The sequence below is a fragment of the Dactylosporangium sp. NPDC051541 genome (assembly GCF_044454505.1).
Classification (GTDB): Bacteria; Actinomycetota; Actinomycetes; order Mycobacteriales; family Micromonosporaceae; genus Dactylosporangium.
In genome coordinates, this window is record NZ_JBITDU010000001.1 from 1034134 (window position 1) to 1146124 (window position 111991).

Consider the following 111991-nt stretch of genomic DNA (forward strand, 5'->3'; position numbering starts at 1 on the left):
GTCGGGCGCTCCGCGTGACGCGAAAAGTCGGGCGCTCCGCGTGACGCGAAAAGTCGGGCGCTCCGCGTGACGCGAAAAGTCGGGCGCTCCGCGTGACGCGAAAAGTCGGGCGCTCCGCGTGGCGCGAAAAGTCGGGCGCTCCGCGTGACGCGAAAAGTCGGGCGCTCCGCGTGACGCGAAAAGTCGGGCGCTCCGCGTGACGCGAAAAGTCGGGCGCTCCGCGTGACGCGAAAAGTCGGGCGCTCCGCGTGACGCGAAAAGTCGGGCGCTCCGCGTGACGACTTTTCGGACTTATGCCCTGTCAGGGTATAAATGCTGATATGTCGCGGCGCGAAGCGCCCGACATATCACGAATGCGAGGTTTGTCAACACCAAGCGGGTCGACGGCGGCGCTCAGGGCGAGCTCTTGCGGGGCGAGGTTTGTCAGCGACGAACCGGGCGGCGGGCGGCGCTCAGGGCGAGGCCGGGCGCGGCGTGCTTCGGCTCGGGCTCGGTCTCGTGGTGGTGCTGCGGCTCGGCGTAGAAGCTGAGGCCGATGACGCCGGCCAGAGTGATCACGAAGCCGACCGCCACCAGCCACTCCCGGTGCGGCCAGACGCCGTCGCCCAGGAACAGCAGCCCCACCACCGCCGCCGGCACCGCGCCCGCGGCGTCCATGGCGGCCACCGCGGCCGTCGTCGAGCCGCGCTGCATGGCCAGGCCGAGCAGGAGCTGGCCGACGAGGGAGTGGGCGATCAGCAGGTAGGACAGCGGGTCGGTGGCGAACTGGGCGAACGAGTCGGCCGAGGCGAGGGGGCGGGAGGCAACCGCGGCGGCGCCGAAGGCCACACCGGACAGGGAGCCCAGGACGACCGAGCCGGGGGCTCCGCGCAGCCGGCCGGCGAAGAAGCCGAGGATGGCCAGCGCGCCGAGGACCGCGACGAGGCCGATGACGCCGCCGGTGCCGAGCTGGCGGGACGGCGCCGGTTTGGCCGCCATGACCAGCGCCGCGATGCCGACGGTCAGGGCCAGTAACAGGGCGACCTCGGCCCGCGGGAGCTTCCACTTGAGGATGAGCACGCCCAGGATCGTCGTCACGCCCAGGCCGGCCGCCATTGCCGACTGTACGAGAAACAGGGGCAGGTCACGACGGGCGAAGAAGGCCAGCGCGAAGCCGGCGCACTGGCAGGCGACACCGACGAGGTAGGACTTGTGGCGGCCGAGGCGCAGCAGCAGCATCGGCTGGAAGCCGTGGTGCAGGTCGGTGCGGGCGGCGGCTACGGATTGCAGCAGGTTGGCCACGCCATAGGCGGCGATCATCGCGCCGAGGAAGAGCCAACTCCAAGATGCCACCCGGGCAGGATAGACCCCGCGCGGGTGCTGAGCATACGGACCTTTGGGTTCAGCCGGACAATCCGGACAGACGGGTATGGCCCAAACGGGTGAGCACGTCCTCGTGCAGCAGGCCGTTCGTCGCGACCGCGCTGCCGCCACCCGGCCCGGGGGTGCCCTGCAGGTCGGTGAACGTGCCACCGGCCTCGGTCACGATCGGCACCAGGGCGGCCAGGTCCCACAGCGACAGCTCTGGCTCAACCATGATGTCCACGGCGCCCTCGGCCAGCAGCATGTACCCGTAGAAGTCCCCATAAGCCCGCTGCCGCCAGGTCCGGCGGCTGATGTCCAGGATCGCGCCCAGACGCCCGGCCTCCTCCCAGCCGCCGAGCGAGGAGTAGCAGAACGACGCGTCCGCGAGCCGGCCGACGCTCGACACCCGGATCGGGGTCGCGGCGGCGGTGTGCCGGCCGGCGTACGCCCCGTGGCCGAGCGCCCCCCACCAGCGCCGCCCCAGCGCCGGCGCCGACACCAGGCCCACCACCGGCTGGTCGCCTTCCATGAGCGCGATGAGCGTCGCCCAGATCGGGACCCCGCGCACGAAGTTCTTCGTGCCGTCGATCGGGTCGATGACCCACTGGCGGCTGCCGGGGCCCGCGGCGGCCTCGGTCGCGCCGTACTCCTCGCCGAGCACCCCGTCGCGCGGGCGGGCCCGGCCGAGGGTGGCCCGCAGCGCCTTCTCCACCGCGGTGTCCGCATCCGTCACCGGCGTGAGGTCGGGCTTCTCGGAGACGTGGAGGTCCTGCGCGCGGAAGCGCGGCACGGCGATCGCGTCCGCGGTGTCGGCGAGAAGATGAGCGAGGGCCAGATCGTCCGCGTAGCGAGCCATGCGCGGAAACTTAGCCGACGATCGCCACCTTCTGGCAGTACTGTCGCCGTTTGTGACGCCCACAGCCCTCTGCGGCCTGCTCGCCGAGTCCGACCGGCTGCAGGTCTTCGCGGCCGTTGTCCTGGGTGCGCGCACCCCGAGCGCCGTCGAGTCGGCCACCGGCCTGCCCGCCCGGACCATCGAGCCCGCGATCCGGCGGCTGCAGCAGGGCGGGCTGCTCGCCGTCGCCGACGGCGAGCTCGCCGCGTCGGCCGACACGTTCAAGGACGCCGTGCGCGCCGCGGCCACACCGGCCGGGCCGGCGGCGCCGCTGGACCCGGACCGGCAGCGTGACCTCATCCTGCGCACGTTCATCACCGATGGCCGGCTGGCCCAGATCCCGGCCGCGCAGGCGAAGCGCCTCGTCGTGCTGGAACACATCGCCTCGTCGTTCGAGCCCGGCGTGCGCTACCCCGAGCGGGAGGTCGACGCGATCCTGCGGGCCTGGCACGACGACCACGCGGCCCTGCGCCGGTATCTCGTCGACGCCGACCTGCTCTCCCGGGACAGCAACGTGTATTGGCGCTCAGGCGGCCCCGTCGTCATCTGACTCGTCCACCGGCGCGCCCTCCTTGGAGGCCAGCAGCCGCCGGAACGAGGCCAGCCGGCGCGCGTCGGCCCCGCCCTCGGCCACGAGCTTGTCCAGGCCGCAGTCGCCGCCCGCGCCCGTGTGGTCGCAGTTGGACGGGCAGCGGGTGGAGGCCTCCACGAGGTCGGGGAAGCCGTGCAGCAGGCTGTTGGCGGAGACGTGGGCCAGCCCGAAGGAGCGCACGCCGGGCGTGTCGATGATCCAACCCAGATCGTCGGGCAGCTGCAGTGCGAGGGCGCTGGTCGAGGTGTGCCGACCCTTGCCCACCGCGCTGACCACCCCCACGGCCCGATCGGTACCGGGCACAAGCCGGTTGACGAGCGTGGACTTCCCGACCCCGGAGTGGCCGATCATCACCGACACCCGCCCGGTGAGCTCGGCCAGCAGGTCGTCGAGCGGGCGGTCGGGATAGCACAGGACGTAGGGCAGGTCCAGCTCGGCGTAGTAGTCCAGCACGGCGTCCGGCGTGGCGAGGTCGCCCTTGGTCAGGCACAGCAGCGGGTCGATCTCGGCGTCGTACGCGGCCACCAGGCACCGGTCGATGAACCCGGTCCGCGGCGGCGGGTCCTGCAGCGAGTTGACGATGACCAGCTGCTCGGCGTTGGCGACGACCACCCGCTCGAAGCGGCCCTCGGTGCCGCCCTCCTCGTCGTCGGCGGTACGCATGAGCACCGACGTGCGCTCGTCGATGCGCACGATGCGGGCCAGGGTGTCGGGCCGGCCGCTGACGTCGCCGACGATCTGGACGTGGTCACCGACCACCACGCCGCGCCGGCCCAGCTCGCGGGCCCGCATGGCGGTCACGGTGGCCGCGGTTGCGACGACGTGGCAGGTGTACCGCCCCCGGTCGACGGCCACCACGAGTCCCTCGACGGCATCGTCGTGTTTCGGGCGCTGGCGCGTGCGAGGGCGCGAGGACCGGCTCGGGCGCACCCGGACGTCATCCTCGTCGTACTCGCGTTTCCGTGCCAGCCGGCCCTCCCTCGTAGCTCGACACCATCGTCGACCATAGCCGGGGGAAGTCGGGCAGCGTCTTCGCGGTACATGCCACGTCGTCCAACCGCAATCCGGGGACGGCCAGACCCAGGACCGCCCCCGCGTGCGCCAGCCGCCGGTCGCCGTGCGTGCGCAGCGTCCCGCCCCGCAGCACCCGCGGCCGGATGTGCAGCACACTGCCCTCCAGCGTGACGTCGGCGCCCACCTCCGACAGGGCCAGGGCCAGCCGGGCGAGCTGGTCCGGCGGCTCGGGGCCGCGCAGCCGCGAGGGTGCGTCGGCGAGCGCGGCCACGGCGGCCACAACCGCCGTCACGTCGGTCAGGCCGGTGAGGTCCGCGGTGATGCCACGCACCGTCCCGGCCCCGCGCACGACGAGGCCGCGCGGGGTCACGGCCGCCTCCCCGCCCAGCTGGCGCAGCACCTCCAGCAGGCGCCGGGTCGGTTCCCCGGTCGCGACCGGCCACCCCTGCACCGTGACCGTGCCGCCGGCGACGAGGGCCGCGGCCAGGAACGGCGCGGCGGTGGCCAGGTCCGGCTCGATGGCCCAGCCGCGGCCCTTGAGCCGCCCGGGCTCGACCGCCCAGACGTCCGGGCGGGAGTCGTCGACGCCGGCGCCGGCCGCCCGCAGCATCTGTACCGTCAACGCCAGCCGCGGCTTCGGGACCGGCGCGCCGACGTGGCGGACCACCACGCCCCGGTCGTAGCCGGCCGCCGACAGCAGCAGCCCGGAGACGAGCTGGCTGGACGCCGAGGCGTCGATCGTCACCGGCCCGCCGCCGAGGCGCCCGCGGCCGTGGACGGTGAACGGCAGCCCGTCGTCGGTGTCGATCCGCGCGCCGAGGCTGCGCAGCGCTCCGATCATCGGGGCCATCGCCCGGTGCCGCGCCGCCGGCTGCCCGTCGAACGCGACCTCGCCCGTGGCCAGCCCCGCGACCGGCGGCAGGAAGCGCAGCACGGTGCCGGCCAGCCCGACGTTGACCTTGGCCGGCCCGGTCAGCGGCCGCGGCCGCAGCAGCCACAGGTTGTCGTCGGCGGTCGACACGTGGCACCCCATCGCCCGCAGGCCGGCCGCCATCAGTTCGGTGTCCCGGGCCCGCAGCGGCCCGCGCAGCGTGGTGGAGCCGTGCGAGACCGCGCCGAGCACCAGCGCCCTGGCCGTCATCGACTTGGACCCCGGCAGGCGCAGCTGCGCGTCCAGCGGCCCGGCGGCGGTCGGAGCCGGCCACCCTAAGTGCGTTTCCACGCGCTCAGTGTGAGGTGCGCATCGATATGTGGCGACCGCAGGGGGCCTACGCTTGCTGCATGTGTGGCCGGTACGCGACCTCGCGCAGCAACGTCGACCTCAGCACCCTGTTCGAGGCCGCCGACGAGACCGACGGGCTGGAGCCCGACTACAACGTGGCCCCTACCGACACCGTGCCGGTGGTGCGGGTGTCGCAGTCGGCCGGCGGCCGGGTGCTCGCGACCGCGCGCTGGGGGCTCGTGCCGGCGTGGGCGAAGGACCCGAACGCCGGCGCGCGCATGATCAACGCTCGGGCCGAAACCGTCGAGTCCTCGAAGGCGTTCGCTCAATCATTCGCCAAGCGTCGATGCCTCGTGCCCGCCGACGGCTGGTACGAGTGGGTCCGCGGTGAAGACGGAAAAACGAAGCAGCCGTACTTCATGACACTCGGCGACACCGAGCCGTGCGTATTCGCGGGGCTGTGGACCGTGTGGGGCAAAGGCGACGACCGGCTGCTCACGTGCAGCATCATCACCACGCCCGCCGTCGATGACCTGGCGCTCATCCACGACCGCATGCCGTTACTGTTGCCGGCGGACCGATGGGACACCTGGCTTTCCGCACAACCGGATGCCAGCCTCCTGTTACCGGCGCCATCGTCGCACGTCGCACGGCTGGAACTACGCCCCGTAGGCGCCCGGGTCGGCGATGTACGCAACGACGGACCTGAGTTGGTCGCGAAAGTTCCGGCGCCCCCACTGCGTTCCGGCGATGTCGAGCCGATCGATCTGACCCTTTTTTAGGCTTTAAGTCCAGATAAAAGTCGGGAAGGTTTTGCAAATTGGCGGAACGCTCTTGAATTCGCGGGCGTTAGTACGATAGAACACAGCGCCGGTGGGTTTATGTCGGATGGGGGCATCCCGACATCTATCTGCCTTGCGTTCGTTTGACCCACGGGGGAGGTGGGTGTATGACCCGGGCGAGGATGCCACGCCCTCATGAAGTAGCAGCCGCGAAACGAGACCCGCGACTGCTTCGAGCCGTCAAGGAGCAGCAGGGCGACGGAGCCTGGCGAATCCGCGGCGCATGCCAGACAGTGGACCCAGAGACGTTCTTCCCGGCTCCGACCGAGCCGGCCGACGCCGCGGTGGCCTTGTGCCGCACGTGCGACGTACAGGGAGCCTGCCTCGCGTGGGCGCTCGACGTCGGCGACTGCCACGGTGTCTGGGGAGCCACAACACCTCGCGAACGGCGTGCGATGCTCGTCGCATGGCGCAGCGAGGGGCAGGGGCCGGGAAGCCAGCCCGGACACAGTCAGACCGATCCACGCTTCGGAGCGGTCGCATACCTGCCGATCCTGCCGCTGCAGCGGAAGGAACAACCCGACCCGGTCGGGGCCGGAGTCCAGTAGCAGCCGAGGCCGCCGCCCGTCCCCGGACAGGCGGCGGCCGCTCCGTCGCCACACCCTTCGGCCCCGCGCGCTACCAGCTCGAGGTCCCCGAAGACTTCGGCGGGACACTGCTCATGCTCGGCCACGGCGCCGGCGGTGACGTCGACGCCCCCGACCTCCAGGCGGTCCGGGCCGTGGCCCTGGCCCGCGGCGTGGCCGTCGCGCTCGTCACCCAGCCCTACCGGGTCGCCGGCCGCCGCGCACCCGCACCCGCGGCCCAGCTCGACACCGCCTGGCTCGCCGTCGTCGCCCGGCTGCGCAAGAACCTGGCCTTCACCACACTCGTCGTCGGCGGACGCTCCAGCGGCGCCCGGGTCGCCTGCCGGACCGCCGTCGCGGCCGGGGCGGCGCGAATCCTGGCCCTCGCCTTCCCACTGCACCCGCCGGGCAAGCCCGACAAGTCAAGAGCCGAAGAGCTTCTGACGGGGGTACCGACATTGGTGGTGAACGGCGAACGCGACGCCTTCGGGGTGCCGGAGGCGGCACAGGCAGTACAAGTGCGGCGTCTGGCCGGTGAGACGCACGCCCTGTCCAAGAACCCGGCCGGCGTCGCCGCTGCGGCCACCGACTTCGTCACCGGGCTCTAGGCTCGCTCGTTGTTCGCGACGTGACCGAGTGCATCGGGTCACACTGCCACAACTCCCAGGCCCTTCCTGTTCCGGCGGCCGGTCCGGTCCCAAAGTGGACCGGCCGCCGGGGCAGGCCGGAATGCCGGACCACCCGCCGCTGTTACACCACCCGTGCGGCGCTCCCGATGGCGCCGACGGCGGAGGGAACCAAGAGCGTGGCAACACTTGAGCGTGACGACCTGCGGATTCGTGAGCTGCTGTTCAGTCCCGAGTGGCCGGCCAAGAGCGACGCGGAGCCGGACTCGGCGTGGCAGCCGATCGCTCGCGAACGATTGACGGGCGCCACAAACACAGATCTCGCTCAGCAACTCGGCGTATCCTCGACCGGACGTGTCTCGCGCGAAGCGCGGGGACGCTCGAGGGTGGGGGTCGCACGAGTGGTCAGCAGCGAGAGCGCGGAGCAGCAGCGCGTCCGGTTCGAGCACGACGCGCTGCCCTTCATCGACCAGCTGTACGCCGCCGCGCTGCGCATGACGCGCAACCCGTCCGACGCCGAGGACCTCGTCCAGGAGACGTTCCTCAAGGCCTACGCGGCCTTCCACCAGTTCGAGACGGGCACCAACCTCAAGGCCTGGCTGTACCGCATCCTCACCAACACCTACATCAACTCCTACCGGCGCCGGCAGCGCCAGCCCGTCCAGGCGCCCACCGAGGAGATCACCGACTGGCAGCTCGCCGAAGCGGAGTCGCACACCTCCAGCGGCCTGCGCTCAGCCGAGACCGAAGCCCTCGACCGCCTGCCGGACTCCGACGTCAAGGAAGCCCTGCAGTCGCTGCCCGAGGAGTTCCGCCTGGCGGTCTACCTCGCCGACGTCGAAGGCTTCTCCTACAAGGAGATCGCCGACATCATGAACACGCCGATCGGCACCGTGATGTCCCGCCTGCACCGCGGACGGCGCAACCTACGCCGGCAGCTGGAGACTTATGCCGCCGACCGGGGGTTCACCCGCAACCCGTCCGCTGAGCCGAGCGAGGTCTGAGATCCGATGAGCTGTGGAGACCCGCACGAGACCGACTGCAGTGACGTCCTGGCCGAGGTGTACCTCTACCTGGACCTGGAATGCGCCGACGACCGCCGGTCCCTGATCCGCGACCACCTGGACGAATGCTCGCCGTGCCTGCGCGAGTTCGGCATCGAGCAGGAGGTCAAGGCCCTCGTCGCCCGCTGCTGCGGCTCCGAACTGGCCCCGGCCGACCTGAAAATCCGCCTGCGCGAGAAGCTCTCGGAGCTGGTGGTCAACGCGGACTCTCGCGAACTGCGCCCGGACTAGCAGTTCCCACGCTCACGCCGCCCGTGACCGCCCGCACCTTCTCGCTCCACCCCATGTAACCGCAGAGCCCTTCTCCGCACCCAACGGGTAGCCGGAGAGGGGCTCGAAGCCACCCGCCCCGCGGATATGCTGCGAGCGCAACGATGCAGCCACGAGGGAGACGACCGGGATGTCTGACGAGATCCGCGCCGAGATGGTGGCCAACGTCTGGAAGATCACGACCGAGGTCGGCGCCGAGGTCGCCGAGGGTGACACTTTGGTGATCCTGGAGTCGATGAAGATGGAGATCCCGGTGATGGCCGAGTCCGAGGGCACCGTCAGCCGAATCGCCGTCAACGAGGGCGACGTGGTGCAGGAAGGCGACCTCATCGCCGTGATCGGATGAGCACTGGCCCGACCGATCACGCCCGGCCGGGTGATCGATCCTCGTGGTGAGTGATTGATCGGTCTCGGCGATGGCTGATCGCCACCACCGGGTGTTCGCTTCGGGCGTGGGACTGGTGAGGACGTGATTCGGTGAGTCTGCAAGTCCGGCTTGTCACGGCTGCCGACTATGACGACGTCGCTCGGATCACCGTTGCGGCTTATCGGGCGGATGGGCAGTTGGCGGCTTCGCCTGAGTACGCGCTCGTGTTGGGTGACGTCGCTCGGCGGGCATCGGCTGCGGACGTTCTCGTTGCTGAGGACGGCGGGGTGGTGGTCGGTGCGGTGGCGTTCACGCTTGCCGGTGGGGAGTATGCCGAGGTTGCTCGGGATGGTGAGGCTGAGTTTCGGACCCTGGCCGTCGATCCGGCGGCTCAGGGGCGGGGGGTGGGTCGGGCGTTGGTTCAGGCCTGTGTTGATCGAGCGGCCGCGCTTGGGTGCCGGGACCTGGTGATTGGGGTCCGCAATAGCAACTTGGGGGCTTTGGCCCTATACGAGCGGTTTGGATTTGTTCGGGACGAACCGCTCGATTGGTCGCCTGTGCCCGGAGTGAACCTGTTGGGGCTTCGGCTCAAGCTTTGACGGCCTCGCTTCGCGTCCGGAGGCTCAGCAGGGCCGCCGGGGCTTGAGAGGTCGCGGGTGGTCGATCAGTCGGTGGGGTCGGTGGTGGCCTTCGCGTCGGCTGTTGTCAGGAGGTCCATCGCTACCTCCAAAGCGGCGGCTCGGCGTTGTTCTGGGGTGCCGGGGCGTTCGCGGAGCATGAACCAGCTGGCGTGGATCGAGAACAGGGCCATCGTCCGGCGGAGTTGCTGGGCCAGGGGCTCGTCCGGGTCGGCCAGGAACTCGAAGACCCGGGTCATCTGCTCGCGCATGTGTTTGCCGGCCGCGAGGGTGTTGACCAGTGTCTGGTTGCGCTCGAAGAAACGGATCACGTTCTCGTGCGCGAACTCGTTGTGCAGCACCGAGTAGCGCTCCAAGAATTTCATCCTCGTCGCGGTGTCACGGGGTTGGGTCGCGGCCCAGTCCAGGAGTTCGTCGACCGCCTCGATGCGGCGTTCGATGAGGCTGGAGACGATGTCGTCCTTCGTCGGGAAGTGGTAATACAGCGCCGCCTTCGTGACGCCGAGTTTGTCGGCGATCTCGCGCAGCGACGTCTTGTCGTAGCCTTCCTCGATGAACAGGTCCAGCGCGACCCGCTGGATCTCGGCGCGGGCGTCCGTGCCTGCGGACTCGCCGGACCCGATGCGGTTTCGGCCGCGCACAACCTTTGGCTCCATCACGCCCATCCTACTTGACGACCGGCTAGTACCAAGCTTACCGTGCGGCTAGTAAGCAATACTAGCCGGGCGACAGGTAAGTTCGGGGAGCGCAGTCGAATGTCGGAAAAATCCGAGACCATCGAAACCACCGGAACGGATCGCAGCCAGCTCAGGATCGTCCTTCCCGGGCTGCTCATGGCCATGTTGTTGGCCATGCTCGACAACGTGATCGTCGGCACCGCGATGCCCCGCATCGTCGGCGACCTCGGCGGCGTGGATCACCTGTCGTGGGTGGTCACCGCGTACGTGCTCGGCACGACGGTCTCCACCCCGCTCTGGGGCAAGCTCGGCGACCTCTACGGCCGCAAGACCGTCTTCATGACCTCGATCGTGCTGTTCCTCGCCGGCTCCGCGCTCTGCGGGTTCGCGCAGAACATGCCCGAGCTCATCGGCTTCCGCGCGTTCCAGGGCCTCGGCGCCGGCGGGCTCATGGTCGGGGCGATGTCCGTCCTCGGTGACCTCGTGCCGCCCCGGGAGCGGGGGAAGTACCAGGGGCAGTTCGCGGCCGTCATGGCGATCGCGATGGTCGGCGGCCCGCTCGTCGGCGGCTTCATCACCGACCACGCGAACTGGCGCTGGGCCTTCTTCGTCAACCTGCCTCTGGGCGGGCTGGCGCTGATCGTCCTCGCGCTGCGGCTGCACCTGCCCAAGCGGCGCACGGAGCACCGCATCGACTGGCTCGGAGCCGCGCTGCTGTCGGTCGGGGTGACCGCACTCGTCCTCATCACGACGTGGGGCGGCACACAGTACCCGTGGAGCTCCGCCGAGATCAGGGGTCTCGCGATCGTGGCCGTCCTGACCCTCGTCGCCTTCGTGTTCGTCGAGCGGCGCCACCCGGAGCCCATCGTCCCGCTGTCGATCTTCACCAACCGCAACTTCACGCTGGTGGCGCTGGTCGGGTTCCTGGTCGGGTTCGCGATGTTCGGCGCGATCACGTTCCTGCCGCTCTACCAGCAGATCGTGCAGGGCGCCTCGGCCACCAACTCGGGCCTGCTCCTGCTGCCGATGATGGCCGGGCTGCTGCTCACCTCGCTGGTGGTCGGCCGGGCGATCACGAAGACCGGGCGCTACCGGATCTTCCCCGTCATCGGCGGTGTCGTGATGGTCGGCGGGATGCTGCTGCTGGCCCAGCTCGACGCACATACCTCGAAGCTCGCCTCGGGTGCGTACATGGCGGTTCTCGGCCTGGGCATGGGCTTCCTGATGCAGACCACGATGCTCATCGCGCAGAACAGCGTCGAGCTCAAGGACCTCGGGGTGGCCAGCAGCACCGCCACGTTCGCCCGGTCCATCGGCGGCGCGTTCGGTGTGTCGGCCTTCGGTGCGATCTTCAACAACCGGCTGCACGACCTGCTCGGCGAGCGGCTCGGCACGGCGGCGGCGGGGCAGCTCACCAGTGGCAGCGGCGGGGGAGCGCGGATCGACCCGGCGACCCTCGCGCAGCTGCCGGCGCCGGTGCGCACCGCGGTGGTCGACGCGATCGCCGGAGCGACCTCGAGCGTGTTCCTGTGGTCGGTCGCGGCGGCGGCACTGGTACCCGTCCTGGCCTTCTTCATCCGCGAGGTCGCCCTGCGCGGCGGACCGACCGAAGCGAAATCAAATCCGACCGAGACGAAGTCAGCACCGACCGAGGCGAAGTCGGAGCCGACCGAAGCGAAGTCAGCGCCAGCCTAAGCGAAATCGGCACCGGCCGACGTCGAGCGAACCACCGAAAGCACGTTGGCTGCGCAGGAGGGCTAGTTTCGCGCACGAGCTGCGCAAAGTTCCCCCGAAAGTGGCAATCGGTGCGCGAAACTGCCAGACTGAAGGCAGTTACGCGCACCGATTGCGCATTTGAAGGGACAGGGATCATGACCGGCGCTGGGATGAAAGCCGACATCGCCGAACAGCCGGAGGTGTTCGCCCGCCTGCTCGACGAGGGCACCGACCGGATCGCCGAGGTCGCCGCGAAGATCGTCGAGTGGAAGCCGCGCAGCGTCGTGTTCACCGCGCGCGGCACGTCCGACCACGCGGCGCTGTATGCCGCGTACCTCACCGAGATCCGCCTCGGCGTGCCGGCCGGCCTGGCCAGCCCGTCGGCGGTGACCGTCTACGGCGCCCGCCCCGACCTGCGTGACACGCTCGTCGTCGGGGTCAGCCAGAGCGGCGGCTCGCCCGACCTGCACGAGGTGCTGCGGGTCGCGCGCGAGCAGGGCGCGCACACCCTGGCCGTGACCAACAACGCCGAGTCGCCGCTGGCCCGGGCGGCCGAGCTGCACATCGACGTGGCGGCCGGGCACGAGGTGGCGGTGGCGGCGACGAAGACGTACACCGCCGAACTCCTGGCCCTGCTCATGCTCGTCGAGAGCGTCCGCGGCGGGGGCACCCTGCCGGCCGAGGAGCTGGCCGCGCTGCGCGCGCTGCCGGGCCACGCCGAGACCGTGCTGGCCGACGACACCGTGGTCGACCTCGCCGCCCGCTACCGCTTCGCCGGCCGCCTCGTCACCACCGGCCGGGGCTACGCCTACCCGACCGCCCGCGAGACCGCGCTGAAGCTCATGGAGACCTGCTACCTGGCCGGCCTCGCGTTCTCCGGGGCCGACCTGCTGCACGGGCCCCTCGCCATGGCCGACCCCGACGTGCCGGTGCTGGCCGTCGTCGGCAGCGGCCCGGCCGGGCAGTCGATGCGCGACGTCGTCACCCGCCTCGGCGAGCGCCGCGCGGACACCGTCGTGTTCGGCCCGGCCGCGGTCGACGGCGCCTCCGGCTGGGTGCGCACCCCGGACGTCGACGAGCGCTACGCCCCGCTGCTGGACATCCTGCCGCTGCAGCGCCTGGCCCTGTCCCTGGCCCTGTTGCGGGGCGAGAACCCGGACGCGCCGCGCGGCCTCAAGAAGGTGACGTCGACGCTGTAAAGAACGGGCGCCTGGCCCTGTTGCGGGGCGAGAACCCGGGCGCGCCGCGCGGCCTCAAGAAGGTGACGTCGACGCTCTGAGCGCGTCGACCACCGGCACGACCGCGGGCTGGCCCTCGGTCAGCTGCTTCGTCGTGAACGTCAGGGCCGGGCGGCCGCCGACCGAGATCTGGTAGGCCGTCCGGCTCCCCGACAAGTTGCGCAGCTCGAATCCGAAGTTGCAGTCGAACCCGGCGCCGTCGGTGGCCAGCACCCCGCCGGCGAGCGTGGCCGCGGCGATCGTGCGGCCCTGATCGTCCGCGATGCGCACGTTGCCGCCCTCGTGCACATCCGGGACCGAGGACGGGGCCAGGCAGGCGCTGCCGACGACTCCCGCGGCCGCGCCGGCGACCATGACGTACCCATGCAGCAGGAATCCGTCGGGTTTCGAAGTTTCATCATGGCGGCCGGCCCAGCCACAACCGCCGAGCATGAGCACCAACAGGAGGGGAACCGCCAAACGCCGCACCCGGCAACCTTAGTCTTAACGGCGTGTCCACCCTGCGCGACCTCGTCGAGGAACACACCAGCCTCGAACCAGACGACATCGAGCACCTGCACCGCCTGGCCGGCGACTGGCAGATCGTGTCCGACCTCAGCTTCGCCGACCTGCTCATGTGGGTGCCGATCGAGGTCCGCGGCGAGTACATCTGCGTGGCCCAGGTGCGCCCGACCACGGCCGGCACCGCCTACCAGGACGACCAGGTCGGCCGGGTTGCCGGCGGGCCCGAGGTGGCCCACCTGGCGATCGTGCGCCAGCAGGGGCGGATCTGGCGGGAGGGCGACCCGGTCTGGTACGGCGACATGCCCGCCCGGCACGAGGCGATCCCGGTCCGCCGGCCCGGCCAGGCCAAGGTCATCGCCGTGGTCGGCCGGGACACCAACCTGAGCACCGCGCGGACCCCGGCCCAGCTGGAGCTCAACTATCTCACCACGGCCGACGACCTGGCTCAGATGATCGCCGACGGCAGCTGGCCGCCGCCGCGGCACCCGGGGGAGACGACCAGCGCCCCGCGGATCGGCGACGGGCTGGTCCGCCTGGACGCGAGCGGCAAGGTCACCTACGCCAGCCCGAACGCGCAGTCGGCGTATCGCCGGCTGGGGCTCGCCGCCCACCTGGTGGGCGAGAGTCTGGCCGAGACCACCGGGCGGCTGGTCGACGATCCTCTGGAAGGGGCCGACGCAACCGACCGCATCCAGCAGGCGCTGCACGGTGAGGCCCCGGCCCGCAAGGAGCTCGAGGCCCGCGGCGCGACCGTGCTGATGCGGGCGCTGCCGCTGATGCCGGCCGGGGTGCCGATCGGGGCGCTGGTCCTGGTCCGGGACATCACCGAGGTCCGGCGGCGGGACCGGCAGCTGATGACCAAGGACGCCACCATCCGGGAGATCCACCACCGGGTCAAGAACAACCTGCAGACCGTCGCCGCGCTGCTGCGGCTGCAGGCCCGGCGGGTCGGCGTCCCGGCCGCCCGGCACGCGCTGGAGGAGTCGGTCCGGCGGGTCGCGTCGATCGCCCTCGTGCACGAGACGCTGTCGATGTCGTCGGAGGTCTCGGACGAGGCGGTGGAGTTCGACGGGATCGTCGACCGGGTCGCCGCGGCCGCGGTCGAGGTCGGCGCGACCGGGTTCAGCGTCGCCGTGCGCCGCGAGGGTGACTTCGGGGTGCTTCCGGCCGAGATCGCCACCCCGCTCGTCATGGTCCTCAACGAGCTGCTGCAGAACGCCGTCGAGCACGCGTTCGAGCCGGTCGCGCCGGACGCGCCCGAGGTCGTCGTTTCCGTGCACCGGTTCCGCAAGCAGCTGCACGTGACCGTGGCCGACAACGGCTGCGGGCTGCCGGAGGGGTTCGACCTGGAGGCCAGCGAGCGGCTGGGGCTGCAGATCGTGCGGACCCTGGCGTCGGGGGAGCTGCGCGGCACGATCGAGCTGCGCCGGCGGGCCGAGGGCGGCACAGAAGCGGTTCTGGTGGTACCGCTCGCAAAACGATAAATTTCCGGAGTGTGGGAAGCTCAGGAGAATCCCGCCTCCGACCGCCCAATTAGGCCCTGCATTTCCTACCGGCTAAGTGGTATTCCCGCACCGCACGCTGAGAGAACCCTCACGCGGACGTGGCGTAAGGACCGCTCTCCGTGGAAGACTATGGCCTATGCACGCTGCATCTCTGCGGCTCGTCAGCCGCCGGCACGTCGACTACGGTCGCGTGCGCAGCGCCATGTGTCCGGCTTGCTGAACGCCGCCCGAAGCATTTCCCGGGTGCGCGACTTCGCGCCGGAGAATCTCATGACATCGACGTCATTCGTTCCTCAGCCGTCACGGCGGGAATGACCGGGGCGCTGGTTGCGTGCTCTCAATCTTGAGAGGACGCCGACATGTCGGTGAACGCTGTCCGCGGACGTGGGACGGCCGGTGGCCGCCCGCGTGGTGAGGGGCAGTGGGCCCTCGGGCACCGCGAGCCGCTCAACCCGAACGAGCGCAGCAAGAAGGACGACAACCCGCTCAACGTGCGGGCCCGCATCGAGAACATCTACGCGCACGGCGGCTTCGACTCGATCGACCCCGCCGACCTGCGCGGCCGGTTCCGCTGGTACGGGCTCTACACGCAGCGCCGCCCCGGGATCGACGGCGGCCGCACCGCCGTGCTCGAGCCCGAGGAGCTCGACGACCGCTACTTCATGCTGCGCATCCGCAGCGACGGCGGCCAGCTCTCCCTCGAGCAGACGCGCACGATCGCCTCGATCGCGCAGCGCTTCGCCCGCGACACCGCCGACGTCACCGACCGGCAGAACATCCAGCTGCACTGGATCGAGATCGAGAACGTCCCGACGATCTGGCGCGAGCTCGAGGCGGTCGGCCTGTCGACCACCGAGGCCTGCGGCGACACCCCCCGCGTCATCCTCGGCAGCCCCATCGCCGGCGTCGCCGAGAGCGAGGTGCTCGACCCGACCGAGGTGATCACCGAGATCAACCAGCGGTTCGTCGGCGACCCCGAGCTGTCCAACCTGCCCCGCAAGTTCAAGACCTCGATCTCCTGGCTGGCCGACACGCCGTACGAGGCCAACGACATCTCGTTCGTCGGCGTCATCCACCCGGAGCACGGCCCCGGCTTCGACCTGTGGGTCGGCGGCGGCCTGTCGACCAACCCGATGCTGGCCCAGCGCCTCGGCGTGTGGGTCCCGCTGCACGAGGTGGCCGAGGTCTGGCACGGCGTCATCAAGATCTTCCGCGACTACGGGTACCGCCGCCTGCGGGCCCGGGCCCGGCTCAAGTTCCTGGTCGCCGACTGGGGCGTGGACCAGTTCCGGCAGATCCTGCAGAACGAGTACCTCGGCCGCGCCCTCATCGACGGCCCGGCGCCCGAGCTGCCGGAGAAGCCGGTGGACCACATCGGCGTGCACAAGCAGTGGGACGGCAAGTTCTTCGTCGGTGCCGCCCCGATCGCCGGGCGCAGCTCCGGCACGCAGCTCGCGGGCGTGGCCGACCTGGCCGAGGCGCACGGCTCGGCGCGGATCAGGCTCACGCCGTACCAGAAAATCTTGATCCTGGACGTTGAGCAGGACCGGACCGAGTCACTGGTGCAGGGTCTGCAGAAGATCGGGCTGGAGGCCCGGCCGTCGGTCTGGCGGCGCAGCACGATGGCCTGCACCGGCATCGAGTTCTGCAAGCTCGCGATCGTCGAGACCAAGGCCCGGGCGGCCGACCTCATCGCCCACCTCGAGAAGACGGTCGCCGACCTCGACGCCGACATCTCGATCCACCTCAACGGCTGCCCCAACGCCTGCGCCCGCACGCAGGTCGCGGACATCGGCCTCAAGGGCATGCTCGTGCGCGACGAGAGCGGCGACATGGTCGAGGGCTTCCAGATCCACCTCGGTGGCGGGCTCGGGATGGCCGAGGGGCAGACGGCCGGCTTCGGCCGGAAGCTGCGCGGCCTCAAGACGACCGCCGCGGACCTGCCCGAGTACGTCGAGCGGGTCACGAACCACTACCTGGCCGGGCGCGAGTCCGGCGAGTCCTTCGCCCGCTGGGTGATGCGCGCACCGGAGGACCAGCTGCGATGAGCGAACGGATGGCGCCGCTGCACTGCCCGTACTGCGGCGAAGAGGACCTCAGACCACATGAGGACGCGCACGGCGCCTGGGAGTGCCGCAGCTGCGCCCGCGTCTTTTCCCTGAAGTTCCTGGGGCTGGCGGCGAAAGCGTTGGAGGCCAAGCGATGAGCGACACAACCGTTGCCCGGACCACAGTGGAGTCGATCGAGCTGGCGAAGGCCGCGTCCGCGCGGCTGGAGGGCCGGACCGCCGAGAAGATCGTCGAGTGGGCCGCCGGTGAGTTCGGCGAGCGCTTCTGTGTGACCAGCTCCTTCGCCGACGCGGTGCTCGCGCACGTCGTGTCGAAGGTGGTGCCGGGCGTGCCCGTCATCTTCCTCGACACCGGCCTGCACTTCGCCGAGACGCTGCGGGTCCGCGAGGTCGTGCAGCGGACCCTGCCGGTGACCGTCCGCTCGATCCGCCCCCGCCAGACGGTGGCCGAGCAGGACGCCGAGTTCGGTCCGCGCCTGCATGCCCGCGAGCCCGACGAGTGCTGCTTCCTGCGCAAGGTCGAGCCGCTGGAGCGGGCCCTGCAGGACTACGACGCCTGGGCCGCCGGCCTGCGCCGGGACGAGTCGCCGAGCCGGGCCAACACGGCGATCGTCGGCTACGAGCAGGCCCGGGGCAAGTTCAAGGTGTCGCCGCTGGCGCAGTGGACGCAGGCCGACGTCGACCGGTACATCTCCCGCTACAACGTGCCGGTCAACGCGCTCATGCGCCAGGGCTACGCCTCGGTCGGCTGCTGGCCGTGCACGAAGCGGACGCCTCCGGGCGGCGACCCGCGCAGCGGCCGCTGGGCCGCGTTCGACAAGACCGAGTGCGGGCTGCACACCTCCGGATGACGGCGGTCCTTCTGGTCGCCCACGGGTCCTCGGACCCGCGGGCGGCGGCGGCCACCCGCGCGTTGACGCGGGCCGTCGCGGCGCAGCGGCCGGGCCTGGACGTGCGCTGCGCGTTCCTCGACCACGCCGGCCCGCGCCCGGGCGAGCAGCTGTTCGCGTTCGCGGCCCTGGGCCATCGCCGGGCGATGGTGGTGCCGTTGCTGCTGACCAACGCCTTCCACGGACGGTTCGATCTTCCGGGGGTACTGCGGCAGGCCCGCGCCGAGGGCCTGGACCTGGACGTCACCACGACGGCGGTGCTCGGCGCCGGCGCACCCGCCCTGCTGCTCTCCGCGCTGCGCCGGCTGCTGCCACCCGCCGGCTACGACGGGATCGTCCTGGCCGCCGCCGGCACCCGCGACGACCTGGCCCGGCACTCCGTGGACACGGCCGCCGCCGCGCTCGGGGCGGCCCTGGGCGTGCCGTGCACACCCGGCTACGCGTCGGCGTCACCGATCACCGGCGCGGCCGCCGTGGCCACGCTGCGGGCCCGGGGCTGCCGGCGGATCGCGGTGTCGTCGTACTTCCTGGCCCCGGGCAAGCTGCACGACATCGTGATCGACTCGGCCGTGCGGGCCGGTGCGCTGCGACCGGTCGCGGAGCCGCTCTGCGCGCACGTGGACATCGCCCGGCTGGTGATGGCCCGGATCGGCGAGTTCGGCCTTCTACGGGTCGCCTAGACCGCCCAGTGGCACGTTGCGGTTACCGTTGACGGATGATGACATGCCCCAAGTGCCGCGGCGAGATGCGCCAGTTCGAGCGCAGCGGTGTCACCGTCGACCAGTGCCTCGAATGCCGCGGAATCTTTCTCGACCGTGGTGAGCTGGAGCGGCTGATCGACGCCGAGCAGGCCTGGCAGGGCCGGCAAACCCATCAGCCGCCACCCCAGCCGTCATACGGCGGTGGCGGATATCCGCAGCAGCCGTATCAGCAACAGTACCCGCCGGCGCACGGTGGCTATGGGCATTACGGCCATCACAAGAAGCACAAGCGCCACCACCGGGAAAGCTTCTTCGGAGAGTTGTTCGACTGAAATCGACAAACGCCCCGGCCGATCGGCCGGGGCGTTCATCGTCTAGGAACGTATGTGTGATTGAGGCTCAGGCAGAGTGAGCGCGGACCCGGAGGCCACCGCGACGCTTCATCAGGCGACGCTCGTCTTCGCTCATTCCGCCCCAGACGCCTGCGTCCTGACCGGAGTCGAGCGCCCACTGGAGGCACTCGGAGGTCACGGAGCAGCGCTGGCAGACCGCCTTAGCCTGCTCAACCTGCAGCAACGCCGGGCCGGAAGTCCCAATGGGGAAGAACAGCTCCGGGTCCTCGTCGCGGCAGAGGGCATGGTGGCGCCAGTCCGACATGGCGGCAACACTCCTTGTTCTTTTCGCGGATCGTTGTTGGTGATTCCCGATATGTAACTCATGTAACGGTTCGGCTAGGCGGAGCCTGAAGATCCGAGACATGTGTGCGGGCAACGCTCAGTGGTCGTTTCGCTTGTGAATGCTTTCACGAACTACCGCGATGTCAAGGGGTCCAAACCAAAAAAATCCAAGTCGGTGAGCAAGCTCACGCACTTTTTGTCCGATTTTATGGCGACTGGTGACCCTGCATCGCAACAGTCAGTGACCAATGTAGTACGGTTCGGTCAACGACCGGAGGGCTTTCGGAGATGCGGCCGCGGTGTCTCTCTCGCGACTCTCTGCAACTTTCTCCCCCTTCGGTGGTTGATCGCCGGGGGTGACTCAACACACTACGCGTAACGCTCCCGGCACGGACGCGAAATCCAACTTGTCGACCTCGCCGAGGTACTCACCGTCGACCTGATAGGCGATCGGTTTGGCGGCGGTCAGGGTGAAGCCCGGCAGATCATGCAGGCGCACGACCTGCTTTCCTTTGGGCTCCCGGCGCGCGGACAGCAGCTGCGACACCGTGCGGGTGGTCGCGGCGACCTGCAGCTCCCGGAGCCCGAGCACATCCAGGCCCGTGTCGAACGAGGCGCGCGGATTCGGATTGACGGGCCGCTCGCCGATGTATGTCCACGGTGCCGTGTTCTGCACCAGCATCCACGTTAGCCCGGTCGTGGCCGGTTCGCCCGGCAACTGCATCGTGAGCAGCGGCACGCGCCGGTTCGTGACCGCGAACTGGGCCGTGAACGCGCGCAGGTAGAGCAGGGGCGTGGAGGTCGAGCCCTTGTGCCGGAACTGATCCACCCGGCGGACCACCTCGGCGTCCAGGCCCAGCCCCGCGCAGAAGGTGAAGTAGCGGTCGTCCGCGCGGCCGAGGCCGATGAGGCGCTCGCGCCGGTCGCGCAGTGCCTCCAGGATCGCGCCGGTCCCCTCGGCCCAGTCGCTGGGCAGTCCGAGCGCCCGGGCGAACACGTTCGTGGAGCCGCCCGGCACGACGGCGAGGGCCGGTCGATCGTGCGCGCGGTCCGCGGCGGGCCCCTCGTCGAAGGTCATCAGGCCGTTGACGGCCTCGTTGACGGTGCCGTCACCGCCCAGGGTCACCACGAGGTCCAGGCCGTCGCGGGCGGCCTCGCGGGCCAGATCGGCGGCGTGGCCCCGGCGCTGCGTGTAGGCCACGTCCAGGTCGACCTGGCTGCGCAGGGCCCGCACCAGGATGTCCCGGCCGCGTTCGGTGGTCGTCGTCGCGTTGGGGTTGACCACCAGGAGGGCTCGCACGCGCAGCACTGTACCCGCATCCGTGCGCGATAAGGTGGGACCCACAGAACCGGTGACACGGAAGGACGCGCAGGTGAGCGGGTCACAAGCCCCCGAGCAGACCCCGGCGACCCTGCGCTGGGCGGTCCGGCTGCTGCTGGTCGAAGGGGCCGCCCTGGCCGCGGTGACGCTGTGGCTGATCTACCTCGACCTCACCTCCGACGCCGCCTCCGTCCAGGGGGCCGTGTCGGTGACCGTCTACCTGGCGCTGATGACCGTGTGCTTCCTCGGCATCGGCTTCGCGCTGCAGCGCCGGCGCCGGTGGGCCCGCGGCCCCGGGATCGTGGTGTCGATGCTGCAGATGCCGATCGGGCTGACGATGCTGCAGACCGGCTCGGCGTGGCTCGGCGCGCCCCTGTTCGTGCTCGGCCTGACCGGCGCCGTGCTGCTGTTCGCGCCCGCGACCCGCGTCGCTCTCGGTGTTCGTTAGATCGGCCGGGGACCCCGAAACGCTCGTTCGCCGGACATCGGGTTCGCACGTGGTACAGCATTTCGTGTCGCACAGATGGTCCGATATCTCTCTGTGACGGGTCCGTAATCGGTTTCGGTGCTCTACGCTCGGTGGTCGTGACGGTCGCTCCCGCATATCAGGTCCTAGCCGAGCGCATCCGCGACGACATCATGTCGGGCGTGTTGCGCCCTGGGGAGCGTCTGCCCACCGAGCCGCAGCTCTGCGAGCAGTCGGGCCTGAGCCGCTCGACCGTCCGCGAGGCGCTGCGCCTGCTCAGCAGCCAGCACCTGATCGTCACCATGCGCGGCGTCAACGGCGGCAGTTTCGTCGCCGAGCCCGACGCCGGTGCCCTCGGTGCGACGCTCTCCGACGGTGTCGGCCTGCTGCTGGCCAGCGGCGCGGTCACCGGCGACGACTTCCTGGAGGTCCGCCGGATGCTGGAGGTGCCGGCCGCGGGCCTGGCCGCCGCCCGCCGCGGGGCCCAGCACCTGGCCGAGCTCGAACGGGCGATGTTCGACCCGGACCACGACGACCTGGCCCGGCGCATCGAGGCCCACGCGTCGTTCCACCTGACCGTGGCCGCGGCGTCCGGCAACTCGCTGCTCAGCCTGGTCGTGCGGCCGCTCTACAGCCTGGCCAACCGCGACGCCGTCGAGCTGGCCGCGCGGCCGCCGTTCTGGCACGCGGTCGACCGCGACCACCGGGCGCTGCTCGCGGCGATCCGGGCCCAGGACGTGGCCCAGGCGATGGAGCTGGCCCGCCAGCACATCGACAACATCCGCCCGGCCGAGCACATGAACGTCGTGGCCGGCGTCTGACCGCGCCCGCCGAGCGGCACTCCGCCTCGACCGGCGACCCGCGGGGCGAACGCGTTGCGGTCGGCCGCACCGCCGTGGCGCCGGCCCCGCCGGGGTCGTCGCGCGAGATCGCGGCCTACCGGCGGGCGCTCGAAGCCTCAGGACGGGCGGCGTTTCGTCAGGCGGATGCCGGCCTGGTGCGCGTCCACCGTCGCCGACACCTCGTCGGCGAGGGCGCTGAGCACCTGCCAGGCGAACGACTCGCCGCCCGGCAGCCGCTCGTCCGGGGAGCCCAGGGGCACCGTCGTGTAGACCGTCAGGGCGTCGCTGGTCACGGTGAACCGGCAGGACAGCTCCACCGTGTCACCCAGCTGGGGCGTGTCCGCGGCGACCGCGAGCAGCATCGCGCAGGCCTCGTCGACGGCGATGCGCAGGTCCTCGATCTCGTCCAGGGTGAACTGCAGGCGCGCGGCCAGACCGGCCGTGGCCGTGCGCAGCACGCCGAGGTACGCGGGTGACGCCGGGACCGCCAGCAGCACCACGTCGTCGCCGTCGGAACCGGACCTCTTCGGAACGACCTGAGTCACGTAATCGAACCCCCTCGCCCGCGACTCTACGACGTCGGCGCACCCGCCGACGCGGCGAGTGCTTCCAGCGGCGCGCCGGTGAGCCGGTAGGGCAGCCAGTCCTCCTTGTGCGCGGCCCCGAGATGCTCGTAGAACTCGCGGGCCGGGTTCCAGTGCAGCACCGCCCATTCGAGGCGGCGGTAGCCGCGTTCGACGCAGACCGCCGCGAGCGCGCGCAGCAGGGCCCTGCCCGCACCGGTACCCCGCGCCGCCGGCCGCACGTACAGATCCTCCAGGTACACACCGTGGACGCCCTCCCACGTGGAGTACGTCAGGAACCACAGCGCCATGCCGGCGACCTGCCCGTCCACCTCGGCGACGAGACAGAACACGGCGGGGGAGGGGCCGAAGAGCGAGGCCCGCAGCTGCGCCTCGGTCAGGTGGCACTCGTCGCGGGCCCGCTCGAAGTCGGCCAGCTCGTAGACCATGGCGACGATCTCGGGCACGTCGGCGGGTGTGGCGGGGCGGATCATGCGCAAAAGTATTCCCCCACCCCGCACGGCGCGCGGGATGGGGGAAGGGTTCGGCGCTCAGGCCTGCTTGGTCTCCCAGAAGATCTTCGCGATCTCGTCGATCTTGGCCAGGAGCTGCTCGGCGACCGCCGGGTCAGCGGAGCCCTTGGCGCCGGACGCGCCCGCGAGCTTCGTGGCCTCGTTGAACAGCGAGTGCAGCTGCGGGTACTTCTCGAAGTGCGGCGGCTTGAAGTAGTCGGTCCACAGCACCCACAGGTGGTGCTTGACCAGCTCGCTGCGCTGTTCCTTGATGATGAGGGCGCGCGTGCGGAACGCGGGGTCCTCGTTGGCCTGATATTTCTCGGAGATTGCCTTGACGGACTCGGCCTCGATTCGGGCCTGCGCCGGGTCGTAGACACCACACGGCAGGTCGCAGTGGGCGCTCACCACAGTGCGCGGGGTGAAAAGCCGCGACAGTCGCATCGAACCCTCCAGGGTGATTTGCGATGATCCTCAGAAGCTGACCCTACTCCTATCCAAGTTCGGGGATTTCATGCGGCTGCCGTGGTTCGCGGCACTCGTCTCGGGGCCGTCCATGGTGCCCGCGCTGCGCTCCGGAGATCGCATCCTGGTGCGGCGCGCGACGACGGCGAAACCGGGCGACGTGGTGGTCGCCGCCTTCCGCAGCCGGCCCGGGCTGCTGGTGGTCAAACGGGTCGAGCGGGCCGACGGCGATGGGTGGTGGCTGGTCGGCGACAACCCGTTCGGCAGCGACGATTCGGTGCGGTACGGTCGCGCGGACATCATCGGTCGTGTGACATTTCGCTGGTGGCCACAACCGGTGCGCCTGCGCCGGGCCCCACGCTAAGGTGATGCGGATACGGGAGACCCCCGGGCCGCATATCGCACATTCTTTCGCGCTTTCACCCGCGCCGCGCGTCCTCCCTGTATGACAAGCCGTGGCAAAGGAGCCCCCGTGCTTACATCCGTGTCCGATCCTGTTTCCGATCCCGTCTTCGAGCTGCACAGCGGTGGAAAACTCTCGGTGCAGTCGACGGTCCCGCTGTCCACTCGCGAGGACCTCTCCCTGGCCTACACGCCCGGCGTCGCCCGCGTCTGCGAGGCCATCGCCGCGGACGAGTCGCTCATCCACTCCCTCACCTGGGTCGGCAAGGCCGTCGCCGTCGTCACCGACGGCTCCGCGGTGCTGGGCCTGGGCAACATCGGCCCGCGCGCGGCGATGCCGGTGATGGAGGGCAAGGCCGTGCTGTTCAAGCAGTTCGGCGGGGTGGACGCGGTGCCGATCTGCCTCGACACCCAGGACCCCGACGAGATCGTGCGGATCGTGACCGCGCTGGCGCCGTCCTTCGGCGGCATCAACCTCGAGGACATCTCGGCGCCGCGCTGCTTCGACATCGAGCGGCGGCTCGAGGAGTCGCTGCCGATCCCGGTCTTCCACGACGACCAGCACGGCACCGCGATCGTGGTCCTGGCCGCCCTGCGCAACGCCTGCCAGGTCCTCGGCCGCGACCTCGGCGACCTGCGCATCGTGGTCAGCGGCGCGGGCGCGGCGGGTGTCGCGGTGACCCGGATGCTGATCAGCGGCGGCGCCGACGCGGGCGAGATCATCGTGCTGGACTCGCGCGGCTGCCTGCACAACGGCCGGACCGACCTCAACGCGGCCAAGGCCGCGCTGGCCGCGGACACCAACGCCGGCGGCGTCACCGGCGACATCGCCTCCGCCCTGCGCGGGGCCGACGTGCTGATCGGCGTCTCCGGCGGCACGATCGGCGAGGCCGCGCTGGCCGGCATGGCCCCCGAGGGCGCCATCTTCGCCCTGGCCAACCCGACGCCCGAGGTCCACCCGGAGATCGCGGCCCGCTACGCCAGCGTCGTGGCCACCGGCCGCAGCGACTTCCCCAACCAGATCAACAACGTGCTGGCCTTCCCGGGCATCTTCCGCGGCGCCCTGGACTCCGGCGCGACCCGCATCACCGACGGGATGAAGGTCGCCGCGGCCAACGCCATCGCGGGCGTCCTCGGCGCCGGTGAGCTCACCCCCGACACGATCGTGCCGAGCGCCCTCGACCCGCGGGTGGCCCCCGCGGTGGCGGCCGCGGTCGCCGAGGCCGCCCGCCGCGACGGCGTCCTGCGTTAACCAGCGTTAGGGTCACGGACATGCGTGCCGCATTCGCAACCGCGTTCAACGATGCCGATCCGCTGTCCGTGCTCGAGATCGGCGACGCCCCGGAGCCGGCGCCGCAGGACGGCTGGTCCGTGGTCGAGGTGCGCGCGAGCGCCCTCAACCACCACGACCTGTGGTCCCTGCGCGGCGTCGGTCTCCGCGCGGAGCAGCTGCCGATGATCCTCGGCTGCGACGCCGCCGGGATCGGCCCGGACGGCACCGAGGTCGTCGTCTACCCGGTCGTCCACACCGACAAGGGCGCCTTCTCGATCCTGTCCGAGTACTACCCCGGGACGGTGGCCGAGCGGGTCACCGTGCCCGCCTACAACCTGGTCCCCAAGCCGGCCGAGCTCAGCTTCGCCGAGGCCGCCTGCCTGCCCACGGCCTGGCTGACGGCCTACCGCATGCTCACCAGCAAGGGCCGCCTGGAGTCCGGCGGCGCCGTGCTCGTCCAGGGCGCCGGCGGCGGCGTGGCCACGGCCGCGGTCCTGCTCGGCCGGGCCCTGGGTGCCCGGGTCTACGCCACCAGCCGCGACGCCGCCAAGCGGGAGCGGATCACGGTCCTCGGCGCCACCGCGTTCGAGCCCGGCGCCCGCCTGCCCGAGCGCGTCGACGTCGTCGTCGAGACGGTCGGCGAGGCGACCTTCGAGCACTCCATGAAGTCCACCAAGATGGGCGGGCGGATCGTGGTCTCCGGTGCCACCAGCGGCCACCTGCCGAAGGTCGACCTGCGCCGGGTCTTCGCCCTGCAGCTGGAGATCCTCGGCACCAGCATGGGCACCCCGGAGGAGCTGGCCGCCCTCATGGAGCTGCTGGCCCGCACCGGCATCCGCCCGGTCATCGACTCGGTGCTCCCGTTCTCCGAGGCCCGCAAGGCCTTCGAGCTGCTCCACTCGGGTGACGTCTTCGGCAAGGTCGTCCTGGACCACACCGCCTGAACCGCTACAGGTGCGAGTCCAGCCGCGCGGTCGGTTTGAAGGCCGCGCGGGCCGACTGGTCGCCGTAGAGCTCCAGGCGCAGGAACTGCAGCACGGCGGCGGTCGCGGCCGGGCGCTCGAACGGCGCGTTGTGGTCGCCGCCGGGGATGCTCAGCATCGCCTTGGACCACGGCACCAGGTCATAGGTCGTCTTGCCGCTGGCATAGGGCACCAGCTGGTCGGCGTCGCCGTGGACGAAGAACAATGCGGCGGGGGTACCGCTGAAGCCCGTGCCGACGCCGAGACCGCTCCCGGCCAGGATCACCCCCGCGCGCAGCCGGGTGTCACGAGCGGCCGTGAACAGGCCCACCGTCGTGATCGCCCCCGCCGAGTGCCCGGCCGCGGCCAGCCGGCCGGCGTCGATGCGCTTGCCGAGCGGCCCGGCCAGCACCTGGCCCAGCACGTAGCTGGCGTCGGCCGGCTGGTTGAGCACGTCGTACACGTCGAACTCGGCCGCGCCCCGGGTCGTGTTCGGAAAGGCCGGGGCGATGACCACGAACCCCGCGGACGCCCAGCTCTTCAGCAGCGGCGCGAACGCCTCCGGTGTCCCGTTGAGGCCGTGGCTGAACAGGACCGCGGGGTAGCGCCCGGCCCGGTCCGGCGTCCACACGACCGTCCGCAACTTCCTTCCTTCACGCGTGTACGTCACCTGCTGCGACGACACCGGGAGCCCCGACGGCGGCAGCGCCAGCGGGTCCGGCAGCCGCACCGCGGCCAGGTCCGTGACGGCCGACGGCGCGACTGACGGCGCGACCGACGGCACGATCGACGACGCGGCGGGCGCCGGGTGGGCCGGGGCCGGTGCGGAGCAGCCGGCCAGGGCGATCAGGGCGGCGGCGACCGGGAGCAGACGCATGGCATCAACGGTACGAGCTTCCGCGAAGGACGATTTCCGGCTACGTTCCCGCGCATGAGAGTCGTGTTCCGGGCGCTCACCGCGGTGTCGGCGGTGAGCGGGATCGTCGCCCTGATGCTGTGGAACCACGGGGACCTCGTGTCGTTCGTCTACTTCACCGTGCAGAGCGCGCTGATCATCGCCGCCGTCTCCGCGGTCGCCGTGTTTCGCCCGGTCCCGGCCTGGGTGCGGGGCGCGGCGACGCTCTACAGCTGCATCACCGGGATCGTCTACCACGCGCTGCTGGCCAACCCGTCGAGCCCGTTCTACCAGGTCGACGAGGGTGCGCACGCCCTGCACAACCTGCTGCTGCACACGGTGACGCCGATCCTGGCCGCGGTCACCTGGCTGGTCGTCGAGCGCGAGCGGGTGCGCTGGTGGTATGCGGCGGCGTGGCTCGGCTACCCCCTCGCGTACCTGGTGTTCGCCCTGGTCCGCGGGGCGTTCGTGCACGAGTATCCGTACCCCTTCATCGATCTGAACAAGCTCGGCGCGCTCGGCGTGACCGAGACCTCGCTCGGGTTCACGGTCGCGTTCTTCCTGCTCGGGCTGGCCCTGATCGGCCTGGGGGTGCTGCTGCGGCGGCTCCTGACCAGGTCAGACGAGGACGCCCGGGTTGAGGACGCCGCGCGGGTCTAGGGTGCGCTTGGCCGCGCGCAGGGTGGCCTGCAGCAGCGGCGACCGCTCGGCGTCGTACCACGGGCGGTGGTCGCGGCCCACGGCGTGGTGGTGGGTGATGGTGCCGCCGTGCGCGGCGATCGCGTCGCTCACCGCGGCCTTGATCTCGTCCCAGATCGCGACCTCGGCGCCGCGGCGGCCGGGCGTGACGATCGTGAAGTAGGGGGCCGGCCCGTCCGGGTAGACGTGGGTGAACCGGCACGACACGAGCGCGACCCGGTCCGGTGCCGCGGCCCGCGCGGCGGCGAGCACGGCGGCGTGCAGGGCCTCGAACCGGCTCCACGTGCACGCCGTCTCGACGGTCTCCACGATCAGGCCCAGCCTGACCAGGGCATCGCGCGTGTAGGGCGCCCGCAGGAACGTCTGCCGGAAAGACCCGGAAGAGCGTTCGGCTTCGGTACCGCCCTGAGCCCGGCAGATCTCCAGCGCCGACGGCAGCAGGGCCGCGTCGGGGCCCTCGAAGCCGAGCATCAGCCGGGCCTGCCCGTCGGTCGCGCCCGCGTTGAGCATCGCCTCCACCGGATCGAGCAGGCGGCAGTTCGCTGGGCGCAGCCCGGACTGGACCAGCTCCCGGGTGGCGTCGACGCTCTGGGAGTACCCCCGGAACAGGATTGTGGCTTTGGCTCTTCGCTCCGGCTTGGGCCGCACCCGCAGCCACGCCTCGACGATCGCGCCGAGGGCGCCCTCCGAGCCCAGGAACAGGCCGTTGGGGTCGGGGCCGGCACCGCTGGCGGGCACCCGCGGCGACTCGACCGGGCCCTGCGGGGTCAGCACGCGCATCGCCTCGACGAAGTGGTCGATGCGCGTCGGGCCGGTCGCGTAGTGCCCGCCGGAGCGGGTCGCCAGCCAGCCGCCGACGGTGGAGAACTCGAAGCTCTGCGGCAGGTGGCGCAGGGTGAGGCCGTGTGGCTCGAGGGCCCGCTCCAGGGCCGGGCCGAACACGCCGGCCTGCACCCGCACGGCCAGGTTGACGTCGTCGACCTCCTCGACCCGGTCGAGCCGGCTCAGGTCCAGTGAGACCCAGGGGCCTTCGCCGCGGTACTCGACCCCGCCCACCACCGACGAGCCGCCCCCGTAGGGCACGATCGGTGTCCCGGTCGACGCGGCCCAGTCGAGCGCGGCGACCACGTCCGGCTCCGTGCGCGGCCGGCACACCAGGTCGGGCGGGTTGGGCAGCTCACCGTGCAGGGCCCGCACGACGTCGCGGAAGGCCTTGCCGTAGGCGTGCCCGGCCCGGCTCAGCGGATCGCTCAGGAACGCCCCGGCCAAGGTCGGGGGCGGGCTCAGCCGCGGCTTCGGCAGGACCGGGTCGGCCGGCAGCGGGGTGAGCGCGCCGTCGATCGGCAGCCAGGGGCGCAGCGTGCGCTCGGCGAGGCGGTGGCAGGCCGCGTCGTCGAGGGCCGCGTCGGCGTGGCCCCAGCCCCACCAGGACCGTTCGGGGTAGCCCATGCGGGGGAGAGTGCCACAATCCGACACTGTTCGGCCACTGTCGGCAGTAGCGCGCTCGGTAGGGTGGCGCGCATGCCCGATGAGCGAATGGACCCGAGTCAGAACACTCAGGCGTTTCAGGCGTGGGTGGACACCAGCAACAGTCAGCGAGAAGAGCCGGCGAGGTCCAAGACCTTGCTCTGGGCCGGCGTCGGCGTGGCCGTCGTCGTGGTCGTAGCGGTGGTGCTGTTCGTCGCGCTGGGGTAGTCGCCCAGGTCGATGCCCGACGACTCGAAGTGCGTGTAGCCCGGCAATGTGGCGTCGATCGGCAGCCGCACCCGGGCCACGTCGTCGTCGTTGAACGCGTAGTTGAGGAAGTTCAGCAGCGTGGCCAGCACCTGCACGTGGCCGCGCTCCGGGTCGTTGGTCCCGGCGCCGTGCTCGCCGCCCTCGATGGTCAGGAACGCCTTCGGCCACGGGTCCTTGCCGTAGGACTCGCGCCCCTGGCTGTAGTTGACGACCGGGTCCTTGTCCCCGTGCACGAACAGCATCGGCACCGGGCTGCCCTTGTAGGCGCCGGTCGGCCGGCCCGCGAAGATCACCCCGACCTTGAGCCGCGGGTCCCGCTTGCCGGTGAACAGCCAGTCCGTCGTCGTGCCGCCACCGGAGTGCCCGATCGCGCCGAGCCGGTCCGGGTCGATGCTGGCCGCGAGCGGGCCGCCCGCCTTCATCAGCTCACTGATCACGAACGACGCGTCGACGGCCTGGTTGGGCACGTCGGTCTTGTCGAACTTCGGCCCGTCCTTCTTGGTGAACGGATACGCCGGGGCGGCGACGATGTACCCGGACTCGGCCAGGAACTTCGTCATCCCCTCCTGCATCTGCGGGTTGCTGTAGAAGCCGTGGCTCCACAGGATCAGGGGGAACTCGCCGGGCAGGGGCGTCGCGTCGTTCTGCGTCCGGCCCCGGGTCAGCCGGGCCGAGCCGCGCACCGGATACCACACGGTGGTCGGCAGCGACCGGTCCTTGCCGCGGGAGAAGTTGAAGTGCCGCACCCCGACGGCGTGCGGCTTGGGCGCGGCGGTCTGCGCCGCCCCGGCCGGGACGCTGAAGGGCGTGCCGCTGTCATCACTGCCGGACGCGGCGATGGCGCCGCCCAGGATCAGCAGGGCAGCGGTCAGCAGCGTGACGGTTGCAGTTCGGGTGCGGCGAGCGGGCACGACAAGAATGTAAGGGGGTGATGTGCTACGCCCATATCGCCCGACTGGGGACATTAGGCTGACTTGCCGGACTACAGCATTTCGGCAAAGCCCTACGGTGGGCTGGTCGCCGCCGCGCCCGGGGCCTGTCCGGGGGCGGGCCGCGCGCTTCCCGGCACCGCGACGATCTCGTGAACAAGGGCCTTGACCTGCGCAAACTCGCGACGCCGGCGATCGTTGGTGTTGTCAAGGTCACGCCGGCGGCGATTGTGCGATGCCGATGCGCCGCTGTTTCGTTGCGCACATCGGATATGCCGGATTGTTCGGTCCCGCATTTCCGACTTATCGCTTATGTCCAATTTACGAGTAATGGAAAGCCGGGTCGGCGCGGGCCGGCCCGGCGCGGGCCGGCCCGGCTCGGTGTGCGCGGAGCTCAGGCCGGGCCGACCACTGCGGCCGCCGCCTTGGCCAGCACGCGGCGCGGGCCGGCGTGCTGGTCGCACGGGGCGGGGTGGATCTTCGGGTAGGCGCGCAGGCCGATGGACAGGTCGCGGGCGGCCACCACGCGCCGGAGCGACGTGGCCAGGCTCTCGTCGCCGATGAAGGCGGCCACCGTCGACACCACCCCGTTCTGGGCGAAGGTGAGGCGGACGGGCACGACCGGCACCCCCGCGTCCACCGCGGCCTGGAACATCGCCGGCCTGAAGGTGCCGCCCATGCGCCCGCACCACGTCGTGCCCTCCGGGAAGACCGCCACCACGCCACCGGCGGCCAGGTTGCGGCTCACCTCGGCGACCGTGTCGGGCAGGCGCTTGGGCCGGGAGCGGTCGACGAAGACGGTGCCGAGCGTGAAGGCCAGCCGGCCGATCAGGGGCCAGGCGCGGACCTCGCGCTTGGCCAGCAGCCGGGCCGGTGCGTGCGCCAGGATCACGATCACGTCCAGCCAGCTCACGTGGTTGGCCACCACCAGCGCGCCGGACTGCGGGATCCGGCCGGTGGCGGCGTGCCGGATGCCGAGGCCGGCCAGCACGGCGCGGGCCAGGATGCGCTGGGCCTTGATCAGCTGCCGCTGCGGTAGCACGGCCAGCACCGGGACGGCCAGGCCGGCCAGGAGCAGCACGATGCCGGTGACCACGACGCGCTTGGCCATGACCAGGCGGGACACGTGCCGCGACGGGGCGTCGGCCAGGCAGTCGGCGCCGCAGGTCGAGCGGGGCAGCCAGAGGCTGTCCAGGACCGTCATCGGTGTCGCCGTCACAGTCATGGCGGTCACTCCTGTCCGAGGAAGTGGCGCATGTAGCGCGGGTTGATCCGGTCCAGCGACAGCAGGACGTAGAAGTCGGCGCAGTCGAAGTCGGGGTCGTGGGCGGGGGCGCCGGCGATCCAGGCGCCGAGCCGGAGGTAGCCCTTGAGCAGCGGCGGCACGGCGACCTTGGCCGGGGCCGGGACGGGCGGCAGCCACGGGTTGCGGGGGCGGACGGTCCAGGCGCTGGGCACCATGTGCTTGCGCTGGGCCAGGTCCCACACGCCCGCGGCGAGCTCGCCGCCGTCGGCGAGGGGCACCGACGCGCAGCCGCCCAGCCAGCGGTGGTCGTGCAGGTGCATGTAGCGGGCGATGCCGGCCCACATCAGGTTGATCACGGCGCCGCTGCGGTGGTCGGGGTGCACGCAGGAGCGGCCGGTCTCGACCAGGCCGCCGCGCAGCTGGGCCAGGCCCGCGAGGTCGAACTCGGTGTCGGCGTAGAGGCCGCCGGCCCGCACCGCCCGGTCCGGGGGGAGCATCCGGTAGGTCCCGACGACCTGCCCGGTAAGCTCCTCGCGGATGATCAGGTGATCGCAGAACTCGTCGAAGGGGTCGACGTCGATGCCCGCTTCGGTGCTGTGCAGGGTGGCGCCCAGCTCACCGGCGAAGACCTCATGGCGGAGCCGTTGTGCGGCCCGGACCTGGGCGCCGTCGGTGGCCACCAGCAGGGTGTAGCGCTGCAAGTCGCCCAGCTCTTGCGGGCCGGTGGCGACGGCGAGAATCGTCATGCGTTCGGTGTAGGCGTCGAGGTCTGCGGATGGCTGACGCTCACAGGTTTCCCTGATGGCCTCCGGGTGAACTGTCGTTACCGTGGTCAGCCATGGCGGGATATTCAGGCACACCGTTGCCCAAGAAGCTGGGGATCCATGCGGGACATCGCGTTCTGCTGGACGGCGCCCCGGCCGGATTCGACCTGGCCGACCTCCCGGCGGACGTGTCGCTGCACCGGCGCGGCACGCCGGGGCTCTATGACGTCATCGTCATGTTCTGTCCGGACCTCGCCCGATTACGGCGCCGCTGGCCGGTGCTGCACCGGCTGACCCCGCCCGCGGGCGCGCTCTGGGTGGCCTGGCCGAAACGCTCCTCGGGCCTGACCACCGACCTCGACGAGACCGGGGTGCGCGAGTTCGCCCTGGCCAACGGGCGAGTGGACGTTAAGGTGTGCGCGATCGACGGAACCTGGTCGGGCCTCAAACACGTCATCAGAGTGTCGGACAGATAACCCGAGATCACCGGGACTTGTCCGGACATGTCATATTGACGCCTTCACCTGTCTCTAGGAGGGAGCGGCACGTTGTCCAACAACGGGCAGATCGTCGTCTCCGGCCTGACGAAGCAGTACCGCAACGTCAGAGCCGTCGACAATTTGTCGTTCGTGGTCGAGCCGGGCCGCGTCACCGGGTTCCTCGGGCCGAACGGCGCCGGCAAGACCACAACGCTGCGCATGGTGCTCAACCTGGTCTCACCCACGGCCGGCAGCGCGACGATCAGCGGGCACCGCTACGCGGACGTGGCCGAGCCGCTGAAGCTGGTCGGGGCGATCCTCGAGGCCTCGGCCGCGCACAAGGGCCGCACCGCGCGCAACCACCTGCGCTGTGTGGCCGCGGCCGGCGGGTTTCCCACGGCCCGCGTCGACGAGGTGCTGGAGCTGGTCGGGCTCACCACCGCGGCGAAGCGCAAGTTCCGGGGGTACTCCCTCGGCATGAAGCAGCGCCTCGGCATCGCCCAGGCGCTGCTGGGCAACCCGCAGGTGCTGATCCTCGACGAGCCGGCCAACGGCCTGGACCCCGAGGGCATCCGCTGGATGCGCGGGCTCCTGCAGGGCCTGGCCCAGCAGGGCCGCACCGTGCTCGTCTCCAGCCACCTGCTGTCGGAGATGGAGATCCTCGCCGACGACGTGGTCATCATCGCCGCCGGCAAGCTGGTCACCCAGGGCCCGATGGAGTCGATCGTCGGCCAGGGCACGACCCAGGCCACGGTGCGGGTCCGCACGCCCAACATCCAGGAGCTGGTGGCGGCGGTCCGCGAAGCCGGCGGGGCCATCAACCCCGGCAGCAACGGCGCCCACCTGGTCAGCGGCCTGGACGCCCCGGCCGTCGGCAAGCTGGCCCTGCAGGCCGGGGTCGAGCTGCACGAGCTGGTCGCCGAGAAGCCGGACCTGGAGCACGTGTTCCTCGAACTGACCCAGGGAAGGGCGGCCATCCGATGACCCGGCTCATCCGCGCGGAGCTGATCAAGCTGCGCACCACGAACATGTGGTGGATCTTCCTGATCTGCTCGGTGGCGTTCGTCGGGCTGGCCCTGCTGATCAACACCGCGCAGGCCGACTCGGAGCTGTCGACGCCGGACTACCTCAACGAGCCCCCGCCGCCGGGGCTGTCGGACGACGACAAGGCGCAGTACCTGGCCAACCAGCAGCACGAGAAGGACTCGATCGCGCAGGCCCACACCGGCGTCGGCCTGGCCCGGATCGCCGCCAACGTCTACACCTCGGGCCAGTTCTTCGGCCTGATGATGGTCATGCTGATGGCGATCCTGCTGATCACGAACGAGTTCTACCACCAGACCGCGACGGCGACGTTCCTGGCGACGCCGAAGCGGACCAAGGTCATCGTGGCCAAGCTGATCACCGGCGCGGCCATGGCGTTCATGTTCTGGCTGCTCGCCACCGTGATCAACCTGATCGTCGGCGCGATCTTCTTCTCCGCCGAGGGCGTCGGCAACAGCCTGGGGCACTGGGACGCGCAGCAGGCGATCCTGCTCAACCTGCTGGTCTACGCGCTGTGGGCGGTCTTCGGCATCGGCATCGGCGTGCTGCTGCGCAGCCAGATCGGCGCGACGATCACCGCGGCCGTCGTCTACACCATCGGCACCTACGCGGCCCTGATCGTGCTGGCGCTGATCCGCGAGTACCTGATCAAGGAGGACTGGGTGCTGCAGGCGGCGGTGTACATCCCGCCGCTCGCCTCCGAGCACGTGGTCGGCTCGCTGCAGGGCCAGATGGGCGACACCCACCTGCCGGCCCGCTGGGTCGGGGTCGTGGTGCTCGTCGGCTGGGCCGTCGTGCTCGGCGGCATCGGCACCCTGATCACCCGCAAGCGCGACATCGCGTGAGCGGAGCGTCACCGACTCGGTCAAGATAACTGCAAGATCTTGGACAACTGTGGCCGCCGCGAGGCGGCCACAGTTGTAAGGGTCAGGCCACGAACGGCTCATCTACAACGTCAGCCCCGCTCGTCTACATGGTCACTCCGGCGGCGTCGACGACGAACGAGCGTTAGGCAGCGCGTAGCCTAAAGGGCCGGACATCCGTAACCCCTAGCAACTCGCGTTTGGAAGAGGCGATCAACAGCCGTGTCGACCCAAGCGACCAACTCGCAGGAGAATCCGCTGGCGGGATTTGGCCCGAACGAGTGGATCGTCGAGGACATGTATCAGCAGTACCTCGCGGATCCGGCCAGCGTGGACTCCGCGTGGCACGACTTCTTCGCGGACTACAAGCCGGCCCCCGACGCTGAGGCCGCCGCCCCGGCCGCCGCGCCCGCCCCGGCGAAGGCCGCTCCCGCGAAGGCCGCCCCGCCCAAGCCGGTGGAGAAGCCTGCCGCGAAGCCCGTCGAGAAGAAGGCGGTCCCCGCCAGCAAGCCCGCGCCCACGAAGGAGACACCCGCTCCCACCGGTGGCGCCAAGCACGTCCCGCTGCGCGGTGTCGCCGCCCGCATCGTGCAGAACATGGACCTCTCGCTGGAGGTGCCGACCGCCACGAGCGTGCGCGCCGTGCCGGCCAAGCTGCTCTCCGACAACCGGATCGTGATCAACAACCATCTCGCCCGCGGCCGCGGCGGGAAGGTGTCGTTCACCCACCTGATCGGATACGCGCTGGTCCGGGCCCTGGCCGCGCACCCGGAGATGAACAACAGCTTCGCCGAGATCGACGGCAAGCCCAACCTGGTCGAGCCCGAGCACGTCAACCTCGGCATCGCGATCGACCTGGCCAAGCCGGACGGCTCGCGCACGCTGGTGGTGCCCAGCATCAAGGGCGCCGAGGACATGGACTTCCGGCAGTTCTGGTCGGCCTACGAGGACATCGTCCGGCGGGCCCGGCGCAACGAGCTGACCATGGACGACTACGCCGGCACCACCGTCTCGCTGACCAACCCGGGCGGCATCGGCACCGTGCACTCGATGCCGCGGCTGATGGCCGGGCAGGGCGCGATCGTCGGCGTCGGCGCGATGGAATACCCGGCGCCCTACGCCGGCATGTCCGACGAGACCCTGGCCGAGCTCGGCATCAGCAAGATCATCACGCTGACCAGCACCTATGACCACCGGATCATCCAGGGCGCCCAGTCCGGCGAGTTCCTCAAGGTCATGCACGAGCTGCTGCTCGGCGAGCACGGGTTCTACGACCAGATCTTCACCGCGCTGCGCATCCCATACGAGCCGGTGCGCTGGGTCCGCGACGTGGCCCGCACCTCCGAGGGGCAGATCGACAAGGCGGCCCGGGTCGTCGAGCTCATCCACGCCTACCGGGTCCGCGGCCACCTCATGGCCGACACCGACCCGCTGGAGTTCCGCATCCGCCGCCACCCGGACCTCGACGTCCTGGAGCACGGCCTGACGCTGTGGGACCTCGACCGCGTCTTCCCGGTCGGCGGGTTCTCCGGCAAGCAGAAGATGAAGCTGCGCTCCGTCCTGGGCGTGCTGCGCGACTCCTACTGCCGGCGCGTCGGCGTGGAGTACATGCACATCATGGACCCGGAGGAGCGGCGCTGGATCGCCGAGCGGGTCGAGAAGCCCTACGAGAAGCCGTCGACCGAGGAGCAGAAGCACATCCTCAACCGGCTCAACGCGGCCGAGGCGTTCGAGACCTTCCTGCAGACCAAGTACGTCGGGCAGCGCCGCTTCTCGCTGGAGGGCGGCGAGTCGCTGATCCCGCTGCTCGACGAGATCCTGCAGAACTCGGCCGAGGGCGAGCTCGACGAGGTCGTCATCGGCATGGCCCACCGCGGCCGGCTCAATGTGCTGGCCAACATCGTCGGCAAGCCCTACGAGAAGATCTTCTCCGAGTTCGAGGGCCACCTCGACCTGAAGTCGGCGCACGGCTCCGGCGACGTGAAGTACCACCTGGGCATGACCGGCAAGTACACGCACCCCAACGGCGAGCACGCGACCACCGTCTCGGTCGTCGCCAACCCGTCGCACCTGGAGGCCGTCAACCCGGTTCTCGAGGGCATCGTGCGGGCCAAGCAGGACAAGATCGACCTCAAGCTCGAGGGCTACACGGTCCTGCCGCTGCTCATCCACGGTGACGCGGCCTTCGCCGGCCAGGGTGTGGTCGCCGAGACGCTCAACCTGTCGCAGCTGCGCGGCTACCGCACCGGCGGCACGGTCCACGTCGTGGTCAACAACCAGGTCGGGTTCACCACCGCCCCGGAATACTCGCGGTCCTCGCTCTACTCGACCGACGTCGCCCGGATGATCCAGGCGCCGATCTTCCACGTCAACGGCGACGACCCCGAGGCCGTCGTGCGGGTGGCGCGGCTGGCGTTCGAATACCGCCAGGCGTTCAACAAGGACGTCGTGATCGACCTGGTCTGCTACCGCCGGCGCGGCCACAACGAGGGCGACGACCCCTCGATGACCAACCCGCTGATGTACGCGATCATCGACCAGAAGCGCTCGGTGCGAAAGATCTACACCGAGGAGCTGATCGGCCGCGGCGACATCCCGATCACGGAGGCCGAGGCCCTGCTCAAGGACTACCACGAGCAGCTCGAGACCGTGTTCAAGGCGACCCGCGACGCCTCCTCCACGCCCGCCGCCCGGCTCACCCGGCTGCGCGCGCCGGAGCCGGAGCCGGTCGTCGAGACCAAGATCGATGAGTCGGTGCTGCGCGCCATCGGTGAGGCGCACGTCAAGCTCCCCGACGGCTTCACCCCGCACAAGCGCGTCCAGCAGCTGCTCGACCGCCGCGCGAAGATGGCCGCCGAGGGTGACATCGACTGGGGCTTCGGCGAGATCATCGCCTTCGGCGCCCTGCTGCGCGACGGCGTCACCGTCCGCCTCTCCGGCCAGGACTCGCGGCGCGGCACGTTCGTCCAGCGGCACGCCGCGATCGTCGACGCCGAGACCGGCGGCGACTACTTCCCGGTGTCCTCGCTGATCAAGGACAACGCGAAGCTGTTCGTCTACGACTCGCTGCTGTCGGAGTTCGCGGCCATGGGCTTCGAATACGGCTACTCGGTGGAAAACCCGGACGCGCTGGTCATGTGGGAGGCGCAGTTCGGCGACTTCGTCAACGGCGCCCAGTCGATCGTCGACGAGTTCATCTCCTCCGGCGAGGTGAAGTGGGGCCAGCTGGCCTCGGTCACCCTGCTGCTGCCGCACTCGCACGAGGGCCAGGGCCCGGACCACACGTCCGGCCGCCTGGAGCGCTACCTGCAGCTGTGCGCCGAGGACAACCTGCGGGTGGCCGTGCCGACGACCCCGGCCAACCACTTCCACCTGCTGCGCCGCCAGGCCCTGTCGCCGAAGAAGAAGCCGCTCGTCGTCTTCACGCCCAAGTCGCTGCTGCGGCACCGGCTGTGCGTGTCGAGCGTCGAGGACTTCACCACCGGCACGTTCCAGACGGTGATGGCCGACCCGGGCGTGAAGGGCACCGCGCTCGACCCGGCCGGTGTGAAGCGGGTCCTGCTCTGCTCGGGCAAGGTCTTCTACGACCTGCTCCAGGCGCGCACCGACCGCGGCATCACCGACACGGCCATCCTGCGGGTGGAGCAGCTCTATCCGATGCCGATCGAGGAGCTGACGGCGGCGCTGGAGCAATACCCCAACGCCGAGGACTTCGCCTGGGTCCAGGAGGAGCCGGCCAACCAGGGCGCCTGGTCGTTCATCGCCCTCAACCTGCTCGAGCAGCTCCAGGGGGTCGGCCTGCGCCGCATCTCGCGCCCGGCCGCCGCCGCCCCCGCTGTCGGCTCGACGAAGCTGCACGACGCCGAGCAGCAGGCGCTGATCGAGGCGGCCCTGCCCAAGCCCTGACAAGCTGCGGTGGTACTACCTGGGGGCACGGCGAGTCCACGCCGTGCCCCCGTTTTCTCGTCTGGAGGCACGCACTCATGTACTTCACGGATCGCGGGATCGAGGAGCTCGATCAGCGCCGCGGCGAGGAGGAGGTCACGCTCGCGTGGCTGGCCGAGCGCCTGCGCGACTTCGTCGACCTCCACCCGGAGTTCGAGACCCCGATCGAGCGCCTCGCCGTCTACCTGGCCCGCCTGGACGACGAGGACGACGAGTAACGGACGCCGCGCGACACGTATCGTGCACGACACTATCGCGATGTATCGCGTTTCGCGCTACGCTTGCGGCATGACCGCGTGGAAGATCACTGAGCCCGAGCGGCTCGCGCTCGACGAAGAGGTCGTCGACCTCAACGTCTCGCTCGTCGCCGGGCGGCTCAACGTCGTCGGGTCCGACGAGGGGCCGGCGCGGGTCGAGGTGGCCGAGATCGCCGACCGGGCCGTCCGCGTCGAGCTCGGCAACGGGCGGCTGGACGTGTCGCAGGAGTTCCCCAAGGGCTGGCCGGGGTTCCTGTGGTGGCTGTTCAGCGCCCGGTTCAAGGTCGACCTGTCGGTCGTGGTGCCGACCGGGGCCACCGTCCGGCTCCACGTCGCCTCGGGCACGATCATCGCCTCCTCCCTGCACAACGGGGCCCACGTCAACGTCACCAGCGGCCGGATCACCCTGCTCGGCATCGACGGGCCGGTCTCCGGGCGGGTCGTGTCCGGCTCGATCGAGGGGCTGACGCTCGGCGGCGAGGTCGAGCTCGAGACCGTCTCCGGCGAGATCGTCGTGGCCGACTCGACGGCCGGGAAGGTCATCGCCCGGACCATCTCCGGCTCGGTCACCTGCGACCTGGACAACCCGCCGGCCGGCACCGAGGTGCACCTGGACACGGTGTCGGGTGAGATCACGGCCCGGGTCCGGGAGGACAGCGACCTGCGGGTCAGCCTCCACGCCGTCTCCGGGCACGTCGTCAACGCGTTCCCCGAGCTCGACCAGCACGCCCGCAACAGCGTCACCGGGCGGCTCGGCACCGGGACCGGTGGGCATCTGGCCGCCAGCGCGACGTCTGGGAGCATCTCCCTGTTGCGGCGACCGGTGGACGACGAGGAGGACGTGGCGGAATGAGTGCCGTCTTCAGTCATGGCCGGCTGCGGCTGTACCTCCTCAAGCTGCTCAACGAGGGCCCGCGCCACGGCTACGAGCTGATCCGCCTGCTCGAGAACCGCTTCCACGGGCTCTACGCGCCATCCGCCGGCACCATCTACCCCCGCCTGCAGCGCATGGAGGCCGACGGCCTGATCTCGCACACGGCCGAGGGCGGCCGGAAGGTCTACGAGATCACCGGCGCCGGCCGCGAGGAGCTCGACCGGCGGGCCCGGGAGCTGGAGGCCCTCGAGGCCGACATCAACGCCTCCCTGGCCGACCTCTCCACCCTGGCCGACGAGGTCGAGCAGGGTGTCCGCGGCTCCGTGCGCGACCTGAAGCGGGAGCTGAAGGAGGCCAGCCGCCAGGTCCGCAACGCGCCGCCCGGCCCGACGTCGTTCGGCTGGGGCTATCCGCCGCGGCCCGGAGCGGCGAGCACCCGTCCGGCGTCGCCGCCGCCCGCCGACGTGGTCGGGGAGCTGGAGGAGAAGGCCGCTCAGTTGCTGGCCGAGGTGCGCCGCCTGGCCCGGACCGGGCGGGCCAGCCAGGAGACCATGCGGGCCACCCTCGTGGTGTTGGACGGCGCCATCGACCAGGTGAGACGCTTGCTGAGGTAGGGGGTAGCGGGCCCAGGAACTTCCCAGGCAACCACCAGCCCCGTTCAAGCGGAGGGCGGCAGGATATGCGCATGGGGGTACGAGGCGGCGTCGCACAATCCGGGGGTGCATCGTCGCCAGGCGTGGCGCAGGCTGAGGCGAAGCTGCTCGTGGTCGAGGACGACCCGAATATCCGCGAGCTGCTCTCGGCCAGCCTGCGTTTCGCCGGTTTTGCGGTTGACGCGGTGACCACCGGCAGCGAGGCGGTCACCGCGGCCCGCGACAGCAAGCCCGACCTGGTGGTCCTCGACGTGATGCTGCCCGACCTCGACGGGTTCGAGGTGATCCGGCGGCTGCGCGAGGGTGGCGTCCGGCTCCCCGTGGTGTTCCTGACCGCTCGCGACGGCACCGAGGACAAGGTCCGCGGTCTGACGCTCGGCGGCGACGACTACGTCACCAAGCCGTTCAGCCTCGAGGAGCTCACCGCCCGCATCCGCGCCGTCCTGCGCCGCACCGCCGGCGACCCCGGGCCCAACCGGCTGGTCTTCCACGATCTGGAGCTGGACGAGGAGACGCACGAGGTGAGCCGCGCGGGGCAGACGATCGCGCTGTCCCCGACGGAGTTCAAGCTCCTGCGCTACCTCATGCTCAACGCCGGCCGGGTCCTGTCCAAGGCGCAGATCCTGGACTTCGTCTGGAACTACGACTTCCGCGGCGACGACAGCATCGTGGAGTCCTACATCTCCTACCTGCGCCGCAAGGTCGACATCGCCGAGCCGCGGCTGATCCACACGCTGCGGGGCGTGGGGTACGTCCTGCGCCTGCCCGTCTGACCCCGGGGACCCGCGTGCGGTTCATCGCCGACGTGCCGCTGCGAGTCAAGCTCGTCGCGGCCGTCCTGAGCCTGGTCACCATGGCCCTGCTCGTCATCGGCGTCGCGAGCGCCCTGGTGATGCGCAGCTCGATGATCGACAAGGTGGACGGCCAGCTGCGCCAGCTCGCCGGGACCGTCGACATCAACCGGCTGGTGCAGCAGACCACCGCCTCGTCGATCGTGCAGAGCAACTACTTCTACTTCTGGCTGGCCAAGGGCGACGACGGCGGCCTGGAGCTGCGGACCGTCGGCCTGCCCGACGGCGGGGCCCGCCCGCCGCTGCCGACCACTGCCGACGAGCTGCTCGACCACGTCGGCGAGCCCTACACCGTGCGCGCCTCCGGCACCAAGGAGCGCTGGCGGATCTTCATCGTCAACCGGTCCAACACCATCCTCGGCGCCGCCGAAAACCTGTCGATGATCGACAACGCGGTGGACGAGCTGGTCGCGGCCGAGCTGTTCATCGGCGCGGGCGTGCTCGTGGTCATCGCCGCCGTCGGCGTCACCATCGTGCGGACCAGCCTGCAGCCGCTGCGGGAGATCGAGCGCACCGCGGCCGCCATCGCCGCCGGTGACCTGACCAAGCGCGTGCCGGAGAGCCCGCCGGAGACGGAGATGGGCCACCTGGCCGGCGCGCTCAACGTGATGCTCGGCCAGATCGAAGGCGCCTTCCGGATGCGGGAGGCCTCCGAGGACCGGATGCGGCAGTTCATCGCCGACGCCTCCCACGAGCTGCGCACGCCGCTGACGACCATCAGGGGTTTCGCCGAGTTGTACCGCCAGGGCGCCGCCCGAGCTCCCGAGGAGACGGCGGCGTTGCTGCGCCGCATCGAGGACGAGGCCGCCCGGATGGGGCTGCTCGTCGAGGACCTCCTGCTGCTGGCCCGCCTCGACCAGGAGCGCCCGCTCAGCCTCGACGACATGGACCTGCGGGTCATCGCCGGCGACGCGGTCGCGGCCGCCTCCGCGGTGGCACCCGACCGCCAGATCGGCCTCGAACTGGAGCAGGACGAGCCGATCGAGGTCCACGGCGACGAGGCCCGGCTGCGCCAGGTCGTCGGCAACCTCATGACCAACGCGCTCACGCACACCCCCGCCGGGACGCCCGTTGAGCTTCGGCTGCGTCGGGACAGTACCGATGCGCTCATTGAGATCATCGACCACGGCGCCGGTCTCACCGATGAGCAGGCGGCCCGGGTTTTCGAGCGGTTCTACCGCGTCGACAAGGCGCGGACCCGCAAGCAGGCCGGCGGCGCGCACAGCGGCAGCGGCCTGGGTCTCGCGATCGTCGCGGCGCTCGTGGCCGTGCACAGCGGCACCGTCTCCGTCTTCGTCACTCCCGGTGGCGGGGCGACTTTCCAGGTTCGGCTCCCGCTCACAGCCGCTTCCCAGGCCGCTCCCGGTAGCCCGCAAGCTGCCGTCGGCAAGCTCAAAACATGAGCGAACAGCAGGGATGGGCGCAGCCGCCGGCCGCCGAGGTACCGCAGCACATGCCGAGCAACACCGTGCCGCCGCACGTCCCGCACATGCAGCACCCGCCACAGTGGTACCCGCCGTCGTCGCCGTATGTGACACCCGCGCCCGCCGCCTTGAAGTCCCGGCGGCTGAGCAAGGGCGTCGTCGCGGTGGTGGCCGCGGCCGCCCTCTCCATCGCCTCGGCCGTCGGCGGCGGCGTCGCCGCCCTGGAACTGCGCCCGGCCGCCGCGACGAGCACCGTCGTCAGCGCGCAGAACTCGAGCACCTCCACGGGCACCGCCAACCTGGCCGACGTGGCCGCCGCGGTCCTGCCGAGCGTGGTCTCCATCAACACCGGCTCCGCCGTCGGCTCCGGCGTCATCATCACGACCGACGGCTCGATCCTCACCAACAACCACGTGGTCGAGACCGCCCGCGGCAACACGGTCCAGATCACCTTCTCCGACGGCAAGTCCGGCACCGCCGCGATCGTCGGCACCGACCCGGCCACCGACCTGGCCGTCATCAAACTCACCGGCGGCGGCACCTACACCCCCCTGGCGTTCGCCGACAGCTCGTCGGTCAAGGTGGGCGACACGGTCCTGGCCATCGGCAGCCCCCTGGGCCTGGAATCCTCGGTCACCTCCGGCATCGTCAGCGCCCTCAACCGCGAGATCGACGAAAGCTCCGACAGCGGCGGCCAGGGCACCCGCGGCACCCAGTCCTCATCCGGCGCGAAGATCACCGGCGCCATCCAGACCGACGCCGCGATCAACCCCGGCAACTCGGGCGGCGCCCTGGTCAACACCGCCGGCCAACTCATCGGCATCAACACGGCGATCGCCTCGACCAGCGAAACCGCCGGCAACATCGGCGTCGGCTTCGCCATCTCCAGCAACACCGCGAAGACCGTCGCCCAGCAGCTCCTTTCCTAGAGCAGGGGAGACTTCGCCTCCACCCGCACCCCCGCACAAGCACCGCCAGCACGTTCCGGCCGCGCGGGTCGTCCGGCCATCGCTCCTACGAACCGCGGCCAGTCCCACAACACACAGCCTTGATTCCCTCCCTGAAAAGGCAAGCGGCGACGCACTTGGCGGAGTGCGTCGCCGCTTGCTGTGCGGCTGCGGGACGGAACGGACGTCGTGGTGAAGCCTTCCTCACCGATCTGGAAGCACCTCTAGTCGGCCCAGCCGAAGGACCTTTCGACCGCGCGGAGCCACAGGGCGTGGCCGCGGTCGCGTTGGTCGGCGGGCATGGACGGGTCCCAGCGCTGGTCGAGTTGCCACTTGTCGCGGAGGGTTTCCGTGTCGGGCCAGAAGCCTACGGCCAGGCCGGCCGCGTAGGCCGCGCCCAGGGCTGTGGTCTCGGCGACCGTCGGGCGGACCACCGGCACGTCGAGGACGTCGGCCTGGAAGGCCATGAGCAGGTTGCTCGCCGTCATGCCGCCGTCGACCTTGAGGGTTTCCAGGGGGACCGCCGACTCGGCCATCATCGCGTCGACCACGTCCTTGACCTGCCAGGCCGTCGCTTCCAGGGCGGCGCGGGCCAGGTGGCCCTTGGTGACGTAGCCGGTGAGGCCGGTGATGACGCCGCGGGCGTCGGGGCGCCAGTGCGGGGCGAACAGGCCCGCGAAGGCGGGGACGATGTAGCAGCCGCCGTTGTCCTCGACGGTCGCGGCCAGGTCGTTGATCTCGGGGGCGGAGGCGATCAGGCCCAGGTTGTCGCGCAGCCACTGCACGAGGGAGCCGGTGATCGCGATCGAGCCTTCCAGGGCGTACACCGGGTCGGCGTCGCCGATGCGGTAGCCGACCGTGGTCACCAGGCCGCGCTCGCTCGACACCGGTCGGGTGCCGGTGTTGAGCAGCAGGAACGAGCCGGTGCCGTAGGTGCACTTGGCCTCGCCGGGGGAGAAGCAGGCCTGGCCGAAGAGCGCCGCCTGCTGGTCGCCGAGCGCGCTGGCCACCGGCACGCCGTGCAGCATCGTTTTCGCCTCGCCGTACACGTACGACGACGAGCCGATCTCCGGCAGCATGACCCGCGGGATGCCGAACGCCGCCAGCAGTTCGTCGTCCCAGTCCAGCGTGGTCAGGTTCATGAGCATGGTCCGGCTGGCGTTGGTCACGTCGGTGACGTGCCGGCCGGTGAGCTTCTCGATGAGCCAGGTGTCGACGGTGCCGAAGTGGATCTCGCCGGCCTCGGCCCGGGCGCGCAGGCCGGGGACGTTGTCGAGCAGCCAGACCACCTTGGGGGCGGCGAAGTAGGTGGCCAGGGGCAGGCCGCAGCGGTCGCGGAAGCGGTCCGGGCCCGCGTCGCCGGCCAGAGTGCGGATGAGGGCGTCGGTGCGGGTGTCCTGCCAGACGATCGCCGGATGCACCGGTTCGCCGGTGCGGGCGTCCCACAGGATCGTGGTCTCGCGCTGGTTGGTGATGCCGATGGCGGCGACATCGGCGCGGGAGAGTCCGGCCTGGTCCAGGGCCCGGGTCGACACGGCCTGGACGTTGTGCCAGATCTCGACCGGGTCGTGTTCGACCCAGCCGGGGCGGGGGAAGCTCTGGCGGTGTTCGCGCTGGTCAAGCGCCACGATGGCGCCGTCGGCGTCGAACACGATCGCACGGGTGGAGGTCGTGCCCTGGTCGATGGCGAGGATGTACACAGTGCCATCTTCGCCGAAGGTCTGTCACGTTCGGGACGGAACCTTTTCCGGCCTCTCGCAATCGGCTTAGAGTCCGTGGCCGGAACCCTGCCCGAACCCCACGAGCGGCATGACGCTACGCCGCCGGACCAGGAGCTATTAGTGGCCGTCATTGAGACGCGCATCAGTGTCTGGGAGGCACTGGCCGGGCGCGCCCCGGGAGCACCGCTCGGCCCGGCCGACATCGGCCTGTGGCACGCGGTCTCGGACCGGCTCAATCCGGCCCGCGCCCGGCCGGTGCTGCGCGAGGGCGTGGAGGCGGTCACGCTCACGTCGGCCCGCGGCATCGAGTACGTCATGCTGCGCTCGCCCGACCGCGGCGAGTCGAGCTACCTGCGCCTGACGCCGGAGGAGTGGCGGCTCGCCCAGTTCATGGACGGCAGCCGGACCGTGGCCCGCCTGGTCGCCGAGTTCGCCCGGATCTGCGGCCGGCTCGCGCCCGACCAGGTCACCCGGATCGTCGCCGACCTCGCCGGCAACCGGATGCTGGCCGAGCTGCCCGTCGACGCGTTCTCCAAGCTGGAGCGGATGCACCGCCGCCCGTGGCCGCTGCGGCTGGGCAAGGGCATCGTGGCCACCGCCCAGGGCCGCCGGGTCGTGCTGGCCCGGGTCGACCCGATCGTCACGTTCCTGTACAAGGCCGGTGGCCGGCTCTTCTTCACCCGGATCATGGCCGTGCTCTGCGGCCTGATCGCGCTGGCCGGCCTGGGCGTGTTCGTGTGGAACTGGTTCCGCGCCGACCAGTCGGTGTTCCTCACCAACGACTCCTACTTCGCCGGCGCCCTCGTGCTCCTCGGCCTCAATGTGCTGGCGCTGGGCTGTCATGAGCTCGGGCACGCGCTGGGGGCCAAACACGCGGGCCGGCGAGTACCAGTGGCCGGATTTTTGGTGTATTTCGGCATTCCGTCGGTCTTCGTCGACACCACCGACGTGTGGATGGCGGGGCGCCGGGCCCGGTTGGTGACCACCATCGCCGGCCCCGCGACCGGCCTGATCCTGGCCGGTGCCTGCCAGCTCGTCGGTGTGTTCTTCCCCGAGCTGCAACCCTGGACGTTCAAGCTGGCGTTCGCGTGGTACCTCAACGCTCTGTTCAACCTGAACCCGTTCATGGCCCTCGATGGCTACTACCTGCTGATGGACTGGCTGGAAGTACCGAATCTGCGGGCTCGTGGTTTGGCTTGGGTTCTCGCCCGGCTGCGCCGCCGGCCGCCGCGCTTCGGGGAGCTGGACCGGGAGGGGCGGCTCGTCGCGCTCTACGGGATGCTCGCCATCGTCTGGATCGCGATCGCCGTCAACCTCGTCTACCGGGTGTACACCGACCGCGTCGCCGGGGTCGTGACCGGCCTCTGGGGCGCCGGGTGGCTGGCCCGGGGCCTGCTCGCCGTGATCGTCGTGGGGCTGCTGGCGCCGGTGGTGTACCTCTTCTTCGGCTGGCTGCGCCGACGGGGGCGCCGGGTCCGGGACCGCTTGGGTGAGCGCAAACTGGTCCGCGACGAGCCGCGCCGGTTCGCCGCGCTGAGCTCCTCGGCGCTGTCCAACCTGCCCCCGGACGCGCTCGCCCGGCTGGCCGGCGACGCCCGCTGGGTCCACCCGCGCACCGGAGATCAACTGGTCTTCGCCGGGGCCGCGCAGTCCTCGGTGTTCGTCGTCGTCGACGGGGCATTGGAAGCCAGAAGACCAGGCGATCCCAGTGGTACCGTCCGGGAGCGCGTCGGCCGCGGCGGCGTCGTCGGTCTCGCCAACGCGCTGACCGGCGCCCCGGCCGCGCTGGGCTGGATGACCGCCGGCACCACGCTGCTGGCCATCCCGTCCTCGACGGTCTCGGCCGCCATCGGCCCGCTGCCCGGCCCGCCGCCGGTGGAACGGGCCGAGCTGGAGGCCCTCATCACGCAGACCCCGGCCCTGTCCGCCCTCGGCCCCGAGGACCGCCTCGGCCTGCTCACCCGGGCCCGCCCGATGCACCTCGGCCCCGGCCAGCCCGTCGTCCTGCGCACCGGCAACGACGCGCTGGTCGTCGAGTCCGGCTCGCTGCAGCTGCCCGAGGGGATCGAGCTGCACCGCGGCTCCATGATCGGCCCGTACGGCGACGGCTCGCCCGGCCAGGTCGCCACCGCCCGCACCCCGGCCCGGGCCTGGCTGCTGCCCGCCGTCGCCGGCCTGCCGCTGTTGCTGGGCCGCCAGGCCGACGCGGTCGCCGCCGGTGGCCGCCGCCCGATGCACGGCGCCCACCCGATCTCGAACTACCCGCCGCTGGCCTCCCCGCCCGGCCCGCCGCCGCCGGCCGACGAGAGCGTCGACCGCCGCTTCGAGCGCCGGCTGTGGTGGCTGCTGATCCTGCTGCTGCTGTTCGCGGTGCTCCTGACCGGCGCCAACCTGTTCACCGGCCCCGTGTGGGCAGAGATGCCGACCGACAGCGCCCTGGTCACCGTCACCCGCGGTGAGGCGACGGTCCGGATCAACGGCCAGGACCGGACCCTGACCAGGAACGCCAAGGTGTACGTCCAGCAGGGCGACGCGGTCCACATGAACGTCAAGTCCACGGCGTCCCTGACCTTCCGCGGTGGCAGCGCCACGGTCCTCTGCGCCGGGGTCGACGTGCGGATCGGCACCCTGGTCAGCGGCCAGGAGACGCCGATCGAGCCGACCGCCGCGCTGAGCCTGGAGCGCGGCCGGATGCTGGTCGACACGACGAGCACGACCACGGCGTTCAAGCCGCTGCGGCTGACCGTCGGCGACGTGACGAACGAGGGCTCGGCCCGGTTCGCGCTGGCCGCGGGCAGCGACCCGGAGGTCGGCCGCGGCATCGTCAAACAGGCCGGAATCTTCGTGGACCCGACCTCGGCGGCCGACCTGACCTGCGGTGACGGGGTGGCACTGCCCAAGCCGGGGGGTACTCCGACCGTCGTGCCATCGGCCACAGACACTCCTTCGGAGCTGCCGTCGCCGAGCGACTCCCCGTCCGCGTCGGCGTCCGCCTCGAACACGCCGGAGGCCACGCCGACCCGCACCACGGGCCGCCCGACGGCCACACCGACGACGACCCCGACCCCGACGACCGCCGGCCCGCCCACCCCGACCACGGCCGCGCCGACCACCTCGCCGCCGGACACGACCGTCCCGACGGCCCGCATCACGTCGAGCGGCACGTTCTACCGCTCGTTCGTGATCGAAGGTGTCCGGCAGCCGTGCATCGAGGGCTCGCCCGACATCGGCGGCAATCCGACGTCGTCGACCGTCACCGTCACCATGATCGATGCCGGCGGGACCGCGGGGTCGCGCGTGGCGATGACCGTGGACGGCCAGCCGGTCACCGCGTCCGGCGGCAACGGCAAGTGGACCACCGTGATCGGGCCGGTCGAGGGCTACGGCGACGCGGCCACCTATACCGTCTCGGCCTCCGTCACCGACGCCGCCGGCAACAAGTCCGGCGAGGTATCGACCAAGGTCTCCGTTCGTTCGTGCACATACATCGGCTAGGTTTGGAGCTCAGGTGCTTTGTTGGTTCTGCGCCAAAGCGGCGCGGGGGTCGTGCCGGTTCTGCGGCCGGGGGCTGTGTGAGGACCACGCGAAGTTCGGCCCCTACCTGCTGGAGGTGCACCGGTCGCAGCGCCGCGGACGAGCGGAGGGGCTCGTCGTGGAGGACGCGGTGCAGTGCGGGACGTGCCGGCCGCGCCCGCAACCGATACCGATGCCTGAGCTCGACTGAGCTCAGCGGGGTACACAATCTGGGGGGAAAAATCGCGATGTCCGACTTCGATGAGGTGCTCGAGCGCCTGCTCGGCGATCCCGCGTTCAAGCAACAGCTGGCGGTCGATCCGGCCCGGGCCCTGTCCGGGTACCACCTGACCCCCGACGAGCTGGACATCCTGCGGACCCAGCTCGGCGACGCGGGCGGGCAGAGCCACGTGGAGCAGCGCACCAGCAAGGCCAGCATGTTCGGGGTGTTCTCCTCGATCGGCTCCGGCCTCGGCGACGTACTGCACGGGCACGGCGCCGGCGTCGCGCACGACACCGGCGTCGCGCACGGCCTCGGCTCCGGTCCCGGCACGTCGGGGGGCGGCGCCGGGGCCGACCTGGGGCAGCGGATGCATGACGTCGTCGACCAGCAGTACGGCGGCGGTCGCCACGCCGCCGTCGAGCCCGCCGACGCCGCCCAGGGCACCTCGATCAGCCACGCCGTGCAGGACGTCGGCGGTGGCGGCGGGCGGCACGCGGCGGAGGGGATCTCGTCGTCCTCGTACGAGTCTTCGTCGTCCTCGTCTTCTTTTTCGTCTTCTTCGGAGGTGCACTCGTCGGGCACCGTCTACCGGGCCAGCACGTACACCGGTGGCACGGGTGGGCTTCCGCAGGAGCCTTCGGGGGCGGCGGGCGCCGCGGCCGGCCTGGCCGGTTACCAGCCCGGCGATGCGTCAGGCGTCGCCGGTGGCCTCGCCGGGTATCAGCCGGACGCGGGTCAGGGCGGGGGTAGTGGGGTCGCCGCCGGTTTGCACGACTTCGGCGCGCAGTCGCCGGGTCAGGGTGGCAGCGGGCTCGGGGCCGGGCTGAACGACATCGCCGCGCAGCACCCGGGCCAGAGCGCCGGGGGAGTTGGCGGTGGCCTCGCGGGGTTCGCGCAGCACGCCGGCCAGGCGCAGGTGCCGGGGGCGGCGCCGACCGACGGATATCAGACCCGGGTGGACTGGGACGGCGACGGCCGCTGGGACCAGCACACCTACGTCAACCGCCCCGACGGCGGCGTCGACATCGTGGTCGACGCGGACGGCGACGGCCGGGCCGAGTTCATCGGCCACGACACCGACCGCGACGGCCTGATCAACTCCTCCGAGGTCGACACCGATCGCGACGGCGTGATGGACGCTCGCTACGAGGACGTCAACGGCGACGGCTGGCTGGACCGCCGAACCCGCTGACCGGTTGCCGAGCGTGAGTGGCACGTTTCCGGGAGCCGCCCGCGCCGCCTGTTCCCTACCGTTCTAGAAGTACCGCGGGGAAGCGGTACGCCGAAGAATCCGGGAGCAGGTTATGAGCGACTTTGACCTCGACTGGGGCATGGAGCACGAACTCCACGTCGACCACGACGGTGGAGTCGATCATGTCCTGGCCGACAACCACGCCTTCGACGGCCACGACCAGGACAACGGGCAAGACCAACAAAACGGACATGACGAGCACAACGCATACAGCGACGGCCACGAGACCCACGACTTCTCCGACGACGCCGACCCCGACCTGGGCACCGACGCGCACCACGACGACCAGCCGACCCTGGACGAGCCGGACTTGGACCTGCCGGACTGGCAGCTGGACACGGACTTCCTGGACGGCCACTACGACCTGGTCGGCGCCGACCCGCACGAGAACGACATGTGGTCGCAGTTCATGACCGACATGCACGAAGAGGTCAACCCGTACGCCGCCAACTGATCCTGGGCGGTGCGCTCCGGAGCGCACCGCCCTGTGTTGCTGGCTCGCTTCGCTCGCGTCGGGGAGACTTCGCCTCCACCGAACCCCTCGCGATCCTCGCCACCATGTGCGGGCCGGCCGGAGTGGTCAGGGCTTTGCTGTGTTGCTGGCTCGCTTCGCTCGCGTCGGGGAGACTTCGCCTCCACCGAACCCCTCGCGATCCTCGCCACCATGTGCGGGCCGGCCGGAGCGGTCAGGGCCTTGCGCTCATGCCGCTCGTCGGTTCTCGTGCTTCCGTCTATTCCGGATTTATCCGGCGCTGGCGCGCCAGATAAATCTGACTTATACCCTGCCGGGCGGCATATCGCCTGGCTGGCGAAAAATCCGATATGTCGAGCGAAGCGGGGCACGGAGTGTCCGACATGTCGGTCAAGCGCAGCGCGGCACGCGTGCTCGACATGTCGCTCAAGCGAAGCGGGGCACGGCCGGACCGGCATATCGGATCGCTCGAGCGCGGTGAGGGCGGGATGCGGGAAGGTCAGAGCTTGATCGCGCTGGCCGGCCCGGAGCTCGCGTAATACCAGCCCTGCGCGGTGTCGCAGCCGAGCTCGAGCAGCCGCGTGGCCTGTTCCGCGGTCTCGACGCCCTCCGCCGTGACGCTCAGCTTCAGCGTGTGGGCCAGGCCGATCACGGCGGCGATGATTTCCTGGTCGACCGGGTCGGCGCCTTCCGGGGGGCGTAGGCCGGCGACGAACGAGCCGGCCAGTTTGAGGCTGTGGACGGGCAGGTTGCGCAGATACGCGAAGTTTGAGTATCCCGTGCCGAAGTCGTCGATGGCGATGCGGGGACCCAGGGCCGCGAGGGCGTTGAGGTCCTCGATCGGGTCACCGCCAGTACCCATGACGGCACTTTCGGTCAGTTCCAGTTGTAACAGCTCCGGAGGCAGGCCCGTCTGCTCCAGGATCGCGCGGACGTCCCGGACGATCGTACGGTCGCGCATCTGGCGCACGGCCAGGTTGACGCTCATGATCGGGGCCCGGTCGCCCACCGCGCGGCGCCATTCGGCGGCCTGGCGGCAGGCTTCGTGCAGGACCCAGCGGCCCAGGGGGACGATGAGGCCGGTCTCCTCGGCCATGCCGATGAACGCGTCCGGGCCGAGGACGCCGAAGCGCGGGTGGCGCCAGCGGACGAGGGCCTCGACGCCGATGGTCACGCCGTCGCTGAGACGGACCAGCGGCTGGTACTCCACGAAGAACTCCCGCCGCTCCAGCGCCGCGGGCATGGAGGCGGACAGTTCGTAGGCCTTGACCTCGCGGGCGTGCCGCTCGGCGTCGAAGAGCGCGAGGCGGTTACGGCCGTCAGCCTTGGCCCAGTAGAGGGTGGTGTCGGCGGCCTTCATGACCTCCGCGGCGCTGGTCCCGCGCAGCGGCTGCTCGACGACGCCGATGCTGGCCGAGATGCTGATCTCGTGGCCGCCGACGTGGACCGGGGCCCGGACGGTGTCGAGGGCCTTCTCGGCCACCGCGACCACGTCCTCGACGCCGCCGCACCCCTCGATGAGGACCACGAACTCGTCACCGCCCATGCGGGCCACGAGCTGGTGCTCGCCGCTGATCGAGCGGGCCAGGCGCCGGGCCACCGTCTGCAGGAGCTGGTCGCCGACGTCGTGGCCGAGGGTGTCGTTGATGACCTTGAACCCGTCGACGTCGAGGTAGCACACGCCCACGCGCGCGTCGCTGTGCTCGGCGTCCTCGAGCAGGGCGCCCAGCCGGTCGAAGAACATCGTGCGGTTGGGCAGCTGGGTGAGCGGGTCGTGGAGGGCCTGGTGGCGCAGGCGGACCTGGAGGAGGTACCGCTCGGTGATGTCCTCGAACATCGCCACGAGCCACCGGGCGCGGCCGTCCTCGTCGCGGATGATCGAGGCCACCAGGTCGGTCCACACACGATGGCCGTCCTTGTGGACGTAGGGCTTCTCGATGCGGAACTGGTCCCGCCCGCCCGAGAGAACCTCCTCGAACATGGCGCCGGCCGTCGGCGGGTCCTCCGGCAGCACGAAGTCGTCGAAGGACATGCTTCGAAGCTCTTCCGGGGTGTACCCGAGCATGTCGCACAACGCCTGGTTGACCTCGATCACCTGGCCGTCGATCGTGCTCACGCTCATGCCGATCGCGGCCCCGGCGAAGATCGCCTGGAAGCGGGCCTCGCTGACCCGGCGCCCCTCCTCGGCCCGGGCCCGGGCCCACAGCGCCGCGGTGCGGATCTCCTCCTGCTCGTCGAGCACGCGGTCGCGCAGGGCCAGCGCGTAGCCCGAGGCGAGCGCACCCTGGATCTGCGCGCACCGCTTCGTCGGCGCGTTGCCGAACTGCTCGGCCAGCACCGCGAGGGTGCGCTCCAGCGTCGTGGGCTCGGTGAAGTGCGCGGCGACCAGCGTCGAGCCGACCTCCCGCACGTCCGTGGGGTCGAACGTCTCGGCGGTCAGCGCCTGGATGAGCCGGGTCGAGAGGCTGGTCAGGAAGTCCTGCACCTCGAGACCGTTCATCGACACGTAGCTGGTGCCGGCGATGGCCAGCGACCAGGCGCGCGCCATCCGCTCGGCGGCGCGGTGCGGGCGGTCCCGGGAAGTCGGTGTGGGGCTGATGGCGGTCATGGTCGGCGGGACTAGTCCTTACGGGCCACGGCCGCGCAGCCGACCGCGTTGCCTTCGGATGGCGGCTCCTCCTCGCCGCCGTCCGGGCGCCACTCGTGCGGCGCCACGATGCCGGGCGGCAAGGGGGTCAGGTCGCCGAGCAGCGCCGCGACCTGGTCTCGGGTGCGCAGGATGAGCGGGGTGGGTGACCGGCGGTACATCTCCCAGGCCTCTTCCTCGGGCGGCGTGAGGGGCCGGTCGAGGCCGGCGTGCGAGAGGACGACGTGGCTGCCGGGCACTCCGGCGGCGGCGTAGCCCGCGACGATGTCGGCCGGGCGCTGCTCGTCGGGGACGAAGTGCAGCACCGCGGCGAGCAGGAAGGCGACCGGGCGGCTGAAGTCGAGCAGGCCCTGGACCTGCGGCTGGGCCAGCACCTCGGCCGGCGCCCGCAGGTCGGCCGCGACGACGCCGGTGCCCGGCACGTCGGCCAGGATGGCCCGGCTGTGCGCGACCGCGACCGGGTCATGGTCGACGTAGACGACCCGGCCGTCGGTGATCCCGGCGTCGATGAGCAGCTCGTGCACGTTGCCGACGGTCGGGATGCCGGAGCCGAGGTCGACGAACTGGCGCACGCCCGCCGTGGCGAGCTCCCGCACCGCCCGGCGCAGGAACGCCCGGTTGCTGCGGGCCAGCGCGGCGACGGCCGGCATGACCTTGAGGACCTGCTCGGCGAAGGCCCGGTCGGCCGCGAAGTTGTGCGATCCGCCCAGGTAGTAGTCGTAGACCCGGGCGACGCTGGGGCGGTCGAGATCGACGTCGGCCGGAGCCCAGGTGGGGCGGTCCACAGATCAACACCTCTCGACCTTGGTTCGGTACGGGGCTGAGCATACGTGTGGGCGAGCGGCGAGAGAACCCGCCGCCCGCCCAGACGAGTATCGATTAAGCGATCTTCGCGTAGCGGTTGGCCGGGCCGGGAGCAATGGGTCCGGTGGCCAGGTAGGCGGTCAGGGCGTCGATGTCGAAGCCGGGCGCGGTGACCCGGCCCGTCCCCTTCGCCAGGTTGAGGAAGCCGTCACCGCCGTTGGCCAGGAAGTCGTTCGTGGTCACCTGGTAGGTGGCCGCCGGGTCGAGCGCGACGCCGTTGAGCTTGATGTCGCTGACCTTGGACCCGACCGGCGCCGAGGCGCTGTAGGAGTAGGTGAAGCCGGCCGAGACCTGCAGCATGCGCTGGACGGTCTGGCCCTGGAAGCCCACGAACTGCTGCTCGAGGACGTCCTTGATCTGCGCACCCGTGAACGACTGCGTGACCACCAGGTTGTTGAACGGCTGGACGGTGAACGCCTCGCCGTACGTGACCTGGCCCGGAGCCTCGCCACCGGGCGAGTTGGCGTAGGTCAGCGACTGCCGGATGCCGCCCGGGTTCATGAACGCGATCTGGGCCCCCGCACCGGCCTTGGTGTAGGCCAGCTGCGCGTCGGCGATGACGTCGCCGAGCGGCGTCTCACCGGATGCGACCTGGGTCGTGGTGATGTCGGCGGTGATGCTGCCGACCACCTTGTTGGCCAGCGGGGCCACGGCGACGCGGTACTTGTCCGCGATCTTCTTCACCTTCGGGTCGACCAGCGCGGTGTTGCGGATGAAGTTGCCGGCCGCGTCCTTCTGGTACACCCCGTTGGCGTCCTTCACGCCGTTGTCGACGATCACGTTGGTGGCCGACGCGTCGACGAACTTGCGCGTCTTCTTGTCCAGCGTGACCCGGATGTCACTGACCAGCGTGCCGGCCGTGCCCGCGCTCGTCACCAGCGAGTTCTGGCCCGAGGAGTTGGGCAGCTCGCAGCTGTAGAAACGGTGGGTGTGGCCGGAGACGACGACGCCGTAGGCCGGGTTGAGGCCCTTGGTGATGTCGGTGATCGGGCCGGCGAAGTTGGCGCACCCGGACGGGTCCAGCGGCGCCGGCGGGCTGCTCTGCAGGCCACCCTCGTGCACGACCAGCACCATCGACTTGATGCCGAGCCAGTTGAGAATGGTGGCGTACTTGTTCGCGGTCTCGACCTCGTCGTGGAAGTCGACGTTCTTGATCCCCGCCGGGTTCACGATGCCGGGGGTGGCCTCGAGCGTCATGCCGACGAAGGCGACCGGCACGTTGTCGTAGAACCGGATGGTGAACGGCAGCAGGATCGGCAGGCCGTTGGACTTCTGGGTGACGTTGGCGGCGAGGTACGGGAACTTCGCCCCCGCGAACCCGTCGCCGTCCTGGCAGCCGTCGGTCGGGTGGCAGCCGCCGAACTGCATGCGGTAGAGCTCGGTGACGCCCTCGTCGAACTCGTGGTTGCCCACGGACGCGAGGTCGACGCCCATCGCGTTGAGCACCTCGATCGCCGGCTCGTCGTGGAACGCGGCGCTCACCAGCGGCGAGGCACCGATGTTGTCACCGGCGACCACCGTGTCGCTGTACTTGACGCCGGCCTTCTTGGCGTCGTCGCGCAGCTTGGTGAGGTATGTGCTGAGGTACTCCGAACCACCGGCGGGAACGCCGTTGATGAGCCCGCCACTGCCGGTCGGCGGGTCGATGTTGCCGTGGAAATCGTTGAAGCCGAGCAGCTGTGCGGTCGTCGTCGGCCCGGTCTTCTGAGCGAACGAGACCTTGGCCGGTGTCAGTGGCGTCCACTGGTCCGAGGCCTGGGAACCGCCGGTCTTGGCCAGGGGTAACAGTGCGACGACCGCGAGGGCGAGCGCCGGCACCGCGAGGTGCTGCGCGATCCGCCAGCCGCGGGCGCTGGGCTGGGCCATGATCTCTCCTTGGAGAAGGGGCACATGCGTCGATCGCCATCCTTGTCGATCGCACTCGACGTGCGCGAGCAGAAGTCGCCGTCGGGTAAATGTCTTACGGGTGAAGGCGAGGGTTATACGGAATCGGCCGTCCGAACGGGCAGTGCACGGCGGGCGACGCTGCGCTACCCGTAGGTATCGAGTACGTTCGCCGCAACGACACACCGCGGTAACGGAGGCGGTCACCATGCTGAGGCGGTTCGCGGCGCTCCTGGCCGTCATCGCATCGGCCGCCGTCACGCTGTTGATCTTCCCCGAACGGGTGAACGCCGCCGACCCGCCCGGCTGGCGCCCCGTCTTCTCCAACTCCTTCGACGACGCCGGCACCCTGCCGTTCGGCTGCTCCGCCTACGACGGCGCCCCCGAGGGCGCCCAGGCGAGCTACTTCCGCCCCGAGGCGGTCACCGTCTCCGAAGGCCACCTGCGCCTGGCCCTGCACCGCCGCACCTACGCCGGCAAGCCGTTCATCACCGGCGAGCTGCGCTGCGTCGGCGCCGCCCAGCAGTTCGGCCGCTACGAGTTCCGGGCCCGCGTCCCGGTCGGCGCCGGCATCGAGTCCGTCGCCCTGCTCCGCCCGGTCGACGGCGCCGCGGCCCAGCACGGCTCGCAGCTGGAGATCTCCGCCAAGCCGGGCGCCGAGCAGGCCGTCGTCAGCAACTCCGACGGCAGGGCCACCACGACCAACGTCCTGCCGGGCCAGTTCCGCGACTGGCACACGTACGTCATCGAGTGGGCCCCGTCCGGCTTCCGCGTCTTCATGGACGGCACCCAGCGCTCCCTGGACCCCGCGGTGTCGACGGAGCCGAGATGGTTCGGATTCGCGGTGACGACCGGCGACCGCGCCGGCACGCCCGGCTCGTCCACCACCCTGCCCGCCGAGTTCCAGATCGACTACCTGCGCATCTGGTCCTTCGAGCCCACTGACGCCGCCGCCGCACCCGCCCCGGCCGCCCAGCCGTCCACAGTGGACGCCGCCGCCGCGCGGGACTTCCCGCCGTTCAACCGTCACTGGTCCCTGTGGCTCGCCGTCGCCGCCGTCGTGATGGCCGCCGTGGCCCTCTTCTCGTTCGTGATCCACAAGACCCGCCCGCATCGCCCACCGTCGTCGCACCGGGCTTGAGCTGTTCTTTCACGACAAGTAGGGCGCTCCGCACCGTCAGCCGTCGTCGCACCGGGCCTGAGCTGGGCTTTTGCGATAAGTCGGGCGCTCCGCACCACGACTTATCGGATATATACGTCGCCGGGGTATATGTCCGAAAAGTCGAGCGAAGCGCGGCGCGGAGCGCCCGACTTTTCGTCTCACAGCGGATCCGCCAAGGGCGAACGGGCCGGTAGACACGTCGGTGGGCGGCACATCATCGGCGGATGAGAATGCTTGTGCTTGGTGGGACCGTGTTTCTCGGGCGGGCGGTTGCGCGGCAGGCCCTGCAGTTGGGGCATGAGGTCGTCTGTGCGGCGCGGGGTGAGTCCGGCGAACCCGTCGAAGGGGCGCGATTCGTTCGGGTCGATCGGGACGAGCCGGACGGGCTCGGCGCGGTCACGGGGAGCTTCGACGCGGTCGTCGACGTGGCTCGGCATCCCCGGCACGTGCGGCATGCGGTGGGGGCGCTCCACGGGCGGGTCGGGCACTACACGCTCGTCTCCAGTGGGTCCGCCTACGCCGACGCGGCCACGCCCGGGCAGGTGGCCACCACGGCGCCGTTGCTGCCGGCCGACTACGACGCGGACCCCTGGGCCGACGCGGAGGCGTACGGGCGGTGCAAGGTGGCCTGTGAGGAGTTGGCGGCCGAGGGGTTCGGGGCGGAGCGGACGTTCCTGCTGCGGGCCGGGATGATCGTCGGGCCGGAGGACCCCACGTATCGGTTCGAGTACTGGGTGCGGCGGGGGCTGCGCGGGGGCGAGACCCTCGCGCCCGGCGGGCCCGACGAGGCCGTGCAACTGGTGGACGTGCGGGACCTGGCCGACTGGATCATCGCCGCCGGCGCGGATGGGCTGGCGGGGGCGTTCGACGGGATCGGGGCGCCGATGACGCGGGCCGCGTTCCAGGCCGCGTTCTCCAGCGAGCCGGAGCTCACCTGGGTCGACCAGGAGTTTCTGCTGACCAATGACGTGGCGCCGTGGAGCGGGCCGCGGTCGCTGCCGTTCTGGCTGCCCCTGCCGGAATACGCCGGGTTCATGGCCCGGGACGTCACCCGATCGCTGGACGCCGGGCTGCGGACGCGGCCGCTCGCCGACACCGTTCGGGACACCGCGGCGGCAATTGGTGACGGATCCCACATCGAAGCGAAGAACGGTTTGGGCATCGACGAAGAGGCCCAGTTGTTGCGTGATTGGCGTCATCGCTAGGAAAAAGGCTGTCGCTTCGCCGACTGTTGCCGATGAACAACCGTGCCCACGCCGCCGCGGCAGCGTTCCGGGCCACCCGCGCGGTCGTTCCCAGGGAACTCACAGCGAATTCAGGCGTCTGGCGGGCAGGTAGACCACGTATCACTTGTTGCAACCGAAGCGAACCGGAGCAGTCTCCCGAGCGTCTAGGTAAGTGGTGCAGCTCTCAGGGGTCGTCACCGAATCGCCCCCGGGGGCGGAATTCGGAACGCACTTTGACTGTTGTGTAGGTGGCATACCCGGGGGGCACCCGTTTTAGCAGGGTGAAACGGGGAAGCGAAGGATGGAGCGGGGAGGGGCCCGAAGTGGAGAACGTGAAAGTGGAGATGCGAACCGATCCGGGTGACGCGGAGCGTGACCTGGTCGGCGTCTACCTGCATGAGATCTCCCGCACGCCGCTGCTCGACGCCGCTTCTGAGGTCGAGCTGTCCAAGGCGGTCGAGGCGGGGCTCTATGCCGAGCACCTGCTCGACAGCGACGAGATCCCCGACGGTGCGACGGCCGAGGAGCTGCAGAAGCTCGTGGCTGAAGGCGAGCGGGCGAAGGACCGGTTCATCCGGGCCAACCTGCGCCTGGTGGTGTCGATCGCGCGGCGTTACGTGCGCTCCGGCATGCCGATGCTCGACCTGATCCAGGAGGGCAACACCGGCCTGGTGCGCGCCGTGGAGAAGTTCGACTACGTGCGTGGATACAAGTTCTCGACCTACGCGACGTGGTGGATTCGCCAGGCGATCAGCCGGGCGATCGCGCAGCAGGAGCGCACCGTGCGCCTGCCCGTGCACCTCGTCGAGGACGTCAACCGGATGCGCAACGTCGCGCGTCAGCTCACCCGCGAGCTGGGCAACGAGCCGGAGCCGGAGCAGCTGGCGACCGCGCTCGGCGTGCCGGTCGAGCGGGTGCACGAGCTCATGCGCTGGTCGCAGGACACCGTGTCGCTCGACACCCCCGTGGGTGACGACGGCGACACGAGCCTGGGCGACCTGGTCTCGGACTCCGACGCGCCGTCGCCGGAGGACGTGGTCCTGGCCGCACTGGAGCGGCAGCGGATCGAGGGCCTGCTCAACCACCTCGACGACCGGTCGGCCGGCATCATGCGGGCCCGCTACGGCCTCGAGGACGGCCGCGAGCACTCGCTGACCGAGGTCGCGTCCCGGTTCTCGCTGTCCCGCGAGCGCATCCGCCAGCTCGAGATCCAGGCGCTCGGCCGCCTGCGCGAACTGGCCCGCGCCGAGGGCCTGGCCGCCGCATAACCCCCTAGATACGGCAAAGCCCCAGGTCACTGTCGACCTGGGGCTTTTTCACAATCTCAGTACGGGTTGCCGCACTGCTTCCACGAGCCGTTCTCCTTGACCAGCTCGAAGTCGTGCTTGATCTTGCCGCTCTTCGTGGTGATGGTGCCGGAGATGGTGGCCGTCTCGTGGCCGTTGTCGTTGCTGTAGGAGCCGCCCCACGAGAAGTCGTGCGCGGTAGGGGCGTTCTTCTGCACAAAAGCCGCGAAAGCCGCCGAGTCGTACCGCTCCCGCGCGTCCGTGCACAGCATGTCGTAGGCGGCCTTCGTGTTGCCGCCCTCCAGTGCGACCAGGAAGTCGGCGGTCGCGGCCTTGGGCGCGTCCGTGGCCTTGCCGATGACAAAGAAGACCCCGCCGAAGATGCCCGCGAAGCACAGCACGAAGGCACCGATCGCCGAGAAAAGGATGATCTTCCAGGTTCTACTCACGCGCGCCAGCGTAGGGATCTTCAAAACCCGGCGATGTAAGCCACCCGACGCGGCTCATGCCCTATGTGCGACCACGAAGAGGCGCGGGAACGGCAGGATCGTGCCGAAGGGCTCGGGCGGGTACACCCGGCGCAGGTATTGCCGCATCTCCGACGTGAACGCGTCGAGGTCGGCCCCGGACAGCGCGTCGAGGTAGGGCCGCAGCCCGGTCCCCTTGAACCACTCGAAGACGGGGTCCTCGCCCGGCAGCACGTGGTAGTAGGTCGTCTCCCAGGCGTCGACGGTCAGGCCGGCCGTGGACAGTAACCGTACGTAGTCGGTCGCGGGCAGGACCGGGCTGGCCGAGCGGGGCCCGGTGGCGTCCATCGCGCCGGCCAGGGTCGCCGCCCACCGCCCCGAAGCCGCGACCTCCCCGAAGCCCGGATCAAAGGTGGAGACCGGCACCTGGAATGCGAGGGTGCCGCCGTCGTCGAGCGCGGCCGCCCAGAGCGGCAGGAGCATTTCGTGGTCCGGTACCCACTGGAGTGAGGCGTTGGCCACGACAACGTCCACAGAGCCGCGCTGGGGCCGCCACTGCCCGGCGTCGGCGAGCTGGAACCGCAGCTGCGGCGTCGCCAGCGACGAAGCCGCCGCGATCATCGCGGCCGAGGAGTCCAGGCCGAGGACGGCGGCGTCGGGCCAGCGCTCGGCGAGCGTGGCGGTCATCGTGCCGGGGCCGCAGCCGAGGTCCACGACGGCCACCGCCGACGTGGTGGGGATTCGGGCGACGAGCTCACGGAAGGGCCGGGCGCGCTCCTCGGCGAAGCGCTCGTACTGCTGCGGGTCCCAGGAGGCCATGGCCCCAATGATGCAGGGCCGCTCTTCCGGAGAAGAACGGCCCCGCAGCAAATACAGCGTGTTACTTGACCCGGCCGTATCCGTAGATGCTGTCGACGCTCACCGACGCGTATCGCACGACGTCACCCGTGTGCGGTGCGTGGATGATCGTGTCGTTGCCGACGTAGATGCCGACGTGGCCGAGGCCGTTGTAGAAGACGAGGTCGCCCGGGGCCAGCGCGCTGCGCGGGATATGGGCCACCTTGCTCCACTGACTGGCCGCGTTGTGCGGCAGGCTCACTCCCGCGGCTGCCCACGCGGCCATGGTGAGGCCGGAGCAGTCGAACGAGTTGGGGCCGGCGGCACCGTACACGTACGGCTTGCCGAGCTTGCTCTTGGCGTAGTTCACGGCGGCGCCGGCGTTGCCGGAGACGGCCGGCAGGGTGCCCGGGTTGTAGTTCGCCCCGGTGACCTTGGTGCTGCCCGCGTTCTTGGCCTTCTTCTGCAGGTCCTCGAGCTTCTTGACGTCGCCCTCGATCTGCTTGCGCTTGTTCTCGAAGTCGGCCTTCTGCGTGTTCTGGGCCGCGATCGTCTGGTCCAGGTTGGCCTTGGCCGCCTTGTACTCCTCGATGCTCTTCTGCTGCTGATGCGTGATCTGCTGCAGCATCGACATCTGGTCGATCAGCGAGCCCGACGACGTCGCGTTGAGCATGGCGTTGAGGTTGCGCATCTTGCCGTTGCTCTTGAACGCCTCGATCGCGATGGCCTGCACGCCCGCGCTGGTGTCGGACACGTGCTTCTCGAGGTCGGCCGCCTTGGCCTGCGAGTCGGCCATGTCGATGTTGAGCTTGTTCCAGTTCTCGATGGTGAGCTCGAGGTCGTCGTTCTGCTGCTTGAGCTGCGCCTCGATCTCGGCCAGCGAGGGGTCGGCGTGTGCGACCGTGGCGGGTGCGAGCACGGCGAGGGAGATGAACCCGATCGCCAGGGTCCGCAGCACCGACCGGCGGGCACGATGTCCAGTGGACAAGGAAAGACCCTTCATGCACCGACCGCCTACCGGGTTAGCTGACGGGTTCGGGCGAGAAGAGAGCGCCCTACCGCAGCGTCGCGGATTCACCCCAGAAACGTGGGTCCCCGGTTCGATGCGCGCGCCCGGAGGGGTGGGTGCGCACAACTCGATTCGGCGGCGCTTGCCCGGCGCCATCCGGGGTGGATGACGGACTGCCGAGCAGGCCAGCGCCTAACTTAACGTGATCACCGGCCGGGCGAAAGGCGTGCGTCCCGCTCGATAGCTAATGACCGGAAAGTCCAAATTACTGGTGGTTGGTACGCGATACCGCACCGTGACTTTGGTGCCGGACGGTTACTGATTCGGGACTTGATTTTGCACAGAGAGACGGTTAAATACACGTAACTTCATACACCGCCGGTGCAAATAGTTTCGGGGGTCCGCACGTGCTACGGGTCCAGAACCTCGAAGTTGTCTACGACGATGTGATGCTGGTCTTACGGGGTGTGAGCCTCGACGTGCCGGAGGGCCGGATCGTCGCGCTCCTCGGTGCGAACGGCGCCGGCAAGACCACGCTGCTGCGGGCCCTGTCCGGGCTGCTCGGCGTGCACGACGGCGCCGTCACCCGCGGCTCGGTGACGCTCGACGACCGCCCGGTCCACCGGCTGCGCCCGGCCGCGATCGTGCGGCGCGGGGTGAGCCAGGTCATGGAGGGCCGGCGGACGTTCGCCGAGCTCACCGTCGAGGAGAACCTGCGGCTGGGTGCTCACACCCGCCGCCGGGGCGCGGCCGCGGCGATGGAGCGGATGTACGCGCTCTTCCCCGTCCTCAAGTCTCGCCGCGGGTCGATCGCCGGCTACCTCTCCGGTGGCGAGCAGCAGATGCTGGCGATGGGCCGGGCGCTCATGTCCGAGCCGAAGTACCTGCTGCTGGACGAGCCGAGCCTGGGCCTGGCCCCGCGCATGGTCGAGCAGGTGCGCGACCTGATCACCGAGATCAACCGGGCCGGGACGGCCGTGCTGCTGGTCGAGCAGAACGCGACCATGGCGCTGTCCGTCGCCGAGCACGGCTACGTCCTGGAGAACGGCAAGGTCGTGCTGGACAAGCCGGCCGACGAGCTGCTCGCCGATGACGACATCCGCGAGTTCTACCTGGGCGCCCACGCGGAGCACAGCTTCCGCGACGTCAAGCACTACAAGCGCCGGAAGCGGTGGCTGTCATGAGCGATGTCCTGCGGTTCAAGGACGTGAGGCTGAGCTTCGCCGGCGTCAAGGCCATCGACGGGGTCGACTTCAGCGTCGGGGCCGACGAGCTGTTCGCGGTGATCGGGCCCAACGGCGCCGGCAAGACGTCGATCTTCAATGTGATTTCCGGGGTGTACCGCCCGCAGCAGGGACGGGTGCTCCTGGAGGACAACGACATCACCGGGCTGCGCCCGGACCGCGTCGCGCGGCTCGGTGTGGCCCGGACGTTCCAGAACGTGGAGCTCTTCCGCCAGCTCACGGTCGTGGAGAACCTGATGCTGGGCCGGCACCACCACATGCGCTACGGCACCCTCGCCGCGATCGCCTGGCTCGGCCGGGCCCGCCGCGAGGAGCTGGCCAACCGGGCCCGGGTCGAGGAGATCGTCGACTTCCTGGAGCTGGCCCAGTGGCGGCGGATGCCGGTGGGGCTGCTGCCCTACGGCGTGCAGAAGCGCGTCGAGCTCGGCCGGGCCCTGGCGATGGAGCCGAAGCTGCTCCTGCTCGACGAGCCCGTTGCCGGGATGAACCTCGAGGAGACCGAGGACATGGCCCGCTACATCCTCGACATCCGCGAGGAGCTGGGCATCCCGATGATCCTCGTGGAGCACGACATGGGTCTGGTCATGGACCTCGCCGACCGGGTCCTCGTCGTCGACTTCGGCGTGCCGGTCGCGTGCAGTACCCCCAAAGAGGTCCAACAGAACCCGGATGTCATCCGCGCCTATCTGGGGGAGACGCAATGACCATCGCCGACCTCGTCCGCGACCGCGCGGAAGCGAGCCCCGAGACGGTCGCGATGCGGGAGAAGCACCGCGGCATCTGGCGCGAGATCACCTGGCGCGAATACTGGGCCACCGCCCGGCGGGTCGCGCACGCGCTGCGGGGCCTCGGCGTCGGCCCGGGCGACCGGGTCGCGATCCTGGCCGAGAACCGGCCCGAGTGGCTCTTCGCCGACGTCGCCACCGTGGCGCTGCGGGCCGCGACCGTCGGGCTCTACCCGACCAGTCCGGCCGGCGACGTGGGCTACCTGCTCGCCCACTCCGGCGCGAAGGTCCTCATCGCCGAGGACCAGGAGCAGGTCGACAAGGCCCTTGCGGTGCTCGGCGACTGCCCCGACCTCCAGCGGATCGTGTACCTCGATCCGAAGGGGATCCGGCGGCGGTACAAACACGAGGCCCTGCTCTCCTGGGACGACATGCTGGCCGGCTCGCACGAGGACCCGCTCGAGCTCGGCGCCGAGCCCGGCGACCTGGCGGCCCTCGTCTACACGTCCGGCACGACGGGCCGGCCCAAGGGCGCGATGCTCACCGTCGCCAACGTGGACTTCGCGATCGGGGTGCTGCGCGGCGACGGTGGCCTGACCGACCCGCCGCCGGGGCCGCGCGACCTGGCGCTGTCCTACCTGCCGCTGTGCCACGTGGCCGAGCGCGTCTTCACCGTCTGGCTCGGCGCGGCCTCGGGAGTGGTCGTGCACTTCGGCGAGTCGATCGCCACGGTGCAGGCCGACCTGCGCGAGGTGCAGCCGACGATCCTCTTCGGCGTCCCGCGGATCTGGGAGAAGATGCTCGCCGGGGTCACCACCCGGATCGCCGGTGCGTCGCCGATCAAACGGGCCAGCCTCAGGCTCTGGCTGCGGGTCGCCGACGGCATCGGGGCGACATTGGCCCGGACCGGCGGGCGGCACACGTTCGGCAGCCGGCTGCGGTACACCCTCGGCTGGCTCTGCTGTTATCGCGCGCTCCGGGAACGCATCGGCCTGCGTCGAGTGCGGTACGCGGCCAGCGGCGCCGCACCGGTCGCGCCCGAGGTGCTGCGGTTCTTCATGGGCATCGGGGTGGCGATGCACGAGGTGTACGGGATGACGGAGAACTCCGCCATCGCCACCGCCAACCAGCCGGGCCGGGTCCGCCTCGGCACCGTCGGCGAGCCGCAGCCCGGGGTCGAGGTGCGCATCGGCGACGACGGCGAGATACACACCCGGCACGCGGGGACCTTCGCGGGGTACTTCCGCGACGAAGCCGCCACCGGCGCCGCCCTCACCGCCGATGGCTGGCTGCGCACCGGCGACATCGGCACGCTCGACGGCGGCTACCTGCGGATCAACGATCGGGCCAAGGACATCATCATCACCGCGGGCGGCAAGAACATCGCCCCCAGCGAGCTCGAGAACGCGCTCAAGGCCTCCCCGTACATCAAGGAGGCGATCGTCGTGGGCGACCGGCGGGCCTACCTCACCGCGCTGGTCGGCATCGAGCTGGAGACCGTCGGCGAGTGGGCCCAGCGGCGCGGCCTGGCCTACACCACCTACCGCGACCTGTCCGGCAAGCCGGAGGTGCGGGCCCTCGTGCGCGGCGTCGTCGACGGCGTCAACGCCGGCCGCGCGCCGGTGGAGCAGCTCAAGACGTTCCGGATGCTGCCCAAGGAGCTCGACCACGAGACCGGCGAACTGACCGCCACCCAGAAGGTCCGCCGCGCCGCGATCGCGGAGGCGTTCCGGACCGACATCGACGAGATGTACCGGAGTCCCGCGTGAAGGATCTGCTGGAGAGCGTGCTGCGGGGCGTCGGCACCGGGAGCGTCTACGCGCTGCTGGGCCTCGGCTTCGTCATCATCTACAAGGCGACCCGGGTGATCTCCTTCGCCCAGCCGTCGTTCATGTTGGCCGGGGCCGTGCTGGTGACCTACCTGGTCGGCCCGCTCGGCTTCTTCCTGGCCCTCGTCGTGGCGGCCGCGGCCACCGGCGGGCTGGCGCTGGGCGTCGAGCGGCTCGCGGTGCGCCCGATGATCGGCCGCCCGGTGTTCACCGTCGCCATCATCACGCTCGGCATCGACGTCGCCGTCCGGGTCGTCGACAACGCGTTCATCGGCCTGGATGTACGGCACGTCGGTGACCCGTGGGGCCTGAAGGTGCTCACGCTGCCGGGCGGCATCCTCGTCGAGCAGCGGCACATCGCGATGGTCCTCACCACCGCCGTGCTCATCGCGGGGCTGTTCGCGTTCTTCCGTTACACGAAGACCGGGCTGGCGATGCGGGCCGCCGCCTACGACCAGGAGGCCGCACTCGCGCAGGGTGTCAGCGTCGGGTCGGTCTTCGCCGTGTCGTGGGCCCTGGCCGGCGCCCTCGCGGCCGTGGCCGGCACCTTCGCCGCGGTCGGCGGGAGCGTCAGCGAGTCGCTGTGGCTGGTCGCGCTGACCGCGCTGCCGGTCATCATCCTCGGCGGCCTCGACTCGCTGCCGGGCGCCGTCATCGGCGGGGTCGTCGTCGGTGTCGTGCAGGAGGTGACCGCGACCTACCAGGGCCACCTGTCGTGGCTGGGCGGCAACTTCTCCGTCGTCACGCCCTATGTCGTCATGCTGCTCGTCCTGCTGGTCCGCCCCTACGGCCTGTTCGGCACCCGGGAGGTGACGCGGGTATGAGAAAGCGCCCGCTCCTGCACACCGCGTACTCCCAGGATTTCGCACTGTTCGGCAGTACCGTGCAGCGCTCCTTCGTCGTTCTGGGTCTTCTGGTCGCGCTGGCGATGCCGTTCCTGGTCCAGGACGACGTGCTGCAGCTGCTGGGCCTCGCCTGCGTCACCGCCGTCGGCGCGCTGGGGCTCAACATCGTCACCGGCCTGGCCGGGCAGGTGTCGCTCGGCCACGCGTTCTTCCTGGCCATCGGGGCCTACACGGCGGCCGCCCTGGCCGGTGACCCGGACGGGCGCACGATCGGCTTCGGCGTCACCGAGATCCTGGTCTGGCTGCCCGCCGCCGGCCTCGTCGCCGCCCTGGCCGGGATGCTGGTCGCGCCGCTGGCGACCCGGCTGCGCGGGCTCTACCTGGCCGTGGTCACCCTCGGGCTGGTCTTCATCGGCGGGCACATCATCAACGGCTGGTCCGAGCTGACCGGCGGGCCCGGCGTGGGCCGCCAGCCCCCGGCCCCGACGCTGCTCGGCTACGACCTCAACACGTCCGACGCGTTGCTGACCAGGGACCAGAAGTTGTACCTGCTGATGCTGGTCCTGCTCATCATCGGCGCGCTGGCGGCCCGCAACCTGGCCCGCTCGCGCGTCGGCCGGGCGCTCACCGCCATCCGGGACCGCGACATCGCGGCCGGGGTGATCGGGGTGAACCTGGCCCGCTACAAGACGGTGGCCTTCGGGGTGTCGTCGTTCTACGCCGGCTGTGCCGGTGCGCTGCTCTACGTCGGGGCCGGGTACTTCGACCCGACCTCGTTCGACCTGCTGCTGTCGGTGCAGTACATCGCCATGATCCTCATCGGCGGGGCGGGCACGGTCAGCGGCGCGGTCCTGGGTGCCTTCCTGATCACGCTGCTGCCGCGGCTGACCCGGGAGCTGCCGGCGCTGCTGCCCTTCATCAGCTCGTCCCCGGCGGAGTCGCCGAATGCCTATCAGCTCGAAACCGTCCTCTACGGCGTGTTGATCATCTTCTTCCTGATCTTCGAGCCGCGCGGGCTGTTCGGCATCTGGATCCGGCTGCGCAACTACTGGAAAGCCTGGCCCTTCTCGTACTAGCTGTAAGGGAGCTTCAATGAAGAGGTCGATCGCTCTCACCCTGGCCGCGGTCCTCGCCGCGGCCGGGCTCTCGGCCTGCCGCGGCGAAGACAACAGCGACACCCCCGCCAACAACGCCGGTGGCGTGAAGACCGACACCGGCATCACCAAGGAGCCGTGCCCGAAGTCCGAGCACAAGGACCGCGGCTGCATCTACCTCGGCATCATCTCCGACCTCACCGTCGGGCCGTTCCACGCGCTCGCGGTGCCGATCACCGAGGCCCAGAAGGCGTTCTGGAAGCGGGTCAACACGCAGGGCGGCATCGGCGGCTACGACGTCGACGCCGAGACCTACGTGCGCGACAACAAGTACAACCCGCAGACCCACAACGAGGTGTACCAGGAGATCAAGGGCAAGATCCTGGCCCTGGCCCAGTCACTGGGCTCGCCGACAACGGCCGCCATCCTGCCCGACATGAAGCAGAACAACGTCCTGGCCGCTCCGGCCGCCTGGACGTCGGCCTACGCGTTCGAGGACAACATCCTCGAGTCCGGAGCCAACTACTGCTTCGAGTCGATGAACGCCGTCGACTACGCCAAGGACACCTTCAAGCCCAAGACCGTCATGGCGGTACACCTAGCCGGTGACTACGGCGACGACGCGGCCGCCGGGGCCAAGATCGCCGCGGAGCAGAACGGCATGACGTTCATCGACGTGAAGACCGACTCCGGCACCGACAAGCAGGCCGGCGCGGTCAACGCGATCGCCACCCAGAAGCCCGACCTGGTCATCATCACCACCGGGCCGGCCGACACCGCGGCCGTCGTCGGCGGGGCCGCCCAGCGCGGCTACACCGGCAAGTTCATCGGCACCAGCCCGTCGTGGAACCCGGGCCTGCTGCAGAGCCCGGCGGCCCCCGCGCTCAAGGCCCTCTACCTGCAGTCCGGGCCCTGGAAGACCTACACGACCGACACACCCGGCCACAAGGCCATGCGCGAGGCGCTCGGCTCCTCCGTCACGCCGAACGACGGCTACACGTCGGGCTGGGTCTGGTCCTACCCGCTGCTCGCGGCCCTGAAGGCGGCCCAGGCCAGCGGCGACCTGACCCGCGCCGGCCTGGTCAAGGCGGCCAAGACCCTGACCAAGGTCGACTACGAGGGCATGCTGCCCGAGGGCGCCGGCAACTACGCCGGCGGCGTCGACGGGCAGGTCCGCCAGTCGATCATCTCCAGCCCCGCCACCGGCACCGGCGGTGCGGACGTGCCACTGGTGAAGGACTTCTTCGTCGGCCCGACGGCGAAGGCCTACAAGCTCGACAAGCCCTGCTACGAGAAGCTGAAGTAGCCCCTACTTCAGCTCGCCGGCGATCTGTCGCAGGAGGTCGATCGTGGCCTCCTGCGACAGCGCCTTCTCCGTGAGGCGGTCGAGGAGCTCCCGATACGCCTTGATCAGCTCCGGCTCCTCCCACAGCAGGGCCCCGCGCCACAGCACCCCGTCGTCGGCGCCGAACTCCAGCAGGGTGAAGTCGCCGTCCCAGCCCGGGTGGTAGCCGGCGCCGGGCGGGACGACCCGCACGTCGGCGTAGGGCCGCTCGGCCACCTCGATCGTGTGCTCCAGCTGGTCGACCAGCAGCGCGTCGTCACCCGGGACCGGGTTGCGGCGCAGCACCGACTCGTCCAGCAGGACCTGCAGGGACAACGGGTCCTCACGCGCTTCACGGGAGAAGAACTCCTCCTGGCGGCGCAGGTGGAACTCGACCCGCCGCTCCGTGTCGGTCGTGGCGTGGGCGTAGCGCTGCGTCTGCAGCAGCGTCGGGAACATCACCGGCGCCCACTCGCCGACCCGGGCCGCCTCGGCCTCGAAGCCGACGTAGGTCACCAGCGGTGTGGACAGTACCGGCCGGAACTCGTCCCACCACATTCGCCGCTTGGCCGCGCGGGCCAGGGCCAGCAGCTCGTCGACGGTCCGCGGGTCGTGGACCCGGTAGTACGCCAGCAGGCTGCGCAGGTCGCTCACGGAGATGGCGACCGTGCCGTTCTCGATGCGGATCAGCTTGGACAGCGACCACTCCATCTCGGCCGCCACCAGGTCCTGGGTCAGCTCCCGCTCGCGCCGGAGCCGTCGCAGCTCGGCCCGCAGGCGGCGCTTGCCAACGATCGGCCCGCTCATGGCCATCACCCCAATCGCGTACACATGGTCGCCCCGGTCGAGGGCTCCGCATGTCTACCCGGATTGCGGCGAATGCACCTATCTCGGGGCGTGGGCCGCGAGAAAGATTCCGGCCATCGCGCTCGCCAGATCTCCGGGGTCGTTGGAGGCCACCGCCTTGCCTCCGGTGGCCTGGGCCATCTCCCGCAGCACGGTCATGTCCGCGTCCCCGCCGTATCCGATGGCGAAGACCACCACCGGCCGTCCGGGGTCGCGCAGGCCGCCCAGCCGGCTCAGGAACTGGTCCTTGGGCATGGAGAACCGCGAGTCCTGGTCGCGGCCGTCGGTCAGCACGACGACGATGTTGACCGCGCCGGAGGCGAACCGGTTCTTCATGTCGCCGACGCCCTGCAGGACCGTCTCGAACAGCGGCGTCCCGGCCTTGGGCAGCGCCGCGTAGTTCTCGGCCACCTTGCGCATGGCCTCGCGCCGGGGCACGTCCCCGACCTTCTCGTCCATCGGGCCGAACGGCAGCGCCACAGTGAACGGCGGCGCCGTGGCCGCGGGCGACGCGAACATCCAGACGCCGAGACTGGTCTCGTCACCGAACAACTGCGCCGCCTGTACCCCGGCCGAGCGCAGCAGGGCCGCCTTGGTCGTCGTGTTGCCGGAGCGGTCGTGCACCTCGTCGTTCATCGAGGCGGACGCGTCGACGAGCAGGAGCGTGTGGTACTCCTGCCGCTTGTACTGGGCCCAGGTCGCGGCCCACTCGGGCACGTTGTCCGGCAGCCCGATCGCGGCCTGATACTTGGCCGTCAGCCCGTCTCCGCTCGGCGCGCCGTCACCCACGGGCCGCAGGCCGCGGCTGGTCAGCTGGGCCGCGAAGTCCTTGGCGTGCATCCGGTCGGTCAGCCGCTTGACGAGCGCCTTGAGCTCGTCGTCGCCCGCCGCCTTCGGGGTGAGCAGCAGCGGGTAGTCGGCCTCCAGCAGGGCGTCGCTGGGATACAGGCCGGCCATGGCGACCGGGTGCCGGGTCTGCTGGTACTTCCACAGCTCCTGCTCGGTCACCGTGAACAGCCCGACGTCCTTGAGCGCCTTGCTCGAGTCCGTCTGCTGGGCCATCTTCTCGAACAGCTTCGCCGGCACCGCCTCCGGATCGGCCAGCCGGGCCCGCACCGACAGCGCCCGCATCTGGGCGATGCCGGGGTCGGTCGTGGTGCGGGCCATCGCGCTCTGGATCTCCATGGCGGCGAGCAGGCCGGCGGTGTCGTGCAGCGGGTTGCCCATGCTGAGCTTGGGGCCCTGGCCGTTGTTGAGCGCGGCGCCCAGCCCGGCCCAGGCCGGCTGCTTGTCGGGCCAGCCGGAGGACTCGGCGTAGGCGCGGGGCGCGGCGATGACGACCGGGGTGCGGGCCAGGGAGACGGGGTCGGGGGCGTAGTCGAACTTGGCCAGCTGGGCCCAGGCGGCGGTGGCCGGGATCCAGGCCTCGCCGCCGGCGTAGGTGTCGGTGGCGGTGACCGCGATGAGCTGGCAGCCGCCGGCCAGGTTGACGCCGATGTCGGTGGCGGCCTGCTCGACGACGGGGGCGAGCTCGGGGGTGACGGTGACGCGCAGCACCCCGCGCCCGCCGCAGGTCTCGGCGGCGGCCCCGGCCCCGGCCGGCGGCGGACCGCTGTCGCCGCCGCGGGAGGCCAGGTTGAGGCCGACGGCGACCCCGGCCGCGACGGCGAGCGCCACGATGACCACCCCGACGGCGATCCACACCTTGGTGCCGGAGGCGTGGTGCTCGTCCTCGCGGAGCCGGGGCGGTGCCGTCGGCGGCGGTGGTGGCGGGGGCGCCGGGTGTCGCTCCGGCTGGCGGGTGTCGGCCGGCCACTCCTGCGGATACAGCGGCGGGAGCCAGTCCTCCCGGCGCGGTGCGATGGCGGCCGTATGCGCCGGCGGCGGCGGGGGGACGTCCACCGCCGGCGCATACGGCTCTTCCTCCTCGTACTCCGCGGGGTGGCCGTCGGAGTACTCGTCGTCGTCGGCCGGCGCCCAGGGGGAGGGGCGGGCGGCCCACGCCGACGATCGCGCGTGGCTCGGGTCCTGCGGAGGCGTGCCTTCGGTCCGGGCGGGCGGCGGCGGCGCCGGTGGGGGTCCGCCGGCCGCCGAGGGTGCCCACGGGGAGGGGGCATCGGCGGGCGGCGGGGGTGGCGACCAGTCGACCGGCTCGGACGTCCGGGGCGGTGGTGCCGGTGGGCGTGGCATCTCACGCGGGGGCGGGATATAGATCCCGTCGGCCGTGACGTCGTCGTCATCACGACGCCGGTGATGCCGTCCCTCCGTCATGGCATCCCTTTCTCTCTTCTGCCGGCCCGCTACGGTGCGCGAGGGTGAGGAAGCGCGATGCGGTCAACCTAGCACCGGAGACCATCGATGAGTGACCGCCTGACTACTTATTGATCATGACCTTGCCTTGCAGTATCTGGAATTCCAAACATTTCGCTCCTATCTCCCGAAGTGTGTTAATCCCCTCACTTCGGGCGCTTAACTGGGGATGCGATCAGCCGATGCCTTGCTCGGCGACATCGATTGCAAGGGGTTCTCCGGGTGGACGTGCGGCTGCTGCGCTGGACGATGGGTCTGGCGGTGCTCAGCCTGGCCTGGCTGGCCGCACAGTGGCCCGGCCCGCTGGTGCACCCGGCCCTCGGCTGGCTGCCGGCCCCCGCGTGCGCGGTGCTCACGATCGTCGTGCTCCTGCACACCGCCCGCGCGGCCCCGGACCGCCGGGCCGGTCGCTTCTGGCGGCATCTGGCCTTCATCCTCGCCCTGATCCTGGCGGCGATGGTGAGCAGCGCCTACGACTCGCTGGTGGGCCCGGGTGCGCCCACCCAGCACTCGAGCGCGCTGACGATGGTGCTGTACCTGACAGCGGTCGGCGTCGTCGTGTATGCCCTGCTGCGCCTGCCGATGGGGCAGCGCAGCCGGCGCGCACTGCTCACGTTCGGCCTGGACATGGCCGTGGTCATCGCCGCCGCCATGCTGGTCGCCGGGTTCTTCGCGGCCCGCTCGTCGGTCAGCCTGACCAGCGTCACCGGCACCTCCTGGACCCTCTTCGGCATCCTGCTGATGCTGTTCGCGGCGATGCTGGCCCTGGCCAAGGTCGCCCTGGCCGGCGCGGGCGCCCTGGACCGCCGGGCCCTCTGGACCATGGGCGGCACGCTGCTGGTCGCGGCCCTGACCGGCGCCTCGGCCCCGCTGCTGGAGTCGCGGCCGTATCTGAACAACGTCCAGATGTCGATCCCGGTCTGCTGCATCGGCCTCGCCCTGGCCGCGGTCCGCCAGCGCCGCGCGTTCGCCGAGCCCGCGGCCGCGGTGGCCCGCCGCCGCGGCCGCCCGTTCAGCCTGGTCCCGTACGCGGCGATCGTGGTCGCCGACGCGTTCGTCCTGTCCGGCATCGACGACGACCCGAGCGGCACCCGCATCCTGGTCGGCGGCTCGGTCCTGCTGACGCTGCTGGTCGTGGCCCGGCAGCTGCTGTCCCTGTATGACAACTCGCACCTGCTGGCCCAGGTCGACACCAGCATGCTGGAGCTGCGCCGCCACGAACGCCGCTTCCGCTCCCTGGTCCAGCACGCCGCCGACATGATGGCCATCTGCGACGCCGACTTCCACGTCACCTACGCGAGCCCCAGCCTCCTGCGCTTCACCGCCGAACCGGCCGCCGCCGACATCAGCCTCCGCGGCCTGGTCCACCCGGCCGACCTGGACCTCCTGACCGGGTCCCTCGGCGGCATCGCCGTCCCCGGCAGCACCACCACCCTCCAGCTGCGCCTGGGCCACGCCGACGGCACCTGGCGCTGGTTCGAGGTGGTGGCCACGAACCTGCTGCACGACCCGAGCGTCCGCGGCGTCGTCGCGAACGCCAGGGACATCACCGAGTCCCGCCGCTACCAGGACCAGCTGAGCTACCAGGCGAGCCACGACGGCCTGACCGGCCTGGCCAACCGCGCCCTGTTCGCCGCGCGGACGGCGGAGGCGGTGACCGAGTCGAGGGCCGGCCACCTGGAGGCGGGCCTCGCGCTGGCGCTGATCGACCTGGACGACTTCAAGGCCATCAACGACCGGCTGGGCCACGCGGTGGGCGACGCGCTGCTGGTGGAGGTCGCGGAGCGCCTGCGCACGACGGTCCGGGCGGGCGACGTGGTGGCAAGACTGGGCGGAGACGAGTTCGCGGTACTGCTCCCGGCGTCGGACCGCGCGCAGAGCACGGCGATCGCCGAGGCCTTCATCGACGCCCTGGCCGCTCCGGTGCGGGCGGCCGGCTACGAGCTCCTGGTCCAGGCGAGCATCGGCGTGGCCGCCCACACCTCCGACTGCGACGCGAGCGACCTGCTGCGCCGGGCCGACATGGCGATGTACGCCGCGAAGGAACTGGGCAAGAGCCGCTGGGTGGAGTACGGCCCCGAGCTCGACGCCCACGCCGTGGAGCACGCCCAGCTGGCGGCCGAGCTGAGCCAGGCCCTGGACCGCGACGAACTGCGGGTGGTGTACCAACCGATCGTGGGCCTGCCCAACGGCGAGATCCAGGGCGTGGAGGCACTGGTCCGCTGGCACCATCCGACGAGGGGCCTGGTGAGCCCCGCGCAGTTCATTCCGGTGGCGGAGCGAACCGGTTTGATCGTCCCGATCGGCGCCTGGGTACTGCAACAGGCCTGCCGGCAAGCGGCAGCGTGGACGAACATTCTGGGCGAGGCCGCCCCGAGAAAGATCAGCGTCAACGCCTCGGCCCGCCAGCTCCTGGAGCCGACGTTCGCCGACACGGTGAAGTCAACCTTGGCCGAGTCCGCCCTGGCGCCGTCCCGCCTGAACATCGAAATAACGGAGACGGCGGTCTTCGGCGGCGGCCGGGCTTTGGACACGGTAAAAGCACTACACGCCGGCGGCGTAAAGATCGCCCTCGACGACTTCGGAACCGGCCACTCTTCTCTGGGCCTCCTGCGAACCTGCCCAGTAGACGTCCTCAAGGTGGACAAATCGTTCGTAGACGGCGTAACCGGCACGGTGGAACAGGAAGCGATAGCCACCTCGATCAGCGAGATAGCCCAGGCCCTACGCCTGGAGGCGGTAGCCGAGGGCGTCGAGACGGAAGCCCAGGCAAAACGCCTACTGGAGCTGGGCTACCGCTTAGCGCAGGGCTTCTACTTCTCCAAACCAAGACCCCCAGAAGAAATCCCACCCCTGTGCAATGCGGAAGCGAGCGTGACCACCGGGGGGTAGGAAGATCACGCCCGCTCCCGCACTCAGGGGCGGAATAAAGCTTTCACGGGACCACTATTTCGCAGGCCCAACTAGGCAGCACAATGGCCGAAGGCCAAACGAAGAAGACACACATTCCCCCCCGGCCCCCCGGAGAAAGAAAGCGTTCAAGCATCAAGCCGCCCACATGGCCGAAAACGCCGCCGCCTCCCCGGCCAGCCACCGCTCCACTGCAGCCTCCTTGAGACCGGAAGGCCGCAGCACATCCCCCCGCCGAAGATCCACGAGCACCGGCGAAGCATTGGGCAGCACGAGATCCATATGACGTGCCATCAGGAACAGCGCCGCCGTCGAAGCCTCCTCCTGCGGCGGGTCCTCGTCGAAGTGCAGCCGCACGGCCTCGCCGCGCCCGTCCGGATACCGCAGACCGAAGTGGGGGTTGATCTTGACGGGCAGTGTCCCGATCATGCACAGCGCGTCCCGCGTCGGCGTGACCTCGACCGGCGTCTCGAGGGACTCCAGGTAGCGCAACGCGCCGGGCACCACGGACTCGTAGAGCGGCTTCCAGCGCGGGTTGACCTGGTCGACGACGGCGTTGAGATAGGTGCCGCCGGTCCGGAACTGAATGTCCGCCTTCAGGGCCTTGACGAGCTGCCCGTGCGGGTTGAAGCCGTGCCCCGACTCGCGCTGCCGGCGCAGGCCGCCGACGAAGCTCGCCTTGCGCGGGCCGGTGCGTCCGACGTAGCGGGTGAAGCTCAGCAGGGTCGCGTAGGGGACGGAACCGGTGGTGGTTACGGGCGCGGTCACTGGCGCTCTCCTCCCAGGTCAAGAGCGTCTTTCGTACATACATTCTAACGGATCCGCGCAAGGATTCCCACCGTGAAAGCACGGTCGGTGGGGCTGTGATCGACGTAACGTGAGATCGAAATCGATCAGCCGAAGAGGTCCTCGACCGGGCCCAGCATGAGCCGGACGCCGAAGGCCAGGCAGCCGAGGACGACGAGCACGAACAACCCGATGAAGACGATCGCCGGGACCCGGGTCAGGCGGGCGATCTGGTCGGCGTCGGAGTTGGGGGCCTGCCGGCGAAACCGGGACTGCTGCAGCTCGAACACCGCGCGCACACCGCCGGCCAGCATGAACCACGCGAAGGCGTAGGCGAACGCGCCCTGCACCCGGGGGTCGGCGAACCAGGAGACCGCGAAGATGATCGCCCCGGCCACGACGACCGAGATCACGCCGTACAAGTTGCGGATCATGATGAGCATCGCGACGAGCAGGACCAGCAGCAGCCACAGCAGGATCGTGATCCGCCCGGCGCCCAGGATCGCCGCGGCCGCCAGGCCCAGCAGGGACGGCGTGATGTAGCCGGCCAGGCCCGTGATGACCATGCCGGGGCCGTTGGGGCGGCCGCGGGACAGGGTCAGGCCGGAGGTGTCCGAGTGCAGGCGGATGCCGGACAGGCGGCGGCCGCTGAGCACGGCCGCGAGCGCGTGACCGCCCTCGTGCGCGATCGTGATGAAGTTGCGCATGACCTTCCACAGGGGGCGGATCAGCACCGCCAGCAGGGCGGCCACGGCGGTCGCGATGACCACCTCACGCGGCGGTGACGGCTGGCGGCCGAGAGCGTCCTGCAACACGTCGAACACGAATGCAGAGCCTGCCATCTCGCGTGTTGAATGAACAGCGTGGAGATCAGGCGCTTTGCGGACAGTGACTGGCCGGGTGTGTGGGACGTGTGGCACGAGGTGGTCGCGGCCGGCGAGAGCTACGACAACGCACCGGACTCGACCGCGGCCGACGCGCGCGAGCACTGGCTGCCGGCCCCGCCGTGGGAGCAGTGGGTCGCGGCCGAGGACGGGGCCGTGCTCGGGATGTACAAGGTCGGGCCGAACAAGGGCCGGCTCGGTGCGCACGTGGCCAACGCGAGCTTCATGGTGTCGTCCCGGGCCCGCGGCCGCGGCCTCGGCCGCACGCTCGGTGAGCACTGCCTGGACCGGGCGCGGGCGCTCGGGTACACCGCCATGCAGTTCAACGCCGTCGTCTCGACCAACACCGTGGCCGTGCGGCTGTGGCGCTCGCTCGGGTTCATCATCGTCGGCACCATCCCCGACGGTTTCCAGAGCGCCAAACACGGGCTGGTCGACTTTCATATCATGCATCGGTACCTGTGATGGTGTGCAAACGCGCGCCGTTCCCCCGTGGGGGTCGTATATGCGGGTCCAACTTGTGACCATCGGTGTGCGTTATGTACCAATACCCCGATGCGTACTCCGCCCGAAATGCGCTACGACACGGATGATCACCGCAGCGGTGATCTGACCGGCTACCGCATCGGTGACGCGTATGAGCTGGTCGAGCCCATCGGCGGCGGCGGCACCGGCACCGTGTGGCGGGCCCGGGCGCTGGACGGCGGCGAGCAGGTCGCGGTGAAGCTCCTGCGCGAGGACCTGATGTCCGAGCCCAAGGCCGTGAACCGGTTCGTGCAGGAACGCGCGATTCTGCTCATGCTGCGCCACCCCCACATCGTCCGGGTCCGCGACCTGGTCACCGTCGGCACGTCCCTCGGCCTGGTCATGGACCTCGTCGAGGGCGGCAGCCTGCGCGACTACCTGCACGAGCGCGGCACCCTGGCCCCGGCCGAGGCGGCCACCCTGCTGGCCCAGGTCGCCGACGCGCTCTCGGCCGCCCACCGCCGCGGCGTCATCCACCGCGACCTGAAGCCCGACAACATCCTGCTGGACCGCGTCGACGGCGAGCTGCACTGCCGCCTCACCGACTTCGGCATCGCCCGGGTCCTCGACACGCCGAGCATGACGACGCCGGGTGCGCTGGTGGGTACCGCGAACTACGTGGCCCCCGAGGCCGTCTACGGCGGCCGCCCGGCCCCTCCGGCCGACATCTACGCCCTGGGCGTGGTCCTCTTCGAGCTCACGACGGGCCGCCCCACATACGCCGGCGGCCCGGCCTGGGCGATCCTGCGCCGCCACGTCGACGAGTCCCCGCGCCGCGTCCACGGCCTGCCCGACGCCGTCTGGCAGGTCGTCCAGGAGTGCATGGACAAGCGCCCGGGCCGCCGCCCGACCGCCCGCGACCTGGCCGTGACCCTGCGCAACGTGGCCCGCCGGACCGCCGACGACCCCCCGCTGCCGCCGCAGTCGGTCGACGAGCGCCTGACCACCCTGCACCCGCCGCTGCCGCAGCAGCGCCAGGCCCCGACCCGTTCCCGATGGGCGATTTTCGCGGTGGTACTGGCTGTGCTCGGACTGCTCGCCCTGCCCGCCTGGCGCTATCTGCACCGCGACCACCCGGACGGCGTCGCCGAGGGCGCCCCCGCCATCCCGGCCCCGGCCGCACCCCCGTCCGCCGGACTGCACAGCACCGCCCCCGCCGCGGTGTCGACCACCCGCAGCCCCGGCGCGCTGCGAGCCGGCGACCCGAGCCCCGCCCCGTCGCAGCCGCCCGGCGCGCACGCGGAGGGCTCACCGATCTTCGGCCCGTGGATCTGCGGCAAGCAGTACACGTGGGACCTCGGCCACCCGGTCCTGGCCCAGCCCTGCCACGCCCTGGCCGAGGACCGGGTCCGGATCGTCGGCCACATGCAGGGCATCCCCGGCGTGCAGGCCGACGTCGGCATGACCATCGTTGACGCCGACACCGACGAGCCGGCCGACGGCCCGCACGACTGCACCGGCGTGCTGTTCACCGACTTCGCCCCCAACCACGACTGCGGCCCGTTCGAGGCCCGCCTGCCGCACGGGCACCGCTACGTGGTCGTGCAGCGCTGGGTGTACACGAACCGCGCCCTCCTGCCCAGCGGCGAGGTCCGCGGCGAGCCGTTCGACTGGTGACCACGCCCTCGCCATTGGTCCGCCCCGCCGTCCCGGCAGGCGGGAATGGGGGCGAAAAAGTGTCGTACCCCTGTGGTGGGGTGGAGGTATGACGGGTGACGGGGTGCCCTCGGAGTTCGAGGAGCTGCTAGCGGAGCACTGCGCCAGCATCGGCGCGCTGACACGCCACCTCCGCGAGGTGATCCTGGCCGCCCGCCCGGACCTGACCGAACGCGTCTACCGCGGCTGGCCGGCCGTCGGGTTCCACCACCCGTCCCACGGCTGCGTCGCCGCCGTCTACCCGGCCCGGGACCACGTCTCGGTCGGCTTCGAGCACGGTGCCGACCTCCCCGACCCCCACGGCCTGCTGGAGGGCACCGGCCGGCGGCTGCGCTACCTGCGCTTCAAGCCCGACGACAGCGCCCCGACCCACGAGCACCTGATCGAATACCTGTCCTTGGCCGCCGGCTGACCCGGCTCCGCACCTTCGGGTGGTCAGCTGGGTTGGGGCAGGGCGACGGGGAGGCCGTCGGAGCGGAAGGCCTCGCCGGACTCGGTGACGACGGCGGATTCGTGGTTCGGGAGGGTGGCCAGCCAGGCGATGCCGGCGTGGCCCATCGCCAGGGCGGCGGTGGCGTAGGCGTCGGCGGTGCCCAGATCCGGGCCCACCACCGTCACCGAGCGCAGATCCTTCGCCGGGGTGCCGGTGAACGGGTCCAGGACGTGCAGACCGCGCTCGTACGTGCCCGAGGTGGCCACCGCGGTGTCGGTGACCTCCAGGACCCACGCTACGGACATCGCCTCCCACGGATGGCGGATGCCCACGCGCCACGTGTCGCGGCCCTTCGGGGCGCCGCGGACGAAGATGTCGCCGCCGGCGTTCAGGCAGTGGTTGGCCGAGCCGGCCTCCAGGAGCTGGTCGCAGGCCCGCTGGACGGCCCAGCCCTTCACGTAGCCGGACGGGTCCAGCCGGCCGCCGGCGTTGATGTCGAAGTAGCCGTCGGTCTCGGTCCACAGCTCGGCGCAGCGGTCCAGGACCTCGCCGACCAGCGGGGAGCAGTCCTCGCGGCGCAGGGCGCCGCCGCCCAGGCGGCTGACGTCACTGTCCGGCTTGTAGGTGCTGAACACGCCGTCGACCAGCCGCAGCCAGTCGAACACCCCGTCGGCCAGGCGCTCCAGCTCGTGCACCGGGCGGTCGTCGTCCAGGTCGAGGCTGATCGCCATGCCCATGACGTGTTCGACCCGGACCAGGCTGTGCGTCATCAGGCCTGGAAGGCACGGTCGATGGCGGACTGCAGGGAGAGCTTGTAGCCGCTGCTGGTGTACGTGGCGCCGGAGACGGTGTCGATGTCGGCGCTCTGGGCGGCCAGGGCCTCGCTGCGCAGCTTCGGCAGGGCCGTGGTGTTGATCTGCACCGACCGGGAGTGCTCGCTCGGCGAGTCCAGGACCTTGACATCGGTGATCTTGCCACCGGCTACGACGATCGAGAGTTCCACGTTGCCGTACTCGACGTAGATCGGGTTGCCGTTGAAGGTCCCGTTCTTCATCGTCGTGCGGGGCGGCTTGGCGGCGGCGGTCGTCGTGGCTTTGCCCGCGGGCGCGGTGGTCTTGGTGCCGGCGGGCGGTGCCGTCGTCTTCGCCCCCGCCCCGGCCGCGAGGTCGGCCGGGGCCGCGCCGCTGGGTGGCACGGAGCCTCCCGGAGCCGGTGACGTCCCCGGGATCGGGCCCTGGGCCGACTGCGGCTGCAGCGGCTGGTCGCTCGGGCTGCTGAAGCCGGCCTTCGCACCGACCAGCAGTACAGTGCCCGCCGCTGTGCCCATGAGGGCCATGAGGGCGCGTCGCATGCGGTCCAACTCCTCTAGAACTCGAACGGGTCCGGGTGAACCTGGCGGCGGGGGACGCGCAGGCGGCGCAGCACGGCGAGGGACTGCTGGATGAGGCCGTCGGGGCCGCAGAGGTACACGTCGCGCTCGGTGATGTCCGGGACCAGGTCCCGCAGGCCGGCCGGGGTGAACAGGCGGCGCGGGCCGGGGGCGCGGCGGTCGCCGACGACGAACCACAGCTGGGCGTGGCGGAGCTCGGAGAGCTGCTCGAGCTCGTGGCGCAGGTGCAGGTCGTGCACGGCGCTCGCGCGGTAGACCACGATGGCGCCCGGCGGGAGCTCCTCCAGCAGGGCGCGGATCGGGCCGATGCCGCTGCCGGCTGCGATCAGCAGGGCCCGCTGCTTGATCCGGCGGCTGGCGGTGAAGTCGCCCCACGGGCCCTCGACGAAGATCCGGGTGCCGGGGCGCAGGTCGCGCAGCCGCTTGGTGTGGTCGCCGACGGTCTTCACGGTCAGGCGCAGCCAGCGGCCGTTGGGTGCGGCCGAGAGGGAGAACGGGTGGGCCTGCCACCACAGGCCGCGGCCGAGGAAGCGCCAGCGGAAGAACTGGCCGGCCTGGGCGTCGAGGTCGTGCAGCCGGGCGCCGGTGATGTAGATCGACACCATGTCGGGGCCCTCGGCCACCACGTCGGCGACGCGGAGGCGGTGGCGGAGGTTGAGCCACAGCGGGCCCATGATCCGGCCGAGGACGACCGCGGCGATCGTGGCGACGTAGAACCCGATCCAGACCGTGCGCCCGAGGCCGGGCCGGTACAGCTCCTGCCCGTCGGAGAACTGGTGCGCGAAGCCGAGCAGCAGCGCCAGGTAGGAGGTCAGGTGCAGGAAGTACCAGAGCTCGTAGGGCAGGGCCCGGCGCAGCTGCCGGATGCTCAGCAGGCCGATGATCACCAGCATGCCGGCCGCGATGAACGCGGTGACCATGTCGGCGTACTCGGTCAGCAGCGTGCCGAGCTCGCTCGTGAACGGCACATTGTCGGCGTAGGCGTAGCCGACCGTGATCAGCGCCGCGTGCGCCAGGATCATGACCAGGACCGAGCCGCCCAGCTCGCGGTGCCACAGGCCCAGGTGCCGGGCGCCGATCCAGCGCTCCAGGAAGCCCAGCCGGCTCATGAGGATGACCTGGATCAGCAGCAGATAGCCGGCGATCAGGCCGGTGACCCGCCCGGAGGCCTGGAACACGTCGGCCGGCGTGTCGATCGAGCCGGGCTTCGTGGCGAGCCACCAGGGGAGCACGGCGAGCGCGAGGCCGCCCCAGAAGAGGGTACGGAGCAGGAACCGTCCGGCGTTGTTGTGGGCGACGGGGCGCGCGGCGGGGGCCGCGAGCGATCCGGCCTGACGCTGTCTCGGGACGGTCATCGTCGTCTCTGCATACGGTGCATGTGGTTCCACTGCCGTCGTTGCTACCAGGGCCCTGGCCCCGCGGGCCACGGGCTTAATCGAGACTTCAGGTGGAGCACAGCACCGGGGCGGGACCTACACTGCAGCGATGCAGCGGCTCTGGCGAATTGTCCTGATCTCGGCGGCGGTGCTGGCGGCGGTGGCGGCGACCGGGCTGGGCATGGCGTACTCGCTCGGCGCCTTCGCCGAGGCGGGCCGCTTCACCGCGGTCCCCGGCTGCGGGGTCATGGACGCGTCGACGTTCGCGCCGGTGCTCAGCGCGGCCCGGGTCGAGACCGACGGCGACAACTGCACCGCGTCGGACGGGCAAGTGCAGATCAACGTCGGCTACACCCTCGTCACCAAGCACGGCACCGTCGGCGGCCCGGAGCTCGCGTCGCGCTACCTGACCGCGGTCGCGGGCGGGGACACCGAGACCCTCAAGGGCGTCGGGGAGCAGGCGATCCGGCAGCGGACCAAGGCGATCGGGGCGCCCCAGGTCATCAGCATGCGGGTCAGCAACCTCATCGTCGTGCTGTCCGTCGTCAACCTGGGCGGGGGCGAGCTGCCGGCCGGGGCGGAGGACGGTCTGGTGAAGGTCGCGACGGCTCTGGGCACCCGTTTGGGTGGCTGAGCCGGAGATCTTCTTTAGCTCCGCCTGCACAAAGATGCAAATCGGTCGGAACTTCTGCGTATACCCCGTCGGGCGATAAATCCGAAAAGTCGTGGCGCGCAGCGCCCGACTTTTCGTGCCGCCGCTGGTCAGGGCAGGCGGCGCTGGAAGCGGCCGGCGGCGTCGGTGCGGTCCTGGTAGCCCAGGGCCCGGTAGAACGCGTGCGCGCCCTCGCGCGTGCGCAGGCTGGTCGCCTCGACGCTGGAGCAGCCGCGCAGGAGCCCGAACGTCTCGGCCGCCGCGACCAGGCTCGTCCCGATGCCGCGGCCGCGGGCCGACTCGTCCACGGCCAGGGCGACGATGCGCAGCCAGGCCCCGTCGACCTCGAACGAGGGGATCACGTGGGCGGCGATGACGCCGAGCAGCTTGCCCCGCTCGTCCCACACGAACGCGGCCCCGTCCGGGTGCTCGCACCAGCGCTGGAGCCGCTCGGCGACGCTGGTCTCGGCCTGCGGATGACCGTCGCTCTCCAGCAGCCGGGCCACCTGCTCGGTGTCGTCTTGCGCGAGCCTGCGCACCCCACGGGCCACCTGCATGCGGTAGCTGTGCAGAACATCAGCGGTCATGAGTGCACTGTAAAACCGGACGGCGGGAGCGTGCCTGCCGGAAAGTAGTCACTCATGTTCACGGTGATCTATCCACCGCTTGACTGTGCGCCCGCGGGGCCTAGAATTTGCGGCCGTCTCAGATCGCGCAGGAGTCGTCGGCGCACTCGCCGGCGGCGGCGCTCGCGGTGCCCTCGGGTGCCTTCAGCACGGTCAGCGGCGAGGACTGCGCCAGGGCCTGCTCGAACACCTCGAGCGGCTGGGCCCCGGAGACGCCGATGCGCTGGTTGAAGACGAAGAACGGGACGCCGCTGATGCCGTACGCCCGGGCCTGCGCGATGTCCGCCTCGACGTCCTGCGCGTAGGCGCCGTCGGCCAGGGCCTGCTTGGCGGCGACCTCGTCCAGCCCCACCTCGGCCGCGAGGCCCGCGAGCACCGTGTGGTCACCGACGTCGGCGCCCTCGGTGAAGTACCCCCGCATCAGCCGCTCTTTGAGTTCACCCTGCCGCCCGTGGGCCTTGGCGAAGTGCAGCAGCCGGTGCGCGTCGAGGGTGTTGGCGGTGCGCGCCCGGTCGAAGTCGTAGTCGAGGCCCTCCTCGGCCGCGATCGCCGTCACGTTGGCGAACATGCCCTTGACCTGGGCGGCCGTGAAACCCCGGCGCGCGGCCAGGGACTCGCCGACGGTCCGCGGGTCGCCGGTGGGCGTCGACGGGTCGAGCTGGAAGCTGCGCCACTCGACGGACACCTCGCCCGGGAACTTCGCCAGTGCCCCTTCGAGCCGCCGCTTGCCGATGTAGCACCACGGGCAGACGATGTCGGACCAGACCTCGACCTGGATCATGAGCGCTCCTCACCACACTGTTTGACGCATCAACAATAGCTCGGGCAGAAGATCTGACAAATCTCGAAAAATGCCGGGCCGTCCGTCCGTCAGCTGCGGGTGTGAGTTTCGATGCGCGCATAGCTGAGGGCCTACGCCTGATCCGCCGATTCGGTACCGCCGCCGACCCGGACGACCTCGAGGCCGGCGCCGGTGCGCTCGTCGGCGCCCTCGCGGAGATCCCGACCGGCGCCCCGATGGCGGCGGCGATCGCGGTCGTCGAGCGGGAGCTCGCGGGCACGGCCGAGGACGGCTTCGGCGAGACGGTCACGCTGTCCATGGGGCTGGCCCTGGCCTACCAGCGGCAGTGGAGCGACTCCCGGGTCGACGACGGCCTCCGGGAGCGGGCCATCGAGCTGTGGACGGCGGTGCTCGACCGGGTGCCCGGCCACACCCTGGCCCATCTCGGCTGCGGGTCGCTGTACCTCGACCGGGCCGAGCGCACCCACGCGGCCGCGGATGTCGCCGAGGCGCTGCGCCTGGCCCGGCTCGCCGCCGACGGTGCCGGTGCCGGTGACCCGCTCGCCGCCGAGTGCTGGAACCTGCTGGCCAACGTGCACTTCCAGCGGTGGTACCTCCTGGGCGAGGACGGCGGCGTCGCCGAGGCGGTCGCCTGCTTCCGGACCGCCGGGGGGTACGGCCCCGAGCCCGACCTGGCCGCCCGGATCGCCCGCGACAACCTGCGGGCCGTGTCCGAGCTGCACGGGCGCGGGGCGGCGAGCGACGCGCAGCTGCGGACGGCCGTCGACGAGGCGGCCGCGACCCTCGGCTCCGCCCTCGGCGCCGACCTGGTGAACCGGGCCCGGCTGGCCGGCACCCTCGCGCTGACCGAGATCACGGTGGCCGGCCGGGAGCACCGGCCCTTCGACGTGGAGCGGGTGCTGGCCCTCATCACGCCGTACGAGCACGTCGCCATGCCCGACCCGCACTGGCGGGCGGAGCTGGACAGCGCGCGCTCGTTCGTGGGGCTGCAGAGCGGTGACGGGGCCGACCGGCTGCGGGCGATGGAGGTCCTCGGCGAGGTCGCCGCCTCGCCGCGGTTCGCGGAGCACTCCCGGGCGGTCTTCGCCGAGACGATGCCCGGCCTGCGCCTGAACCAGAGCGCGCAGAGCGGTGACCTGCGGGCCTTCGACGCGGCCCGGGCGCTGGTCCGCGAGCACGGCGCGGCCGGCGACGGCTGGCTCGCGGCCGTCGGCGACGCCTGGCGCCACCTCATGCGCGACGACACCGCGGCCGCCCGGACCGCGCTGGCCGAGGCCCGGCGGCTGGCCGCGGAGCAGCCCGGCGACGGTGACGAGGGCCGGCTGGTGGCCGGGTCGCTGGAGGCGATGGCCGCACTGCTCGACGGGGCGCCGGTGGATCTCGGCCCGGCGCCCGCCGCGCCGACGTCGATGGCCGGGGCGGCCGAGCGCGTCGCCCGGCTCGGGGTCGTGGTGTTCACCGCCGCGGCCCGCGACGACCTGGCCACCCTGCGCGGGGCCGCGCGGGAGGCGACCGCCCTGCTGCCGTGGTTCCCGGCCGAGCACCGGCTGCTGCGCACCATGGCCTGCGAGGTCGCCGGGTCGGCCGAGCTGGAGCTCGCCCGCCGGGACCGGGCCGACCGGGCCGCGGCCCGCCGCGCGGCCGACCGCCTCGCCGAGGCGTGCGCACTGGCCGGCGGGCCACACCACCAGCGCTGGGCGGTGCTGGCGAAGTGCCACGCCCTGAGCCTGCGGATGCTGGACCGGCCGGACCTGGCGGGCAGCCGCCGCATCGGGCTGTCGGCGCTGCTGGCGGCCAACTGGCAGGCGCTGCTGCAGTCGGGGGACGACCAGTCCCTCGACGCCGCCCGGTCGGCCGCGGCGACGGTCCGGCTGGTGGCCGGCTGGTGCGTCGCGGACGCGGGCGACGACCCGGCGGCGCTCGACGACCTGGTGGCCGCCCTCGACGCCGGGCGCGGCCTGGTGCTGCACGCCGTGTCCACGTCCCGGGTCGTTCCCGAGCTGCTGGCCGGCGCCGGGCACCCGGAGCTGGCGGCGCGGTGGCGGGGCGGCGCGGACGGGCCGGACGATCTGCGGGAGCGGGCGCTGCACGCGCTGAGCGCGGACGCCGCGGTGTTCGCGCCGGCCGGGCCGGCCCGCATCCGCGCGGCGCTGACCGCCACCGGGTCGGACGCGCTGGTCTACCTCGTGCCGGCCGACGAGTGGCAGGGCGGCCTGGCGGTCGTGGTGCCGGTCGCCGGGCCGGTCGAGATCCTGCCGCTGCCCGGGCTGCGGACGGTCCCGGCGCCGGCCGTGACCGGCGCCGCGCCGCGCGACCTGCGACCCGCCGACGGGCCGGCCGGGCTCGGGTTCGACGAGCTCGGCCGGTGGGCGTGGACCGCCGCGGTCGGGGCGCTGGTGCGGTACACCCGGCAATGGCACTTGCGGCGGCCGCCGCGGCTCGTGCTGGTGCCCGCCGGCGGCCTGGGGCGGGTGCCCTGGCACGCGGCGTTCAGCGGTGACGGGGCGCGGCGCCGCTACGCGGTCGAGGAGCTCGTGCTCTCCTACGGCGTGTCGGCCCGGATGTTCTGCGTCTCCGCCCGGCATTCGCCGCGGACGCCCGAGTCGGCGCTCATCGTCACCGACGAGCAGGCCGGCCTGCAGTACGCGGTGCTGGAGGCGCGGGCGATCCAGAACTTCTACCCGCGGGGCACGCTGCTGTCCCGACCGGCCGTCGCCGACGTGCTGTCCTGGGTGTCGGCGCCCGGGCGCGGGCCGTCGCTGCTGCACCTGGCCTGCCACGGGCACATCGAGCCGGACCGGCCCGTGGACGCGTTCCTGGCGCTGGCCGGTGAGCGGCTGCCGGCCCGGCGGCTGCTGGAGCTGTCCCGCTCGGCCGACCTGGACCTGGAGCGCGTCGTGCTGTCGGCCTGCTCCACCGGGGCCACCGGCTCGGTGCACGACGAGGCGATCAGCATGGCGACCGCGTTCCTGGCCGGCGGGGCGCGCACCGTCTTCGGGTCGCTGTGGCGTGTCCCCGACGACGACACGGCGCTGCTCATGTACGCACTGCACCATCACCTGTCGGCGGAGCGCCGGGCGCCGGTCGACGCGCTGCGCGCGGCTCAGCTGTGGATGCTCGATCCGGGCCGGGAACCGCTGCCGGGGATGCCGCCGGCGCTGGCCGGGCGCTGCGACCGGACCAGCCTCGCGGACCCGCGGTCGTGGGCGGCGTTCGTCCATCTGGGCCGCTGACCACGGCGGTGCGGGGCCACATCGCCACCGCGGCCGCGCCGAAGACCACCAGGATCGCGGCCAGGATGCGGTAGCCGACCGCGATGCCGGCGGTGAACGAGGTGGTGGAGTTGAGCACGGAGCCGATCACGGCGACGCCCAGCGCGGCGCCGACCTCGCGGGCGGCCGAGTTGAGGCCGGAGCCCAGGCCGGCCTGAGCCGGTGGCAGGCCGCGCAGGACGCCCGTGGTCAGCGCGGGGGCGCACAGGCCGATCCCGGCCGCGGTGACGAGCAGGCACAGGGCGTACCACGGATACGGCGTGTCGCCCTGGACGAAGGACAGCAGGACCAGGCCGAGCGCGATCAGCGCCATGCCGGCCGCGATCGTCGCGCGGCCGCCGCCCGTCCGGCTCGCCACCGCCGACATGAACAGCATGCCGGCCGCCAGGGGCAGGACCGCGAAGCCGGTGAGCAGCGGCGAGTAGCCCTTCACGTCCTGCAGGAACTGCGCGTTGACGAAGAACAGGCCGAACAGGGCCAGGAACGTCGCGCCGACGCCGAGCGTGCCGGCGCGGACCGAGGGGATGGCGAACACGCGCGGGTCGAGCAGCGGGCTGCGGCCGCGCAGGCCGCGCCCCACGAAGGCCGCCAGCAGGAGCACGGCCAGGGCGAACGCGCCCAGCACGGAGCGCGACGCCCAGCCGTGCTCGGGGCCCTCGATGATGCCGTACAGGAGGGTGAAGAGGCCGGCGACGAGCAGGACGGTGTCCACTGTGGACGTATGGCTCGGGTAGCGCGGCACGTGCGGTACCAATGCGGCGGTCAGCACCAGGATCACGACCGCGGCGGGCACGAAGGCCCAGAAGAACCACGGCCACCCGGCCGTGCGCAGCACCGCGCCCGCGCCGAGGTTGCCGGCGATGCCGCCGACGCCGAGGGCGACCGTCCACAGGGTCACCACGCGGGCGCGCTGCTCCTTGTAGACGGCGATCAGGACGCCGAGGGTGGCCGGCTGGGCGATGGCCGCGCCGGCGCCGCCGAGGGCCCGGCCGAGCTGGAGGGTCAGGACGTTGGGGGCGAGGGCGCACATCACGCACGACGCGGTGAACAGGGCCAGGCCCCAGGCGACCGCGCGTTTGCGGCCGATCCGGTCGCCGAGCGCGCCGAGGGGGATGAGCAGGGCCGCGAAGACGAGGACGTACCCGTCGACGACCCACACGAGGTCGGTGTGCGACGGGTGCAGGTCGCCGGCGGCGAGCGACGGGATCGCGAGGTTGATCCCGGCGACCATGGCCTGGATCAGGACCACGGTCAGCAACATGAGCAGCAGGGTCACGACTCGATCGTGCGAGCTGTTTGACCTAACTTCAAATGCATAGTTCGTACAGCAATAATGCACCATATGCATCTGGACCTGAACCTGCTCACCGCCCTCGACGCGCTCCTCGAGGAGAACAGCGTCACCGGGGCGGCGGCCCGGCTGCACCTGTCCGAGCCGGCGATGAGCCGCACCCTCGCCCGGATCCGGACCGCGCTGCACGACCCGGTGCTGGTGCGCTCCGGGCGGCGGATGGTGCCGACGCCGCGGGCGGTGGAGATCCGGGCCGAGGTCCGCGAGCTGCTGCACCGCGCCCACGCCGTCTTCGCCGCCCCCGCCGCCCCCGACCCGTCCACCTTGGACCGAACGTTCACCCTGCTCGCCAGCGACCTGGCCGTCTCGGTGGCGGCGCCGCTGATCGGGCGGATCGCGGCCGAGGCGCCCGGGGTGCGGCTGCGGTTCCTCGGCGAGACCCCGCAGACCGACGCCCCGGCCCTGCGCTCGGGGGAGGTCGACCTCGACATCGGCGTGGTCACCGACCCGCCGCCGGAGATCCGCACGGAGGTACTGCTCCGGGAGCGCCTGGTCCCGATCGTGCGGGCCGGGCACCCGCTGACCCGCGGCCGGCTCACACTGCGGCGGTTCGCCGACGCCGTGCACGTCAGCGCGTCGCGGCGGGGCAAGCTCACCGGGCCGATCGACGAACTGCTGGAGCGGCGTGGCCTGCGGCGCCGGGTCGCGCTGGCCACCCCGACCTACGCGGCGGCGATGCTCATGGTGGCGCAGACCGACCTGGTGGGGCTGGGGGCGGAGCGGTTCGGGCGGGCCACGATGGCCGTGCTCAACCTGGTCCCGCTGCCCGTGCCGGGCCTGGACCTGCCCCCGCTGGAGCTGGCCCAAGCCTGGCACGCGCGCTTCGACGCCGACGGCGGGCACCGCTGGCTGCGGGCCCGCGTCAAGGAGGTCGTGCTCACCAGCCTGAGTTGACCCCGCCGGTGCCGAGGATCACCTGGTCATAACCGTTGCCGTCGTTGTCGTCGGTGTAGGCGACCGCGAAGTTGCCCCAGGTGTCGACGGCGACCCCGATCTGCTCCTGGCGGCCGGTGGACACCTGGCTCGCGAGCTGGGCCGGGAAGCCGCTGCCGCGGGCCCAGACGTCCTGGCCGGCCGTCCACGCCACCACGGTGCCGCCCTGCCCGTCGACGCCGATCGCCGGGCTCGTCCCGCCGTCGGCGACCAGGGTCTCGGGGCCGCGGGCCACGGCGCCGGGGGCGAAGGAGCGGGTCCACACGCCGGCGGTACCGGTGTGGTCGGACTCCCACGCGACCGCGAAGCCGCCGGTGAAGTCGGCCGCGATCGCGGCGTGGCGCTGCTGGCCGTCGCCCAGGCTGTTGGCGCTGCGCCGGGACAGGGTGACCGCGCCGTTCGCCTTGGCCAGGCCGACGAGGCCGATGTTGTAGTAGCCGTTGGCGTCGGCGTCCTCGTCCCAGACGACCAGCGCGTCGCCGGAGGCGCTGACGGCGACGTCGGGCCGGTGGTGCTGCCCGGTCTGCGGCGACGCGAAGACCTCGTACGCCTTCGTCGCCGGCCCCGTGTATCCGGCCGCCTTGACGGTGTACACGCTGCCCTGCACGTCCTCCCAGGCGACCGTGAACGCGACCGCGCCGCTCGTCGGGGCGCCGTCCGGGTCGACCGCGACCTTGGGCAGGATCTGGCCGCCGGCCGTGTCGGCGTTGGCCCGCCCGGACGCGGTGACGGTGCCGGTCGGGGAGAGCACCCGGTACTGGATGTTGAACACCCCGTTGCCGTCGCCGTCCTCGGCCCACACCACGACGGCGTTGCCGTTGTCGTCGATGCCAACGTCCGGGGTCAGATGCGTCCAGTTCGCGGAGCCGCCGGCGGACAGATTCTTCTCGTACTTCGCGACGCCGTTGGTGAACAGCCGGACCCACACGTCGTCGTGCGCGCCGTCGCGGTTGTCCTCCCACACCACGGCCGTCTGGCCGTAGCGGTTCGTCGCGATCGCGGCCGTGTCCTGGTCACCGGTGGCGACGGAGTTGGCGGTGGTGAACGTCAGCGCGACGGCGGCGAGTGCCGCCGTGATGATTGTCGGCATTCCCGTGTCCTTTACAGCGCCTGGAGGCCGGGACGGCCATCGAGAATCGCGAACGACTTGAGCGTCGCGGCGGCCGCTCCGTGCTCGGTCACCGTCGGCACGCCGCGGAAGTCGGCGGTCACCTGGGCCTGCGTGATCTTCGTCCGGACATAGCCGCGGCGGTTGGAGTAGAACTTGAGATGCGGGTTGGTCGCCGCGTTGGGAATGGCCGTGTCGGCGGTACCGTTGCCGCCCGAAGTGATGGATGTGCAGACCAGCTCCGTGCCGATCACCGCGCTGCTCGCATTCGCGTAGTCGGCCTTGAGGTTGTTGGCCCACGAGGCGTGCACGTCGCCGGTGAGGATGAGCGGGTTGCGCACGCCGCGGTCGACCCAGCCCTGCTGGATGCGCGCTCTGGACGCGCGGTAGCCGTCCCAGGCGTCCATGTTGCTCGCCCCGGACGCGTCGAACTGCCGGGCGAAGAACACCTGCTGGCCGATGATGTCCCAGTTGGCCAGGTGCTGGCCGAGCCCGTCGAGCAGCCACGCCTCCTGCGCCGTGCCGGGCAGGCTCCGGCCGGCCAGGTCCGCGTCCGCGCAGGCCTTCCACCCGTCACCGCAGGCCTGGTCGTTGCGGAACTGCCGGGTATCGAGCATGTGGAACACGGCCAGCTGCCCCCAGCGGACGCGGCGGTACAGCGGGATGCTGTTGCCGCTGTTCGCGTTGGCCGGCCGCAGCGGCATGTTCTCGTAGTACGCCTGGTAGGCCGCGGTGCGCCGGGCCGTCCACTGCGCGGTCGTCAGGGCCGGGCTGCTGTCCGCGCGCACCATGTTCGCGTAGTTGTTCTCGACCTCATGGTCGTCCGGCACCACCAGCCAGGGCGCGACGGCGTGGGCGGCCTGAAGATCCGGGTCCGACTTGTACTGCGCGTAGCGGCGACGGTAGTCCGCCAGCGAGACGATCTCGGCGCCCGCGTGCTGGCGGAGCGAGCCGGCGGTGGCGGCGTCCTCGTAGATGTAGTCGCCCAGGTGCAGGATGAGGTCCGGGCGGTCGTCGGCGATGCGGCGGTAGGCGGTGTAGTACCCGGACTCGTAGTGCGCGCAGGAGGCGAACGCCATCACGAAATCGCGTCCGAGCGTGTTCACGGCCGGCGCGGTGCGGGTCCGCCCGACCGGCGAGATGTAGCCCTGTGCGCGAAACCGGTAGTAGTACTCCGCGTCCGGACTCAGGTTCTGGGCGACGACGTGCACCGAGTGGGCGGCGGCGTAGCGGGCGGTGAACGTGCCCGACGCGACAAGTGTCGCGAACGTGCTCGTGGCGGACACCTGCCAGTCGACGGTGACGTCGGCGTCGGCCATCCCGCCCTGGCCGTCGGCGTTGAGCGGGGACGGGGCGAGGCGGGTCCACAGCACGACGCTCGTCGCGTCGGGCTCGCCGGAGGCGACGCCGAGCTGGAACGGGTACGGTACGGCGGCGCTCGCCCGCAGCGGGGCGACGGCGGTCCCGGCGGCGGCGAGCCCACCGAGGACGAAGGTGCGGCGGCTGAGCCTGTTCATTGGGCTCACCTTCGGCGCCGTCGATGAACGGGCGATGGCCGTCGGTTGTATAGATATCTACAAATGTGTTCGGACCTGGGTCGGGGTGGTGCCGTAGGCCTGGCGGAACGCGCGGTGGAAGCTGGCCACGTTGAGGAAGCCGGCCTCGGTCGCGATGTCGATGACCCGCAGGTGCGACAGGGTCGGATCGCGCAGGTCCCGGGCCGCCTTCTCCAGCCGCAGCCGCCTGACCGTGCTCGTGTAGGACGCCTGCTCGTTCCCGCCTCCCCCGGCGTTCGCGAACAGCGCGTGCACGAACCGGACCGACACGCCGAGGCGGTGGGCGGTCGCGGCCGGGCTCAGGTCGTCGTCGCCGAGGTGCTCCTCGATGTCGGCCAGGGCCGCGGCGTAGGTCCGGGGCGCCTTCCTGGTCGTGTCCGGCCGCAGCAGCGTCGGGTCGAGGGCCACCGCGAGCATTCCGGCCGCGTGCACCGCCAGCCGCTCGGGCCCCCGCACGCCCGGCACGGACTCGAGCGCCAGTCGCACCGCCGCACCCACCCCGGCGCGGGTCGGCACGGCGGCCGCCGTCGGGACCGGGCCCGGCAGCAGGGTGCCGGGGATGAAGAACGAGAGCTGCTCGAAGTCGGACCCGAACTCGAAGCGGAACGGCCGCGTGGTGTCGACCAGCCCCAGCTCGCCGGGGTGCAGGAGGGTGCTGCGGCCGCCCTGCGCCATGATGCTGGTCCCGCGCACCTGCAAATTGGCGTAGTACCCGTGCACCGGCGTGCGCGCGATGTCGTCTTCGGTCCGCCGCACCGTCTGCCGCTGCGACGCGATCCGGGCCAGCGCCAACTGGCCGAGCGGCCACTGGGTCACGTCCCCGGCGAACCGGCTCCGGAGGTCCGACTCCGGGGTGAGGGCCAGGAACGCGGTGCAGATGAGCTCCCGCCAGTAGGCGAACTGCTCGGTCGGCGCTTCGTCCCTCGTGGACCAGTGCGTTCGGTTGTCCGCCGGCCGGTGCGTCCGGTTGTCCGCCGGCCGGTGCGTTCGGGTTTCCGCGGGCCGGTGCGGCTGGTTGGTTTCGGGCCGGTGCATCGGCCCCCTCCTGTCGGGTACTTGCCTCTGCACGCAATGCAACGCCGCCCTGCACCGGGGGCAACATGGTTGCGACGTCCTTCCGACACGGTGGACGCATGAGGACACGATTCACCGAAGCGTTCGGACTGGCCACGCCGATCGCCCAGGCCGGGATGGCGTTCGTGGGCATGACCCCGGACCTCGCCGTGGCCGTCAGCAACGCGGGCGCCCTGGGCTCCCTGGGTGTCGGCCTGATGCCGGCCCCCGCCCTGACCCAGACGATCGCCGCGGTCCGGGCCGGCACCGACGGCCCGTTCAACGTCAACTTCATCACCATCTTCACCACCGACGACCAGATCGACGCCGCCTGCGCCGCCGGTGTCGCCGTCGCCTCCTTCCACTGGGGCCACCCGCCGCAGCGCTGGATCGACCGCCTGCACGCCGCCGGCGTCAAGGTCTTCGAGCAGGTCGGCTCGGTCGCGGCCGCCGTCGAGGCAGCCGACGCCGGCGTCGACGTCGTCGTCGCGCAGGGCCAGGAGGCCGGCGGCCACAACTTCGCCACCCTGCCCCTCTTCGCCCTGCTCCCGCTGGTCGCCGACGCCGTGGGCGACCGGGCCCTGATCCTGGCCGCCGGTGGCATTGCCGACGGCCGCGGCCTGGCCGCCGCGCTGATGCTGGGCGCCGACGGTGGCTGGGTCGGCACCCGCCTGGTCGCGACCGAGGAGTCGGCGGCCCACCCGGGCTACAAGGACCGCCTGCTGGCCGCCGGGGCGGAGGAGACGGTGCGCACCAGCCTGTTCGGCCCGGAAACCCCACAGTTCAACCCGATGCGCGTGCTGCGCAACCGCGTGGTCCGCGAATGGGCCGGCCGCACCACCGACATCCCGGACTCCCCGCTACCACTGATCGGCGAAACCGTCCTGGGCGGCGAACGGGTCCCGATGCACCGCTTCTCCAACCTGGTCCCGATGCGCGACGCCACCACCGGCGACCTGGAGGAGATGGCACTCCTGTCCGGCCAGGGCGTGGGCCTCGTAACCGAACTCCTCCCGGCCGCGGAGGTCATCGCCCGCATGACGAAGGAGGCCGAGTCCCTCCTGCGCCACCAGCCTTAGGCCATGGCCCGGGCGCCGACCGGCAATGATTGGCCGGACAGGCGCTAGCCATGGCAGATCACGTCGACGCCCGCGCGGCCGCCGGCCGGCACCACGACCGGCGCGTCCGCACGGCAGGGCGCGGTGCTGCCCGGCGCGGAACCCGCGGCCACGGCCGCCGCCACGCCCCACGACGGATCATGCTGAGGATCGGGCGGGCTGCTCGCGCCGAAGGAGTCCGGCCACCCGAGGACGGTGTACTCGCCGGGCGGAACCGTGAGGCTGAACCGCCCGTCGTCGTCCGTCTTCACGACCAGCAGCCGGCCGTCAGCGGCCTGGAGCCGTACCACCCCGGCCGTGCCGAACGGCCGCATCCGCGGCGGGCCGGTCTCGGCGGGCTGGGGTATCCGGGCGAACCACACCATCGATCCGGTGACCACGGCCTCACCGGGCGGCCCGGTCACGACCCGGGCGGTGAACCCGCCCAGGACGACCAGCCCGGCGACCGCGGACACCCGCCAGCCGGTCCGCCACCGCCGCCTCCGGCCGCGGCGCCGGACCAGCTCGGCGAACGGCGGCTGCCGGGTGGGCTGCTGCCGCATCGCCTCGGCCGCCAGCAGTTCGGTGATCTCAGACATGCGGCACCTCCTCCCGCAGCAGCCCGGCCAGCCCGGCCCGCCCCCGGCTCAGCCGCGACTTCACGGTCCCCGGCGCGATATTCAGCGCCACGGCGACCTCGTCGACGCCGAACCCGAGCAGGTGATGCATGACGACGACCTGCCGCTGCCCGACCGGCAGCCGCCGCAGCGCCCGCATCACGTCCATCCGCTCGTCACCGGGCCCCGACGCGCGCGCCGACGCAACCTCGACCTTGAGCCGCAGCAGCGCCCGCACCGCATTGCGAGCCTTCCGCCGCCGATTGGCGGCGAGCCGGACCGCGACCGTACAGACCCAGGCCTCCGGCGACTCCAGCCGCGAAACGTGCCCCCACCGCGAGAGCAGCCGCACGAACGCTTCCTGCACACACTCCTCGGCGTCCGCCCGGCTCCCGGCGACGAGCGCGACAACGCCGACGACCCGCGCGTAACAGACGGCGTAGAGCGCGGCGACAGCGTCCTGCGCGGGCGACGATCGGCTCATACCAACTATCACCCGCGACCCGGGTCCACGGTTCCCGCTACCGGACCTGAACCGCCTGACGCCGAACCCGCCGGTTGTGCCGGAGGTACGGCATCAGCCCGACCGTCAGCACGAAGGCCACCAGCGGCAGGCACCACACGACGGCGAACTCGTCGCCGGGCCGGACCTTCCGCATGGCGTCCCCGAAGAACACCACCCCGAGCACAGCCGCCCCGACCGCCCCGGCCCGCAGCCACGCGGCCCGGACCGGCAAGCTCGGCGCCCGCCCGAACAGCGGCACCCGCACGGACGGATTCGCCCGGACCACCCGCACCCCGGCGAGCAGCATGAACACGATGCTGATGAGGAACAGGGCAGCAACCACGTACCACCATCTATTCACACCGCTCATGATGGCACCGCTATCCCCGGCGGGGTCATGTCCAGGCGGTGTCGAAGGGGACAACGGCGGTCGCCTCCGCGCCGTATGGTCGGTGGCGTCATGTCACCTGACCGGCGACCAGCCCGCAATCGCGCGTCCGGCCGCACCCGCGCCCGGCCCGCCGAGGCGAGGACCGGACCTTCCTCTGATGACGCCCACGATATTGCGTTCTTCCGGCGGCACCGCGGCGATGACGCTGATGAGCTCGCACCGGGGCGCGTGTTCCTGAACGCCTGCCCGCCCAAGGTCAGAGCCACCATGAGGGCCGTCCTCGTGGCGGTCGCCGCCGCGCCTCCGAAGCGGTTCGCCGGCGGCGGGTACTGGGAGGCGATGCACGGGATGATGACCGGATGGTTCGAGGTGCGCGTCAACGGACCCGACCGTCACCATTACCGGCTGTTCTGCCTGCTGGACTACGAGGCGGCCGGGCGGGACAAGCCGCTCCTGGTCGTGGTGGCCGGCCTGAGCAAACCGTTTCGGACCGCACTGTCCGACGCGGACTATGCGGCCGTGCGCGTTCTCGGCGCCGAGTATCGGGCGAGGAATCCGCGCTCGCTGATGTAACCGACCGCCGCCCGCTCAGGCCGCGGTCGTCGAACGGTCGGAGTGCGTGTGCCGCAGCTCCAGCAGGCACGCGGCCGTTGCCTGCGCGTCCACTGCCTCACCCGCCAGCAGGGGTGCGGTCACGCAGTCCACGACGGCGGGCGGCAGCGGTTCGAGCGTGACGCGCATGCCGAGGACGGCGGCGACGGCGGCCAGGGTGCCCAGCGTCGGGTTGCTGTGCCCCTCCGCGAAGAGCCGCCGCACGACCGACGGCTGCGCGGCAATGGCCCGCGCCACCTCGGCCTTGCTGAGCCCCGCGACCATCCGCGCATCATCGAGGGCATTGACCACATGGTCAACGGTGGTGATCCGCATGGTCTCGACGATGTAGTGACGCAGGAACTCGGTATCGGTGAGGTCGTCGGCCAGGTCGTCCCAGAAAGCGCTCGGCGCGGTGCTGTCCATGCGTCCCCCTCCGGCGTCGCCGCAATGAGCGTAACATAAAAGCTACGCTCGCGACCGCGCCGGAGGTGCCGACCGCAGGCAGAACCGCCGAGCGGAACCCTTGGCGGCGCTCGTCTCCCTGACTTTCATGGCCGTGGTTTGCGTGGTGCGACGAAGTGAAGCTCGGCCCGATCTGCTCGGTGGTCAGCGTCGGAGGCTTCGACGACTCGTCCGTCGGAGTCGAGCGAGATGCGGATGGTTACCCGAGGATCGGAAAGTGTCGTACCTCGGTGAGAGACTTTTGGTGGCGGCGATCGGCACCGAGGGAGGGGTGCGGTCCGCTTCCGCGAAGGGTCTCGTGTCGGTGCGGTCCAGCGCCCGCGGCGATGACGCACAGCGGGTCGGAGGCCGGCGGTGAGCTGGCCGCGGAAGCAGGCCAGTGCCGAAGCGAAGCGAGGCATGGGGGTGCGGGTGGGAACCCCCGCCCCGCGCTTGCGCGGAGTGAATCCAGTGCGCCCGGTAGGACTCGAACCTACGACCTTGGGATTAGAAGTCCCCTGCTCTATCCACTGAGCTACGAGCGCATGTCGTCGCACAGGCTACCTGCATCTCGCGCAGCCTTGCTTGAAGACCTGCCTAAGAACAGCATGCTGCCGGTAGCTGGGCAACCGGGTTGGCGGCGGGCGGGGGAGTGGATCGGGGAAATCCTTGTCCCTGGCCCGCCGCCGGTCCGGTCAGACGCTGGCCGGGATTCGGTTGCGGGGGCGGCGTCTGGCTCGTCGGTCGGCCAGTTCGTCGGGCTTGGCCTGGGCGGCTGCGGGCTCCTGTTCCTCGTCGTCGTCGTCCAAGGCCTCGAGCGCCTCCTCGAGGTCGGGGTCGGGGTCGGCTTCCACTGCGACGGCCGTGGCGGAGTCGAAGGCGGTCTTCAGCTCCTCGGTGTCCAGGGCGGCCAGGAGGTCCTCGGCGAAGGGGTCTCCGTCGTCGACCAGCGTGACCACGCCGCCCAGTTCCTGGTCGTAGGACTGGCGGCGGGGGAGGCTGTTGATCTCGTCGGCGGGGACCGTCTCGGCGTCGATGATGTTGATTTCGGCGAGTTCGTCGTCGATGGCGCTGGTCGCGGTGTGCGGGCGGACGCGGGCGAACTTGGCGCGGCCGCGGGACAGGTCGTGGCCCACCGCGTGGGCGTCGAGCTCGTAGCTGACCCGGCGGACGTGGTCGTCGGTCTCCCAGTCGCGGCTGTACAGGCGGCCGGTGACGATGACCGGGTCGCCGACCTGGATGCTGCGGGCGACGTTCTCGGCGAGCGCGCGCCAGCAGTTCACCCGCAGCCGCAGGCTGTCGCCGTCGACCCAGTTGGCGTCGGATCGGTCGTAGCGGCGTGACGTCGACGCCACCTTGAACGATGTCACCAGCGTCTGGGTCTCCACGACGCGCCGGCAGTCCGGGGCGTTGAGCACGTTGCCGATGATCGTGACCTTGGTCTCGAACATGGTCGATCTCCTTCCACGTTTGCACTCGTGCGTTCGGGAGGAAGCGTGCGCCGGATCGAGGCCGGGCCGCGGCCGGGAAGGGCCGAATCTGTGGATAACCCAGTGCTTGTGGACAGGGTCGCGCGACCTCGGATGATCTGCTAAGCGAACCGTCCTGACCTGCGAAGCCGCGCGGCGGCGCAGAGCCGCCCGCAAGGGCGGCCGGTTTGAAAAAAAACCGTTACCGCCCCCGGGCGGTGAGGCCACGGGAGTTACGGTCCGGACCACCGCGGACGCCGCGGTAGCCCGCTTCGGCACACTGTCTTATGACCTTCGACGAGCTCTTCGCTCAGCACGTCGCGACCGGGATGGCCCGGCAGCTGGCCCTGGCCGACGTCCTCGGCGAGCGCGACTGGCAGCTGGACCTGACGGCGGGCCAGGCGACGTTCGGCGGCGATCTGCGCTACGGCGTGCAGCTGCTCGGCAGCGAGAGTCAGGGCGAGCGGAGCTGGCTGTGGGCGTGGGCGAACGAGGCCGGCAACCTGCCGCCGGCGCTGCTCAACCTCGCCACCTGGCTGCGCGACTTCGGCCAGCGCGAGGGCGTCGCCGAGTTCACGACGCCCGGCTTCCCGCTGGCCCGCGCCGACGGCCACCGCCTGGCCCTGGTGGCGTCGAGCCTGACCGGCCGGCCGTATTACCGCGGCCCGTACGACGGCGGCGCGGTCTTCTTCCACCTGGAGGGCACCCCGCCGGAGGTGACGGCCCCGGTCCGCCCCGAGCGCGCGCTGACCGTCCTGCAGCAGATCATTGCGGCGTTCCCGGTCGACCACCGCACGATGACCCGCTCGTTCCTGGGGCAGCAGGGCTGGACGCTCGACGAGACCCCGGCCGCGATCGTCGCGCGGGACCCGTCCGGCGCCACGCTGCGGATCGACTTCGACGATCTGGGCCGGCTCAGCAAGCTGTCGGGGACGCTCGGGCCGCGCTGAAAATATGGAGACCGGCATCCACGGGGGAAGATGCCGGTCTCACGCGACATGGTAGTTGTCCACGCAGCTTTCCGCCAGACCCGCAACTCGAGTGTGAAAGGTTCGTCGCGGCGGGGTTGACAAAACGGGGCGAGACGGGCGGTGGCTTGCTCGGCGGGGTTGATCGGACGAACTTGCCGATCGAAGCGTTTCACACCCTGAACGAGAGGTCCGCCGCCATGCCCCAGGGTTCAGTGCGCCGCGCCGCCGGTGCGCTCGCGCTGTTCGTCGCGGCCGGTGCGCTCGGCAGCCTGCCGCTGTCCAGTGCGTACGCCGATCCCGCCCCCACCAATGTCACCGTCAACACGCGCGCCGGGCTGGCCACCGTCGCCGACACCGCGCTCGGCGTCAACCACGCCATCTGGGACTCGCAGCTCGGCACCAACGCCGTGTCCGACCTGCTCGGCGCGGCCGGCGTCGGGATGCTGCGGTACCCCGGCGGCTCCTACGCCGACATCTATCACTGGCAGACGCACACCGCGCCCGGCGGGTACGTCGCGCCGAACACGGACTTCGACACCTTCATGGCCGGCGCCCAGCGGGTCGGTGCCCAGCCGATGATCATCGCGAACTACGGCACCGGGACCGCGCAGGAGGCGGCGGAGTGGGTGCGGTACGCGAACATCACCAAGGGCTACCACGCGAACTGGTGGACCATCGGCAACGAGAACTACGGCAACGGCCACTACGGCACCGCGTGGGAGGCCGACGACCACGCCGACAAGAGCCCGAAGCAGTACGCGCAGGAGGTCGTCGCGTACGCACAGGCGATGAAGGCGGTCGACCCGAACATCAAGATCGGTGCCGTCCTCACCACGCCGGCGAACTGGCCGGACGGACTGGTCGGGGCGGGCGACGCCGGCACCTGGAACCAGGTCGTGCTCTCCATCGCCGGGCCGTCCATCGACTTCGTCGACCTGCACTGGTACCCGGGCGGCGGCAGTGAGGCCGACTCGCTCACGAAGCCGGCCCAGATCGACGACATCATGTACGTCGTCAAAGATCAGATCGCGAAGTACGCGGGGGCCGGCTCCTCCCGTATCGGCATCAGCCTCACCGAGCTGAATGTGGGAGTCGGGCAGAACACCCAGCCGGGCGCCCTGTTCCTGGCCGAGACCTACAGCAAGATGATCGAGAACGGCGTCTTCACCGTCGACTGGTGGAACGTGCACAACGGCATGGGCAACGTCTCCACGATCGGCGGCCAGACCGATTACAACGACTTCGGCATGCTGTCCAGCGGCAACTGCAACACGGACGGCACCGTCTGCGAGCCGCCGCTGAACACGCCGTTCGCGCCGTACTACGCGCTCAAGCTCATGCACTCCTTCATCCGCCCCGGCGACCAGCTGATCCGGGCCGGCACCGACAACGCGCTGGTCACCGCGCACGCCGCGCGCCGGGCCAACGGCGACCTGACCGTGCTGCTGCTCAACGCGGACCCGGCGGCGAGCCACTCGGTGAAGATCGCCTATGAGGGGTACACCCCCAGCGCCACGGCCCCGGTGGTGGAGACGTTCCTCAACGGCGCCGCGGGCATCACCAGTGCCCAGTCCGGCTCGGCGGCGGCGCAGACCCTCGCTCCCTACTCGTTGACGGTACTGACGCTGCACCCGGCCACGTCCACGTCGGGTGCGCCGAAGGCCCCCGGCCGCCCCTCCGTGTCCGCGGTCACCGACCGCACGGCCACGCTGACCTGGCCGGCGTCACAAAACGGGGTCAAATATGAGGTGTACCGTCAGGTCGGCGCCCGCAGCGAGCAGCTCGGCGAGACCACGTCGACCTCGTTCACGGCCGGCAACCTGACCCCCGGCACGAGGTACACCGTCAACGTCGTGGCCCGCGACGGCTCGGGCCGGGCCAGCTGGTCCTCGCCGCCGCTGACGTTCCTGACCGGTTCACCGGCCACGAGCACGTGCAGTGTCCACTTCACCGACACGAGCGACTGGGGGAGCGGGTACGTCGGCAACATCGACATCACCAACACGGGCACGGCCGCCATCAACAACTGGACGCTGACGTTCACCTGGCCGACGCCCTGGCAGAGCCTCGGCTCCGGCTGGAACGGCACGTGGACCCAGACCGGCGCGACGGTCCGCGTGACCCCGGCCGACTTCAACACCAACCTGGCCCCGGGCGCGACGGCCAGCGTCGGGTTCGTGGGCAACTACAACGGCCCGAACATCTTCCCGGCCGCCTTTACGCTCAACGGCAACGCCTGCACGGTTTCCTAGGTTCCTCCAGCCTTCGGCCCGCGGTGGATCACTCACCGCGGGCCGAACGCGTTGAGCAGGGCCGCGATCAGGGCGGCCGCGCTGAGCAGGCAGCCGGTCGTGCGGATGGCGTCGGCGGTGCGCAGGGTGCGGTACGGGCGGGCGGTCAGGCCCTCGCGGCGCAGGCGCAGGTGGGACGGGATCGCCGCGGTCGCCGTGGCCAGCAGCGCGGCCAGGCCGCCCGCGGCCACCAGGAGCGCCAGCCAGACCGGGACGGCGTCGGGGCGCAGGAACGCGAACCCGGCGCACGCCACGAACGTCGGCAGGCCCGGGGTGACGATCACCGGTCTGATGCGGCGGTTGTACCGCTCGTGGTAGCCGATGAACGCCTCCCGCGGCACGGCTGCGTAGAGGGGGTAGCTGACCTGCGTGGTCATGAGTGCAATGGCGGCCATGTATACGCCTGCGACCGTCAGCACCAGCAGGTACACGTGCGAGAAATCCATCGAAGGTCTCCTCGGTAATTTCGATACAGACTTACTGTATTGAAAGTATCGTAGGATGGGGCCGGTGGAGGACGGGCGTCGGACGTACGACAATGCCGGCCGCCGGGAGCAGGCTCGGCGCCGGCGCGCGGCGATCCTGGAGGCGTGCCGTGCGGTGCTCGAGCGCGACGGCTACGCGGAGCTGACGATCCGGGCCGTGGCCGCGGCCGCCGGGGTCTCCCAGGAGACGATCTACAAGGTATATGGCAACAAGCGGGCGCTGGTGAAGGCGCTCTACGACGTCACGCTGGCCGGCGACGACGAGCCGGTGGCGCTGGGGCAGCGGCCCGAGATGCGGCGGCTGCTGCTGGAGCCCGACCCCGGCCGCAAGATCGCCACCTACGCACACCTCGCGCGGCGGGTGTCGGAGCGGGTCGGGGCCATCGCCGCGCAGCTGGACGCCGAGCTGACGGCCGAGACGGACCGCGAGCGGCTCATCGGCACGACCCGATTCGTGGGACACCTGGCCGAGGGTGGCCATCTGCGGCCCGGGCTGGACGCGGTGCAGGCCGCCGACGCGTGCTGGCTGTTACTTTCGCCGCAGGTGTACCGCCTCGCGACCTCCGGTCGCGGATGGAGCGCGGACGATTACGAAGCGTGGCTGGCCCGGATGCTCACAGCCGCGCTGCTGCCTGCCGGGTCAGCTCCGTCAGGCGGGTCCAGCCCGGCGAGTTGAGGCCGGCCGCCGCGGCGACCAGGCGGGCGATCGCCGGGTCGAGCGCGGTCGGCGGCTCCGGGCGATTGTGCAGCCAGGCCGCCGTGCGCTCGGCCAAGGCGGGCAGCCGCGGGTCGTCGGGTGGCCATACGTAGGCGGCGTCATACTCGACGTAGATGGCCCGGAACTCCGGATCGGCGAACGAGTCCAGCTTGTCGGCCAGCCACTTACGCGCCTCGTCGGGCTCCACGGACTGCAGCAGGATCCAGACGTCCCGCTCCATGTGTACTGTCCGTGCGCTGACGCCCAATTCCAGTAACGACTCCAGGAGCCCGGCGGCCGCTTCGGACACGAACAGGCGGTCACCGGAGCCGAGTCGCCCAATCCGCTCCCGCGCCTGCTGGATCTCCTCCTGCTTGCGCCGCAGGCTATGATCGATCTCGGCGAGGGCGGCGCTGAGCTCGACCGGATCGGCTGCGAGGAGCTCCTGGATGCGGGCGAGCGGTACACCCGCCTCGGCCAGCGTCCGGATCTTCACCAGCTCGATCGCGTGCTCGGCGCCGTAGCGGCGATAGCCGGAGGAGTCGCGCTCGGGCTCCTCCAGCAGGCCGCGCTCGTGATAGTGGCGCACCGCCTTGATCGTGACCCCGGCGTAGGCGGCGAGCTGCCCGATGGTGATCAACTTCTGGCGGCCCGGCCTTCCAGATCGAGGGTGTCCGACTCGTCGCGGTGCGCTCCGCCGGTGCCGACGTGCTTGGCGGAGATCTTCGCACCTTGCTTGATCACATGGACGAGCGCCATCGCGTGCCCCCGCCCGACGCCGTAGTCCTCCTTGAGCCACTCGACGACCGCGCCCGCCTTGACCTGCGGCCCTTCGAACCCGCGGGCGGCCGCCTCGGCGAGCAGCGCCCGGGGGGTCAGGCCGGTCTTGGTCTCGAGCGCGTCGATGTATGCCTGGAACGACATGGCAGTACCCCTTCATCCGTGGTTCGTCTTGGTCCTTCACCCATGCGTCGAGGACGGGTCCGGCGTTTCGACAAACACCCGCGAAGAATTTTCCGACCGTACTGTTGGCAGCATGGACGAGCGCCGCCTGGACGACACCCGCAATGCGATCGGCGTGCTCACGCTGCTGTTCCAGGCCCCGCATGACGGGGCGACGCGCAGCGGGTATCTCCAGCAGATGATCGGCGACGAGGATGCCATCGCGGACGTCGGGCGCGCCTTCACCGGCATGACGAACCTGGCCGCCCTGATCCTGCTCGACCACTCCCGCCGGACGGGCGAGCCGGTGGCCGACATCCTCCGCCGCGTGGCCACGACTCTCGCGTCTTCGTAGGCTCTGGCGCTGTTCTTTGGGGTTCTGGGGCCTCCTGGGTTGTGGGGCCTTTGGGTTCTGGCGCTTCGGTTCTGGCGTTTTGGTTCTGGCGCTTCGGTTCTGGTGTTGTTGGGTTTCTGTCAGGGGATCGTCAGCCCGGCGCGGATCGCCATGACGGCCAGCTGGGCCCGGTCGCGGGCGTTGACCTTGAGCATCGCCCGGCCGACGTGGGTCCGCACCGTGGCCGGGCTGACCGCCAGCTCGGCCGCGATCTCCTCGTTGGAGCGCCCGGTCGCCACCCAGGCCGCGACCTCCCGCTCCCGCTCGGTGAGCTGATCCATCCGCGGCACCGGCTCCCGGCTGCGTCCGAACCGTGCGATCACCCGCCGGGTCACCGACGGCGACAGCAACGCCTCACCCCGCGCCACCACCCGGATCGCCCGGATCAGCTCGGCCGGGTCGGCGTCCTTGAGTAGGAACCCGGCCGCGCCCGCCTGCAGCGCCGCGAACACGTTCTCGTCGCTCTCGAAGGTCGTGACCACCACGACCCGGGTGCCGACGCCCGGATCGAGCCCGCGCAGCACTCCCAGCCCGTCCACCTCGGGCATCCGCAGATCGACGAGCGCGACATCGGGCCGGGCCGCCCGGATCAACTCCAGCGCCGCCGCCCCGTCCGCGGCCTCCCCGACCAGTTCGAGGTCGGCTTCCCGCGCGATGAGCAGCCGCAGCCCGCCGCGAATGAGCGCCTCATCATCGACGACGACCACCCGGATCGGCCCACTCACCGCGGAATCCTCGCGTGCACCGCGAACCCGTCGTCATCCCGCACCTCGAACACCCCGCCGGCGCCCTCGACCCGTTCCCGCATCCCCGCGATCCCCCGCCCGCCGGTGCGTACCTCCCGCGGGGCGGCGCCGTTGCTGACCAGCACCGCGACGTCCGCTCCCGCTTCCCGGACCGACACGATCGCGTCGGCGTCCGGCGAGTGCTTGACCACGTTGGTGAGCGCCTCCCGGACCACCTCGAACGCGACCCGCCGCTGCCGTTCGGTGGCACCGGAAAGCCCGTCGTACTCCAATGTGACCGCCACCCCTGCGGCCTGAGCCTGCTCGACGAGCTTCTCAATGTCCCCGCCGCTGTGCATGGATTTCGCACCGTGTACGGGTTCCGTGCTGTGTATGGGTTTCGCGCTGTGTGTGGGTGCTGTGCCGCGTATGGGTTCTGTGCTGCCTGGGTGCTTCGCGTCGTCTCCTGGCCGTGCGTCGTCTCCTGGCCGTGCGTCGTCTTTGGGCCTTACGCCGTCTCTGGGTTTCGCGTCGGCTCTGGGTTTCGCGCCGTCGATATCCGCTGGTATGTCGATGTTCTCGATGACGGCCCGCAGCTCATCAAGCGCCGCGCGGCTGGTGTCCCGGATGGCGGTGAGCGCCTCCCGGGCCTGCTCCGGCTGCTCATCCAGCAGGACAAGCGCGACTCCGGCCTGCATGGCGACGACGGCGAACCCGTGCCCGGCGACGTCGTGCACTTCCCGCGAGACCCGGACCCGCTCCTCGAGCAGCGCCAGCCGAACAATCTCCCGCCGCTCCCGCTCGAGCGCCAGCCGCCGGACGTAGACCAGCGCCCCGAGCGACCAGGGCACCGCGAGCCACCAGGCACCCCAGAGCACCAGCCCGAAGGCCAGCAGATCGAGGTGCCCGCCGAGCCGCGGCAACACGGCCAGGGAGCTGACGACCGCCCCGATGCCGAGCGCGATGCCGGATTCCCGGAGCGGATTGCGCCGCGCGTACTCGAACATCGCCCACACGACGGTCAACAGCACCGGCCCGAAGGGGTACCCGAGCAGGAGGTACAACGAACTGACGCCAACGGCCACGACCAGCGGCACCAGCGGCCGCGCCCGCCGCCACCCAAGCGAAAGCGCCGCGACCCCCATGAGCCCGTACCCGCCCACGTCCAGGGCCCGCGGAGCCTCCTGCATCAGCCCCGCCCGCCACCCGCCAACGGTGACGCCAACCGCGAACAGCCCTGCCAGCAGCCAATCCCGCCGCACGCCTCGAATCCTAACCGCCATGTCGGACCCCGCCTCACGATCGCCGCAGCCGCAGCCGCAGCCGCAGCCGCAGCCGCAGCCGCAGCCGCGGTGGAGCCGGAGCTGGAGTCGCGGCCGAGCCCGCAGCCGGAGTCGCACTGCACCCGCAGCCGGAGCCGGAGTCGGAGCCCACGATCGTCGGCTTCAGGTGGACGGCGTACACCCCACTCGGCTGGCTCAGGGATGCAAGCCATGTGCGATATGCCATTTTCGTGCGGTGTGCAGCGTTGGCCCCTCGACGCTGTGTCTTTGTGTGTGGGCGGCGTTGTCCTCGTGTGCGGCCGTTTTGTGCGTGGGCGGCGGCGGCTCGTGTGCGGCCATTTCGTGCGGTGTGCAGCGTTGGTCCGTTGGCGCCCGTGCCTTGTGCTTGGGCGGCGGAGGCTTCGTGCGGGGCCACTTTGTGCGGGGTGGAGCGTTGGTCCGTCAGCGCCCGTGTCTTGTGCGCGGGCGGCGGCGGGGCCTGCGCGCGGCGACCGCTTGGGGGCTGGGGTGGGCGGTGGTCAGAACAGGGCGGTGTCGGAGAACGCGGTTTCGGGGGTGCGGGACTGGTTGGGCGCGTATGTCTCCCAGATGCCCCGGCGTCGCACGAGGAGCTTGCGCGACAGGAGGTGCCGGTCGCCGGCGAAGAACACGCGGTCCACGGCCCGGCGGACCTTCGCCAGGCCCGGCGGCGACTGGGAGCCCGTGACGATGACGACGTCGCGGGCCGGTACGCCGACGACGAGCTCGCCGGGGACGGACCGTTCGAGGCTGGCCCACAGGCCTTCGGCGAGCAGGAGGCTGGACGCGATGCCCTCGAAGTTGAGCATGAGCGCCGGTGGCTGACCGTGGACGCCGACGGCACCGAGGCGCGCGTCGAGGTTGTGCGCGGCCTGGCGGCGGAGCATGCGGCGGGGAAGCTCCATGCGTTGCAGGTCGGCCCACGTGACGAGACGCTGGCCGAACGGTGGGCCGTAACTGTAGCCGACTCCCAGGCCGCCCATGAACTCATCGAGCACGGGCGAATGCACATCGTCGCGACGGAACTCGCGAAGCGACGTGAGGACGGGGAGGAGCACGAGCTGCACGAGTGGAAACTAAGACTCTGACTGATGTGAGACAAGCTCTTGTTTTTGCGCCATCTGCTTGCTAGAAGCACATCTCCCGCGCTGCTTCCCAGCCGCAGCCACTTATATGTGTCCATATTCACCTCCGTCCCCGGCTCTCCGTATCCGAATCGTGTCCTTCAGTCGTCGCCTCGGCCGTCGGGCCTGCTCGCTCCGCTTGTGGGTTTTCGGCGACGGCGACGGCGGCGGCGGGCGGTGGCCAGGCGGGTCAGGGTGGCCAGGGCGACTGCGGCGGTGCCCACGGCGACGGTGAGGGTGGCGGCTCGGCGTACGTCGGCCGGGGTCGGCGGTGCGCCGTCGCCCAGGTGGGGGCGTTCCTCGACGCGGGTGCCGTAGACGTTGCGGCCGCCGAGGCGCACGCCCAGGGCGCCGGCTGCCGCTGACTCGCACTGGCCCGAGTTGGGGCTCGGGTGGTGGGAGCCGTCGCGCCACCAGACGCGCAGGGCCTCGGACGGGCGGCCTCCGATCAGTGGCGCGGCCGCTACTGTGAGGACTGCGGTCAGGCGAGCTGGGATCAGGTTGGCCGCGTCGTCGAGGCGGGCACTGGCTGTACCAAAGCGGGCATATCGGTTTGAACGGTGACCCACCATGGCATCGAGTGTGTTCACGGCTCGGTATCCGATAAGGCCGGGGACTCCGGCGACCGCGGCCCAGAAGAGCGGGGCGACGACGGCGTCGGACGTGTTTTCGGCCAGGGACTCGACCGTGGCCCGGGCCAGCTCCGGGGGGTCGAGGGCGGATGGGTCGCGGCCGCACAGGTTGGGTAACTGGGCGCGGGCGGCCGGCAGGTCACCCGCGGACAGACGGGCGGCCATGACGCGGCCCTCGCGGGCCAGGCTGGTGCCGCCCAAGGCCGACCAGGTCGCCGCGGCCATCAGGGCCGTCCTGGCCAGCGGGCGGTCTCGGGTCGCGCGGGTGGCGGCCAGTGCGGCCAGCACCGGTGCGCCGACCGCCACGGCTGTGAAGCGGGCGCCGGCGGGCCGGTTGTCCGCGTAGAGGCGGCGCTCGAGGGTGCCGGCGAAGCGGCCGAAGCCCGCAACCGGATGCCATCGGCGGGGGTCGCCGAAGAGCGCGTCGAGGAGCGCGCCGAGGGCGATGCCGATCGCGTCGGAGCGGGCGCCTGCCAAGAATTTCATGCCGCGAACGTACCGGGGGGCTCTGACAAGTTTTGGGTCGGTCGCGCTGATGTGACGCTTCGAATTTCTTTGACTACCGATTGTGGTCGGGCGGCTTTTTTGTCGGACCGGCGGGCCAGAATGGCGGCGTGGAACGCAAAGGTGGTCTGCTCGTCGCGGGAACGACGTCGGATGCGGGCAAGAGTCTGCTGACGGCGGGGATCTGCCGATGGCTGCATCGGCAGGGGGTCAACGTGGCTCCGTTCAAGGCACAGAACATGTCGAACAACTCGGCGGTGGCGATCGAGCCGGACGGCACCGGCGGTGAGATCGGGCGGGCGCAGGCATTGCAGGCGGTCGCGTGCGGGCTGGCGCCGAGCGTCCGGTTCAATCCCGTGCTGCTCAAGCCCGGCTCGGATCGGCGCAGCCAGGTCATCGTGCTCGGGCAGGCGGTCGGGCACATCGGCGCCGCCAACTACGCGGAGATCAAGGACCGGCTGCGGGGGACGGTGCTGGAGACGCTCGCGGACCTGCGCCGGCGGCACGACGTGGTGATCTGCGAGGGGGCGGGCAGCCCGGCGGAGATCAACCTGCGGGCGATGGACCTGGCCAACATGGGGCTGGCGCGGGCGGCCGACCTGCCCGTGATCGTGGTCGGGGACATCGACCGGGGCGGGGTGTTCGCGGCGCTGTTCGGGACGGTCGCGCTGCTCGACGCCGAGGATCAGGCGCTGGTCAGCGGGTTCGTCATCAACAAGTTCCGCGGCGATGCGGGGCTGCTGCGGCCGGGGGTGGAGCAGTTGACCGAGCTCACGGGGCGGCCGACGTTCGGGGTGGTGCCGTGGTCCTATGACCTGTGGCTCGACGCCGAGGACTCGCTCGCGTATGACGGGCGGGTGCTGGGGCGGCCCGGGCCGGCCCGGGGGAGTCAGTGGCTGCGGGTGGCGGTCGTGCGGCTGCCCCGGCTGTCCAACGCGACGGACGCGGAGGCGCTGGCGTGCGAGCCTGGAGTGCAGGTGCGGCTGACGGTGGAGGCCGCCGACCTGGCCGACGTCGACCTGGTCGTCGTGCCGGGCAGCAAGTCCACTGTGGACGATCTGGCCTGGCTGCGGGAGCGCGGGCTGGCCGACGCGATCGTGCGGCACGCCAAGTCCGGGCGGCCGGTGCTGGGGATCTGCGGCGGGTTCCAGATGCTGGCCGAGCGCATCGACGACGACGTGGAGAGCCGGCGCGGCAGTGTGGCCGGGCTCGGGCTGCTGCCCGTCGACATCGCGTTCGCCGAGCGGAAGACCCTGGCGCTGCCGCGGGGGACGGCGTTCGACGGGGTGCCGGTGCGGGGGTACGAGATCCATCATGGGCAGGTCACCCGGAGTGCGGAGCGGCCGCTGATCCGGCTGCCGGACGGCACCGGCGAGGGGGCGGTCGCCGGGAATGTGTTCGGCACGCACTGGCACGGGGCGTTCGAGTCGGACGAGTTCCGGCGGGTGTTCCTGACCGAGGCGGCGCGGCTGGCCGGGCGGTCCGGGTTCACGGTCGCGCCGGACATATCGTTCGCGGCGCTGCGCGAGCGGACCGTCGACGTGCTGGGCGATCTGGTCGAGGAGCACCTGGACACGGCGGCGCTGCGGCGGTTGATCGAGGACGGGGCACCGGACGGGCTGCCGACGATCACGGTGGGGGTTCGATGAGCAGGGGGACATACCGGGAACTGGCCGCGACGGTGCTGGAGCGGCCGGCCCGGCTGGGAGCGGTACGGCTCGTCGGCGTCGACGGGCGGGCCGGGTCCGGGAAGACCACGTTCGCCGGGCGGCTGGCCCGCGAGCTGGGGCGGACCCGGCGGGTGACCGTCCTGCACACCGATGACCTGCTCGACGGGTGGGCGAAGCTGCTCGCCTGGCAGCCGCGGATGCGTGAGTGGGTCTTCGAGCCGTTGCGCCGGGGCGGCGCGGGGGCTTATCGGCGGTACGACTGGGAGGCGCAGCGGCTCGTCGACGAGTGGACGCCGGTCGAGCCGCCCGACTTTCTCGTGGTCGAGGGGGTCGGGAGCGCGTCGGCGGCGGTGCGGGCTGACCTGACCCTCGGGGTGCTGGTCACGGCGCCGCGGGAGCTGCGGCTGCGGCGAGGGCTGGAGCGCGACGGTGAGGCGTTGCGGGGCGAGTGGGAGCGGTGGATGGCCGGCGAGGACGGGCATTTCGCCGAGGACCGCACTGCCGAATTCGTCGATGTGCTGGTCGACGCGGCGCCGGTGGAGGCACATGACGCGGAGATTGAGTACATCATCGGCCCGGGCGGGTTGTCGGCCCGCGCAACACTGGGGGACGATCCGATGAGTGGGCCGGACGGGGAGGAGCAGAGCGATGAGCACTGACGAGGCACAGAACAGCAATCCTCCGGCACGGCGGCGGGTGGTGCTGACCGGCATCAGCTCGCGGGCCTGGGAGCACCCGGCCGACCGGGGTGCCCTGGTCGCGCTGCGGGAGCTGCGCGGGTTCGACGACGTGCTCAAGTCGCTCCACGCGCTGTGGAACGAGCGGGCGTGGCGGCTGCAGTTCCTGGGCAATGCGATCCGGGTCGACCACCGGCAGTATCCGCGCGTGCACCGGCTGCTCGCCGAGGCGGCCGCCTCGCTGGACGTGGCCGAGCTGCCGGAGCTGTTCGTGCAGCAGGACCGGTCCATCAACGGCATGTGCATCGGCATGTCGAAGCCGTTCATCGTGGTCAACTCCGGTTCGGTGGAGCTGCTCGACGACGACGAGCTGCGCTGCATGCTCGGGCACGAGCTCGGGCATCTGATCAGCGGGCACGCGGTGTATCGGACGATGGTCCTGATCCTCACGGACTGGGCGATCCGGCTGGCCTGGCTGCCCGTCGGCTCGATGGTCCTGCGCGCGATCGTCGCGGCCCTCATGGAGTGGTGGCGCAAGGCCG

General features: G+C 71.1%; 108 protein-coding genes, 1 tRNA gene, 1 pseudogene and 1 riboswitch (1 of these 111 cut by a window edge). Of the genes and pseudogenes, 61 read left to right on the forward strand and 49 right to left on the reverse strand.

Annotated features, from left to right (window positions below):
• Positions 1-423 precede the first annotated feature (423 nt).
• Both ACIA8L_RS04700 and hisN read right to left on the reverse strand, forming a co-directional pair.
• On the reverse strand, positions 424-1299 hold the full coding sequence (locus tag ACIA8L_RS04700; RefSeq protein ID WP_395901728.1) for a hypothetical protein: 876 nt from the start codon (positions 1297-1299) through the stop codon (positions 424-426).
• Positions 1300-1381: 82 nt separating this feature from the next.
• A complete protein-coding gene (hisN, locus tag ACIA8L_RS04705; RefSeq protein ID WP_395900397.1) occupies positions 1382-2200 on the reverse strand; it encodes a histidinol-phosphatase in 819 nt (272 codons plus the stop codon).
• Between the two features lie 52 nt (positions 2201-2252).
• Here hisN and ACIA8L_RS04710 point away from each other — a divergent pair, with 52 nt between their 5' ends.
• Entirely contained in the window at positions 2253-2789 is a 537-nt protein-coding gene (locus tag ACIA8L_RS04710; RefSeq protein ID WP_395900399.1) for a DUF2087 domain-containing protein, read from the forward strand.
• Here ACIA8L_RS04710 and rsgA read toward each other — a convergent pair.
• Positions 2766-3761, reverse strand: a complete 996-nt coding sequence (gene rsgA / locus ACIA8L_RS04715) for a ribosome small subunit-dependent GTPase A (protein WP_395900401.1) — start codon at positions 3759-3761, stop codon at positions 2766-2768. The two genes, ACIA8L_RS04710 and rsgA, sit on opposite strands and share 24 nt — an antisense overlap.
• A 7-nt stretch (positions 3762-3768) precedes the next feature.
• Positions 3769-5067, reverse strand: coding sequence for a 3-phosphoshikimate 1-carboxyvinyltransferase (locus ACIA8L_RS04720; RefSeq protein ID WP_395900404.1), 1299 nt, complete (start codon positions 5065-5067; stop codon positions 3769-3771).
• A 59-nt stretch (positions 5068-5126) separates the two neighbouring features.
• Here ACIA8L_RS04720 and ACIA8L_RS04725 point away from each other — a divergent pair, with 59 nt between their 5' ends.
• The 7 genes from ACIA8L_RS04725 to ACIA8L_RS04755 all read left to right on the forward strand — a co-directional run bounded on the left by ACIA8L_RS04725 (position 5127) and on the right by ACIA8L_RS04755 (position 9401).
• Positions 5127-5849 carry an SOS response-associated peptidase gene (locus ACIA8L_RS04725; RefSeq protein ID WP_395900406.1) on the forward strand — a complete coding sequence of 241 codons (723 nt, stop codon included), beginning with the start codon at positions 5127-5129 and terminating at the stop codon, positions 5847-5849.
• 167 nt (positions 5850-6016) lie between these two features.
• The gene (locus tag ACIA8L_RS04730) at positions 6017-6457 is read left to right on the forward strand and encodes a WhiB family transcriptional regulator (protein WP_395900409.1); all 441 of its coding nucleotides are present in this window, start codon (positions 6017-6019) and stop codon (positions 6455-6457) included.
• Positions 6458-6570: 113 nt separating this feature from the next.
• A complete protein-coding gene (locus tag ACIA8L_RS04735; RefSeq protein ID WP_395900412.1) occupies positions 6571-7083 on the forward strand; it encodes an alpha/beta family hydrolase in 513 nt (170 codons plus the stop codon).
• A gap of 167 nt (positions 7084-7250) precedes the next feature.
• Positions 7251-8105 carry a sigma-70 family RNA polymerase sigma factor gene (locus ACIA8L_RS04740; RefSeq protein WP_395900415.1) on the forward strand — a complete coding sequence of 285 codons (855 nt, stop codon included), beginning with the start codon at positions 7251-7253 and terminating at the stop codon, positions 8103-8105.
• A gap of 6 nt (positions 8106-8111) precedes the next feature.
• A complete protein-coding gene (rsrA, locus tag ACIA8L_RS04745; protein ID WP_395900417.1) occupies positions 8112-8396 on the forward strand; it encodes a mycothiol system anti-sigma-R factor in 285 nt (94 codons plus the stop codon).
• Positions 8397-8565: 169 nt separating this feature from the next.
• Positions 8566-8781: a biotin/lipoyl-binding carrier protein gene (locus tag ACIA8L_RS04750; protein WP_395900420.1), complete on the forward strand. Its 216-nt coding sequence runs from the start codon at positions 8566-8568 to the stop codon at positions 8779-8781.
• 131 nt (positions 8782-8912) lie between these two features.
• Positions 8913-9401, forward strand: coding sequence for a GNAT family N-acetyltransferase (locus tag ACIA8L_RS04755; protein WP_395900422.1), 489 nt, complete (start codon positions 8913-8915; stop codon positions 9399-9401).
• 65 nt (positions 9402-9466) lie between these two features.
• Here ACIA8L_RS04755 and ACIA8L_RS04760 read toward each other — a convergent pair whose 3' ends face one another.
• Positions 9467-10096 (reverse strand): TetR/AcrR family transcriptional regulator, encoded by a 630-nt coding sequence (locus tag ACIA8L_RS04760; protein WP_395900424.1) that lies wholly within the window; start codon positions 10094-10096, stop codon positions 9467-9469.
• Positions 10097-10195: 99 nt separating this feature from the next.
• Here ACIA8L_RS04760 and ACIA8L_RS04765 point away from each other — a divergent pair, with 99 nt between their 5' ends.
• On the forward strand, positions 10196-11812 hold the full coding sequence (locus tag ACIA8L_RS04765; protein ID WP_395900427.1) for an MDR family MFS transporter: 1617 nt from the start codon (positions 10196-10198) through the stop codon (positions 11810-11812).
• A 191-nt stretch (positions 11813-12003) separates the two neighbouring features.
• Positions 12004-13032 carry an SIS domain-containing protein gene (locus ACIA8L_RS04770; protein WP_395901730.1) on the forward strand — a complete coding sequence of 343 codons (1029 nt, stop codon included), beginning with the start codon at positions 12004-12006 and terminating at the stop codon, positions 13030-13032.
• A gap of 54 nt (positions 13033-13086) precedes the next feature.
• On the opposite strand, the gene ACIA8L_RS04775 is transcribed toward ACIA8L_RS04770, so the two are convergent.
• Positions 13087-13530: a hypothetical protein gene (locus ACIA8L_RS04775; RefSeq protein ID WP_395900429.1), complete on the reverse strand. Its 444-nt coding sequence runs from the start codon at positions 13528-13530 to the stop codon at positions 13087-13089.
• Positions 13531-13562: 32 nt separating this feature from the next.
• Between ACIA8L_RS04775 and ACIA8L_RS04780 the strand changes: the two genes are divergently transcribed.
• From ACIA8L_RS04780 to ACIA8L_RS04805, 6 genes are all read left to right on the forward strand, one after another.
• The gene (locus ACIA8L_RS04780) at positions 13563-15059 is read left to right on the forward strand and encodes a sensor histidine kinase (protein ID WP_395900432.1); all 1497 of its coding nucleotides are present in this window, start codon (positions 13563-13565) and stop codon (positions 15057-15059) included.
• A 380-nt stretch (positions 15060-15439) separates the two neighbouring features.
• The gene (locus ACIA8L_RS04785) at positions 15440-17128 is read left to right on the forward strand and encodes a nitrite/sulfite reductase (RefSeq protein ID WP_395900433.1); all 1689 of its coding nucleotides are present in this window, start codon (positions 15440-15442) and stop codon (positions 17126-17128) included.
• Positions 17125-17286: a hypothetical protein gene (locus ACIA8L_RS04790; protein WP_395900435.1), complete on the forward strand. Its 162-nt coding sequence runs from the start codon at positions 17125-17127 to the stop codon at positions 17284-17286. Before ACIA8L_RS04785 ends, ACIA8L_RS04790 begins: the two co-directional genes overlap by 4 nt.
• Complete coding sequence (locus ACIA8L_RS04795) at positions 17283-17999, forward strand: phosphoadenylyl-sulfate reductase (protein WP_395900437.1); 717 nt, start codon at positions 17283-17285, stop codon at positions 17997-17999. The genes ACIA8L_RS04790 and ACIA8L_RS04795 overlap by 4 nt, the downstream gene beginning before the upstream one ends.
• Positions 17996-18718 (forward strand): sirohydrochlorin chelatase, encoded by a 723-nt coding sequence (locus ACIA8L_RS04800; RefSeq protein ID WP_395900439.1) that lies wholly within the window; start codon positions 17996-17998, stop codon positions 18716-18718. The genes ACIA8L_RS04795 and ACIA8L_RS04800 overlap by 4 nt, the downstream gene beginning before the upstream one ends.
• 38 nt (positions 18719-18756) lie before the next feature.
• Positions 18757-19071 (forward strand): zf-TFIIB domain-containing protein, encoded by a 315-nt coding sequence (locus tag ACIA8L_RS04805; protein ID WP_395901731.1) that lies wholly within the window; start codon positions 18757-18759, stop codon positions 19069-19071.
• A 67-nt stretch (positions 19072-19138) separates the two neighbouring features.
• On the opposite strand, the gene ACIA8L_RS04810 is transcribed toward ACIA8L_RS04805, so the two are convergent.
• Both ACIA8L_RS04810 and ACIA8L_RS04815 read right to left on the reverse strand, forming a co-directional pair.
• Positions 19139-19396 carry a WhiB family transcriptional regulator gene (locus tag ACIA8L_RS04810; RefSeq protein WP_190257048.1) on the reverse strand — a complete coding sequence of 86 codons (258 nt, stop codon included), beginning with the start codon at positions 19394-19396 and terminating at the stop codon, positions 19139-19141.
• Positions 19397-19777: 381 nt separating this feature from the next.
• Positions 19778-20716, reverse strand: coding sequence for a diacylglycerol/lipid kinase family protein (locus tag ACIA8L_RS04815; RefSeq protein ID WP_395900441.1), 939 nt, complete (start codon positions 20714-20716; stop codon positions 19778-19780).
• Between the two features lie 73 nt (positions 20717-20789).
• Between ACIA8L_RS04815 and ACIA8L_RS04820 the strand changes: the two genes are divergently transcribed.
• Complete coding sequence (locus tag ACIA8L_RS04820; RefSeq protein ID WP_395900443.1) at positions 20790-21185, forward strand: hypothetical protein; 396 nt, start codon at positions 20790-20792, stop codon at positions 21183-21185.
• 137 nt (positions 21186-21322) lie between these two features.
• Positions 21323-22024 (forward strand): FadR/GntR family transcriptional regulator, encoded by a 702-nt coding sequence (locus ACIA8L_RS04825; protein WP_395900445.1) that lies wholly within the window; start codon positions 21323-21325, stop codon positions 22022-22024.
• Positions 22025-22161: 137 nt separating this feature from the next.
• On the opposite strand, the gene ACIA8L_RS04830 is transcribed toward ACIA8L_RS04825, so the two are convergent.
• The 3 genes from ACIA8L_RS04830 to sodN are packed head-to-tail and all read right to left on the reverse strand — an operon-like array spanning position 22162 to position 23564.
• The gene (locus ACIA8L_RS04830) at positions 22162-22590 is read right to left on the reverse strand and encodes an ATP-binding protein (RefSeq protein ID WP_395900447.1); all 429 of its coding nucleotides are present in this window, start codon (positions 22588-22590) and stop codon (positions 22162-22164) included.
• Between the two features lie 26 nt (positions 22591-22616).
• Complete coding sequence (locus ACIA8L_RS04835; protein ID WP_395900449.1) at positions 22617-23102, reverse strand: GNAT family N-acetyltransferase; 486 nt, start codon at positions 23100-23102, stop codon at positions 22617-22619.
• Positions 23103-23159: 57 nt separating this feature from the next.
• On the reverse strand, positions 23160-23564 hold the full coding sequence (gene sodN / locus ACIA8L_RS04840) for a superoxide dismutase, Ni (RefSeq protein ID WP_395900451.1): 405 nt from the start codon (positions 23562-23564) through the stop codon (positions 23160-23162).
• A 70-nt stretch (positions 23565-23634) separates the two neighbouring features.
• Here sodN and ACIA8L_RS04845 point away from each other — a divergent pair, with 70 nt between their 5' ends.
• The 3 genes from ACIA8L_RS04845 to ACIA8L_RS04855 all read left to right on the forward strand — a co-directional run bounded on the left by ACIA8L_RS04845 (position 23635) and on the right by ACIA8L_RS04855 (position 26204).
• The gene (locus ACIA8L_RS04845) at positions 23635-23949 is read left to right on the forward strand and encodes a S24/S26 family peptidase (RefSeq protein WP_395901733.1); all 315 of its coding nucleotides are present in this window, start codon (positions 23635-23637) and stop codon (positions 23947-23949) included.
• A gap of 108 nt (positions 23950-24057) precedes the next feature.
• Entirely contained in the window at positions 24058-25239 is a 1182-nt protein-coding gene (locus ACIA8L_RS04850) for an NADP-dependent malic enzyme (protein ID WP_395900453.1), read from the forward strand.
• Between the two features lie 20 nt (positions 25240-25259).
• Positions 25260-26204 carry a zinc-binding dehydrogenase gene (locus ACIA8L_RS04855; protein ID WP_395900455.1) on the forward strand — a complete coding sequence of 315 codons (945 nt, stop codon included), beginning with the start codon at positions 25260-25262 and terminating at the stop codon, positions 26202-26204.
• A gap of 4 nt (positions 26205-26208) precedes the next feature.
• Here ACIA8L_RS04855 and ACIA8L_RS04860 read toward each other — a convergent pair whose 3' ends face one another.
• Entirely contained in the window at positions 26209-27099 is an 891-nt protein-coding gene (locus ACIA8L_RS04860) for an alpha/beta hydrolase family protein (RefSeq protein ID WP_395900457.1), read from the reverse strand.
• Positions 27100-27153: 54 nt separating this feature from the next.
• Between ACIA8L_RS04860 and ACIA8L_RS04865 the strand changes: the two genes are divergently transcribed.
• Positions 27154-27777, forward strand: a complete 624-nt coding sequence (locus ACIA8L_RS04865; protein ID WP_395900459.1) for a Pr6Pr family membrane protein — start codon at positions 27154-27156, stop codon at positions 27775-27777.
• Here the strand turns inward: ACIA8L_RS04865 and ACIA8L_RS04870 are convergent.
• From ACIA8L_RS04870 to ACIA8L_RS04885, 4 genes are all read right to left on the reverse strand, one after another.
• A complete protein-coding gene (locus ACIA8L_RS04870; protein WP_395900460.1) occupies positions 27736-29265 on the reverse strand; it encodes an FAD-binding oxidoreductase in 1530 nt (509 codons plus the stop codon). The two genes, ACIA8L_RS04865 and ACIA8L_RS04870, sit on opposite strands and share 42 nt — an antisense overlap.
• Before the next feature lie 143 nt (positions 29266-29408).
• Positions 29409-30464: an alpha/beta hydrolase family protein gene (locus ACIA8L_RS04875; RefSeq protein ID WP_395900462.1), complete on the reverse strand. Its 1056-nt coding sequence runs from the start codon at positions 30462-30464 to the stop codon at positions 29409-29411.
• 412 nt (positions 30465-30876) lie between these two features.
• Positions 30877-31707, reverse strand: coding sequence for a lysophospholipid acyltransferase family protein (locus ACIA8L_RS04880; protein WP_395900464.1), 831 nt, complete (start codon positions 31705-31707; stop codon positions 30877-30879).
• 5 nt (positions 31708-31712) lie between these two features.
• Positions 31713-32474 carry a GNAT family N-acetyltransferase gene (locus tag ACIA8L_RS04885; RefSeq protein ID WP_395900466.1) on the reverse strand — a complete coding sequence of 254 codons (762 nt, stop codon included), beginning with the start codon at positions 32472-32474 and terminating at the stop codon, positions 31713-31715.
• 92 nt (positions 32475-32566) lie between these two features.
• Between ACIA8L_RS04885 and ACIA8L_RS04890 the strand changes: the two genes are divergently transcribed.
• The 10 genes from ACIA8L_RS04890 to ACIA8L_RS04935 all read left to right on the forward strand — a co-directional run bounded on the left by ACIA8L_RS04890 (position 32567) and on the right by ACIA8L_RS04935 (position 43811).
• Positions 32567-32968 carry a DUF3052 domain-containing protein gene (locus tag ACIA8L_RS04890; RefSeq protein ID WP_395900468.1) on the forward strand — a complete coding sequence of 134 codons (402 nt, stop codon included), beginning with the start codon at positions 32567-32569 and terminating at the stop codon, positions 32966-32968.
• Between the two features lie 48 nt (positions 32969-33016).
• Positions 33017-33955 (forward strand): ABC transporter ATP-binding protein, encoded by a 939-nt coding sequence (locus ACIA8L_RS04895; protein WP_395901735.1) that lies wholly within the window; start codon positions 33017-33019, stop codon positions 33953-33955.
• On the forward strand, positions 33952-34860 hold the full coding sequence (locus ACIA8L_RS04900; RefSeq protein ID WP_395900470.1) for an ABC transporter permease: 909 nt from the start codon (positions 33952-33954) through the stop codon (positions 34858-34860). Before ACIA8L_RS04895 ends, ACIA8L_RS04900 begins: the two co-directional genes overlap by 4 nt.
• A gap of 240 nt (positions 34861-35100) precedes the next feature.
• Positions 35101-38784, forward strand: coding sequence for a multifunctional oxoglutarate decarboxylase/oxoglutarate dehydrogenase thiamine pyrophosphate-binding subunit/dihydrolipoyllysine-residue succinyltransferase subunit (locus ACIA8L_RS04905; RefSeq protein ID WP_395900472.1), 3684 nt, complete (start codon positions 35101-35103; stop codon positions 38782-38784).
• Between the two features lie 77 nt (positions 38785-38861).
• Positions 38862-39041 (forward strand): DUF6104 family protein, encoded by a 180-nt coding sequence (locus ACIA8L_RS04910; protein WP_395900474.1) that lies wholly within the window; start codon positions 38862-38864, stop codon positions 39039-39041.
• Between the two features lie 70 nt (positions 39042-39111).
• A complete protein-coding gene (locus ACIA8L_RS04915) occupies positions 39112-39933 on the forward strand; it encodes a DUF4097 family beta strand repeat-containing protein (RefSeq protein ID WP_395900476.1) in 822 nt (273 codons plus the stop codon).
• Positions 39930-40568 carry a PadR family transcriptional regulator gene (locus ACIA8L_RS04920; protein WP_395900478.1) on the forward strand — a complete coding sequence of 213 codons (639 nt, stop codon included), beginning with the start codon at positions 39930-39932 and terminating at the stop codon, positions 40566-40568. Before ACIA8L_RS04915 ends, ACIA8L_RS04920 begins: the two co-directional genes overlap by 4 nt.
• A gap of 71 nt (positions 40569-40639) precedes the next feature.
• Positions 40640-41380 carry a response regulator transcription factor gene (locus ACIA8L_RS04925; RefSeq protein WP_223101444.1) on the forward strand — a complete coding sequence of 247 codons (741 nt, stop codon included), beginning with the start codon at positions 40640-40642 and terminating at the stop codon, positions 41378-41380.
• 14 nt (positions 41381-41394) lie between these two features.
• Positions 41395-42861 (forward strand): sensor histidine kinase, encoded by a 1467-nt coding sequence (locus ACIA8L_RS04930; RefSeq protein ID WP_395900480.1) that lies wholly within the window; start codon positions 41395-41397, stop codon positions 42859-42861.
• Positions 42858-43811: a S1C family serine protease gene (locus tag ACIA8L_RS04935; protein ID WP_395900482.1), complete on the forward strand. Its 954-nt coding sequence runs from the start codon at positions 42858-42860 to the stop codon at positions 43809-43811. Before ACIA8L_RS04930 ends, ACIA8L_RS04935 begins: the two co-directional genes overlap by 4 nt.
• A gap of 242 nt (positions 43812-44053) precedes the next feature.
• On the opposite strand, the gene glpK is transcribed toward ACIA8L_RS04935, so the two are convergent.
• Positions 44054-45529 (reverse strand): glycerol kinase GlpK, encoded by a 1476-nt coding sequence (gene glpK, locus ACIA8L_RS04940; protein WP_395900484.1) that lies wholly within the window; start codon positions 45527-45529, stop codon positions 44054-44056.
• Between the two features lie 141 nt (positions 45530-45670).
• Here glpK and ACIA8L_RS04945 point away from each other — a divergent pair, with 141 nt between their 5' ends.
• From ACIA8L_RS04945 to ACIA8L_RS04960, 4 genes are all read left to right on the forward strand, one after another.
• Positions 45671-49045: a cyclic nucleotide-binding protein gene (locus ACIA8L_RS04945; protein ID WP_395900486.1), complete on the forward strand. Its 3375-nt coding sequence runs from the start codon at positions 45671-45673 to the stop codon at positions 49043-49045.
• Between the two features lie 266 nt (positions 49046-49311).
• Positions 49312-50478 (forward strand): hypothetical protein, encoded by a 1167-nt coding sequence (locus ACIA8L_RS04950; RefSeq protein WP_395900488.1) that lies wholly within the window; start codon positions 49312-49314, stop codon positions 50476-50478.
• 112 nt (positions 50479-50590) lie between these two features.
• Positions 50591-50992, forward strand: a complete 402-nt coding sequence (locus ACIA8L_RS04955) for a hypothetical protein (RefSeq protein ID WP_395900490.1) — start codon at positions 50591-50593, stop codon at positions 50990-50992.
• Between the two features lie 401 nt (positions 50993-51393).
• A complete protein-coding gene (locus ACIA8L_RS04960) occupies positions 51394-51549 on the forward strand; it encodes a hypothetical protein (RefSeq protein WP_395900492.1) in 156 nt (51 codons plus the stop codon).
• Here ACIA8L_RS04960 and ACIA8L_RS04965 read toward each other — a convergent pair.
• The 3 genes from ACIA8L_RS04965 to ACIA8L_RS04975 all read right to left on the reverse strand — a co-directional run bounded on the left by ACIA8L_RS04965 (position 51510) and on the right by ACIA8L_RS04975 (position 56387).
• Positions 51510-53618 carry a putative bifunctional diguanylate cyclase/phosphodiesterase gene (locus ACIA8L_RS04965; RefSeq protein WP_395900494.1) on the reverse strand — a complete coding sequence of 703 codons (2109 nt, stop codon included), beginning with the start codon at positions 53616-53618 and terminating at the stop codon, positions 51510-51512. The two genes, ACIA8L_RS04960 and ACIA8L_RS04965, sit on opposite strands and share 40 nt — an antisense overlap.
• 11 nt (positions 53619-53629) lie before the next feature.
• A complete protein-coding gene (locus ACIA8L_RS04970; protein ID WP_395900496.1) occupies positions 53630-54442 on the reverse strand; it encodes an SAM-dependent methyltransferase in 813 nt (270 codons plus the stop codon).
• A 94-nt stretch (positions 54443-54536) separates the two neighbouring features.
• Entirely contained in the window at positions 54537-56387 is a 1851-nt protein-coding gene (locus ACIA8L_RS04975; protein ID WP_395900498.1) for a bifunctional metallophosphatase/5'-nucleotidase, read from the reverse strand.
• 226 nt (positions 56388-56613) lie between these two features.
• Here ACIA8L_RS04975 and ACIA8L_RS04980 point away from each other — a divergent pair, with 226 nt between their 5' ends.
• From ACIA8L_RS04980 to ACIA8L_RS04990, 3 genes are all read left to right on the forward strand, one after another.
• Complete coding sequence (locus ACIA8L_RS04980; protein ID WP_395900500.1) at positions 56614-57546, forward strand: hypothetical protein; 933 nt, start codon at positions 56614-56616, stop codon at positions 57544-57546.
• A gap of 245 nt (positions 57547-57791) precedes the next feature.
• The gene (locus ACIA8L_RS04985) at positions 57792-58772 is read left to right on the forward strand and encodes an NAD-dependent epimerase/dehydratase family protein (protein ID WP_395900502.1); all 981 of its coding nucleotides are present in this window, start codon (positions 57792-57794) and stop codon (positions 58770-58772) included.
• Positions 58773-59137: 365 nt separating this feature from the next.
• On the forward strand, positions 59138-60061 hold the full coding sequence (locus ACIA8L_RS04990; RefSeq protein ID WP_395900504.1) for an RNA polymerase sigma factor RpoD/SigA: 924 nt from the start codon (positions 59138-59140) through the stop codon (positions 60059-60061).
• 56 nt (positions 60062-60117) lie between these two features.
• Here ACIA8L_RS04990 and ACIA8L_RS04995 read toward each other — a convergent pair whose 3' ends face one another.
• The 3 genes from ACIA8L_RS04995 to ACIA8L_RS05005 all read right to left on the reverse strand — a co-directional run bounded on the left by ACIA8L_RS04995 (position 60118) and on the right by ACIA8L_RS05005 (position 62371).
• Entirely contained in the window at positions 60118-60528 is a 411-nt protein-coding gene (locus ACIA8L_RS04995) for a hypothetical protein (RefSeq protein ID WP_395900506.1), read from the reverse strand.
• Between the two features lie 54 nt (positions 60529-60582).
• Complete coding sequence (locus tag ACIA8L_RS05000; RefSeq protein WP_395900508.1) at positions 60583-61365, reverse strand: methyltransferase domain-containing protein; 783 nt, start codon at positions 61363-61365, stop codon at positions 60583-60585.
• Between the two features lie 61 nt (positions 61366-61426).
• A complete protein-coding gene (locus tag ACIA8L_RS05005) occupies positions 61427-62371 on the reverse strand; it encodes an NlpC/P60 family protein (protein WP_395900510.1) in 945 nt (314 codons plus the stop codon).
• A gap of 7 nt (positions 62372-62378) precedes the next feature.
• A riboswitch (cyclic di-AMP (ydaO/yuaA leader) is annotated at positions 62379-62540 on the reverse strand.
• Positions 62541-62841: 301 nt separating this feature from the next.
• Here ACIA8L_RS05005 and ACIA8L_RS05010 point away from each other — a divergent pair.
• The 6 genes from ACIA8L_RS05010 to ACIA8L_RS05035 are packed head-to-tail and all read left to right on the forward strand — an operon-like array spanning position 62842 to position 69435.
• Positions 62842-63576 carry an ABC transporter ATP-binding protein gene (locus tag ACIA8L_RS05010; protein ID WP_395900511.1) on the forward strand — a complete coding sequence of 245 codons (735 nt, stop codon included), beginning with the start codon at positions 62842-62844 and terminating at the stop codon, positions 63574-63576.
• Positions 63573-64340: an ABC transporter ATP-binding protein gene (locus ACIA8L_RS05015; protein ID WP_395900513.1), complete on the forward strand. Its 768-nt coding sequence runs from the start codon at positions 63573-63575 to the stop codon at positions 64338-64340. The genes ACIA8L_RS05010 and ACIA8L_RS05015 overlap by 4 nt, the downstream gene beginning before the upstream one ends.
• The gene (locus tag ACIA8L_RS05020; protein ID WP_395900515.1) at positions 64337-66130 is read left to right on the forward strand and encodes an AMP-dependent synthetase/ligase; all 1794 of its coding nucleotides are present in this window, start codon (positions 64337-64339) and stop codon (positions 66128-66130) included. Before ACIA8L_RS05015 ends, ACIA8L_RS05020 begins: the two co-directional genes overlap by 4 nt.
• Positions 66127-67014, forward strand: coding sequence for a branched-chain amino acid ABC transporter permease (locus ACIA8L_RS05025; RefSeq protein ID WP_395900517.1), 888 nt, complete (start codon positions 66127-66129; stop codon positions 67012-67014). Before ACIA8L_RS05020 ends, ACIA8L_RS05025 begins: the two co-directional genes overlap by 4 nt.
• Entirely contained in the window at positions 67011-68111 is a 1101-nt protein-coding gene (locus ACIA8L_RS05030) for a branched-chain amino acid ABC transporter permease (protein ID WP_395900519.1), read from the forward strand. Before ACIA8L_RS05025 ends, ACIA8L_RS05030 begins: the two co-directional genes overlap by 4 nt.
• Before the next feature lie 16 nt (positions 68112-68127).
• The gene (locus ACIA8L_RS05035) at positions 68128-69435 is read left to right on the forward strand and encodes an ABC transporter substrate-binding protein (RefSeq protein WP_395900521.1); all 1308 of its coding nucleotides are present in this window, start codon (positions 68128-68130) and stop codon (positions 69433-69435) included.
• Positions 69436-69438: 3 nt separating this feature from the next.
• On the opposite strand, the gene ACIA8L_RS05040 is transcribed toward ACIA8L_RS05035, so the two are convergent.
• Together ACIA8L_RS05040 and ACIA8L_RS05045 are read right to left on the reverse strand one after the other, a co-directional pair.
• A complete protein-coding gene (locus ACIA8L_RS05040; protein ID WP_395900523.1) occupies positions 69439-70260 on the reverse strand; it encodes a DUF5753 domain-containing protein in 822 nt (273 codons plus the stop codon).
• 78 nt (positions 70261-70338) lie between these two features.
• Complete coding sequence (locus ACIA8L_RS05045; protein ID WP_395900525.1) at positions 70339-72570, reverse strand: hypothetical protein; 2232 nt, start codon at positions 72568-72570, stop codon at positions 70339-70341.
• A gap of 261 nt (positions 72571-72831) precedes the next feature.
• On the opposite strand from ACIA8L_RS05045, the gene ACIA8L_RS05050 reads away from it, so the two are divergent.
• On the forward strand, positions 72832-75501 hold the full coding sequence (locus tag ACIA8L_RS05050) for an EAL domain-containing protein (protein WP_395900527.1): 2670 nt from the start codon (positions 72832-72834) through the stop codon (positions 75499-75501).
• 153 nt (positions 75502-75654) lie between these two features.
• Here the strand turns inward: ACIA8L_RS05050 and ACIA8L_RS05055 are convergent, their stop codons facing one another.
• Both ACIA8L_RS05055 and ACIA8L_RS05060 read right to left on the reverse strand, forming a co-directional pair.
• The gene (locus ACIA8L_RS05055; RefSeq protein ID WP_395900529.1) at positions 75655-76287 is read right to left on the reverse strand and encodes a hypothetical protein; all 633 of its coding nucleotides are present in this window, start codon (positions 76285-76287) and stop codon (positions 75655-75657) included.
• A 125-nt stretch (positions 76288-76412) separates the two neighbouring features.
• Positions 76413-77147, reverse strand: a complete 735-nt coding sequence (locus ACIA8L_RS05060; protein WP_395900530.1) for a M50 family metallopeptidase — start codon at positions 77145-77147, stop codon at positions 76413-76415.
• Positions 77148-77159: 12 nt separating this feature from the next.
• Between ACIA8L_RS05060 and ACIA8L_RS05065 the strand changes: the two genes are divergently transcribed.
• The 3 genes from ACIA8L_RS05065 to ACIA8L_RS05075 all read left to right on the forward strand — a co-directional run bounded on the left by ACIA8L_RS05065 (position 77160) and on the right by ACIA8L_RS05075 (position 79782).
• Positions 77160-77654, forward strand: coding sequence for a GNAT family N-acetyltransferase (locus tag ACIA8L_RS05065; RefSeq protein WP_395900532.1), 495 nt, complete (start codon positions 77160-77162; stop codon positions 77652-77654).
• A gap of 90 nt (positions 77655-77744) precedes the next feature.
• A complete protein-coding gene (locus ACIA8L_RS05070) occupies positions 77745-79331 on the forward strand; it encodes a serine/threonine-protein kinase (protein ID WP_395900534.1) in 1587 nt (528 codons plus the stop codon).
• A gap of 88 nt (positions 79332-79419) precedes the next feature.
• Entirely contained in the window at positions 79420-79782 is a 363-nt protein-coding gene (locus tag ACIA8L_RS05075; RefSeq protein WP_395900535.1) for a DUF1801 domain-containing protein, read from the forward strand.
• A gap of 23 nt (positions 79783-79805) precedes the next feature.
• On the opposite strand, the gene ACIA8L_RS05080 is transcribed toward ACIA8L_RS05075, so the two are convergent.
• Genes ACIA8L_RS05080 through ACIA8L_RS05090 form a run of 3 tightly spaced genes read right to left on the reverse strand, consistent with a single transcriptional unit; the run spans position 79806 to position 82548 of the window.
• A complete protein-coding gene (locus ACIA8L_RS05080; protein WP_395900537.1) occupies positions 79806-80573 on the reverse strand; it encodes an FAD:protein FMN transferase in 768 nt (255 codons plus the stop codon).
• On the reverse strand, positions 80573-81154 hold the full coding sequence (locus tag ACIA8L_RS05085) for an FMN-binding protein (RefSeq protein ID WP_395900539.1): 582 nt from the start codon (positions 81152-81154) through the stop codon (positions 80573-80575). The genes ACIA8L_RS05080 and ACIA8L_RS05085 overlap by 1 nt, the downstream gene beginning before the upstream one ends.
• 14 nt (positions 81155-81168) lie before the next feature.
• The gene (locus ACIA8L_RS05090; protein ID WP_395900541.1) at positions 81169-82548 is read right to left on the reverse strand and encodes a ferric reductase-like transmembrane domain-containing protein; all 1380 of its coding nucleotides are present in this window, start codon (positions 82546-82548) and stop codon (positions 81169-81171) included.
• 130 nt (positions 82549-82678) lie between these two features.
• Between ACIA8L_RS05090 and ACIA8L_RS05095 the strand changes: the two genes are divergently transcribed.
• Complete coding sequence (locus tag ACIA8L_RS05095; protein ID WP_395900542.1) at positions 82679-83203, forward strand: hypothetical protein; 525 nt, start codon at positions 82679-82681, stop codon at positions 83201-83203.
• Positions 83204-83331: 128 nt separating this feature from the next.
• Here the strand turns inward: ACIA8L_RS05095 and ACIA8L_RS05100 are convergent, their stop codons facing one another.
• Positions 83332-83808: a GNAT family N-acetyltransferase gene (locus ACIA8L_RS05100; protein WP_395900543.1), complete on the reverse strand. Its 477-nt coding sequence runs from the start codon at positions 83806-83808 to the stop codon at positions 83332-83334.
• Positions 83809-83926: 118 nt separating this feature from the next.
• Complete coding sequence (locus ACIA8L_RS05105; RefSeq protein ID WP_395900544.1) at positions 83927-84628, reverse strand: DsbA family protein; 702 nt, start codon at positions 84626-84628, stop codon at positions 83927-83929.
• 101 nt (positions 84629-84729) lie between these two features.
• Between ACIA8L_RS05105 and ACIA8L_RS05110 the strand changes: the two genes are divergently transcribed.
• Positions 84730-87882, forward strand: a complete 3153-nt coding sequence (locus ACIA8L_RS05110; protein WP_395900546.1) for a CHAT domain-containing protein — start codon at positions 84730-84732, stop codon at positions 87880-87882.
• Positions 87883-88030: 148 nt separating this feature from the next.
• Here the strand turns inward: ACIA8L_RS05110 and ACIA8L_RS05115 are convergent.
• A pseudogene (locus ACIA8L_RS05115) lies at positions 88031-89269 on the reverse strand (MFS transporter); the annotation flags it as partial.
• On the opposite strand from ACIA8L_RS05115, the gene ACIA8L_RS05120 reads away from it, so the two are divergent.
• Entirely contained in the window at positions 89264-90166 is a 903-nt protein-coding gene (locus ACIA8L_RS05120; RefSeq protein WP_395900548.1) for a LysR family transcriptional regulator, read from the forward strand. The pseudogene ACIA8L_RS05115 and the gene ACIA8L_RS05120 sit on opposite strands and share 6 nt — an antisense overlap.
• On the opposite strand, the gene ACIA8L_RS05125 is transcribed toward ACIA8L_RS05120, so the two are convergent.
• Genes ACIA8L_RS05125 through ACIA8L_RS05135 form a run of 3 tightly spaced genes read right to left on the reverse strand, consistent with a single transcriptional unit; the run spans position 90150 to position 93904 of the window.
• A complete protein-coding gene (locus ACIA8L_RS05125) occupies positions 90150-91295 on the reverse strand; it encodes a hypothetical protein (RefSeq protein WP_395900550.1) in 1146 nt (381 codons plus the stop codon). The genes ACIA8L_RS05120 and ACIA8L_RS05125 overlap by 17 nt on opposite strands.
• Positions 91296-91306: 11 nt before the next feature.
• Complete coding sequence (locus ACIA8L_RS05130) at positions 91307-92830, reverse strand: alkaline phosphatase D family protein (protein ID WP_395900552.1); 1524 nt, start codon at positions 92828-92830, stop codon at positions 91307-91309.
• A 57-nt stretch (positions 92831-92887) separates the two neighbouring features.
• Positions 92888-93904 (reverse strand): helix-turn-helix domain-containing protein, encoded by a 1017-nt coding sequence (locus ACIA8L_RS05135; RefSeq protein ID WP_395900554.1) that lies wholly within the window; start codon positions 93902-93904, stop codon positions 92888-92890.
• A 98-nt stretch (positions 93905-94002) separates the two neighbouring features.
• On the opposite strand from ACIA8L_RS05135, the gene ACIA8L_RS05140 reads away from it, so the two are divergent.
• Entirely contained in the window at positions 94003-95001 is a 999-nt protein-coding gene (locus ACIA8L_RS05140; protein ID WP_395900556.1) for an NAD(P)H-dependent flavin oxidoreductase, read from the forward strand.
• Positions 95002-95045: 44 nt separating this feature from the next.
• Here the strand turns inward: ACIA8L_RS05140 and ACIA8L_RS05145 are convergent, their stop codons facing one another.
• Genes ACIA8L_RS05145 through ACIA8L_RS05155 form a run of 3 tightly spaced genes read right to left on the reverse strand, consistent with a single transcriptional unit; the run spans position 95046 to position 96502 of the window.
• Positions 95046-95618, reverse strand: a complete 573-nt coding sequence (locus tag ACIA8L_RS05145; RefSeq protein WP_395900558.1) for a hypothetical protein — start codon at positions 95616-95618, stop codon at positions 95046-95048.
• Positions 95611-96120, reverse strand: a complete 510-nt coding sequence (locus tag ACIA8L_RS05150) for an RNA polymerase sigma factor (protein ID WP_395900560.1) — start codon at positions 96118-96120, stop codon at positions 95611-95613. Before ACIA8L_RS05150 ends, ACIA8L_RS05145 begins: the two co-directional genes overlap by 8 nt.
• A gap of 37 nt (positions 96121-96157) precedes the next feature.
• Positions 96158-96502, reverse strand: coding sequence for a hypothetical protein (locus ACIA8L_RS05155; protein ID WP_395900562.1), 345 nt, complete (start codon positions 96500-96502; stop codon positions 96158-96160).
• Positions 96503-96799: 297 nt separating this feature from the next.
• Between ACIA8L_RS05155 and ACIA8L_RS05160 the strand changes: the two genes are divergently transcribed.
• Entirely contained in the window at positions 96800-97105 is a 306-nt protein-coding gene (locus tag ACIA8L_RS05160; RefSeq protein WP_395900564.1) for a hypothetical protein, read from the forward strand.
• A 15-nt stretch (positions 97106-97120) separates the two neighbouring features.
• Here the strand turns inward: ACIA8L_RS05160 and ACIA8L_RS05165 are convergent, their stop codons facing one another.
• The 3 genes from ACIA8L_RS05165 to ACIA8L_RS05175 all read right to left on the reverse strand — a co-directional run bounded on the left by ACIA8L_RS05165 (position 97121) and on the right by ACIA8L_RS05175 (position 99018).
• Positions 97121-97549, reverse strand: coding sequence for a multiprotein-bridging factor 1 family protein (locus tag ACIA8L_RS05165; protein ID WP_395900566.1), 429 nt, complete (start codon positions 97547-97549; stop codon positions 97121-97123).
• 490 nt (positions 97550-98039) lie between these two features.
• Positions 98040-98112, reverse strand: a tRNA-Arg gene (locus tag ACIA8L_RS05170).
• 150 nt (positions 98113-98262) lie between these two features.
• A complete protein-coding gene (locus ACIA8L_RS05175) occupies positions 98263-99018 on the reverse strand; it encodes a single-stranded DNA-binding protein (RefSeq protein ID WP_395900568.1) in 756 nt (251 codons plus the stop codon).
• A 305-nt stretch (positions 99019-99323) separates the two neighbouring features.
• On the opposite strand from ACIA8L_RS05175, the gene ACIA8L_RS05180 reads away from it, so the two are divergent.
• Positions 99324-99986, forward strand: coding sequence for a DUF6882 domain-containing protein (locus ACIA8L_RS05180; RefSeq protein WP_395900570.1), 663 nt, complete (start codon positions 99324-99326; stop codon positions 99984-99986).
• Positions 99987-100204: 218 nt separating this feature from the next.
• Complete coding sequence (locus ACIA8L_RS05185; RefSeq protein WP_395900572.1) at positions 100205-102259, forward strand: cellulose binding domain-containing protein; 2055 nt, start codon at positions 100205-100207, stop codon at positions 102257-102259.
• Positions 102260-102291: 32 nt separating this feature from the next.
• Here ACIA8L_RS05185 and ACIA8L_RS05190 read toward each other — a convergent pair whose 3' ends face one another.
• Entirely contained in the window at positions 102292-102744 is a 453-nt protein-coding gene (locus ACIA8L_RS05190) for a hypothetical protein (RefSeq protein ID WP_395900574.1), read from the reverse strand.
• A 64-nt stretch (positions 102745-102808) separates the two neighbouring features.
• Between ACIA8L_RS05190 and ACIA8L_RS05195 the strand changes: the two genes are divergently transcribed.
• Entirely contained in the window at positions 102809-103459 is a 651-nt protein-coding gene (locus ACIA8L_RS05195) for a TetR/AcrR family transcriptional regulator (protein ID WP_395900576.1), read from the forward strand.
• Here ACIA8L_RS05195 and ACIA8L_RS05200 read toward each other — a convergent pair.
• Positions 103398-104120, reverse strand: coding sequence for a MerR family transcriptional regulator (locus ACIA8L_RS05200; protein WP_395900578.1), 723 nt, complete (start codon positions 104118-104120; stop codon positions 103398-103400). The two genes, ACIA8L_RS05195 and ACIA8L_RS05200, sit on opposite strands and share 62 nt — an antisense overlap.
• Positions 104117-104404, reverse strand: a complete 288-nt coding sequence (locus ACIA8L_RS05205; RefSeq protein WP_395900580.1) for a DUF4287 domain-containing protein — start codon at positions 104402-104404, stop codon at positions 104117-104119. The genes ACIA8L_RS05200 and ACIA8L_RS05205 overlap by 4 nt, the downstream gene beginning before the upstream one ends.
• 112 nt (positions 104405-104516) lie before the next feature.
• Here ACIA8L_RS05205 and ACIA8L_RS05210 point away from each other — a divergent pair, with 112 nt between their 5' ends.
• Positions 104517-104777, forward strand: coding sequence for a hypothetical protein (locus ACIA8L_RS05210; protein ID WP_395900582.1), 261 nt, complete (start codon positions 104517-104519; stop codon positions 104775-104777).
• A 119-nt stretch (positions 104778-104896) separates the two neighbouring features.
• On the opposite strand, the gene ACIA8L_RS05215 is transcribed toward ACIA8L_RS05210, so the two are convergent.
• The 4 genes from ACIA8L_RS05215 to ACIA8L_RS05230 all read right to left on the reverse strand — a co-directional run bounded on the left by ACIA8L_RS05215 (position 104897) and on the right by ACIA8L_RS05230 (position 109084).
• Positions 104897-105541, reverse strand: coding sequence for a response regulator (locus tag ACIA8L_RS05215; RefSeq protein ID WP_395900584.1), 645 nt, complete (start codon positions 105539-105541; stop codon positions 104897-104899).
• A complete protein-coding gene (locus tag ACIA8L_RS05220; protein WP_395900586.1) occupies positions 105538-106803 on the reverse strand; it encodes a histidine kinase in 1266 nt (421 codons plus the stop codon). Before ACIA8L_RS05220 ends, ACIA8L_RS05215 begins: the two co-directional genes overlap by 4 nt.
• Before the next feature lie 539 nt (positions 106804-107342).
• On the reverse strand, positions 107343-107909 hold the full coding sequence (locus ACIA8L_RS05225; RefSeq protein WP_395900588.1) for a hypothetical protein: 567 nt from the start codon (positions 107907-107909) through the stop codon (positions 107343-107345).
• Positions 107910-108067: 158 nt separating this feature from the next.
• Complete coding sequence (locus tag ACIA8L_RS05230; RefSeq protein ID WP_395900590.1) at positions 108068-109084, reverse strand: cobalamin biosynthesis protein; 1017 nt, start codon at positions 109082-109084, stop codon at positions 108068-108070.
• 128 nt (positions 109085-109212) lie between these two features.
• Between ACIA8L_RS05230 and ACIA8L_RS05235 the strand changes: the two genes are divergently transcribed.
• The 3 genes in view from ACIA8L_RS05235 to ACIA8L_RS05245 are tightly spaced (each overlapping or abutting the next) and all read left to right on the forward strand, a layout consistent with a single transcriptional unit that may run on beyond the window.
• Positions 109213-110751, forward strand: a complete 1539-nt coding sequence (locus ACIA8L_RS05235; RefSeq protein ID WP_395900592.1) for a cobyric acid synthase — start codon at positions 109213-109215, stop codon at positions 110749-110751.
• Positions 110748-111431 carry a uridine kinase gene (locus ACIA8L_RS05240; protein ID WP_395900594.1) on the forward strand — a complete coding sequence of 228 codons (684 nt, stop codon included), beginning with the start codon at positions 110748-110750 and terminating at the stop codon, positions 111429-111431. The genes ACIA8L_RS05235 and ACIA8L_RS05240 overlap by 4 nt, the downstream gene beginning before the upstream one ends.
• A protein-coding gene (locus ACIA8L_RS05245) for a M48 family metallopeptidase (protein ID WP_395900596.1) crosses the window boundary here: on the forward strand, positions 111421-111991 show its 5' portion. 512 nt of this gene lie beyond the right edge of the window; 571 of the gene's 1083 nt are visible here — the first part of the coding sequence; the start codon lies at positions 111421-111423; the stop codon falls past the right edge of the window. Before ACIA8L_RS05240 ends, ACIA8L_RS05245 begins: the two co-directional genes overlap by 11 nt.

Excerpts from the sequence above, each read along its gene's own strand:
- ACIA8L_RS04700 (WP_395901728.1), bottom strand. The coding sequence starts at position 1,299 with ATGATCGCCGCCTATGGCGTGGCCAACCTGCTGCAATCCGTAGCCGCC.
- hisN (WP_395900397.1), bottom strand. The coding sequence starts at position 2,200 with ATGGCTCGCTACGCGGACGATCTGGCCCTCGCTCATCTTCTCGCCGAC.
- ACIA8L_RS04725 (WP_395900406.1), top strand. The coding sequence starts at position 5,127 with ATGTGTGGCCGGTACGCGACCTCGCGCAGCAACGTCGACCTCAGCACC.
- ACIA8L_RS04730 (WP_395900409.1), top strand. The coding sequence starts at position 6,017 with ATGACCCGGGCGAGGATGCCACGCCCTCATGAAGTAGCAGCCGCGAAA.
- ACIA8L_RS04735 (WP_395900412.1), top strand. The coding sequence starts at position 6,571 with ATGCTCGGCCACGGCGCCGGCGGTGACGTCGACGCCCCCGACCTCCAG.
- ACIA8L_RS04740 (WP_395900415.1), top strand. The coding sequence starts at position 7,251 with ATGGCGCCGACGGCGGAGGGAACCAAGAGCGTGGCAACACTTGAGCGT.
- rsrA (WP_395900417.1), top strand. The coding sequence starts at position 8,112 with ATGAGCTGTGGAGACCCGCACGAGACCGACTGCAGTGACGTCCTGGCC.
- ACIA8L_RS04750 (WP_395900420.1), top strand. The coding sequence starts at position 8,566 with ATGTCTGACGAGATCCGCGCCGAGATGGTGGCCAACGTCTGGAAGATC.
- ACIA8L_RS04760 (WP_395900424.1), bottom strand. The coding sequence starts at position 10,096 with ATGGAGCCAAAGGTTGTGCGCGGCCGAAACCGCATCGGGTCCGGCGAG.
- ACIA8L_RS04765 (WP_395900427.1), top strand. The coding sequence starts at position 10,196 with ATGTCGGAAAAATCCGAGACCATCGAAACCACCGGAACGGATCGCAGC.
- ACIA8L_RS04770 (WP_395901730.1), top strand. The coding sequence starts at position 12,004 with ATGAAAGCCGACATCGCCGAACAGCCGGAGGTGTTCGCCCGCCTGCTC.
- ACIA8L_RS04785 (WP_395900433.1), top strand. The coding sequence starts at position 15,440 with ATGTCGGTGAACGCTGTCCGCGGACGTGGGACGGCCGGTGGCCGCCCG.
- ACIA8L_RS04790 (WP_395900435.1), top strand. The coding sequence starts at position 17,125 with ATGAGCGAACGGATGGCGCCGCTGCACTGCCCGTACTGCGGCGAAGAG.
- ACIA8L_RS04795 (WP_395900437.1), top strand. The coding sequence starts at position 17,283 with ATGAGCGACACAACCGTTGCCCGGACCACAGTGGAGTCGATCGAGCTG.
- ACIA8L_RS04800 (WP_395900439.1), top strand. The coding sequence starts at position 17,996 with ATGACGGCGGTCCTTCTGGTCGCCCACGGGTCCTCGGACCCGCGGGCG.
- ACIA8L_RS04805 (WP_395901731.1), top strand. The coding sequence starts at position 18,757 with ATGACATGCCCCAAGTGCCGCGGCGAGATGCGCCAGTTCGAGCGCAGC.
- ACIA8L_RS04810 (WP_190257048.1), bottom strand. The coding sequence starts at position 19,396 with ATGTCGGACTGGCGCCACCATGCCCTCTGCCGCGACGAGGACCCGGAG.
- ACIA8L_RS04835 (WP_395900449.1), bottom strand. The coding sequence starts at position 23,102 with ATGATCCGCCCCGCCACACCCGCCGACGTGCCCGAGATCGTCGCCATG.
- sodN (WP_395900451.1), bottom strand. The coding sequence starts at position 23,564 with ATGCGACTGTCGCGGCTTTTCACCCCGCGCACTGTGGTGAGCGCCCAC.
- ACIA8L_RS04845 (WP_395901733.1), top strand. The coding sequence starts at position 23,635 with ATGCGGCTGCCGTGGTTCGCGGCACTCGTCTCGGGGCCGTCCATGGTG.
- ACIA8L_RS04855 (WP_395900455.1), top strand. The coding sequence starts at position 25,260 with ATGCGTGCCGCATTCGCAACCGCGTTCAACGATGCCGATCCGCTGTCC.
- ACIA8L_RS04860 (WP_395900457.1), bottom strand. The coding sequence starts at position 27,099 with ATGCGTCTGCTCCCGGTCGCCGCCGCCCTGATCGCCCTGGCCGGCTGC.
- ACIA8L_RS04865 (WP_395900459.1), top strand. The coding sequence starts at position 27,154 with ATGAGAGTCGTGTTCCGGGCGCTCACCGCGGTGTCGGCGGTGAGCGGG.
- ACIA8L_RS04870 (WP_395900460.1), bottom strand. The coding sequence starts at position 29,265 with ATGGGCTACCCCGAACGGTCCTGGTGGGGCTGGGGCCACGCCGACGCG.
- ACIA8L_RS04880 (WP_395900464.1), bottom strand. The coding sequence starts at position 31,707 with ATGACTGTGACGGCGACACCGATGACGGTCCTGGACAGCCTCTGGCTG.
- ACIA8L_RS04885 (WP_395900466.1), bottom strand. The coding sequence starts at position 32,474 with ATGACGATTCTCGCCGTCGCCACCGGCCCGCAAGAGCTGGGCGACTTG.
- ACIA8L_RS04890 (WP_395900468.1), top strand. The coding sequence starts at position 32,567 with ATGGCGGGATATTCAGGCACACCGTTGCCCAAGAAGCTGGGGATCCAT.
- ACIA8L_RS04900 (WP_395900470.1), top strand. The coding sequence starts at position 33,952 with ATGACCCGGCTCATCCGCGCGGAGCTGATCAAGCTGCGCACCACGAAC.
- ACIA8L_RS04910 (WP_395900474.1), top strand. The coding sequence starts at position 38,862 with ATGTACTTCACGGATCGCGGGATCGAGGAGCTCGATCAGCGCCGCGGC.
- ACIA8L_RS04915 (WP_395900476.1), top strand. The coding sequence starts at position 39,112 with ATGACCGCGTGGAAGATCACTGAGCCCGAGCGGCTCGCGCTCGACGAA.
- ACIA8L_RS04920 (WP_395900478.1), top strand. The coding sequence starts at position 39,930 with ATGAGTGCCGTCTTCAGTCATGGCCGGCTGCGGCTGTACCTCCTCAAG.
- ACIA8L_RS04925 (WP_223101444.1), top strand. The coding sequence starts at position 40,640 with ATGGGGGTACGAGGCGGCGTCGCACAATCCGGGGGTGCATCGTCGCCA.
- ACIA8L_RS04935 (WP_395900482.1), top strand. The coding sequence starts at position 42,858 with ATGAGCGAACAGCAGGGATGGGCGCAGCCGCCGGCCGCCGAGGTACCG.
- ACIA8L_RS04950 (WP_395900488.1), top strand. The coding sequence starts at position 49,312 with ATGTCCGACTTCGATGAGGTGCTCGAGCGCCTGCTCGGCGATCCCGCG.
- ACIA8L_RS04955 (WP_395900490.1), top strand. The coding sequence starts at position 50,591 with ATGAGCGACTTTGACCTCGACTGGGGCATGGAGCACGAACTCCACGTC.
- ACIA8L_RS04960 (WP_395900492.1), top strand. The coding sequence starts at position 51,394 with ATGTCGGTCAAGCGCAGCGCGGCACGCGTGCTCGACATGTCGCTCAAG.
- ACIA8L_RS04965 (WP_395900494.1), bottom strand. The coding sequence starts at position 53,618 with ATGACCGCCATCAGCCCCACACCGACTTCCCGGGACCGCCCGCACCGC.
- ACIA8L_RS04975 (WP_395900498.1), bottom strand. The coding sequence starts at position 56,387 with ATGGCCCAGCCCAGCGCCCGCGGCTGGCGGATCGCGCAGCACCTCGCG.
- ACIA8L_RS04980 (WP_395900500.1), top strand. The coding sequence starts at position 56,614 with ATGCTGAGGCGGTTCGCGGCGCTCCTGGCCGTCATCGCATCGGCCGCC.
- ACIA8L_RS04985 (WP_395900502.1), top strand. The coding sequence starts at position 57,792 with ATGAGAATGCTTGTGCTTGGTGGGACCGTGTTTCTCGGGCGGGCGGTT.
- ACIA8L_RS04990 (WP_395900504.1), top strand. The coding sequence starts at position 59,138 with ATGCGAACCGATCCGGGTGACGCGGAGCGTGACCTGGTCGGCGTCTAC.
- ACIA8L_RS05000 (WP_395900508.1), bottom strand. The coding sequence starts at position 61,365 with ATGGCCTCCTGGGACCCGCAGCAGTACGAGCGCTTCGCCGAGGAGCGC.
- ACIA8L_RS05010 (WP_395900511.1), top strand. The coding sequence starts at position 62,842 with ATGCTGGTCTTACGGGGTGTGAGCCTCGACGTGCCGGAGGGCCGGATC.
- ACIA8L_RS05015 (WP_395900513.1), top strand. The coding sequence starts at position 63,573 with ATGAGCGATGTCCTGCGGTTCAAGGACGTGAGGCTGAGCTTCGCCGGC.
- ACIA8L_RS05020 (WP_395900515.1), top strand. The coding sequence starts at position 64,337 with ATGACCATCGCCGACCTCGTCCGCGACCGCGCGGAAGCGAGCCCCGAG.
- ACIA8L_RS05030 (WP_395900519.1), top strand. The coding sequence starts at position 67,011 with ATGAGAAAGCGCCCGCTCCTGCACACCGCGTACTCCCAGGATTTCGCA.
- ACIA8L_RS05035 (WP_395900521.1), top strand. The coding sequence starts at position 68,128 with ATGAAGAGGTCGATCGCTCTCACCCTGGCCGCGGTCCTCGCCGCGGCC.
- ACIA8L_RS05040 (WP_395900523.1), bottom strand. The coding sequence starts at position 70,260 with ATGAGCGGGCCGATCGTTGGCAAGCGCCGCCTGCGGGCCGAGCTGCGA.
- ACIA8L_RS05045 (WP_395900525.1), bottom strand. The coding sequence starts at position 72,570 with ATGACGGAGGGACGGCATCACCGGCGTCGTGATGACGACGACGTCACG.
- ACIA8L_RS05060 (WP_395900530.1), bottom strand. The coding sequence starts at position 77,147 with ATGGCAGGCTCTGCATTCGTGTTCGACGTGTTGCAGGACGCTCTCGGC.
- ACIA8L_RS05065 (WP_395900532.1), top strand. The coding sequence starts at position 77,160 with ATGAACAGCGTGGAGATCAGGCGCTTTGCGGACAGTGACTGGCCGGGT.
- ACIA8L_RS05070 (WP_395900534.1), top strand. The coding sequence starts at position 77,745 with ATGCGTACTCCGCCCGAAATGCGCTACGACACGGATGATCACCGCAGC.
- ACIA8L_RS05075 (WP_395900535.1), top strand. The coding sequence starts at position 79,420 with ATGACGGGTGACGGGGTGCCCTCGGAGTTCGAGGAGCTGCTAGCGGAG.
- ACIA8L_RS05080 (WP_395900537.1), bottom strand. The coding sequence starts at position 80,573 with ATGACGCACAGCCTGGTCCGGGTCGAACACGTCATGGGCATGGCGATC.
- ACIA8L_RS05085 (WP_395900539.1), bottom strand. The coding sequence starts at position 81,154 with ATGCGACGCGCCCTCATGGCCCTCATGGGCACAGCGGCGGGCACTGTA.
- ACIA8L_RS05090 (WP_395900541.1), bottom strand. The coding sequence starts at position 82,548 with ATGACCGTCCCGAGACAGCGTCAGGCCGGATCGCTCGCGGCCCCCGCC.
- ACIA8L_RS05095 (WP_395900542.1), top strand. The coding sequence starts at position 82,679 with ATGCAGCGGCTCTGGCGAATTGTCCTGATCTCGGCGGCGGTGCTGGCG.
- ACIA8L_RS05100 (WP_395900543.1), bottom strand. The coding sequence starts at position 83,808 with ATGACCGCTGATGTTCTGCACAGCTACCGCATGCAGGTGGCCCGTGGG.
- ACIA8L_RS05105 (WP_395900544.1), bottom strand. The coding sequence starts at position 84,628 with ATGATCCAGGTCGAGGTCTGGTCCGACATCGTCTGCCCGTGGTGCTAC.
- ACIA8L_RS05120 (WP_395900548.1), top strand. The coding sequence starts at position 89,264 with ATGCATCTGGACCTGAACCTGCTCACCGCCCTCGACGCGCTCCTCGAG.
- ACIA8L_RS05125 (WP_395900550.1), bottom strand. The coding sequence starts at position 91,295 with ATGCCGACAATCATCACGGCGGCACTCGCCGCCGTCGCGCTGACGTTC.
- ACIA8L_RS05130 (WP_395900552.1), bottom strand. The coding sequence starts at position 92,830 with ATGAACAGGCTCAGCCGCCGCACCTTCGTCCTCGGTGGGCTCGCCGCC.
- ACIA8L_RS05135 (WP_395900554.1), bottom strand. The coding sequence starts at position 93,904 with ATGCACCGGCCCGAAACCAACCAGCCGCACCGGCCCGCGGAAACCCGA.
- ACIA8L_RS05140 (WP_395900556.1), top strand. The coding sequence starts at position 94,003 with ATGAGGACACGATTCACCGAAGCGTTCGGACTGGCCACGCCGATCGCC.
- ACIA8L_RS05145 (WP_395900558.1), bottom strand. The coding sequence starts at position 95,618 with ATGTCTGAGATCACCGAACTGCTGGCGGCCGAGGCGATGCGGCAGCAG.
- ACIA8L_RS05150 (WP_395900560.1), bottom strand. The coding sequence starts at position 96,120 with ATGAGCCGATCGTCGCCCGCGCAGGACGCTGTCGCCGCGCTCTACGCC.
- ACIA8L_RS05160 (WP_395900564.1), top strand. The coding sequence starts at position 96,800 with ATGAGGGCCGTCCTCGTGGCGGTCGCCGCCGCGCCTCCGAAGCGGTTC.
- ACIA8L_RS05165 (WP_395900566.1), bottom strand. The coding sequence starts at position 97,549 with ATGGACAGCACCGCGCCGAGCGCTTTCTGGGACGACCTGGCCGACGAC.
- ACIA8L_RS05175 (WP_395900568.1), bottom strand. The coding sequence starts at position 99,018 with ATGTTCGAGACCAAGGTCACGATCATCGGCAACGTGCTCAACGCCCCG.
- ACIA8L_RS05180 (WP_395900570.1), top strand. The coding sequence starts at position 99,324 with ATGACCTTCGACGAGCTCTTCGCTCAGCACGTCGCGACCGGGATGGCC.
- ACIA8L_RS05185 (WP_395900572.1), top strand. The coding sequence starts at position 100,205 with ATGCCCCAGGGTTCAGTGCGCCGCGCCGCCGGTGCGCTCGCGCTGTTC.
- ACIA8L_RS05190 (WP_395900574.1), bottom strand. The coding sequence starts at position 102,744 with ATGGATTTCTCGCACGTGTACCTGCTGGTGCTGACGGTCGCAGGCGTA.
- ACIA8L_RS05205 (WP_395900580.1), bottom strand. The coding sequence starts at position 104,404 with ATGTCGTTCCAGGCATACATCGACGCGCTCGAGACCAAGACCGGCCTG.
- ACIA8L_RS05210 (WP_395900582.1), top strand. The coding sequence starts at position 104,517 with ATGGACGAGCGCCGCCTGGACGACACCCGCAATGCGATCGGCGTGCTC.
- ACIA8L_RS05230 (WP_395900590.1), bottom strand. The coding sequence starts at position 109,084 with ATGAAATTCTTGGCAGGCGCCCGCTCCGACGCGATCGGCATCGCCCTC.
- ACIA8L_RS05240 (WP_395900594.1), top strand. The coding sequence starts at position 110,748 with ATGAGCAGGGGGACATACCGGGAACTGGCCGCGACGGTGCTGGAGCGG.